The organism is Bacillus sp. JZ39, assembly GCF_053903145.1.
In genome coordinates this window covers 1477619-1592961 of the sequence record NZ_CP096389.1, presented here as the reverse complement: position 1 = coordinate 1592961, position 115343 = coordinate 1477619, and the positions used below count along the sequence as shown (strand labels likewise).

116 protein-coding genes, 1 riboswitch and 1 other annotated feature (2 of these 118 running past the window's edge) are annotated in these 115343 nt (G+C 43.1%); of the genes, 24 read left to right on the top strand and 92 right to left on the bottom strand.

Annotation, left to right across the window (positions count from 1 at the left end):
• The 42 genes from carB to M1D65_RS08130 form a co-directional block, all read right to left on the bottom strand.
• A protein-coding gene (carB, locus tag M1D65_RS08335) for a carbamoyl-phosphate synthase (glutamine-hydrolyzing) large subunit (RefSeq protein WP_049139971.1) crosses the window boundary here: on the bottom strand, positions 1-880 show its start. It extends 2336 nt beyond the left edge of the window; only the first 880 of its 3216 coding nucleotides appear in the window; it begins with the start codon at positions 878-880; the stop codon falls past the left edge of the window.
• Entirely contained in the window at positions 865-1959 is a 1095-nt protein-coding gene (locus M1D65_RS08330) for a carbamoyl phosphate synthase small subunit (protein WP_003232115.1), read from the bottom strand. The genes carB and M1D65_RS08330 overlap by 16 nt, the downstream gene beginning before the upstream one ends.
• Positions 1956-3242: a dihydroorotase gene (locus tag M1D65_RS08325; RefSeq protein WP_456270834.1), complete on the bottom strand. Its 1287-nt coding sequence runs from the start codon at positions 3240-3242 to the stop codon at positions 1956-1958. Before M1D65_RS08325 ends, M1D65_RS08330 begins: the two co-directional genes overlap by 4 nt.
• Positions 3226-4140, bottom strand: a complete 915-nt coding sequence (locus tag M1D65_RS08320) for an aspartate carbamoyltransferase catalytic subunit (RefSeq protein ID WP_103803458.1) — start codon at positions 4138-4140, stop codon at positions 3226-3228. The genes M1D65_RS08325 and M1D65_RS08320 overlap by 17 nt, the downstream gene beginning before the upstream one ends.
• 146 nt (positions 4141-4286) lie before the next feature.
• The gene (gene pyrP, locus M1D65_RS08315; RefSeq protein ID WP_015483210.1) at positions 4287-5594 is read right to left on the bottom strand and encodes a uracil permease PyrP; all 1308 of its coding nucleotides are present in this window, start codon (positions 5592-5594) and stop codon (positions 4287-4289) included.
• A gap of 173 nt (positions 5595-5767) precedes the next feature.
• Positions 5768-6313, bottom strand: coding sequence for a bifunctional pyrimidine operon transcriptional regulator/uracil phosphoribosyltransferase (gene pyrR / locus M1D65_RS08310; RefSeq protein ID WP_003232127.1), 546 nt, complete (start codon positions 6311-6313; stop codon positions 5768-5770).
• A gap of 182 nt (positions 6314-6495) precedes the next feature.
• Positions 6496-7407, bottom strand: a complete 912-nt coding sequence (locus tag M1D65_RS08305) for an RluA family pseudouridine synthase (protein WP_003245307.1) — start codon at positions 7405-7407, stop codon at positions 6496-6498.
• A 1-nt stretch (position 7408) separates the two neighbouring features.
• Positions 7409-7873, bottom strand: a complete 465-nt coding sequence (gene lspA, locus M1D65_RS08300) for a signal peptidase II (RefSeq protein WP_003245047.1) — start codon at positions 7871-7873, stop codon at positions 7409-7411.
• A gap of 102 nt (positions 7874-7975) precedes the next feature.
• Complete coding sequence (gene ylyA / locus M1D65_RS08295) at positions 7976-8350, bottom strand: sporulation-related RNA polymerase-binding protein YlyA (RefSeq protein WP_014476755.1); 375 nt, start codon at positions 8348-8350, stop codon at positions 7976-7978.
• Between the two features lie 143 nt (positions 8351-8493).
• Positions 8494-11259: an isoleucine--tRNA ligase gene (ileS, locus tag M1D65_RS08290; protein WP_041850853.1), complete on the bottom strand. Its 2766-nt coding sequence runs from the start codon at positions 11257-11259 to the stop codon at positions 8494-8496.
• A 52-nt stretch (positions 11260-11311) separates the two neighbouring features.
• Positions 11312-11538: a binding site (T-box leader), on the bottom strand.
• A gap of 62 nt (positions 11539-11600) precedes the next feature.
• The gene (divIVA, locus tag M1D65_RS08285) at positions 11601-12095 is read right to left on the bottom strand and encodes a septum site-determining protein DivIVA (protein WP_003221468.1); all 495 of its coding nucleotides are present in this window, start codon (positions 12093-12095) and stop codon (positions 11601-11603) included.
• Between the two features lie 93 nt (positions 12096-12188).
• Positions 12189-12962 (bottom strand): YlmH family RNA-binding protein, encoded by a 774-nt coding sequence (locus M1D65_RS08280; RefSeq protein ID WP_015383612.1) that lies wholly within the window; start codon positions 12960-12962, stop codon positions 12189-12191.
• A gap of 60 nt (positions 12963-13022) precedes the next feature.
• Positions 13023-13295 carry a YggT family protein gene (locus tag M1D65_RS08275; protein ID WP_003221463.1) on the bottom strand — a complete coding sequence of 91 codons (273 nt, stop codon included), beginning with the start codon at positions 13293-13295 and terminating at the stop codon, positions 13023-13025.
• Positions 13296-13301: 6 nt separating this feature from the next.
• Positions 13302-13757, bottom strand: a complete 456-nt coding sequence (gene sepF, locus M1D65_RS08270; RefSeq protein WP_003244791.1) for a cell division protein SepF — start codon at positions 13755-13757, stop codon at positions 13302-13304.
• Complete coding sequence (locus M1D65_RS08265) at positions 13754-14446, bottom strand: YggS family pyridoxal phosphate-dependent enzyme (protein WP_003245324.1); 693 nt, start codon at positions 14444-14446, stop codon at positions 13754-13756. The genes sepF and M1D65_RS08265 overlap by 4 nt, the downstream gene beginning before the upstream one ends.
• 6 nt (positions 14447-14452) lie before the next feature.
• A complete protein-coding gene (pgeF, locus tag M1D65_RS08260; RefSeq protein WP_041850854.1) occupies positions 14453-15289 on the bottom strand; it encodes a peptidoglycan editing factor PgeF in 837 nt (278 codons plus the stop codon).
• Between the two features lie 159 nt (positions 15290-15448).
• Complete coding sequence (locus tag M1D65_RS08255) at positions 15449-15694, bottom strand: YlmC/YmxH family sporulation protein (RefSeq protein ID WP_003232153.1); 246 nt, start codon at positions 15692-15694, stop codon at positions 15449-15451.
• An 82-nt stretch (positions 15695-15776) separates the two neighbouring features.
• On the bottom strand, positions 15777-17057 hold the full coding sequence (gene ylmB / locus M1D65_RS08250) for an N-formyl-4-amino-5-aminomethyl-2-methylpyrimidine deformylase (protein ID WP_153256745.1): 1281 nt from the start codon (positions 17055-17057) through the stop codon (positions 15777-15779).
• An 87-nt stretch (positions 17058-17144) separates the two neighbouring features.
• A riboswitch (TPP riboswitch) is annotated at positions 17145-17246 on the bottom strand.
• Between the two features lie 12 nt (positions 17247-17258).
• The gene (locus M1D65_RS08245; RefSeq protein WP_029317772.1) at positions 17259-18053 is read right to left on the bottom strand and encodes an ABC transporter ATP-binding protein; all 795 of its coding nucleotides are present in this window, start codon (positions 18051-18053) and stop codon (positions 17259-17261) included.
• Positions 18054-18200: 147 nt separating this feature from the next.
• Positions 18201-18983 carry an RNA polymerase sporulation sigma factor SigG gene (gene sigG, locus M1D65_RS08240; RefSeq protein WP_009967190.1) on the bottom strand — a complete coding sequence of 261 codons (783 nt, stop codon included), beginning with the start codon at positions 18981-18983 and terminating at the stop codon, positions 18201-18203.
• Between the two features lie 139 nt (positions 18984-19122).
• Positions 19123-19842 (bottom strand): RNA polymerase sporulation sigma factor SigE, encoded by a 720-nt coding sequence (gene sigE, locus M1D65_RS08235; protein ID WP_003221446.1) that lies wholly within the window; start codon positions 19840-19842, stop codon positions 19123-19125.
• A 62-nt stretch (positions 19843-19904) separates the two neighbouring features.
• Positions 19905-20834 (bottom strand): sigma-E processing peptidase SpoIIGA, encoded by a 930-nt coding sequence (gene spoIIGA, locus M1D65_RS08230; RefSeq protein WP_003232163.1) that lies wholly within the window; start codon positions 20832-20834, stop codon positions 19905-19907.
• Positions 20835-21027: 193 nt separating this feature from the next.
• On the bottom strand, positions 21028-25329 hold the full coding sequence (locus tag M1D65_RS08225; protein WP_153256744.1) for a bacillopeptidase F: 4302 nt from the start codon (positions 25327-25329) through the stop codon (positions 21028-21030).
• 302 nt (positions 25330-25631) lie between these two features.
• Entirely contained in the window at positions 25632-26780 is a 1149-nt protein-coding gene (gene ftsZ, locus M1D65_RS08220) for a cell division protein FtsZ (protein WP_003232167.1), read from the bottom strand.
• A gap of 35 nt (positions 26781-26815) precedes the next feature.
• A complete protein-coding gene (ftsA, locus tag M1D65_RS08215) occupies positions 26816-28138 on the bottom strand; it encodes a cell division protein FtsA (RefSeq protein WP_003232169.1) in 1323 nt (440 codons plus the stop codon).
• A gap of 173 nt (positions 28139-28311) precedes the next feature.
• Positions 28312-28677, bottom strand: a complete 366-nt coding sequence (locus tag M1D65_RS08210) for a small basic family protein (RefSeq protein ID WP_003238683.1) — start codon at positions 28675-28677, stop codon at positions 28312-28314.
• A gap of 17 nt (positions 28678-28694) precedes the next feature.
• Complete coding sequence (locus M1D65_RS08205; protein WP_032725658.1) at positions 28695-29402, bottom strand: DUF881 domain-containing protein; 708 nt, start codon at positions 29400-29402, stop codon at positions 28695-28697.
• Positions 29403-29424: 22 nt separating this feature from the next.
• Positions 29425-30120, bottom strand: a complete 696-nt coding sequence (locus M1D65_RS08200) for a DUF881 domain-containing protein (RefSeq protein WP_015483203.1) — start codon at positions 30118-30120, stop codon at positions 29425-29427.
• Positions 30117-30908, bottom strand: a complete 792-nt coding sequence (divIB, locus tag M1D65_RS08195) for a cell division protein DivIB (RefSeq protein ID WP_021479335.1) — start codon at positions 30906-30908, stop codon at positions 30117-30119. Before divIB ends, M1D65_RS08200 begins: the two co-directional genes overlap by 4 nt.
• Positions 30909-31037: 129 nt before the next feature.
• On the bottom strand, positions 31038-31949 hold the full coding sequence (murB, locus tag M1D65_RS08190; RefSeq protein ID WP_021479336.1) for a UDP-N-acetylmuramate dehydrogenase: 912 nt from the start codon (positions 31947-31949) through the stop codon (positions 31038-31040).
• 31 nt (positions 31950-31980) lie between these two features.
• The gene (murG, locus tag M1D65_RS08185; RefSeq protein ID WP_015383602.1) at positions 31981-33072 is read right to left on the bottom strand and encodes an undecaprenyldiphospho-muramoylpentapeptide beta-N-acetylglucosaminyltransferase; all 1092 of its coding nucleotides are present in this window, start codon (positions 33070-33072) and stop codon (positions 31981-31983) included.
• Positions 33073-33192: 120 nt separating this feature from the next.
• Positions 33193-34293, bottom strand: coding sequence for a stage V sporulation protein E (gene spoVE, locus M1D65_RS08180; RefSeq protein ID WP_003244810.1), 1101 nt, complete (start codon positions 34291-34293; stop codon positions 33193-33195).
• Between the two features lie 60 nt (positions 34294-34353).
• Positions 34354-35709, bottom strand: a complete 1356-nt coding sequence (gene murD, locus M1D65_RS08175; protein WP_120028068.1) for a UDP-N-acetylmuramoyl-L-alanine--D-glutamate ligase — start codon at positions 35707-35709, stop codon at positions 34354-34356.
• The gene (gene mraY / locus M1D65_RS08170) at positions 35710-36684 is read right to left on the bottom strand and encodes a phospho-N-acetylmuramoyl-pentapeptide-transferase (protein ID WP_003232192.1); all 975 of its coding nucleotides are present in this window, start codon (positions 36682-36684) and stop codon (positions 35710-35712) included.
• 111 nt (positions 36685-36795) lie between these two features.
• Positions 36796-38280 (bottom strand): UDP-N-acetylmuramoyl-L-alanyl-D-glutamate--2,6-diaminopimelate ligase, encoded by a 1485-nt coding sequence (locus tag M1D65_RS08165; protein WP_103803455.1) that lies wholly within the window; start codon positions 38278-38280, stop codon positions 36796-36798.
• A 175-nt stretch (positions 38281-38455) separates the two neighbouring features.
• A complete protein-coding gene (locus tag M1D65_RS08160) occupies positions 38456-40396 on the bottom strand; it encodes a stage V sporulation protein D (protein WP_003245048.1) in 1941 nt (646 codons plus the stop codon).
• A 116-nt stretch (positions 40397-40512) separates the two neighbouring features.
• Entirely contained in the window at positions 40513-42654 is a 2142-nt protein-coding gene (gene pbpB / locus M1D65_RS08155; RefSeq protein WP_456270833.1) for a penicillin-binding protein 2B, read from the bottom strand.
• Positions 42655-42659: 5 nt separating this feature from the next.
• Positions 42660-43013 (bottom strand): cell division protein FtsL, encoded by a 354-nt coding sequence (gene ftsL, locus M1D65_RS08150; RefSeq protein WP_003232200.1) that lies wholly within the window; start codon positions 43011-43013, stop codon positions 42660-42662.
• Between the two features lie 39 nt (positions 43014-43052).
• A complete protein-coding gene (gene rsmH, locus M1D65_RS08145; RefSeq protein WP_014479723.1) occupies positions 43053-43988 on the bottom strand; it encodes a 16S rRNA (cytosine(1402)-N(4))-methyltransferase RsmH in 936 nt (311 codons plus the stop codon).
• 69 nt (positions 43989-44057) lie between these two features.
• The gene (gene mraZ, locus M1D65_RS08140) at positions 44058-44489 is read right to left on the bottom strand and encodes a division/cell wall cluster transcriptional repressor MraZ (protein WP_003221402.1); all 432 of its coding nucleotides are present in this window, start codon (positions 44487-44489) and stop codon (positions 44058-44060) included.
• Positions 44490-44614: 125 nt separating this feature from the next.
• Positions 44615-46234, bottom strand: a complete 1620-nt coding sequence (bshC, locus tag M1D65_RS08135; RefSeq protein WP_103803453.1) for a bacillithiol biosynthesis cysteine-adding enzyme BshC — start codon at positions 46232-46234, stop codon at positions 44615-44617.
• 70 nt (positions 46235-46304) lie between these two features.
• Positions 46305-47201 (bottom strand): 2-dehydropantoate 2-reductase, encoded by an 897-nt coding sequence (locus M1D65_RS08130; RefSeq protein ID WP_003232206.1) that lies wholly within the window; start codon positions 47199-47201, stop codon positions 46305-46307.
• Positions 47202-47360: 159 nt separating this feature from the next.
• Here M1D65_RS08130 and M1D65_RS08125 point away from each other — a divergent pair, with 159 nt between their 5' ends.
• Entirely contained in the window at positions 47361-47843 is a 483-nt protein-coding gene (locus tag M1D65_RS08125; protein ID WP_014476736.1) for an N-acetyltransferase, read from the top strand.
• Positions 47844-47899: 56 nt separating this feature from the next.
• Here the strand turns inward: M1D65_RS08125 and gerR are convergent, their stop codons facing one another.
• The 3 genes from gerR to M1D65_RS08110 form a co-directional block, all read right to left on the bottom strand.
• Complete coding sequence (gene gerR, locus M1D65_RS08120; protein ID WP_015383592.1) at positions 47900-48481, bottom strand: sporulation specific transcriptional regulator GerR; 582 nt, start codon at positions 48479-48481, stop codon at positions 47900-47902.
• A gap of 145 nt (positions 48482-48626) precedes the next feature.
• Entirely contained in the window at positions 48627-48806 is a 180-nt protein-coding gene (rpmF, locus tag M1D65_RS08115; protein ID WP_003154457.1) for a 50S ribosomal protein L32, read from the bottom strand.
• A 21-nt stretch (positions 48807-48827) separates the two neighbouring features.
• Positions 48828-49346, bottom strand: a complete 519-nt coding sequence (locus M1D65_RS08110; protein WP_014479718.1) for a YceD family protein — start codon at positions 49344-49346, stop codon at positions 48828-48830.
• A gap of 27 nt (positions 49347-49373) precedes the next feature.
• Between M1D65_RS08110 and M1D65_RS08105 the strand changes: the two genes are divergently transcribed.
• Positions 49374-49559: a hypothetical protein gene (locus M1D65_RS08105; protein WP_003232215.1), complete on the top strand. Its 186-nt coding sequence runs from the start codon at positions 49374-49376 to the stop codon at positions 49557-49559.
• A complete protein-coding gene (locus M1D65_RS08100) occupies positions 49556-50803 on the top strand; it encodes a nucleotidyltransferase (RefSeq protein WP_124073198.1) in 1248 nt (415 codons plus the stop codon). The genes M1D65_RS08105 and M1D65_RS08100 overlap by 4 nt, the downstream gene beginning before the upstream one ends.
• Positions 50804-50819: 16 nt before the next feature.
• Here the strand turns inward: M1D65_RS08100 and ddcP are convergent, their stop codons facing one another.
• Complete coding sequence (ddcP, locus tag M1D65_RS08095; RefSeq protein WP_124073197.1) at positions 50820-51845, bottom strand: protease DdcP; 1026 nt, start codon at positions 51843-51845, stop codon at positions 50820-50822.
• A 1-nt stretch (position 51846) separates the two neighbouring features.
• Entirely contained in the window at positions 51847-52629 is a 783-nt protein-coding gene (locus tag M1D65_RS08090) for a patatin family protein (RefSeq protein ID WP_003232221.1), read from the bottom strand.
• A 180-nt stretch (positions 52630-52809) separates the two neighbouring features.
• On the opposite strand from M1D65_RS08090, the gene spoVV reads away from it, so the two are divergent.
• Positions 52810-54036: a dipicolinic acid transporter SpoVV gene (gene spoVV / locus M1D65_RS08085; protein WP_064671350.1), complete on the top strand. Its 1227-nt coding sequence runs from the start codon at positions 52810-52812 to the stop codon at positions 54034-54036.
• 10 nt (positions 54037-54046) lie between these two features.
• Here the strand turns inward: spoVV and coaD are convergent, their stop codons facing one another.
• The 8 genes from coaD to M1D65_RS08045 all read right to left on the bottom strand — a co-directional run bounded on the left by coaD (position 54047) and on the right by M1D65_RS08045 (position 58762).
• Complete coding sequence (coaD, locus tag M1D65_RS08080) at positions 54047-54532, bottom strand: pantetheine-phosphate adenylyltransferase (RefSeq protein WP_003245283.1); 486 nt, start codon at positions 54530-54532, stop codon at positions 54047-54049.
• A gap of 4 nt (positions 54533-54536) precedes the next feature.
• Entirely contained in the window at positions 54537-55091 is a 555-nt protein-coding gene (gene rsmD / locus M1D65_RS08075) for a 16S rRNA (guanine(966)-N(2))-methyltransferase RsmD (RefSeq protein ID WP_070548911.1), read from the bottom strand.
• A gap of 322 nt (positions 55092-55413) precedes the next feature.
• Positions 55414-55686, bottom strand: coding sequence for a YlbG family protein (locus tag M1D65_RS08070; RefSeq protein ID WP_009967171.1), 273 nt, complete (start codon positions 55684-55686; stop codon positions 55414-55416).
• Between the two features lie 54 nt (positions 55687-55740).
• Positions 55741-56190 carry a regulatory iron-sulfur-containing complex subunit RicF gene (gene ricF, locus M1D65_RS08065; protein ID WP_003221370.1) on the bottom strand — a complete coding sequence of 150 codons (450 nt, stop codon included), beginning with the start codon at positions 56188-56190 and terminating at the stop codon, positions 55741-55743.
• Between the two features lie 115 nt (positions 56191-56305).
• Positions 56306-56545 carry a YlbE-like family protein gene (locus M1D65_RS08060; protein WP_003232231.1) on the bottom strand — a complete coding sequence of 80 codons (240 nt, stop codon included), beginning with the start codon at positions 56543-56545 and terminating at the stop codon, positions 56306-56308.
• 15 nt (positions 56546-56560) lie between these two features.
• The gene (gene ylbD, locus M1D65_RS08055; protein ID WP_032725642.1) at positions 56561-56959 is read right to left on the bottom strand and encodes a YlbD family protein; all 399 of its coding nucleotides are present in this window, start codon (positions 56957-56959) and stop codon (positions 56561-56563) included.
• A 232-nt stretch (positions 56960-57191) separates the two neighbouring features.
• Entirely contained in the window at positions 57192-58232 is a 1041-nt protein-coding gene (locus M1D65_RS08050; RefSeq protein ID WP_456270832.1) for a CAP domain-containing protein, read from the bottom strand.
• 83 nt (positions 58233-58315) lie between these two features.
• Entirely contained in the window at positions 58316-58762 is a 447-nt protein-coding gene (locus M1D65_RS08045; RefSeq protein ID WP_456270831.1) for a CBS domain-containing protein, read from the bottom strand.
• A 139-nt stretch (positions 58763-58901) separates the two neighbouring features.
• On the opposite strand from M1D65_RS08045, the gene M1D65_RS08040 reads away from it, so the two are divergent.
• Complete coding sequence (locus M1D65_RS08040; protein WP_003232238.1) at positions 58902-59264, top strand: YugN family protein; 363 nt, start codon at positions 58902-58904, stop codon at positions 59262-59264.
• Between the two features lie 31 nt (positions 59265-59295).
• Here M1D65_RS08040 and ctaG read toward each other — a convergent pair whose 3' ends face one another.
• The 6 genes from ctaG to cyoE form a co-directional block, all read right to left on the bottom strand.
• Complete coding sequence (gene ctaG / locus M1D65_RS08035) at positions 59296-60189, bottom strand: cytochrome c oxidase assembly factor CtaG (protein ID WP_015715837.1); 894 nt, start codon at positions 60187-60189, stop codon at positions 59296-59298.
• Positions 60190-60215: 26 nt separating this feature from the next.
• Positions 60216-60548, bottom strand: a complete 333-nt coding sequence (ctaF, locus tag M1D65_RS08030; RefSeq protein ID WP_003232242.1) for a cytochrome c oxidase subunit IVB — start codon at positions 60546-60548, stop codon at positions 60216-60218.
• 2 nt (positions 60549-60550) lie between these two features.
• Positions 60551-61174, bottom strand: a complete 624-nt coding sequence (gene ctaE / locus M1D65_RS08025; RefSeq protein ID WP_003232244.1) for a cytochrome c oxidase subunit III — start codon at positions 61172-61174, stop codon at positions 60551-60553.
• Positions 61174-63042 carry a cytochrome c oxidase subunit I gene (gene ctaD, locus M1D65_RS08020; RefSeq protein ID WP_021479350.1) on the bottom strand — a complete coding sequence of 623 codons (1869 nt, stop codon included), beginning with the start codon at positions 63040-63042 and terminating at the stop codon, positions 61174-61176. The genes ctaE and ctaD overlap by 1 nt, the downstream gene beginning before the upstream one ends.
• Positions 63043-63074: 32 nt before the next feature.
• The gene (gene coxB / locus M1D65_RS08015; RefSeq protein WP_014663859.1) at positions 63075-64145 is read right to left on the bottom strand and encodes a cytochrome c oxidase subunit II; all 1071 of its coding nucleotides are present in this window, start codon (positions 64143-64145) and stop codon (positions 63075-63077) included.
• Positions 64146-64384: 239 nt separating this feature from the next.
• Complete coding sequence (gene cyoE / locus M1D65_RS08010; RefSeq protein ID WP_003232250.1) at positions 64385-65302, bottom strand: heme o synthase; 918 nt, start codon at positions 65300-65302, stop codon at positions 64385-64387.
• Positions 65303-65656: 354 nt separating this feature from the next.
• Here cyoE and ctaA point away from each other — a divergent pair, with 354 nt between their 5' ends.
• Entirely contained in the window at positions 65657-66577 is a 921-nt protein-coding gene (ctaA, locus tag M1D65_RS08005) for a heme A synthase CtaA (RefSeq protein WP_021479351.1), read from the top strand.
• 412 nt (positions 66578-66989) lie between these two features.
• On the opposite strand, the gene pyc is transcribed toward ctaA, so the two are convergent.
• The 4 genes from pyc to glsA all read right to left on the bottom strand — a co-directional run bounded on the left by pyc (position 66990) and on the right by glsA (position 73236).
• Complete coding sequence (gene pyc / locus M1D65_RS08000; protein WP_032725637.1) at positions 66990-70436, bottom strand: pyruvate carboxylase; 3447 nt, start codon at positions 70434-70436, stop codon at positions 66990-66992.
• A 74-nt stretch (positions 70437-70510) separates the two neighbouring features.
• Complete coding sequence (gene ftsW / locus M1D65_RS07995; RefSeq protein ID WP_021479353.1) at positions 70511-71722, bottom strand: cell division protein FtsW; 1212 nt, start codon at positions 71720-71722, stop codon at positions 70511-70513.
• Positions 71723-71927: 205 nt separating this feature from the next.
• Positions 71928-72209 carry a YlaN family protein gene (locus tag M1D65_RS07990; RefSeq protein ID WP_003245286.1) on the bottom strand — a complete coding sequence of 94 codons (282 nt, stop codon included), beginning with the start codon at positions 72207-72209 and terminating at the stop codon, positions 71928-71930.
• Between the two features lie 97 nt (positions 72210-72306).
• Positions 72307-73236 carry a glutaminase A gene (glsA, locus tag M1D65_RS07985; protein ID WP_003232263.1) on the bottom strand — a complete coding sequence of 310 codons (930 nt, stop codon included), beginning with the start codon at positions 73234-73236 and terminating at the stop codon, positions 72307-72309.
• Between the two features lie 102 nt (positions 73237-73338).
• Here glsA and M1D65_RS07980 point away from each other — a divergent pair, with 102 nt between their 5' ends.
• Complete coding sequence (locus tag M1D65_RS07980) at positions 73339-73824, top strand: hypothetical protein (protein ID WP_003245279.1); 486 nt, start codon at positions 73339-73341, stop codon at positions 73822-73824.
• Positions 73825-73826: 2 nt separating this feature from the next.
• Here the strand turns inward: M1D65_RS07980 and M1D65_RS07975 are convergent, their stop codons facing one another.
• Entirely contained in the window at positions 73827-75155 is a 1329-nt protein-coding gene (locus M1D65_RS07975; RefSeq protein ID WP_003245272.1) for a PhoH family protein, read from the bottom strand.
• Positions 75156-75309: 154 nt separating this feature from the next.
• Here M1D65_RS07975 and M1D65_RS07970 point away from each other — a divergent pair, with 154 nt between their 5' ends.
• Complete coding sequence (locus M1D65_RS07970; protein WP_101502075.1) at positions 75310-75939, top strand: YhcN/YlaJ family sporulation lipoprotein; 630 nt, start codon at positions 75310-75312, stop codon at positions 75937-75939.
• Positions 75940-76021: 82 nt separating this feature from the next.
• Positions 76022-76231 (top strand): YlaI family protein, encoded by a 210-nt coding sequence (locus M1D65_RS07965; protein ID WP_003232271.1) that lies wholly within the window; start codon positions 76022-76024, stop codon positions 76229-76231.
• 55 nt (positions 76232-76286) lie between these two features.
• On the opposite strand, the gene M1D65_RS07960 is transcribed toward M1D65_RS07965, so the two are convergent.
• The gene (locus tag M1D65_RS07960) at positions 76287-76604 is read right to left on the bottom strand and encodes a YlaH-like family protein (RefSeq protein ID WP_003232274.1); all 318 of its coding nucleotides are present in this window, start codon (positions 76602-76604) and stop codon (positions 76287-76289) included.
• A gap of 56 nt (positions 76605-76660) precedes the next feature.
• Positions 76661-78499, bottom strand: a complete 1839-nt coding sequence (gene typA, locus M1D65_RS07955; RefSeq protein ID WP_003232278.1) for a translational GTPase TypA — start codon at positions 78497-78499, stop codon at positions 76661-76663.
• A gap of 112 nt (positions 78500-78611) precedes the next feature.
• On the opposite strand from typA, the gene M1D65_RS07950 reads away from it, so the two are divergent.
• Both M1D65_RS07950 and M1D65_RS07945 read left to right on the top strand, forming a co-directional pair.
• A complete protein-coding gene (locus M1D65_RS07950) occupies positions 78612-78800 on the top strand; it encodes a YlaF family protein (RefSeq protein ID WP_032725633.1) in 189 nt (62 codons plus the stop codon).
• Positions 78801-79072: 272 nt separating this feature from the next.
• On the top strand, positions 79073-79684 hold the full coding sequence (locus tag M1D65_RS07945; RefSeq protein WP_032725631.1) for a hypothetical protein: 612 nt from the start codon (positions 79073-79075) through the stop codon (positions 79682-79684).
• A 39-nt stretch (positions 79685-79723) separates the two neighbouring features.
• On the opposite strand, the gene sigQ is transcribed toward M1D65_RS07945, so the two are convergent.
• The 4 genes from sigQ to M1D65_RS07925 are packed head-to-tail and all read right to left on the bottom strand — an operon-like array spanning position 79724 to position 82734.
• On the bottom strand, positions 79724-80017 hold the full coding sequence (gene sigQ, locus M1D65_RS07940) for an anti-SigP sigma factor SigQ (protein WP_003232283.1): 294 nt from the start codon (positions 80015-80017) through the stop codon (positions 79724-79726).
• Positions 80014-80535, bottom strand: a complete 522-nt coding sequence (ylaC, locus tag M1D65_RS07935; RefSeq protein WP_032725760.1) for an RNA polymerase sigma factor YlaC — start codon at positions 80533-80535, stop codon at positions 80014-80016. The genes sigQ and ylaC overlap by 4 nt, the downstream gene beginning before the upstream one ends.
• Positions 80535-80804: a hypothetical protein gene (locus M1D65_RS07930; RefSeq protein WP_120028055.1), complete on the bottom strand. Its 270-nt coding sequence runs from the start codon at positions 80802-80804 to the stop codon at positions 80535-80537. Before M1D65_RS07930 ends, ylaC begins: the two co-directional genes overlap by 1 nt.
• Complete coding sequence (locus M1D65_RS07925; RefSeq protein ID WP_120028054.1) at positions 80794-82734, bottom strand: hypothetical protein; 1941 nt, start codon at positions 82732-82734, stop codon at positions 80794-80796. The genes M1D65_RS07930 and M1D65_RS07925 overlap by 11 nt, the downstream gene beginning before the upstream one ends.
• Before the next feature lie 284 nt (positions 82735-83018).
• Here M1D65_RS07925 and nprE point away from each other — a divergent pair, with 284 nt between their 5' ends.
• Both nprE and M1D65_RS07915 read left to right on the top strand, forming a co-directional pair.
• Positions 83019-84584: a neutral metalloprotease NprE gene (gene nprE, locus M1D65_RS07920; protein ID WP_014479700.1), complete on the top strand. Its 1566-nt coding sequence runs from the start codon at positions 83019-83021 to the stop codon at positions 84582-84584.
• A 350-nt stretch (positions 84585-84934) separates the two neighbouring features.
• On the top strand, positions 84935-85849 hold the full coding sequence (locus M1D65_RS07915; RefSeq protein ID WP_120028053.1) for a class I SAM-dependent methyltransferase: 915 nt from the start codon (positions 84935-84937) through the stop codon (positions 85847-85849).
• A gap of 77 nt (positions 85850-85926) precedes the next feature.
• On the opposite strand, the gene M1D65_RS07910 is transcribed toward M1D65_RS07915, so the two are convergent.
• From M1D65_RS07910 to M1D65_RS07900, 3 genes are all read right to left on the bottom strand, one after another.
• Positions 85927-86355: a GNAT family protein gene (locus M1D65_RS07910; protein ID WP_072175416.1), complete on the bottom strand. Its 429-nt coding sequence runs from the start codon at positions 86353-86355 to the stop codon at positions 85927-85929.
• A gap of 25 nt (positions 86356-86380) precedes the next feature.
• Positions 86381-87178 (bottom strand): inositol-1-monophosphatase, encoded by a 798-nt coding sequence (gene suhB / locus M1D65_RS07905; RefSeq protein ID WP_456270830.1) that lies wholly within the window; start codon positions 87176-87178, stop codon positions 86381-86383.
• A gap of 139 nt (positions 87179-87317) precedes the next feature.
• Positions 87318-87506: a hypothetical protein gene (locus tag M1D65_RS07900; RefSeq protein ID WP_009967148.1), complete on the bottom strand. Its 189-nt coding sequence runs from the start codon at positions 87504-87506 to the stop codon at positions 87318-87320.
• Between the two features lie 239 nt (positions 87507-87745).
• Between M1D65_RS07900 and M1D65_RS07895 the strand changes: the two genes are divergently transcribed.
• A complete protein-coding gene (locus M1D65_RS07895) occupies positions 87746-88384 on the top strand; it encodes a YktB family protein (RefSeq protein WP_014479697.1) in 639 nt (212 codons plus the stop codon).
• Positions 88385-88416: 32 nt separating this feature from the next.
• Here M1D65_RS07895 and M1D65_RS07890 read toward each other — a convergent pair whose 3' ends face one another.
• The gene (locus M1D65_RS07890; protein ID WP_014479696.1) at positions 88417-88683 is read right to left on the bottom strand and encodes a UPF0223 family protein; all 267 of its coding nucleotides are present in this window, start codon (positions 88681-88683) and stop codon (positions 88417-88419) included.
• Between the two features lie 184 nt (positions 88684-88867).
• On the opposite strand from M1D65_RS07890, the gene speA reads away from it, so the two are divergent.
• The gene (gene speA, locus M1D65_RS07885; protein WP_014479695.1) at positions 88868-90340 is read left to right on the top strand and encodes an arginine decarboxylase; all 1473 of its coding nucleotides are present in this window, start codon (positions 88868-88870) and stop codon (positions 90338-90340) included.
• Positions 90341-90379: 39 nt separating this feature from the next.
• On the opposite strand, the gene M1D65_RS07880 is transcribed toward speA, so the two are convergent.
• Positions 90380-90499 (bottom strand): GapA-binding peptide SR1P, encoded by a 120-nt coding sequence (locus tag M1D65_RS07880; protein ID WP_003232305.1) that lies wholly within the window; start codon positions 90497-90499, stop codon positions 90380-90382.
• Positions 90500-90917: 418 nt separating this feature from the next.
• Between M1D65_RS07880 and slp the strand changes: the two genes are divergently transcribed.
• A complete protein-coding gene (gene slp / locus M1D65_RS07875; RefSeq protein ID WP_003245672.1) occupies positions 90918-91292 on the top strand; it encodes a peptidoglycan-associated lipoprotein Slp in 375 nt (124 codons plus the stop codon).
• Between the two features lie 44 nt (positions 91293-91336).
• On the opposite strand, the gene lpdA is transcribed toward slp, so the two are convergent.
• The 5 genes from lpdA to M1D65_RS07850 form a co-directional block, all read right to left on the bottom strand.
• Positions 91337-92749 carry a dihydrolipoyl dehydrogenase gene (gene lpdA, locus M1D65_RS07870; protein WP_003232309.1) on the bottom strand — a complete coding sequence of 471 codons (1413 nt, stop codon included), beginning with the start codon at positions 92747-92749 and terminating at the stop codon, positions 91337-91339.
• Positions 92750-92753: 4 nt separating this feature from the next.
• On the bottom strand, positions 92754-94082 hold the full coding sequence (gene pdhC, locus M1D65_RS07865; protein WP_003232311.1) for a pyruvate dehydrogenase complex dihydrolipoyllysine-residue acetyltransferase: 1329 nt from the start codon (positions 94080-94082) through the stop codon (positions 92754-92756).
• Between the two features lie 114 nt (positions 94083-94196).
• A complete protein-coding gene (pdhB, locus tag M1D65_RS07860) occupies positions 94197-95174 on the bottom strand; it encodes a pyruvate dehydrogenase complex E1 component subunit beta (protein ID WP_014113660.1) in 978 nt (325 codons plus the stop codon).
• Positions 95175-95177: 3 nt separating this feature from the next.
• On the bottom strand, positions 95178-96293 hold the full coding sequence (gene pdhA / locus M1D65_RS07855; protein WP_003222294.1) for a pyruvate dehydrogenase (acetyl-transferring) E1 component subunit alpha: 1116 nt from the start codon (positions 96291-96293) through the stop codon (positions 95178-95180).
• A 423-nt stretch (positions 96294-96716) separates the two neighbouring features.
• Positions 96717-97388, bottom strand: coding sequence for a YkyA family protein (locus M1D65_RS07850; protein ID WP_021479365.1), 672 nt, complete (start codon positions 97386-97388; stop codon positions 96717-96719).
• Positions 97389-97601: 213 nt separating this feature from the next.
• Between M1D65_RS07850 and M1D65_RS07845 the strand changes: the two genes are divergently transcribed.
• Together M1D65_RS07845 and def are read left to right on the top strand one after the other, a co-directional pair.
• Positions 97602-97760 (top strand): YjcZ family sporulation protein, encoded by a 159-nt coding sequence (locus M1D65_RS07845; protein WP_014476697.1) that lies wholly within the window; start codon positions 97602-97604, stop codon positions 97758-97760.
• A gap of 109 nt (positions 97761-97869) precedes the next feature.
• Positions 97870-98424, top strand: coding sequence for a peptide deformylase (def, locus tag M1D65_RS07840; protein WP_003245474.1), 555 nt, complete (start codon positions 97870-97872; stop codon positions 98422-98424).
• Between the two features lie 35 nt (positions 98425-98459).
• Here def and M1D65_RS07835 read toward each other — a convergent pair whose 3' ends face one another.
• Positions 98460-99233 carry a Cof-type HAD-IIB family hydrolase gene (locus M1D65_RS07835; protein WP_015252170.1) on the bottom strand — a complete coding sequence of 258 codons (774 nt, stop codon included), beginning with the start codon at positions 99231-99233 and terminating at the stop codon, positions 98460-98462.
• 386 nt (positions 99234-99619) lie between these two features.
• On the opposite strand from M1D65_RS07835, the gene rnpZA reads away from it, so the two are divergent.
• On the top strand, positions 99620-99829 hold the full coding sequence (gene rnpZA, locus M1D65_RS07830; protein ID WP_003222303.1) for an RNA polymerase subunit omega 1: 210 nt from the start codon (positions 99620-99622) through the stop codon (positions 99827-99829).
• Positions 99830-99834: 5 nt separating this feature from the next.
• Positions 99835-101502 carry a ribonuclease J1 gene (gene rnjA / locus M1D65_RS07825; RefSeq protein ID WP_003245660.1) on the top strand — a complete coding sequence of 556 codons (1668 nt, stop codon included), beginning with the start codon at positions 99835-99837 and terminating at the stop codon, positions 101500-101502.
• A gap of 32 nt (positions 101503-101534) precedes the next feature.
• On the opposite strand, the gene ade is transcribed toward rnjA, so the two are convergent.
• The 5 genes from ade to abhA form a co-directional block, all read right to left on the bottom strand.
• Positions 101535-103268 (bottom strand): adenine deaminase, encoded by a 1734-nt coding sequence (ade, locus tag M1D65_RS07820; RefSeq protein WP_456270829.1) that lies wholly within the window; start codon positions 103266-103268, stop codon positions 101535-101537.
• A gap of 155 nt (positions 103269-103423) precedes the next feature.
• A complete protein-coding gene (gene ktrC, locus M1D65_RS07815) occupies positions 103424-104089 on the bottom strand; it encodes a Ktr system potassium transporter KtrC (RefSeq protein WP_003222311.1) in 666 nt (221 codons plus the stop codon).
• A 62-nt stretch (positions 104090-104151) separates the two neighbouring features.
• Positions 104152-104979, bottom strand: coding sequence for a gamma-glutamylcyclotransferase (locus tag M1D65_RS07810; protein WP_041850869.1), 828 nt, complete (start codon positions 104977-104979; stop codon positions 104152-104154).
• A 15-nt stretch (positions 104980-104994) separates the two neighbouring features.
• A complete protein-coding gene (kinC, locus tag M1D65_RS07805; protein WP_021479369.1) occupies positions 104995-106281 on the bottom strand; it encodes a two-component sensor histidine kinase KinC in 1287 nt (428 codons plus the stop codon).
• 189 nt (positions 106282-106470) lie between these two features.
• Positions 106471-106749 carry a transcriptional regulator AbhA gene (gene abhA / locus M1D65_RS07800; protein ID WP_003244728.1) on the bottom strand — a complete coding sequence of 93 codons (279 nt, stop codon included), beginning with the start codon at positions 106747-106749 and terminating at the stop codon, positions 106471-106473.
• 283 nt (positions 106750-107032) lie between these two features.
• Between abhA and mreBH the strand changes: the two genes are divergently transcribed.
• The 3 genes from mreBH to M1D65_RS07785 all read left to right on the top strand — a co-directional run bounded on the left by mreBH (position 107033) and on the right by M1D65_RS07785 (position 109616).
• The gene (gene mreBH, locus M1D65_RS07795) at positions 107033-108040 is read left to right on the top strand and encodes a cell shape-determining protein MreBH (RefSeq protein ID WP_003245743.1); all 1008 of its coding nucleotides are present in this window, start codon (positions 107033-107035) and stop codon (positions 108038-108040) included.
• Between the two features lie 100 nt (positions 108041-108140).
• Positions 108141-108275, top strand: coding sequence for a protein YkpC (locus M1D65_RS07790; protein WP_003238865.1), 135 nt, complete (start codon positions 108141-108143; stop codon positions 108273-108275).
• A 108-nt stretch (positions 108276-108383) separates the two neighbouring features.
• Positions 108384-109616 (top strand): aminopeptidase, encoded by a 1233-nt coding sequence (locus tag M1D65_RS07785; protein WP_003232341.1) that lies wholly within the window; start codon positions 108384-108386, stop codon positions 109614-109616.
• A 33-nt stretch (positions 109617-109649) separates the two neighbouring features.
• Here the strand turns inward: M1D65_RS07785 and M1D65_RS07780 are convergent, their stop codons facing one another.
• Together M1D65_RS07780 and M1D65_RS07775 are read right to left on the bottom strand one after the other, a co-directional pair.
• Positions 109650-110561 (bottom strand): ketopantoate reductase family protein, encoded by a 912-nt coding sequence (locus M1D65_RS07780; RefSeq protein WP_064671340.1) that lies wholly within the window; start codon positions 110559-110561, stop codon positions 109650-109652.
• A gap of 57 nt (positions 110562-110618) precedes the next feature.
• Positions 110619-112241, bottom strand: coding sequence for an ABC-F family ATP-binding cassette domain-containing protein (locus M1D65_RS07775; protein WP_003232344.1), 1623 nt, complete (start codon positions 112239-112241; stop codon positions 110619-110621).
• Between the two features lie 180 nt (positions 112242-112421).
• Here M1D65_RS07775 and M1D65_RS07770 point away from each other — a divergent pair, with 180 nt between their 5' ends.
• A complete protein-coding gene (locus M1D65_RS07770; RefSeq protein ID WP_003232345.1) occupies positions 112422-112691 on the top strand; it encodes a hypothetical protein in 270 nt (89 codons plus the stop codon).
• A 33-nt stretch (positions 112692-112724) separates the two neighbouring features.
• On the opposite strand, the gene sipT is transcribed toward M1D65_RS07770, so the two are convergent.
• Together sipT and M1D65_RS07760 are read right to left on the bottom strand one after the other, a co-directional pair.
• A complete protein-coding gene (gene sipT / locus M1D65_RS07765) occupies positions 112725-113306 on the bottom strand; it encodes a signal peptidase I sipT (protein WP_003232348.1) in 582 nt (193 codons plus the stop codon).
• A 144-nt stretch (positions 113307-113450) separates the two neighbouring features.
• Positions 113451-115343, bottom strand: the 3' portion of a protein-coding gene (locus tag M1D65_RS07760) for a PTS fructose transporter subunit IIABC (protein ID WP_038829599.1). The gene runs 15 nt beyond the window's last position; the window shows 1893 of its 1908 coding nt (coding positions 16-1908); the start codon falls outside the window, past its right edge; the stop codon is at positions 113451-113453.

The window sequence follows — 115343 nt, the reverse complement described above, 5'->3', positions numbered from 1 at the left end:
ATTGGAAGCTGTCTGGATCTAAGGCGAGCTGGACGTTACATCCGCCTTCGATCCCAAGCGCGCGAATCAGTTTTAACGATACATTCCGCAAGAGCTGATACTCGCGATCGCTGAGCGTTTGGCTCGGCGCGACAACAATACTGTCTCCAGTATGGATTCCAACTGGATCAATGTTTTCCATGTTACAAACGACAATGGCGTGATCCTGGCTGTCTCTCATGACTTCATACTCGATTTCTTTATAGCCGGCGATGCTTTTTTCAAGAAGACATTGGTGTACCGGGCTTAATTTCAAGCCGTTCTCAACGATTTCTTTTAACTCTGTCTCATTCGAGCAGATGCCTCCGCCTGTTCCGCCTAATGTATATGCCGGGCGGACAATGACAGGGAATCCAATTTGACTGACGAATTTTTCTGCTTCTTCGAGGGAGTGAATAATCTCACTTTCAGGCACCGGTTCATTCAGTTCATTCATTAATGTTCTGAACAAGTCACGGTCTTCAGCTTGCTGAATCGCAGACAGTTTTGTGCCAAGCACTTCGACGCCGCATTCTGCCAGAACACCTCTTTCAGAAAGCTCAACCGCAAGATTCAAACCGGTTTGGCCTCCGAGTGTAGGAAGAATGGCATCTGGGCGCTCTTTTCTGATGATTCGTGTCAGGAATTCAGGTGTGAGCGGTTCGATATAAACCCGGTCAGCCATTTCTGTATCTGTCATGATCGTGGCAGGGTTTGAGTTGACAAGGATGACTTCATAACCTTCTTCTTTCAAAGCAAGACAGGCTTGTGTTCCCGCATAGTCAAATTCTGCTGCTTGGCCGATGATGATCGGTCCAGATCCGATTACTAAAATTTTGTTAATGTCTACGCGTTTTGGCATACCGCTTCCCCTTCTTTCTCTGTTGTTTCGATCATTTCGATGAATCTGTCAAATAGATGGTTGGCATCCTCAGGACCAGGTGAGGCTTCGGGATGATATTGAACCGTAAATGCCGGCAATGTTTTATGCTTCAGCCCTTCAATCGTATCGTCGTTAATTGCGATATGCGTCACTTCCAGTTCTGTTTTACTGATAGACGAAACTGTATATCCATGGTTTTGAGATGTTAAGGCAACTTTTCCTGTAGCCAGCTCTTTTACCGGGTGGTTTGAGCCCCTGTGGCCGAATTTCATTTTTTCAGTATTCGCCCCGCACGCCAGCGCGAATAATTGGTGGCCGAGACATATTCCGAATAATGGCACTTTTCCAAGAACACCTTTAATCATTTCAATCGCTTCAGGCACATCCTTCGGGTCTCCAGGTCCGTTAGAAAGCATGATACCGTCCGGTTTCAGCTGAAGCACCTCTTCCGCTGTAATGTTGTAAGGCACAACGATGACGTCACATTTCCGTTTGTTCAGCTCTCTTAGAATCCCGTGTTTCATGCCGAAGTCAACCAAGACGATGCGTTTGCCTCTTCCCGGGCTCGGATATGCTGTTTTTGCTGATACTTGGGATACTTGATTTCTTGGCAATTCCGTTTCGTTCAGTCTTTTCAGCACTGCTTCGATATCTTCATCAGATGAAGCGAATGTTCCTTTTAGCGCGCCTGCCGTGCGGATCATTCTTGTCAGCTTCCTTGTATCAATCCCCTGGAGTCCGGGAATGTTTTTCATTTTTAAATACTCGTCTAAGGTGTATGCTGAACGCCAGTTGGAAGGCAGCTCACATAATTCTTTGATGATCAGCCCTTTCACAAAAGGAGTAATGGATTCAAAATCATCACGGTTAATGCCGTAATTTCCGATAAGCGGGTATGTTAATGTTACGATCTGTCCGCAGTAAGAAGGATCAGATAAAATTTCCTGATAGCCTGTCATCCCAGTATTAAAAACGACTTCTCCCATGTTGTGTTCTAAGCTTCCGAAGGCTTCTCCCTCGAATACCGCTCCGTTTTCCAGTACTAATCGTCTCTTCATTTGACAAGTCTCCCCTCTTCATAAGCAAGCTTCCCTGCCGCAATTGTAGCGACCGGCCAGCCGGTGCAACTGATGCCGTTGAATGGTGTATTTTTTCCTTTTGATAAAAATGTCTCTTTGTCTATAACTGCTTCTTTTTCTAAATCGATTAACGTAATGTCCGCAGCTTGCCCCGTTTGTAATGTTCCATATGGGAGACCGAACGCTTCGCATGGCTTGATTGTCATGTAGTCAATCAGCTGCTTCAGTGACCAGCTGCCATTTTTGACAAAGTGTGTGTAAAGAAGCGGGAATGCTGTTTCTAAGCCGACAATTCCGAATGGCGCCAGCTTCATTTCTGTGTTCTTCTCTTCTTCCGTATGCGGTGCATGGTCTGTTGCGATAAAATCAATTGTTCCGTCTAAAAGACCTTCAATTAAAGTAGCTCTGTCTTCTGGGCTGCGGAGCGGAGGATTCATTTTATAGTTTGTGTTCAGCCCCGGGATGTCCTCATCACAAAGCAGCAAATGATGCGGCGATACTTCTGCTGTCACTCTGATTCCCGCTTTTTTCGCATCGCGTACAACTCTGACAGATTCTTTTGTGCTGATATGGCATACATGATAATGGCAGTTTGCCGCCTCAGCCAGCAGCACATCGCGAGCAATATGAACCGATTCACACACAGAAGGAATGCCGTTTAGCCCGTTCGCTTTGGAGAATGTCCCCTCATGTACGCTCCCTCCGTAAATTAAGGAGTTGTCCTCGCAATGTGCAACAATCGCTTTGTCAATTGCGGCTGCCCGTTTCATCGCTTCATACATCATTCCTGCTGTCTGTATACCAACGCCGTCATCTGTAAAAGCAAATGCCCCGGCTTCTTTTAACGCTTCAAAGTTTGTCATTTCATCGCCGATTTGTCTGATCGTAATGGATGCATATGGAAGAACTCTTACGCATGATGTTTCTTTAATTCTGTTTTGCACCCATTCCATCTGCTCCTTTGTATCAGGAACCGGCCGCGTATTCGGCATTGCTGCTACTGTAGTATAGCCGCCGCGTGCCGCTGCTTTTGCCCCGGTTTCAATAGTTTCTTTTTTCTCTCCGCCCGGCTCTCTGAAATGCACGTGGAGATCAACAAACCCAGGTGAAACGAGCAAACCTTTTGCATCAATTACCGTTTCATTATCCGTTGCATCAAGCTTGCCGATTGCGGTGATGGTTTCTCCAGTCACTCGGATATCCGCTTGTGTTTTTTCACCATTTTCGTTTAGTATCCAGCCGTTTTTAATGAGATATGACATACGCTGCTTCTCCTCTTTTCACATTGGTTTGTAAGGCACGCTGTATCACTGCCATTCTGATAAATACGCCATTTTGCATTTGCTTGAAGATTCTTGATTTTTCGCTTTCTACTAAGCTGTCATCAATCTCCACTCCTCTGTTTACCGGAGCAGGATGCATGATGATCGCATGCCGCTTCATACGCTCAGCCCGTTCTACGGTCAAGCCGTATTTGTTTAAATAGCCTTCATGGCTGACAGCTGACTGATGTCGTTCATTTTGAATGCGCAGCAGCATGACAACATCGGAAGACTCAACTGCTTCATCCATTGAGACATACGTGCCGAATGTATTTTCTTCATCCTGCCATTCCGAAGGGCCGGAAAATAGGACCCGGGCCCCCAATCTTGTCAACACTTCCGCATTTGACCTTGCCACTCTGCTATGCTTGATGTCGCCGTGAATGGAGACGGTAAGCCCTTTGAACGTATTGAACTCTTCATAAATCGTCATTAAATCAAGCAGTGATTGTGTTGGATGCTGGCCGCATCCGTCTCCCGCATTCAGAATCGGAATGTTCACCTGGCTGACAAGCTCTTCATAATACTCATCATCACTGTGCCTGATGACGCAGACGTCCACACCGATTGATTCGAGCGTCCGGATCGTGTCATATAAGGTTTCGCCTTTTTGCACGCTTGTGCTTGTTCCATCAAGGTTTAGCACATTCATGCCCAGCTTTTTTTCTGCGACCTCAAAGCTGAACCGCGTTCTCGTGCTCGGTTCGAAAAACAGGTTTGCGGCAAACTTTCCTGTAAGCTGATTGTCTGTTTTTCCGCTTTTGAGCTCTTGTGCTGTTTGAAGCAAATCTTTGATTTCCTCAGTGCTGAGTTCACTCATCGTCGTTAAATGCTTCATGTTCTTTCCCCTCTCTTTTCAACTTAAGGCTGAAAAAAAACCCCGGTCTAAGATAGACTCGGGGTATGGTTAAAATAGAGGGCAGCATTGAAGCTTCCTTCTCTTCATAACCCTTCCAAGCCTCTCTGGACTTTCATTAAAAGGTTTTAAATATGATGTTGTTCAGATGTGTCTGCCTGCTCTTCCTTCGCCTGCGGAAGAATCAGGTTTAAGATGACACCGACAATTGCGGCAAGCGCCATTCCTGACACTTGGAATCCGCCCTGAGACACTTGGATAAAAGCGCCTCCTACACCGATGACAAGGATAACTGATGTAATAATGAGGTTTCTGTTGTTTTCATAATCAATTTTGTTGTCAATCAGCATTCGCAGGCCGCTTGAAGCAATGATTCCGAACAGCAGGAAGGAGACGCCTCCCATGACCGCTGACGGCACTGAACTGATCAGCGCTGAAATTTTGCCGATAAAGCCGAAGCAACAAGCAATCACTGCCGCTCCTCCGATGACAAAGACGCTGAATACTCTTGTGATGGCCAGCACGCCAATGTTTTCTCCGTAAGTCGTTGTCGGCGGACCGCCGATCAGGGAAGCGAGGATTGTCGCCACACTGTCACCCATAATAGAGCGATGAAGACCTGGCTTTTTAATGAAGTCTTGTCCGACAACCTTGCTCAGCACCATTTGGTGGCCGATATGCTCTGACATTGTGACAAATGCGACAGGAACCATTGCGGCTGCGATGCCGAGTGTAACTGACGGTGAATAATCTTTGAACGGAATGATAAATTCAGGCACTGCAAACCATTTCGCGTCAAGCACCGGCTGGAAGTTGACAATCCCTTGAGTAAGGGCAAACAGGTATCCGCCGATGATTCCGATCAAAACCGGAATCAGGCTTAAAAACCCTCGTAAGAAAATCGCACAAATAATCGTGATTGCCAGCGTAACTCCTGCGACACTAAAGTGCTTTAAGCTGTAGACCAACTCACTCGCGTTCGGATCAGCATACATCGCCATATTTACTGCAGTGCTTGCCAGTCCCAGCCCGATGACGATAATAACAGGCCCTACGACTACAGGCGGGAGAATCTTCATCAGCCATCCTGTTCCAAGCTGCCTAATCAATAAGGCAATCAGCCCGTACACCAGCCCTGCAAGAAACGCTCCAACCATTGCCGCTCCCGGCCCGCCGGTCGCTTTTACCAGAATGATCGGAGAAATAAAGGCGAAGGATGAACCGAGATACGCCGGAATTTGTCCTTTGGTAATAAGAAGGTACGCCAGTGTTCCGATGCCGCTTGTCACCAACGCCACAGCAGGACTCATTCCGACGAGCTTCGGAACCAAAATGGTTGAGCCAAACATGGCAAACAAATGCTGAAGGCTGAATGAAACCCAAGAGAAAGGTGTCGGGACATCCCTGACCCCTAAATTTACTTTTTTCTTACTCATGATGATTTCCCCCTGATTGTTGACTTTCATTTTAGGATGACTCAATGACTGTATAAAAAAACCTCTTTGCTTTTTTACGCAAAGAGGCATACAAAGACCTGCCGAATGCTTTTTGGGCCTTTGTTGTGCACCTCTTTGCAACCTCTCTGGATTGCCCTTAAAAAGGTGATCTATTATTCGTTTTCATAAATGGCGACGAGATCGTTTTGGTCTACCTCATCAAGCTGAACCATAACCTTTTCAGACTTTGATGTCGGGATGTTTTTCCCGATATAATCCGCTCGGATCGGCAGCTCCCGGTGTCCTCTGTCCACAAGCACTGCAAGCTGAATGGAGGAAGGTCTGCCTACATCAACAAGCGCATCCATTCCTGCTCTGACTGTTCTTCCGGTATACAGAACATCATCAACGAGAATGACTTTTTGATCTGTAATATCTACCGGAATATCTGCACCTTTTACAAGCGGTTCATCGTTGCTCGTTTTTTTAGAAAGATCGTCTCTGTAAAGAGTAATATCAATTTCACCGACTGTAACAGGATTTCCCTCAATCTGTTCAATGCGTTCCGCAAGGCGTTTTGCCAGGTAAATCCCTCTTGTCTTAATGCCGACAAGGATGCAGTTATTCATTCCTTTATTGCGTTCGATCATTTCGTGAGCAATCCTGGTCAGCGCCCGTCTGATTGCCTGTTCGTCGAGAATGACAGCTTTTTGATTCAATGTGTGACACCTCACAGTTCATATAGAAGAAAAAACCCCTCCTGCCAGAGCATAGAGGGGTTTTAGGACAAGGTGCGCGCCTATACACGCATCCCGTCAATCCGTTATCCTTCTCAGCCTCTCTGGACTGTTTTAAAGAATCTATTCAGCTTCGTTTATTATTTCAGAAAAGAAACCCTCTGTCAACCGTTTTTTCTGAGGTTTTCGATTAATTCTGCCATATCCTCAGGAAGCGGCGCTTCAAATTCGACATATTCTCCTGTTCGTGGATGGTCAAAACCTAAAACTCCCGCGTGAAGCGCTTGGCCATTAAAGTCGATTGTTTTTCTTGGGCCGTATTTCGGATCGCCTGCTAATGGGAATCCGATATATTTCATATGAACACGAATTTGATGGGTTCTCCCTGTTTCAAGCTGGCATTCCACTAACGTAAAATCCTGAAAACGCTCTAGTACATGAAAATGAGTGACAGCGTTTTTGCCATCACGTGTCACAGTCATGCTTTGACGGTCTTTCTTATCTCGTCCGATCGGCGCGTCAATTGTGCCATCATCGTGAGAAATAAGCCCGTGGACAACTGCCGTATATTTCCGCGTGACCGTTTTGTTGACCAATTGGTTTACAAGTGACTCGTGCGCCATATCATTTTTCGCCACCATTAATAAACCGGACGTGTCCTTATCGATTCTGTGAACAATACCCGGACGCATCACGCCATTTATTCCGGAAAGGTCTGTGCAATGAGCCATAAGGCCGTTTACAAGTGTGCCCGTAAGATGCCCGGGTGCTGGGTGAACAACCATTCCGCGAGGTTTGTTGACGACCAGCACATCCTGGTCCTCATAATAAATATCCAGATCCATAGGCTCTGCCAGGACGTCGAGCGCTTCCGGTTCGGGTACAGTGACGGTCACCTGATCACCCGGCTGAATTTTATAATTCGCTTTCACCGCGCTTCCGTTCACGACAACCTGTCCGTCTTTTACCCATTGCTGAACCTGGGTTCTTGACCAATCATTCTCAGTCGATGCCAAAAATTTATCAATCCGCTCACTTTTTTGTTCTTCTGAAGCGGTTATATCAATTTGATTCATGCTATTGCTCCTTTTTCTTTTTCCCGCTGTCCAACAGCATTTGTATAAATAAAAGCATTACGCCGACACATAGTGAAGAGTCCGCGATGTTAAATATCGGGTAATTGTAATTGACAATAATAACATGGATAAAATCCACAACTTCCTGTCTGACAGCCCGATCGATAAAGTTGCCGATGGCACCGCCAAGCATAAGTCCGAGGGCAACGCCAAGAAGCCTTTGTCCCTTTGTATAACGCTGTATGTAATAAACAATACCAATAATAACAGCGGTTGTTATGAGGTAGAAAAACCACATTTGACCCGCTAATATCCCCCATGCAGCACCCGTATTGCGATGGGAGGTGATATAGAATACCTGATCAATGATCGGAATGCTTTGGCCAAGTTCCATGTTCTTAACAACTAGCCATTTTGTCAATTGATCGGCTGCAATAATAAGTAGTGCAATCATATAATACAGCACAAACGTTCCTCCAGTTTACGGTTACTTTAATCCATTATGCATTTTATCAATAAAAAGCACTGGAGTAAAGAAATATCAGGCATATTAACCAGCCAGACACTGTTATTCATACAGTGCCTGACCATATTCGATATCCGTTGATTTCCATATCGGAAGCGTTTTTTTCTCAAATTGGACAGAATAAAGAAAATCGTTTGCTGTTCGGGCCGTCGGCAGCACCGCCAGCTTTGAAAGAGGAATGGGGGCCCCTGTTTCTTCACAGTATCCGAATGTGCCGTTTTCGATTTTTGACAATGCAAGGAGAACGTCTTGAAGCTCTTCTTTAATATGATAGATCAGAGTTGCTTTTTGTTTATGATTGATTGCTGCTTGCGGGCTTGTAGAAACCTGAAAGCAAGAATACTCAAATAATCTCGACTGTAATTCTTCTTTCATCAGAAGAAGTTCCGTATAAATTGCGGTCAGTTGATCATTCATTCTTCACAACTCCTGCTCTTAACGTAGTACCTTTATTGTTGCCTATGAATGATGATCTAAAGCCCATAAGATTTTTCCTGCCGTTCTAAAGGATGTCACTCTTGGCACAAAAAAAGCCCGGCTTTTACGCCGGGCCCTTTTCATTATTTTTGATAGTATTTTTCAACGATTTCAGCGTTGCGTAATGAAAGTGTAGGATATTTCGGATTTGCACCTACATCTTTTGAAATCACACGTGATCTCTCACACATTTCGCCTTCCGCTTTCTCGACAGCGATTTTACCCGTCGCAAAGCTTTGCGCATCGTTCGGCGCATCATTTTCTTCGCTGATTGTCAGTTCAGACACAATAAACAGCTGAGAAAGGTTTTCTTTTATGGAAGCCAAGAGCTCTTTGTTTTCTTTGTTTGGATACAATTTCAGGTTTGCTTCCAAAGATTTACCGATAATTTTTTCATTTCGCGCAGTTTCTAATGCTTTTAGCACGTCATCACGAAGAGCCATAAAGCGGTCAAATTTTTCTTCAGTCACTTCACTGTTTGGAACCGCGATTGTTTCCGGCATATCGGTCAGCTGAACGCTCTGCTCTTCAACAAATGTTAAATGAGACCACAATTCGTCTGCCGTATGTGGAAGGATAGGCGCTGAAAGCTTCACTAATGCAAGAAGCGTTTCGTAGAATACTGTCTGCATGCTGCGTCTATCCGGATGATCCGCATGCTCGATGTAGACAATATCTTTTGCAAAATCAAGGTAGAATGAGCTCAATTCGATTGTGCAGAAATTATGAATGCTGTGATACACAACCGCAAATTCGTACTCATCATACGCTTTTTTCACTTTATCAATCAGCTTGTTCAGCTTAATCAGCATATACTGATCCACTTCACGAAGATCTTCGACAGCCACCGCATTTGTTTTTGGATCAAAATCGAAAAGGTTGCCGTGAAGGAAACGGAACGTGTTGCGGATTTTACGATATACTTCCGCAACCTGCTTTAGAATGGCGTCAGACACGCGAACGTCCGCCTGATAATCCACTGAAGATACCCATAATCTTAAGATGTCGGCACCAAGCTGTTTCATAACTTTAGCCGGAACAACAACGTTACCGATTGATTTACTCATCTTGCGTCCTTCTCCATCCAGTGCGAACCCATGGCTGAGCACACCTTTATACGGCGCTTTCCCTGTTACGGCTACTGCTGTAGAAAGAGAAGAGTTAAACCAGCCGCGATATTGGTCAGATCCCTCTAGGTATAAATCAGCCGGGCGAACGAGGTCATCACGTTCTTCAAGCACTGCTTGATGTGAAGAGCCTGAATCAAACCAAACATCCATGATATCCTGTTCTTTTGTAAATGTGCCGTTCGGGCTGCCAGGATGCGTAAAGCCTTCCGGAAGAAGATCCTTTGCTTCTTTTTCAAACCAAATGTTTGATCCGTGCTGTCTGAACAATTCAGAAACATGTTCAATGGTTTCATCTGTAATAATCGGTTCTCCGTTTTCAGCGTAAAATACCGGAATCGGCACACCCCACGCACGCTGTCTGGAAATACACCAGTCTCCGCGGTCCCGAACCATGTTGTGCAAACGCTGCTCGCCCCATTCAGGAACCCATTTGGTTTCTTTAATGGCATCCAGCAGGTCTGATCTGAAATCTTTAATAGACGCAAACCATTGCGCTGTCGCTCTGAAAATGGTTGGTTTTTTTGTTCTCCAATCATGCGGATAAGAGTGAGTAATGAATTCAAGCTTCACAAGTGCGCCTTTTTCATCGAGCTGCTGTGTGATCGCTTTGTTTGCATCATCATAGAACATGCCTTCAAACCCAGGAGCTTCGCTTGTCATTACACCTTTTTCATCAACCGGGCAAAGCACATCTAATCCGTATTTTTGGCCGATGATAAAGTCATCTTCCCCATGTCCTGGCGCTGTATGAACACAGCCTGTTCCGGCATCAGTTGTTACGTGTTCACCAAGCATAACGAGAGAGTCTCTGCCATATAGCGGGTGTTCAGCGATAATGTTCTCAAGGTCTTTCCCTTTGACCGTTCTTGTCACTTCATACTGATCAAATCCGCATGCCGATGCAACATTTTCGACTAAGGCACTTGCTACGACAAAGCGGTCTTCACCTACTGCAATCACGCTGTACTCAAGATCAGGGTGCACTGAGATTCCAAGGTTCGCCGGAATTGTCCAAGGCGTTGTTGTCCAAATGATGATGCGCTCGCCGTTTTCAAGAACGCCTTTTCCGTCTTTTACACCAAAAGCGACGTAAATAGATGCTGAACGTTTGTCTTGATATTCGATCTCGGCTTCAGCCAGAGCAGACTCACTTGAAGGTGACCAGTTAACCGGTTTAAGGCCTTTGTAAATGTAGCCTCGTTTTGCCATTTCACCAAATACGCGGATTTGCTGCGCTTCGTATTCCGGTTTTAATGTCACATATGGGTTTTCCCAGTCACCGCGGACACCAAGACGTTTGAATTGCTCACGCTGTCCCTCGATTTGCTTCCAAGCGTACTCTTCGCATAGTTTGCGGAATTCCGCTACTGACATTTCTTTGCGGTTGACCTTTTTGTTTTTTGTCAGAGCTGTTTCAATTGGCAATCCGTGTGTATCCCAGCCCGGCACATACGGTGCGTTGTAGCCGCTCATTGATTTATAGCGGACAATGAAGTCTTTCAAAATCTTGTTAAGTGCATGGCCCATATGGATGTCGCCGTTTGCATACGGAGGTCCGTCATGTAAAACAAATTTCGGGCGGTCTTTCGTCCGTTCCTGAACAAGACGGTAGATATCCTCTTCCTCCCATTTTTTTTGAATGTCAGGCTCCCGGTTTGGCAAATTTCCACGCATCGGGAAATCTGTTTTCGGCATTAAGAGCGTGTCTTTAAAATCCATTTTCATTCCTCCACTGCATTTTTTCAGAAAATAAAAAAAGCCCTCTCATCCCATAAGGGACGAGAAAGCTTATCTCGCGGTACCACCCTTTTAGAAAAAGCAAGCATACACTTTTTCCTCTTGAGCATCGTAACGTGATGAACGTCCTAACCTACTGTGAGTTCAGCAAGGAAACTAAAGGGCTGATCTACATGATTCCGGCCATCCCGGACTCTCACCATCTCCGGGTCGCTATGAAGGCCTGAAGGAAACATGACTGTCCCTTTCAACCGTTTTTTCATCTGAATTTATGAACGTATTATATTCGACAAGCTAAGAAAATGTCAAGATAATCAGAGAATTTATTCCTTTTCCTCAAATACAGCGTCGACTTCATACTCAAGGAGATGATCCCAATCGTCATTTTTCAGAAGATCAAGCTGAGCTTCAATCAGCATTTGGAAACGTGTTCTAAACACTTTAGACTGTTTTTTCAGCTCTTCAATTTCCATTGCAATTTTTCTTGATTTTGATAACGATTCGTTGATAATGCGATCAGCGTTTTTCTCCGCTTCCCGAACGATCAGCTTTGCTTCTTTTTGAGAATTGCGTTTTACGTCTTCAGCCGCTTCTTGAGCAACTAAAATTGATTTATTCAATGTTTCCTCAATATTGGCAAAGTGTCCGATTCTTTCATCAAGCTCATTGACTTTCGCTTCAAGCTCAGTTTTCTTGCGGAGAACAATTTCGTAATCTTTTCTGACTTGGGCTAGGAATTCATTTACTTCATCTTCATCATATCCGCGAAAACTTTTTGTAAACGTCTTGTTGTGAATATCATTTGGCGTTAATGGCATGATGCCACCTCCATTTTTACATTTCAGTACGGTTATCTAGTTCACATTATAAAACAAATTTCGCACAGATGGAGAAAAAAACTGAAAAACCGACTATTTTTGTCGTTCAAACGTAACTCTCCATTTGTCTTTTTTGGTTTTCCCTTCGATTTTTGTTAAGCTGCACCGGCCAAAACCTCTGATTGACAGCATGTCCCCTTCCGCGACTATGTATGAAGGATCTTCAACCACCTTCCAGTTCACTTTCACAAGGCCGTTTTTCACAAGCGTCTGTGATTTCTGGCGGGATTGCCTGCTCATAGAGGCGCAGACGGCGTCAAGCCTTAAAGAAGAAACCGTGTCATCTCTTATTTCGACATCAACTGCTGGAATGTTAAGGTCTGACAAGTCGATTTTCTCTAGGCTGACCGCCGCTTTGCCTGCTTGGGTCAGCTGTGCAGCCACAAAATCAGCGGTATCGGCTGAGACAATCAATTGCACTGCTGTCTCAGAAAACACGATGTCACCGAATTTTTGCCGCTTTAATCCTATGCCCATTAATGCACCAAGCAGAGAACGATGATCTACTGAGACAAACTTGTCAGCATAACGGACGTTAAACGCCTGCAATTCAAAATCCGATTCTTCCGGAGTAATGTACTCTGGATACAGAATCGCCCGTTTTCGCTCCGCTCTGTCATAGCCGCCGGAAAAAGCAAGCCCGACGTCAGCCTGTCCCGTAACAGCAGAGAGGATGACCTGCTCTCGGGGATCTAAAAAGTCGGTCAGCTTCATCCGGTACTGCTCCTGGACAATTCTTTTCCATTCGAGCGCCTGATCAATAAAGGCCCGCTCGTCTTTTCTGAAGTGCTGATATATATCGCTCATCGTCTTTCCCTTCTATGTAAAGAGGCTTGGCTGCTGCCAAGCCCCTATCAAACTGTCACATTAAAACGCAATCATGCGATAAAGCCCCCACAAGCCGGTTGTCGCAAACCGAAGCACAAGTATTGCTACGATTGGTGAAATATCCAGCATTGCAATCGGAGGAATGATTTTTCTGAATGGTTCGAGATATGGTTCACAAATCGAAGCCAAAAAACGCCCGACTGCTGTTTCCCTCGTACTCGGCACCCATGACATAAAAATATATATGATCAGGGCAAATGAGTATATTGTGATTAATAAGCTTAAAACCGAAAAAACTTGATAAAGGATCATCTCGCTTTACCACCTCTGATGTTCGTCTTCAGATATGAGCTCAGAAATTGTGCCTGATACATCTACGTTGTCAGGCGTGCAGAGGAAAATATCTGAGCCGATTCTTTGAATATCGCCGCCGATGGCATAAACGGTTCCGCTTAAAAAGTCAACAATCCGCTTCGCCTGGTCATGCTGTATCCGCTGAAGATTGACGACAACTGCCCGCCGGTTCTTCAAATGGTCGGCTATTTCCTGCGCCTCCGCATAAACGCGCGGCTCACTCAACACCACTTTAGAGGATTTCTGAACACTTTGCAAGCTCACTACATTCTGTTTGCCCGCAGGTTTATTCCCGTTGTAAGCCGGCTTTTCTTTTTGCTCATGCTCCTCATGAGATTCCCGCTCTGTCTCAATATATTCATATTCGTATTCTTCATCTTCCATTGAGAAAAAGTTTTTCAGTTTATTTTTCATACTCATTGCTGTACACCCCCTGTTTCATTTCCGACTAACGATGAGCCGATTCTAATATAAGTAGCTCCTTCTTCAATTGCAATTTCAAAATCATTTGACATGCCCATCGACAGTTCAGTACACGGAGCGTTCGGCTGGTTCAGCTTCTGAACCTGGTCACGGAGTTCTCTCAGCGACCTGAAACAGCTTCTGATCTGATCTTGATCATCAGTCAGCGGAGCCATTGTCATCAGCCCGGCAACAAGGATATGTTCGAAACCGGAAAGCTCCTGTATGAATGGAATGACTTCTTCTTTTTTCATGCCGTGTTTAGAAGGCTCAAGAGAGGTATTGACCTGCACAAAGCATCGTACAGTGCCTTCAGCCCGTTTTTCAATTTCTTTCGCTAATGAGAGCCGGTCTAGGGAATGGATATAGGAAACCGAATTGACGACAGATTTTGCTTTTCTTGATTGCAGACTGCCGATAAAATGCCATTCCGGATTCCCTTTCATCAATTCCTGTTTGCGGAGCAGTTCCGCATCCCGATTCTCTCCGAGGCAGGTGATGCCAGCATCTACTGCCTCCTGTGCTCTTTCAGGCGATACATATTTAGTGACTGCAATAACCGTAACTTCATCGGAGCTGCGGCCCGATCTGTTACATGCTTCGTTTATTCGTTCGTTTATATGTCGTAAATTATCAACAACACGCAAGATCTTTTATGCCTCCTTCATTCCGATAAAGGACATCATCCGTCCAGTTTTCCCCTGATCGCGGCGGTGAGAATAGAAAAGAGACGGCTCGCTTTCCGTGCATAAACCGCTGACAGAAATTTGTTCACTTGCCAAACCGCTGTCCATCAGTATAAGACGGTTCAGCTCTTTCAGATCAAGCTGATATTGTGCCTTTGCCGTCTGATTAACGGCAAGGTCTGCTGAAACCGGCAATGCGCGGACAGCATCCATGACGCGGTCGTCTACCGTATAGCATGCACCGCTGATAGACGGGCCAATAACAGCGTAAATATCTGAGGGATTTGAACCTTCCTTCTCAGTCCATTGCTTCACCATTTCTCTGCCAATCTGTTTGACGGTGCCTTTCCACCCGGCATGGGCGACTCCGACAAGCGACTGAACCGGATCATAAAAGAAAAGAGGCACACAATCAGCAAAGCATAATGCTAAAAATACATTTTTTTCATTTGTATAGAGCCCGTCCGTTGCTTTTAGAGCCGTGTGATACTCACGGGCGCCTTTTCCCCTATCCCTCTGCGTCACTTTCTGAACGCGATTATCATGTGTCTGATCAGCGAATACCCAAGACTGCAAATCAGTATTAAACATATCGGCAATATATTCACGATTTTTAACTACATCTGCATCTTTGTCATGAACGTGCAATCCTGTATTTAACGATTCAAAAGGCTTTTGGCTGACACCGCCGTTTTTTGTCGTAAATCCGGCAATGACCTCTTTGTTGTTTTGATTCGTTTGAGCCCAGTCTTGTATCATGAGTGTCGAGGGTGTGGTAAGACTGAATGGGTGATATGTATTCATGATGATCCAACCTTTCGACAAACATTTAAAGCGGAATTTCCCACTTATTTTACCACATCTTACTGCATTCGTTGAGCGCCGATTTGCATATTTCTAAATGAAATGTGCCGGAAGAATCGAGACTTCCGGCATTTTCCAATCTTCGGCAGACAAGCAGGTTTATGCATGTGGTTCACTTAATCGGACTAAGATTACATCTTCCCCGATTTTTACTATATTTCGCCATGGAATGACCAATTCCTCTTCTTTTCCAAAAAATCCGAGAACTTTCCCATTTCCTCCGAGTATGATCGCCTGAATTTTTCCAGTGGTCACATTGATATCAATATCACCAATACTCCCCAGCTTTTTTCCGTTTGAGACATTGACGACATCCTTTACCTGAAATTCTGAAATGCTGATCATTCCATCACGTCCTTTTTCCGTCCTTTTGTTCAAGTATATGAACGGGCAGGCTGAACCTTGTCAGCAAGAAGAAATTTTCATGTCATTGTTCTTTTTTCCGGCTGCACCAGCTGATGATAAAATCGAGTATAATTTTTGTATACTCTACTAGCTGCTCAATCGATACCTTCTCGTTCACAGAGTGTGCATTGTGCAGATCTCCAGGACCGTATATTACGCATGGAATACCGGCATCATACAGCCATCCGCCATCTGTAACTGATTGAGAAACGTCAATAATTGGACACTCCCGTTTCACTTTCTGATGAGAGGCAGTTAGCGCTAAGACGCCTGGGTGGCCAGGGTCAACTTCCAATGCCGGAAAAATTTCTCCTCTGTCTTCTATCATAGATGAGCCTCCCCACTTGAATACAGGGCGGTTTTCCCTAAGCCAAATATCACTGTCACTCAGCCGATTGACGTAATCTTCTATTTCCGCTGCCACTTGGTCATGGGTTTCATTCGGATAAAAATGGACTGTGATCCACAACCGGCATTCGTCCGCTATAAAAGCCGCATGTCTGCCGCCTTCTATAACTGCCGGATTAATCGTATTTGTGCCGGGTTTAAAACCAGGATAACTTTTCATAATGGACCAGTGGCGCTCAAGTTCACCGAGCCCCGCAATGATTTTTGCCATTTTTTCAATTGCGCTTGCTCCGAATGTTCCTCCGCCTGCGTGAATCATATTCCGTCTCGTTCCATCATGAAATGTTTGACTGCTTTTGATTTCGATCCAGCCTGTAATGACACCCCCTTGGCCTTGAATATGCATATCGCTCGTATCCGCGACAATTGCAAAATCAGCGTGGTAGCCCCTCTTGCAGCATTCAAGTGTGCCGGCTTCTCCAACTTCCTCCCCAATAACCGATTGCAGAATCAGATCACCTGGAAGTTCAATGCCTGCTTCACGAATCAATTTGACAGCAAACAACACACACGCCATTCCGCCCTTCATATCGGAAGCGCCTCGACCGATTAAGAGACCGTTTTTTTCAATTGGATGAAATGGATCATGCTCCCATTTTTCATCCTCTTTTACCTCTGCCACATCTACATGGCCATTGATAATCAGGCTATAATAATCTGCTGAATCTGTTCCTTTTAGCTTCCCTACAACATTGGGATCTCCAGGGTACACATCCCATTTGTCGATCGAGAATCCCAATTCATTTAAATATCCCGCAATCCATGACTGAATGCCCTCTGTATTTCTTGCAGGCGGAGCAGGTGTTTGATAAGAAATCAGCGTTTTCGCAAGCTGAATAAGCTCCTCCTTATGTTCTTCCACTTTTTTGAGCAAAGAGTCTATTTGTTGATCCAATGTAAATCCGCTCCTATTCTTTAAAATCAAAAAAGCCGTTTCAAATGTGATGAAACGGCTTAATAAAAACAAACGGAGTCCGATGTACTCCGCTTTTCACCGCTTCCCTCCGCTGGCATGATCCAGATCAGGTCAAAAGGGTTGAGACAAAGTCTCTCTCAGCTTCGCAAAGCACCCCTAGGATGAATCTATATATGTTTGTCAGGCATTCGTTATCGGCTCAGCTCTTGTTAAAAACGGCCGATCCTGATTCCATAATACATGGATTGGCGTATCAAAAAAAGCGGAGAGTATTTGATCAGTAAGCATTTCCTTTATTTCTCCGGATCCAAAGACCTCTCCCTGTTTTAATAAAAGGGCTTTATCAAAGACAGGCAAAATTTCTTCAGCATGATGAGTCACATAAAGGATAGATGGTGCATTTTCTTTGTTTGCAATGTATGTAATCGTATCTAACAGCTTTTCCCGGGCAATAAAATCCAGTCCTGTGACTGGTTCATCCAGTATCAGCAACTCCGGATCGGCCATTAGTGCTCTAGCAATCAATGCTCTTTGTTTTTCCCCTTGAGAAAGGGTTTCATAGCGGCGATCGGCATATTCAATTGCTCCCAAGTCCTCTAACAAACCTATCGCTTTTTCCCTGGTTTCCTTACTTGGCGTTTCATATAACCCAATCGAAGCGTAAGCTCCGCTCAAAGCAATTTCAAAGGCTGAATCTGCCGGATACAATTTTTGCTGAAGAGCTGCTGAGACGAGGCCAATTTTACGTCTGAGCTTTTCCCCAAGCTCTGTTTTGCCAAATTCATGGCCGAGCACCTGCATCTCGCCTGATGTTGGAAAATAATATGAGCAAAGCATATTTAACAGCGCTGTCTTCCCGGCGCCATTTAGGCCGTAAAGCACCCAATTTTCCTTTTCTTCCACCTTCCAATGAATATCTCTCAGTATCCATTTCCCATTCCGTTTTAGTGAGACATTGTCAAGCTGCAAAATCATCGTGGTCCTCCTCTTTATTGCCTTTTATAATTGTTTTAATTTTCATAAAACTTTGTACGAACTAGGATACCTTACTTTTTCCAAAACGTAAACCATCCATAATCAATAGAAAAGCCTTTAAAACAACATCGTTTTAAAGGCTTTTCATTATTGATGAATATTTTTATTCATTTGTTTGATAGCCGCTTTTTCAAGTCTGGACACCTGCGCTTGAGAAATTCCGATTTCCTCGGCGACTTCCATTTGGGTTTTCCCTTGGAAGAATCGCTTTCTCAAAATCATTTTTTCCCTATCGTTCAGCCTTCTCATGCCCTCTTTTAAAGCCAGCTCTTCAATCCATTGTGAATCTGTATTACGCTCATCACTGATTTGGTCCATCACATAGATCGGGTCTCCGCCGTCGTTATAGATCGGTTCAAATAGAGAAACCGGATCCTGGATGGCATCAAGCGCAAATACAATTTCCTCATGCGGTACTTCAAGAACTTTTGCGATGTCTTCTGCAGTCGGCTCCTTGCTTGTCTCACTGATTAACCGCTCTCTTACCTGAAGCGCCTTGTAAGCGATGTCCCGGAGTGATCTTGAGACACGGATCGGGTTATTATCACGTAAATACCTGCGGATCTCTCCGATAATCATAGGTACAGCGTATGTTGAAAACTTAACATTGTGGCTTAGGTCAAAATTATCAATGGATTTCATTAGTCCGATGCAGCCGACTTGAAATAAGTCATCAACATACTCCCCTCTGTTATTAAATCGTTGAATGACACTTAAGACAAGACGCAAGTTCCCGTTTACAAGCTTTTCTCTTGCTGAATCATCGCCTTCATCCTGCAGCTGCCTAAACAGCTTTCTCATCTCTTCATTCTTGAGTACTGGTAATTTGGAGGTATCCACCCCGCAGATTTCGACTTTATTTCTCGACACTTTTTTCCCTCCCTACAGGAGCTGCTGTACAACGTTAAGTATCTCCTTGGGTGGGAAAAATATGCACTGCACTCAGACCGAAAAACTGTCGAAATCAGGAAATCCCTGTAAAATCAAGGGGTTCTAACCATAAAATTTTTTACACCATTTTGTTGAACTCTTTTCTCAATCTTTTTATAATTCTTTTCTCAAGCCGCGAAATATAAGACTGAGAAATCCCCATCATATCCGCTACATCCTTTTGGGTTTTTTCTTCTTCACCGACAAGCCCAAACCGCAGCTCCATGATTTGCTTTTCTCTCTCATTAAGCTGTTCAAGCGCTTTTTTCAAAAGCTTTTTATCGACGTTAGCTTCTATGTCTTTAGTGATGATGTCATCGTCAGTGCCGAGCACATCAGAAAGCAAAAGCTCATTGCCGTCCCAATCAATATTAAGCGGTTCATCAAAGGAAACCTCTGAACGGATTTTGTTATTTCTTCTTAAATACATCAGGATTTCATTTTCTATACACCGGGAGGCATAGGTAGCAAGCTTGATTTTCTTTTCTGGATTGAATGTATTCACAGCTTTGATTAGACCGATGGTACCGATGCTGATTAAATCCTCTATATTAATTCCCGTATTTTCAAATTTACGGGCGATATATACGACCAGACGCAAATTGCGTTCAATTAGAATGGCGCGCGCCGCCTGATCGCCGTTTGGGAGCTTCATTAACAAAACCTGCTCCTCATCTTTAGATAATGGAGGCGGCAGGGCTTCACTCCCGCCTATGTAATAGACTTCATCACTTTTCAGCCCAAGTTTCATCAGCAGCTTATACCAGAGGTGCGTCAACCGTAATTTCAGTTTTTTCATCTTCCTCTCCCTTCTAAATGTCACGCCGTTTGAGTATGATAAGTAACGGACATTTGCGAACATTATGAAACGTGTTTGACAGCCTTGCCCGAAAGCATTTTCGGATGAATAATCGCGTCAAACTCTCCATCTGCCGACAGCTTTGTTGTGCTGATGCCGATTAAACATTTATCTGCAGAAATCATTTCTTCTTTTGTCATAATCGTTACGTGATCCGGTTTAACGCATAATAGAAATTGATTTTGCTGACCAACTCCCCTGTATGGAATCAACCTCATTTTATCTAAAAAGCGAAAGGAATCATCGAGCTGTTCGATGGCTTCCAATGGGTCTGTGTTTCGAATGATCATCGTTTCGGCTGTTCCGAAAATCGGCTCCAGTTTATCAATGTAAATGATCATTACCGGTGTTTTTGTAAGAGGATCGTACAGCTGATTACCGGAATCAATCAGGCCTCTGACATGAAGTGTTTGGCTGCCCAAATCTGCCTGCACGCTGACTCGTTCCTCATATTGAATGTTTTTTGTTTCAATATCTTCAATTCTTCTTTTAGAAAAAAACCATAATGCTGGAAAGCCCCCAACAATAAACAACCAGCTGATCGGGTCTCCAAACCCTGTTTGATTGGTAATCATAACACCGTTTTGAACAATAGAATTTGACTGCAGCAAAGAATGGGCTCCGATAATTCCTCCCCCCATTAAAAAAGTGGCAAAATAAAAGGAAAACAAATTTTGAAAGAAAAACCGAAATCTTTTAAAGCCAAATGTCACCACCACAATCACAACTGAAAAAGCTAGCTTCCCAGCCGGATGTTCAACAATCGGCGAAAAAGGAGTAAACATCAAAAGGACAATACTGGAACCGATGAACGCTCCGCCTACCAGTCTTCTTTTTTTTACATGCCGTTTTAAAATAAATGCCGTGAGCAAAAGCAAAAGTGCATCAAAACAAAAGTTTAACAGCCAAATGACATCTAAATAGATTTTCACATCTGACTCCTTTCTTTCTTGCCTCACGCTGTTCCCCTTCTTGCTTCATAAGTATAAAGCAAGCTCTGTGGGAAAGTCTGTCAATTAATGTTGAGAGGAAAATACAATTTTTCAGGGAAATCTGCTTAATTTGTCGAGGAAGTATAATGAGAGGATATAAAAAAAGCTGCCAATGACGGCAGCTTTTTTCCACTTAATTTTCTGTGTTGATATTAAGTTTTCCATTCGCAGTTTTTCTTGTTTCATTTCCATAATCATCTCGGACGATCACTTCTACTTTTGCTCCTTTTGCTTTAATAGAAGAAGTGGCTGTCCAATAGCCTTCATATCTCCCCGGAGAGATTTCTCTTAACGGGAGCTCGGTGGCGTTTTGCACACTCGCTCTTGCATTCGTCAGCGGCATACGAATGATAAACGTTGCATCCAAATCCTCAGCGCTTGAGAAAGCGATTTTCACAGATTCACCGGCTTTTAAGTTTTTATCCTCTCCCGGAATTAAGCCGGAAATGACAGGCTTGTCAAAATTGACATCAATGACAGCCTTTTTCGTCGTTTTGTTGCCTGCTAAGTCTGTAGCAATCACCTTGATTTCATTGCTTCCATTTTCCAAAAGAATCCGGGCTGAGTATGAACCATCAGTTATTGTTGCTTTTTTGCCATTCACCTTGACGTCTTTCAAATGGTCATCGGATACTGCCCCTTTGACAGTCAGCGTTTCTTTATTTGTTTTCCCGCCATCCTTTGGAGTGTCCAGCGTTAATTCAGGCTTTTCTTGATCAAGCGTGACCGTGATTGGGCTGGAGGCATCCGTTGTTCCGTTGTCAGTTGATGCGGTTGCCGTCAGCTCATTTTCACCCTTGTTGAGTTTGATGCCTGCATGGAACGTGCCATCCGTAGCAGCTTTCGTTTCTCCTGCTTCTTTCTCTCCATTATAAATGTGTACCGTTGTACTAGGAGAAGCTTTTCCTTTTACAGTGACGCTATCCTTATTTGTGTATGATTTGTCTGTCGGTGAAGTAATCTCAGGTACAGCAGCTTCATAATTAACTAATGCGCGAATCATATAGTTACCGTCTGCTTCGTCACCCGGCTCCCATTGTCCACCTATATACTGCCAGTTGCGGCCGGAATTCTTGCCGGTTTCATCCATTGCCAGTCCAGGTGAATACGGATCAGGTTTTGACTGGATATATACGAGATAAAAGTCTTTATCGACCATAATCCCTTTTGAACTGAGATCTACCTTAGTCCACTCGCCATTGCGAAGAGCTTCAGCGTTAAATGGCCCGGCAATTTTCTTGCCCGGTGCTCCGTCTTTTCCTGTGGCATCGTATACCTCAACCTTAAACTCTGTGCCGCCGGGATCAGGGAACTCTGTATCCCAGAATCTGAACAGCCCTCCTGTAAGCATGCCTTTGTCCTTGCCGTCAGCGAGCGTCATTTTTACTGCCCATCCGTTCCCGGCAGCAAAATAGGAATTGGCATTCTCCGCTGTTCCGTCATCATATGCAATTTCACCGGGATAACCGACGAAAGGCTTCAATGCAGTTTCTTTTGTAACGTCACCTTTTAACTCAACGGAAAATTCATCACTGTAATAACCCGGTGCAGCGACTTTAATCGTATAAGCGCCTTCATAGGCCTCCAGCGTATATTCACCTTTGTCGTTTGTCATAGCCGGTTCCACCGCAGCATCCTCTACAACATAAACGGAAGCGCCTTTTACCGGCTCTCCTGTCGTTTTATTGATGACCGTGCCTTTTAATGTGCCCTTCTTCATCTCTTCTAACGTAAAATTAGCTTGTGTCGTCTGATCCGTCTTTAAAGATACTTTTTGTGTTTTCGACTGATAACCATATGCTTCTGCCATAAGCGTATAGTCTCCCGCTTTGTGCTTCAGCGTGTACTGCCCTGTGGATTGATCTGAATATGTTGATTTTCCTGTTTCCACTACACTGACTTGTGCCCTGAGCGGCAAAACTTGAGGCTGTATAGCCTTGTTCTGATGTTTTACCGCTGTGTTTGCAGATGGCTTAGCCTTTTTCGGATTTACTGGCTTTTTCTTTTGCTTTCCAGACGGCTTTTCGACGCCCAGCTTATTCTTTTTGACTGTTTTTCCGGCTGATTTGTCAGAAAGCACTACATCATCAATATACCAGCCCTCTTTTGCAATGCTTTCATCAGATTGAAGGTTAAACATCACTTGAATGTTTTGGCCTTTATAAGCCGATAAATCAATTTCTTCGTCCGTCCAGCTTGATGTCTTTCCGTTATAGACACCAGCCTGCTCCCAATTCTTTTCACCTTCCGGAAGAACAAAAACGTAGCCGTAATCAAAATCATCCTCTAAATTGTGCCAGCTTTTAAATTGAAGGAACAGACTTCCTGAATCAGGTGCTTTAATAGGAGGCATAACAAGGTTCATGTTTGCTGAGTTGGCATAATTTCCTGTCAAATTCGTTCCATATACTTTTTCTCCGGATGCTGCTGTATTTGGGCCAGTTGACGGAACTCCCCATTCCCAGTTATTATTTGTTCCGCTCGCAACCCAGCCGCCGGGTGCAGTTTCAAAGTCCTGTTTATATCCCACCGTGATGCTTGGTTTCACTGTTACATCGTATACGTCAGACGAAACGACATGACCGCCAAAATCGTGAATCATCCACTTATAGCTTAGTTTAGTTCCTTTTATATCTGGGATCTCTGCCTGATACGTTCCTTTTAGATGATCACCGCTGATTCGTTTAGCCGTTATTTCTGTCCATTCACCTTGATCAAGCTTGTAGGACAGCTTTACAGATGTCACACTCACATTGTCTTCAGCTGTCAAAGTCAGTGGCAGGCTGCCACCTTCATAAGCTTCAGTTACTTTCTCATGCTGATAGACAGGAGGCTCTTGGTCATCCCCCTCTACAGAAACTTGTCCTTCCGCTTTCCCTAATCCATCTGTAACAGCGGATACAGCATCAAAAGCATTCACCAGACCATGGCCATATCCGTTATTCGGTGAATCAGGAAATGTTGAATCCGTGAGCGGTTCAGCCGTGCTGGTTAATATATCCTCCATCTCATCAACAGAAAGTGAGGCATTCGCCTGTTTCAGCAGTGCAGCAACAGCGGATACATGCGGCCCTGCCATTGATGTGCCGTCCCAACCATCCTCATATGTCTGACCGGGAACGGATGAACGAATATTAACGCCCGGTGCAGATATTTCCGGCTTTATTTCATCATATGGAGATGGCCCTTGAAGAGAAAAGTCAGCGAGCTTTTTATTGATATCAGTCGCTCCAGTTGCAAACGATTCTGGATAGTTTGCCGGATTTGCGATAGAACCAGGCCCGCCGGGAATAAAGAGATCCGTATTCCCCGCTGAAAACTCAGGGAAAATATCGGCCGCACGCCAGGCATTGACCATGTCTCTGTACCATTCATCAAGTCCAGAGCCCCCTCCCCATGAGTTATTGACAACATCAGGAGCCATTTCCGGGTGGGGATTTCCTTCCGCGTCCTTTGGTGCTAAAACCCATTCACCAGCTTCCAAAATGTCAGCATCAGTGCCGCCATCTTCAGAGAACGCTTTAACAGCAATCCATTTTGCGCCAGGTGCTACACCGATTTGATTTGTTCCATCAGGTTCAGAGCCCACCATCGTGCCTGTCACGTGGGTTCCATGAGCCAAATCATCATAAGGGCTTGCCTCGCCTGCTACGGCATCATACCAGTTCATTTCATTTTCAGGCTCATTAGGATTTTCCGGATTATATCCGCGATATTTCTCTTTTAATGCCGGATGATTCCATTCCACCCCGGTATCAATGGACGCAACAACCGTGCCAGTTCCATCATATCCAAGTGCCCAAGCTTTTGGGGCATCGATTTGGTCTACATTCCATTCCACACCGTCAGTTGCTTTAATAGCTTTCTGTGCTTTTTTCATATTAAATGGGGAGGATGACTTAAAAAGCTGCCGTTTCTCATTAGGAAGCACCTTCTCCACTTCGGGAAACTGCGCCACTTTTTCCATGACCTCTTTTGAGGCATGAACAGCAATCCCGTTCACCACATAATAAGAATGAATTTGGTCTGCATTTCCTTTATCTTTCTGGGTGTTCAAGTATTTTAGGACATCTTGCTGGGATTCATCGGCTGTGACTTTTAAAGATGACACAACAGCAGAACGCTTTTGATATTCCGTCTTAGCGGCAGACAGCTTCTTCGATTTCGCTTTTTTAACAGCCGCTTTTGCCGCTTTATCTGTGTTAGCCTGATCTTTAAATTTAATCAGAAAAGTCGTTTTTTCTTTCTTTTTAAAGCTTTTCTTTAATGAACTCGAAATCTTGTTTTGAATGGATTCCGCAGATTGAAGCTCCTTTTTAACAGAAGGTGAGGTGACTTTACTGCTTGCCCCGGCTGCTCCCGGAAACAGCAGTGAACTGATGACAACTGTACTTAAAACAGAGCTGATGAGTCTGTTTTTCGTTTTTTTCCTCATTTTCATCCCCCTTTTTCAACATGCTTTTTAAAAAAAGTGTCGTCCCTCCTTTTAATAATGAATGGTTTGTCAGAACATCGCTGTATATTAACTGTAGACAATCTGAATTACAGATATTGTCGTTTCATGTCATTCAATTTCCATATATATGAAAATGATAAAAATGTCACAAAAATAAATGGGTCTAATTATCTGTTTTGTTACTAAGCGAAGGAAGCAATAGGAAAAAAGACTTTATAAGAAGGAAAGTGTGAAGAGAAAAACAAAAAAGGACAAAATCGAAAACGATTTTGTCCTTTATATTAGCCGCGTTTATTACGGTTTCTTAAGAATGTCGGGATGTCAAGCGTATCATCAGCCGGTTGTGAAGTATGACGGCTTACTGTGTTCTGCTGCTGAGGCTCCTCACGTTTTGGCTCACGCTTCGGAACACTTTGATTGTGTGTTTTGATGCTTTGATTTAAGCTTGGACGCTGAGGCTTCGTCACGTCCTTCTCTTGTTCGATAAAGCCGGTTGCAATCACTGTCACCACAATCTCATCTTTTAGATTTTCATTAATAACAGAACCGAAAATCATGTTTACGTCTTGATCAGACGCCGAAGCGACAATGTCTGCTGCTTCCTGAACCTCATATAGGCTGAGGTTTGTTCCTCCAGTGATGTTCATGAGGACGCCTTGCGCACCGTCAATGGCCGCTTCAAGAAGCGGGCTGGAAATTGCTTTTTTTGCTGCCTCTGCCGCGCGATTTTCCCCAGTAGCAATACCGATACCCATCAAAGCAGATCCTTTGTTTGACATGATTGTTTTCACATCAGCAAAGTCAAGGTTGATAAGACCAGGTGTAGCAATCAAGTCAGAAATACCTTGAACCCCTTGGCGAAGTACGTTATCCGCTTCACGGAATGCTTCAAGCATCGGTGTGTTTTTATCAACAATTTCAAGGATACGGTCGTTCGGGATCACGATCAGTGTATCCACCGCTTCTTTCATTGCCGAGATTCCGCCTGCAGCCTGAAGCTGTCTTTTGCGTCCTTCGAAGGTAAACGGTCTTGTCACAACGCCGACTGTTAATGCGCCTAAGTCTTTAGCGATTTGTGCGATAACCGGTGCGGCACCTGTTCCTGTTCCGCCGCCCATACCAGCTGTCACGAATACCATGTCAGCACCTTTAAGTGCTTCTTCAATCTGCTCTTTGCTTTCTTCAGCGGCTTTTTTCCCGACTTCCGGATTCGCACCTGCTCCCAATCCTCTAGTCAGCTTTGCGCCGATTTGCATTTTCACTTCTGCTTTTGACAGGTTAAGAGCTTGAGCGTCCGTGTTTACCGCGATATACTCTACTCCTTGCACTTCATTTTCAATCATTCGGTTAACGGCGTTGTTTCCGCCGCCTCCTACTCCGATTACTTTAATTGATGCTAAGCCGTCTATGTTTGTTTCGAACTCCAACATGCTAAATCCTCCTAATCTGCCGAATGACTATCTATCTATTCCCAAAACATGCTTAATAGTTTTTTCATTTTGCTCTGTTTATTATGTTCGGCTTGTGTTTTTTGTTTTCCTTTTGGCCGCTGCTGCACCTCATTTTGGTGATGATGCTGCTCTTGTTCCTCAGATGATGAGACTGCGATTTCCTGTATCGCTTCTTCAGGCATCTTAAAGCCTATTTTTCTGCCTTGGATTCTTGCATTCCGGCAGGCGAATTGGATCAGGCCCACTCCCGTCATATATTGAGGATCTCTTACACCGATATAATTCGGGCTTGCCACTCTGACATTGTTTTGCAGCACATCCTGTGCCAAAGACATGACACCCGGCATAGCTGCTTGTCCTCCTGTCAGCACGAAGCCTCCCGGCAGATCGGTAATTCCCATACTGCGAAGCTCTTCTGAAACAATTTCAAGAATTTCCTCTACTCTCGCTTCAATGATATTCGCTGCTTCTTGCTGTGTAAATGTTTGTTTTTGATTGGTGCCTATAACGGTTACCTCAAATATTTCATCTTCCGAAGCTTCGTCATAGTAGGCATGTCCAAATTGCTTTTTCACGCGTTCTGCTTCTTCTGTTGACGTTCTCAATCCGATGGAGATATCTTTGGTGATATTTTCGCCTCCGAGAGGAATGACACGGGTAGAAGTGAGATGTCCGTTCTGGAATACGGCAATGGTTGTTGACCCTCCCCCTATATCAATGAGAGCCACGCCAAGGTTTTTCTCGTCCTTTGATAATGCAGCAGAACCGGCTGCCAGCGGCTGAAGGCAAATATCAGTTATTTCAATACCAGCTCTTTCAACGCAGCGGAGTAAGTTATGTAAGATTGTTTTTGAACCGGTGATCAAGGTGCCCTCTACTTCTAAACGCACACCCAGCATTTTTTTCGGGTCGGTGATTTCATCTCTTCCATCTACGATAAACTGTTTAGGAATGACGTCAACAATCAGCTGTTCATGCGGTACGGAAACAACCTGTGCCGCCTCCATGACACGGCGTACATCTTCAACCTGAATTTCTTTATTTTCACTGGAAACTGCTACAACACCGTTTGTATCTTGAATATTGATATAATTTCCATTAACGCCGACAATAGCTTTTCTAAGCGGAAAACCTACCATTCTTTCAGCTTGGTCAAACGCTTTTCTTATAGAATGAACGGTCTCATCTATATCAACGATTGAGCCTTTTTTCAACCCTTCAGACGGTACATTTCCCACACCGATAATATTAAGGGAATCATCTGTCATTTCTCCGACGATCACTTTTGTATTGGACGTACCGATGTCAAGACTGACGTAAAGTTCATTGTTGTTCATTCTATGGCACCTCCTCACATTTCGATCATTTCTATTCTATTATTTGCGGAACAACAATACAATGAATGTGGCTTTACAAGTGTGTAACAAAAAATAACAACAGAATATTTTTATGTGCTTTTCACATTTTATGTTTATTGAAAATATTCGTTATATCCTATGTATATCCTCTTTTATATCACATTTTTTTTATTTTTTTTAGAAAGAGTCCACTTTGTTAGTAGATTTCTTCTGATAACGGCTATATTCTGAAATAATCTGACTCCAAATGCGAATATACCTGCTAAATACAAGTCTACACCAAGATGGACTCCCAGAAAAGCTAAACTTATTGCCAATATAATATTAAAAAAGAAACCGGAAACAAATACCATTTCATCATATGTACCTTGTAAATGCGCCCTGATTCCGCCGATTAATGTATCAAGTGCGGCAAGCACCGCAAGCGATAAATAGTTTGAGTATTCACTCGGTATCGTTAAGTTTGTCATTAGTCCAATCGCTATTCCGAGCACCAGTCCCAACACGGGCAGCCACATGACAATTCTCCTCCTTTTCAGTCTTTAAGCAGTTTCAGCTGTTGTACGTCCAGTGGTCTGTCATATGCTTTTAATGTTAGTTTGCTTTCAGATTTACCGGCTTTTAATGCTAAATTTTCAGATGCAAAAAGATCCTCAAGGCCTGACCCCTTCACTCTGCTGTGTAACATGTCCGGATCTTTGGCAAGCACTTTTACTGTTAAAGGATAATCGTCAAGGGCGTATCCGTCTATTTTTGTAGTGCCGTTTATATCTCTGATGACTGTATGATTCACAACTCTTCGCTCGTTAATCGAGATATGCTCTGCACCGTAGGAGTTGAGTTCATTAATCAGCTTTTTCAGCAAATCCGGAGGCGGATTTTCGACCGGCTCTCCTGTTAAGCTTTCAGAAAAAAGCGGGGAAATCGTAATGACAATTCCGCTACCTGTTATATCGGTCATGCCGGCTGTTTTTTTTAAGGATTGCAAGGTATTATTTAGCGCGGTTTCTTTTGTCATTTCTTTCGTTTGCGAATAGCTATTCAGCAGTTTGTCATATTTGTTTATTTCAGCCAGCAGCTTTTCCTGCTTCTTCTGCTCTGATGTCAGCTCTTCCCTAATATCCCACATATCTCTTGTATCCCGGACTTTGGGGTGCTTTAACGAATTAAACTGAACAGATATCATCAGGCCGAAGATGACCATAAGCACACTGATGCTTATGAAGGAACGCTTTATTTTCAATCTATTTCACCCGCTTTTTCAGTCATTCCTTCGTTTTCAGAATCGGTTTCATTTGTACGTTTTTCTCTTTTTCTGCCGACACAGAAATATGATCCATTGACAGCTGATCAATTAGGCCTCCTGCGATATTTAACGAGGGCAGCAGGACATCTGGATCTCCAATAGCGGATACCGTAAACGGAGCGGGATGCTGCACCCCGTCTACCGTTACCACAGGACCATTGCATTTGATATACGAATCATGCGTCAAACGCTGTCCATTAACGGCGACAGCTGCCGCTCCTGAGATATACAGTTCGTTTACTACTTGGAAGATATGGCTTTCGTGAACGATGTAACTATTCACATTCTCCCCTTCCGGTATGTATGACGCATCTTCCAATGTCACCTCAACGCCTTCTCCCTGCACACCGACTTCCCCAATATACATCCTGTATTTTTCTGTATCTTCGAGGACATTATAGTATTCCGACTTCTCTTTCTTCAGCTTATTTTCCGCCTGGCGGACTTTGTTTTGCTTTTGATATAATTCTTTTTCAAGCTTCTTATTTTCTTTCTCTTGTTTCAGAAGTTCATCTCTCAGCGCATATTCTTTTTTCCACTCTTCCGTCTCAGCCGCGCTTTTGTTGTTTTCTTTTGTCATTTGAAAAGAAAATGAAATCAAAAAGCCTGCGATAAGCATAATCAAGGAAAGAAGGACTGCTGATTTGCCCCTCAATTTTCATCTTCCTTTTTAGCAGCTTTATCGTTTTTCCCAAACTCTTCAAAATAGGTGGCAACTTCTAAATGAATGATTCCTTTTTTATTGCTGCTTAGCTGAGAAATGATAGAAGGATACGTCTTCATTCGGTCTGCAAACGTTTTAATAGATGCAGTGACAACATAACCGTCGTTCATGTACAACTTAATACGGTTTTCATCCATTTTTACAGGCGTATAATAAATCTCTGAAATCGACTGTTTTAACGAATTTGACAACGCATCGAGCTGCTTGGCCATTTGAGACCGCTTCTTCGCGTTTGTCCAATTCACTAAAATCGGTCCGGCATCATCCGGCGTTACTTCGTTTGGCAGAACTGAGCCGTTTTCAAGCACTTCATAGTACACATCGTCTTTTTCTAAATAAGCAATCGCTTTATATTCTTCGATTGCAATGTTGATTTTATTAGGAAGCGATTTGCTGATCTCCGCTTTTTTCACTAATTTATTTTGCTGAATCTTCTTTTCTGTTTTTTGCTTGTCCAAACTCCAAAACTCAGTATCTCCGCTGTTAATATCGGAAAGGTCGATAATTTCCTTTTTTGATACATTTTCATTCCCTGTAACAGAGATTGTTGATACTTTACTGATTGGTGTTTGCAGGTACACAATGATCAGCACCATAATAAAAAAGAGCATAATAAATGAAATGAGACGGCGGTTTGCCTTTTGTTTCCTCTGCTCTTTAATTTTAGGGATCCGCTCTTCAATGTTAACGATTTTTTCTCGGTCATGACCCGGGTTCATTGCCTGTTCACCTCATTCAAATGAAACAGCTGTTAAAAGTCTGTCTATTCCAAAACAAACGGCATACTATGATGCCGTTTGTCGTTTGCTTACAGTATATCATATGAACAGCTTCAGTCAGAACTTGAATCAGCGATTTCCGCCGATGATTTCAACCTCTGTGTGCATATCAATCTCGTATTTTTCACGGATTGTCTTTTTCACATGGTCAATGAGATCAAGCACATCTTTTGCTGATGCTCCCCCCGCATTGACGATGAAGTTTCCGTGCATCTCCGATATCTTTGCACCGCCGATTTGATATCCTTTCAAGCCTGCTTTTTCTACAAGGTTCCCGGCATGATTGGGAAGCGGATTTCTGAATATGCTTCCCGCACAAGGACTTGAATACGGCTGTGTATTTTTTCTATAGTCTTTATTGCTTTGCATTCGCTGAACGATTGATTCCTTATCCTTCTGCTCCAGCTGCAAAACAGCTTCAAGGCAAACGCCCGGGCGTTTCTTTTGCAGTACAGATGTCCTGTAGCTGAAATCCATCTGCTCATTTGTCAGCCACTCAATCGTTCCGTCTTCAAACAAAATATGCGCTTTGACGAGGATCTCGCTCATATCAGAACCGTGAGCGCCGGCATTCATATAAACCGCTCCGCCGACTGATCCTGGAATGCCGGCAGCAAATTCCAAACCGGACAGGCCTTTTTTGCTCAATGATGTAGCAAGGCGGACCACTGAATAACCGCCTCCGACTGTTACTTGCTCCCCTTCAAGCTCCAAATGGTCAAGACCCGCACCCAGCTTGATCACTACGCCTCTAATTCCTTCATCTAAAACAAGAAGATTTGATCCGCGGCCGATGACTGTCCACTTCACATCATATTTTTTAATCACGTCCATGATGTCTTTAACAGCATCTACACTGCTTGGAATGACCAATACATCCGCAGGTCCGCCGATTTTCATCGTTGTATGATTCGCGAGCGGTTCATTTGCAAGAACCTTGCCGACTTCGCGTTCTTTTAATTCCTGTATCACTTTCTCCATCGTAAACCTCCGCATTCCATTTGCTTTTCTACTATTTTTTTAATTCCTCGAGTACGCTGTATAAACGGGCAGCCGCGTCAGGAACACCGAGTGACTTTGTTCGTTCGCTCATTTCCTTTAACGTTTGCTCATTCAGTACAATCCGGTCTAGCGCTTCAATCAGCTTCTCCCCGCTGAGCTCTGTTTCTTTCAGTACAATCGCCGCATCATGCTGGCCAAGAGATCTCGCATTGACCTCCTGGTGATTCGCTGTCACATATGGACTTGGGATCAGAACACTTGGGATTCCGAGAGCAGTAATTTCGGCAATCGTTGTCGCACCGGCTCTGGCCACAATGACATCAATGGCCTTTAAATACTCAGGCATTTGATGAAGAAACGGCTTTGTGACCATATTATCAGCGGCGCCCTTGCTTTTCAGCTCATTCATTACTTTTTCATAGTGAACTTCACCGGTGATATACAGCACTTGATAGTCTCTTGTTTTCAGCGCATCCTGCATGTCAATGACAGCGCGGTTAATCGGTGCAGCGCCTCGGCTTCCGCCGAAAATTAAGACCGTTTTTTTGTCTTCAGAAAGCCCAAATTCAGCCATTGATCGTCCCGTCTTTATTGAGACGACTTCAGAGGCTCTCGGGTTTCCCGTAAATACAACTTTCTCGCTAGGAAAATGTGATTTCGCTTCTTCAAAACAAATCGCTACTTTATTAACATATTTTGAAAGAAACTTATTCGTGATGCCCGGCAGGCTGTTTTGTTCATGGACAATAGTCGGAATTCCCATTTTCGCAGCGGCATAAACAACCGGCCCGCATACATAACCGCCCGTTCCAATTACGGCATCGGGCTTAAATTCCGCTAAATACGATTTACTCTTTTTGACGCCCTTCAGAAAACGCATCACAGTCTTGACATTTTCAAATGACAATTTTCTTTTAAATCCTGTAATTTCAATTGAACGAAACGGTATATTCTCCCGCTCAACAATTTTTTTCTCCAGCCCGTTTTCTGTTCCGATATATAAAAATTCCACATTAGGATGACGTCTTTGCACTTCTTTAATAAAAGCAAGCGCAGGATAAATATGTCCCCCTGTACCGCCTCCGCTTATTGCAATTCGCATTTCTTTTCCCCCAGTCTAAGTTTCTCTATAACATAACGATAACCCTGTTTTGTTGGACAGGGTTATCGCATCAATTGTTTCCAAGCTTCATGTTAGACAGGAAGCATGGACATACATTCGTTAATACCTCGAGTAGCGGCTTACATTCAGCAGCACACCAACTGCCATCAGCATTAGAGTCAATGAAGAGCCTCCGTAGCTCAGAAACGGGAGCGTGATGCCTGTTACAGGAATCAGGCCCGTGACTACGCCGATATTTATCATGACTTGAATGGCAATCATTGAAATAATGCCGACTGCGACAAAGCTTCCGTACAGATCAGGGGCACCAAGCGCAATTCTGATTCCTCTCCACAGCAGGACGCTGAAGAGGAGCAAAATAAGTGTTCCCCCGATAAAGCCCAGCTCCTCTGACAAGATGGCGAAAATAAAGTCTGTTTGCGGCTCAGGCAGATAAAAGAACTTCTGTCTGCTTTGTCCGAGCCCCATTCCGAACAACCCGCCGGGCCCCACTGCATAAAGCGATTGAATGATCTGAAATCCGCTTCCGAGCGGATCTTCCCATGGATTTAAGTATGAGGTAATCCGTTTAATTCGATATGGAGCCGATAGTACGAGCCCGACAAATCCGCTGAGGCCGATCAGCCCGAGAAAGACGAAATGGGCGATCCGCGCGCCGGCTACAAAAATCATGACAATACAAGTTCCGACCATTACTGTCCCCGTTCCGAGGTCAGGCTGGCACATGATAATCAAAAATGCTGAAAACACGATGCCAAGTGCGGGGACGAACCCCCGTCTGAACGATGTGATGTTTTTTTGTTTTTCAGAGAGAAATTTAGCAAGGAATGCAATCATCGCAAGCTTCATAAACTCTGAAGGCTGTATGCTGAATGCTCCGACTCCGATCCAGCTTCTTGAACCGTTCCGCACCATTCCGACGCCCGGTATCAAAACAAGCACCAGAAGGAAAAAGCAGATAACCATTAGCAATTTGGACCATGTCCTCCAAGTCCAATAATCGACATTCATGATAAAAAACATAGCAATGACGCCGATTCCCGCAAACAAAAGCTGCCGTTTCGCGAAAAAGAATGAGTCGTCAAATTTATAATCCGCCCATACCGCACTCGCACTGTACACCATAATTAATCCGATTGTTAATAATAATAACGTAATGATGACCAATAACAAATCAGGCGATGTTTTTTTAGTAGTCAAAGCAATCGACACCCCAAGCTTAAAGTCATTAGGGCTGCCGATTTACTTCAAGACAAGCCCTTACTTAAGCATATGCACGGCATCTATAAACATGTCACCGCGTTCTTCAAATGTTTTGAATTGATCCCAGCTCGCACACGCGGGTGACAGCAGGATGACATCTCCTTCATTTGAGAGCGCAAACGCCGCAGATACTGCTTGTTCAACATTATCGACACGTTTGACATGTTGTATTCCCAGTTCATTGCCGAGTTTCTCAAGTTTTGGCGCCGTCTGGCCAAATGTAAGCACTGCTTTGACATGCTTCATATAAGGTTTCAAGTCATCAAAACCATTTCCGCGATCCAGTCCGCCCGCAAGCAGAATGACCGGCTTATCAAAAGCTGAAAGCGCCTTGCTTGTCGCCAGAATGTTTGTTGCTTTACTGTCGTTATAAAATTTGCGGCCATTCACAGTTGTGACATATTGGAGGCGGTGCTTCACACCAGTAAAGCTTGTCAGCACCTTTTTAACCGCCTCATTGGAAGCTCCTGCCGTTTTCACAACTGCAATAGCTGCTAAAATGTTCTCCAGGTTATGAGCACCGGGCAGTACAACCTCTTCCAGAGGAAGAATGGCTTCGCCGTTAAACATAATCATACTGTCTTTTACATATGCGCCCTGTTCAAGCGTTTTGCTGCCTGAAAACGGGACGATTTCGGCTTTTCCGGCTTCAGCAAGACGCACGACGGTTTCATCATCCTGGTTGACAATGGCTTTATCTGAAGCAGTCTGATGAAGGTATACTTTCTGTTTCGCTTTTTCATAGTTTTCGCGCGTATGGTGATAATCCAGATGGGCGTCAAATACATTTAAAATCAGGCTGATTTCCGGTCTGAAAGCGTGTGTTCCCATCAGCTGAAACGAAGACAGTTCAGTAACGATCCATTCATCTCCATCAGCATGATAGGCAACCTCACTTGCGACTGTGCCGATGTTTCCGGCAATCAGTGCTTTTTGCGAGTCTGCTTTGAGCATTTCGTAAATTAGCGTTGTCGTGGTCGTTTTACCGTTCGATCCGGTAATCCCGATAAACTTGGCGCTGGTCAGGTAGTAAGCGAGCTCAATTTCCGTCCAAACCGGAATGCCTCGTTTCTCCGCTTCCTGAACCATAATATTTTCATAAGGAATTCCCGGGTTTTTGATCAGAATCGTGATTTGATGCTGATCGAACAGAGAAACTGGATGCTCTCCGCAAACAACTTCGATTCCTTTTTCAGAAAGCTTTTGTGCCGGTTCATTTTCTTCAAAAGGCTTTTGATCATTGACTGCAACATAAATGCCTTTTTCATGAAGAATGGAGGCCGCCGCATATCCGCTTTTCGCAAGCCCAAGGATTAAAAAATGCTGTTTCTGTAAAAATTGATCATTTTCCACTTATAACCACACCTCGATGTAAATTCCTAAAACGGCAAGCAAAAGTCCCGCAGCCCAAAACGTCACGACTACTCTCCATTCAGACCAGCCGACAAGCTCATAATGGTGATGAAGCGGACTCATTTTAAAGATTCGTTTACCTGTCGTTTTAAAGCTGATGACCTGCAAAATAACAGATAATGTCTCGATAACGAATACACCGCCGATGATAACCAGCAGGATCTCTAATTTCGTTAAAATGGCAATGGTAACAATGGCTCCTCCCAATGCAAGCGATCCCGTATCTCCCATAAAAACTTTGGCCGGATGAGCATTAAATACAAGGAAGCCCAGAACTGCACCGACAACGGCAACTGAGAAAATCGCTACGTCATATTGAGACTGATTCCATGCCAAAATGGCAAAGGCGCCAAAGGCAATCGCCGCAGTACCGGATAATAACCCGTCAAGGCCGTCAGTCAGGTTAACTGCGTTTGATCCGCCGACTAGCATAAAGAGCACAAGGATAAAGTAAGCCCAGCCAAGATCAAATGATAAGTCAGTTCCAGGAATGCGAATATCAGTCGCAAAATTGTAATAATGATACACGGCGTAAAATACAACTGCAATAATAATTTGTCCGATCAGCTTTTGCTTTGATGTCAACCCAAGATTGCGCTTCATGACAACCTTGATGTAATCATCTAAAAAGCCAAGCAAACCGTAGCCTAGCGTAACAAACAGAAGCAGCACCATTTCGGGGCTTATTTCTGAAAACTTCTGTGTCATCACAATTGTTGTCACTATGATAGAAAGTATGATCATGACCCCGCCCATTGTCGGTGTCCCTGATTTTTTCTGATGTGATTTCGGTCCTTCTTCTCTAATACTCTGGCCGAATTTTAATCTTCTTAAAAACGGAATAAGAATCGGAGAGAGCAGAACACTAATTAAAAACCCCATTAAAATTGTAAACAGAATGACTTGCTCAAGCATTGTCCTTTTCTCCTCCTGTTTCTTTCAAACGACATACGTAGTTATCATATTCATGATTTTTTTCCATATGAAAAATCTTTTCAAGCTCCATTATTCAGTAACATCTCTTTCCTATGAATTCGTCTTATTCTTATTGAGTTCAACAATGGCTCTCGCCGCTACTTCAGCATCATCAAAATCGAAAGTTTCATTTCCGATCTGCTGATAGGTTTCATGTCCTTTTCCGGCAATGAGGACAACGTCGCCTTTTTTGGCATTGGCAATTGCGAAAAAGATCGCCTGCTCGCGGTTTGCAATACTGTGATAGTATGCGCTCTCTACTCCGGCTTCCATATCTCTTAAAATCGCGCGAGGATCTTCGCTTCTCGGGTTATCTGACGTGAAAATCGGCTCGTCAGCCAGCTCCACAGCAATTTTAGCCATTTTCGGGCGCTTCGTCTTATCTCTGTCTCCTCCGCAGCCGACAACGACAAATAGCTTTCCTTCCGTCATATCTCTGCATGTCTCCAGCACATTTTCAAGGCTGTCCGGTGTGTGCGCGTAGTCTACAATGACAGGAAACTCCTGCTGCTGATTGACCAATTCAAAACGGCCTCTTACACCATGCAATTCTTCAACAGCCTCAGTGATGATTTCAAACGGTATGCCTGCTGCAATACATGTCGCAACAGCGGCCAGCACGTTATACACATTAAATTGTCCGACGAGAGACATCGTGATGTGCTTCGTGCCTTTGTTTGTCACGAGATCAAAGCTTGTGCCCTGTGCAGTGATACTGATGTTCTTCGCCATCACATCAGCATCGTTTTTAATTCCGTATGTAGAGATATGCGCAGCTGTTACCTTTTCAAAATAAGCGCTCGCCTCATCGTCAGCATTCAGGACGGCACGCTTTGGATGTTCGTGGTTGAAAGCCCCGCCAAGTTGGGAAAAGAGCAAGCTTTTTGCATGCCGGTACTCATCCATCGTTTTATGATAGTCCAGATGGTCCTGTGTTAAATTCGTAAACACGGCAATATCATAATCACAGCCATGGACGCGCCCTAAAGACAAAGCATGGGAAGAAACCTCCATGATTGCAGTGTCAACGTGCTTGTCATTCATTTTCTTAAACGTTTTCTGCAGCGTGACGCTTTCCGGAGTCGTGTTTTTAACAGGAAGTGTTTCGTCTCCGATTTTCATGTACATTGTACCGATCAAGCCTGTGCGTTTTCCCGCTTTTTTCAGAATCTCATCGACCATGTGGGTCGTTGATGTTTTGCCGTTTGTCCCTGTTATGCCAATCAGCTGAAGCTTCTTCGTCGGCTGTCCGTAAAACGCATCAGACAAAACGCTGAGCGCGCGAAGTGACTGCCTGACAATAATAACAGGAACATTCACATCGACCTCTCTTTCTGCCACAATAGCCGCTGCGCCGTTTTCTACTGCTTTTTGCGCAAAATCGTGGCCATCCACCGTATACCCTTTTACACATACAAAAAGACTCCCTTTCTTTACTTCTCTGGAGTCCATCTCAATTGAAGTTATTTCAGGGTCTTGTGAGTCGTTTACAGAAGGTTCGGTTGTTAAGTATGTAAGCAGCTTTGTAAGTTTCATCGTATCAAACCTCTCAACATTCTAATTCGTTCTTTTTATCATTGAAGTCACATCAAATGATGTGGTAATGATTTTAAGCATACAGTTCATATTTTAGCGTAAATAAAAGGATACATCCAGCTAATCTTGAAAGATATCAGCATTTTTTCTGCAATAAAAGAATAGGCAGTCCGAATCAATCGGCTGCCTCCTTTTCATCTTCTTCAGTCAAATACACGCGTATCTTTGAGCCTTCTTTTACTTTCGTTCCGGCAGCTGGCGATTGTTTAACGATTTTGCTCCCTTTCCCGGAAGCATCCACATTGAGATTCACCAATAGTGACTCAAGATCTGAGACAGACATCCCTACAACATTCGGAACTTCTATTGTTTTTGTGTCGTTCCATTGGTATTTTTTCTCGATTTGATTTTTCCGGGGCTTCACACCAAGTTCCGGCAGACTGTCTCTCATAATATTTCCGACAATAGGCGCTGCAACCGTTCCCCCAAATTGAATCGTGCCTTTCGGGTTATCCACCGCAACGTAGACGACTAGACTCGGATCATCAGCTGGCGCGAAACCGATAAATGATACAATATGGTTGTTTTCAAGGTATTTTCCATCTTTAACCTTTTGTGCAGTTCCCGTTTTTCCTCCGACACGATATCCTTCTACAAATGCATTGCGGCCGGTTCCTTCTGCGACGACGCTTTCTAGAGCATAGCGGATTTGTTTGGATGTTTCCTCAGAAATGACTTGTTTCTTTGCGATTGGTGATTGTTTTTTGACCGTTTTCTTCGTAACAGGATCGATCCATTCCTTTGCAATATAAGGTGTGTAGAGGGTTCCTCCGTTTACAGCGGCGGATACTGCTGCAACCTGCTGAATCGGCGTGACGGATACTCCCTGTCCGAAAGCCGTAGTTGCTTGCTCCACCGGGCCCACTCTCTCAAGCGGGAATAAGATGCCTGTTCCCTCGCCTTGGAGATCAATCCCCGTTTTTTGTCCAAAACCAAAGTCTTTGATATATTTGAAAAGCTTTTCCTTTCCTAAGCGCTCGCCTAATTCAACAAACCCCGGGTTGCAGGAGTTCTGCACAACTTCCAGATACGTCTGCAGCCCGTGCCCGCCTCTTTTCCAGCACCGCAGTCTCGCTCCGTCCACTTCCGCATGCCCTTTATCATAAAATTGATCCCGTTTCAAATTTACTTTTTGCTCTTCAAGGGCTGCTGCAAGTGTAATAATTTTAAAGGTAGATCCCGGTTCATACGTGCTCCATACTGGCAGATTTCGATTGTAGACGGACGGATCAACAGATTGGTAATCAGCAGGGTCGAAGTCAGGCCTGCTAGACATCCCCAAAATTTCTCCGTTTTTCGGATTCATGGCTACGGCAATCATGCCGTCCGGATGATATTTGGCCTCAGCGTTATCAAGCTCTCTTTCCATTATCGTCTGGACCTTTGAATCAACCGTCAGCTTCATATCAAGCCCATCCTTAGGCGGCGTATAGTCATCCGCTTCATCAGGCATTTTTTTACCCTTGGCATCTGTATAAAACTTAACAGAACCTTTTTCCCCTTTTAAATCATCGTCGTAATAGGCTTCAAGTCCAAGGAGCCCTTGGTTGTCAATTCCTGCAAATCCAAGCACATGAGATAAAAAGCTGCCGAACGGGTAATGACGGATACTGTCCTCCGCAACATACACACCTTTTAAATCAAGCGCTTTGATTTCTTTCGCCTTCTCATTTGAAATTTTTCTCCCTTCAGGAGTGATCTTTTCGATTGACGCTTTTTTTGTCACATGTTTATATACTTTTTCTTCTGACATATTGAGCACCGCCGCAAGCTGCTTGCTCGTTTTCATCGGATTCTGAACTTGGCGCGGCACGACGAATACGGTCGGCGCACTTTTGTTTGTTGCGAGCTTCACACCATTCCGATCCAGTATCTCGCCTCTCTCCGGCTCAAACGGCAAGTTCCGGCTCCAGGAATCTTTCGCCAGCGAAGTCAGTTTTTCGCCCATCACAAACTGAACATACCCCAGCCTTGTATCAATGATCAGAAACACGATCACGCCAAAAAGCAAAACAAATAATAAACGTTTTCTAACCGTTACATTCGAGACGCGCAAGAGACCGTTCACTCCTTATTTAGGCTTGTTTCATTTTATGCCTGAAATTGGACAGGTAGAACGATGCTCCTCTGAAGGCATAAAAAAAGAAAGCCTGCATAACGCAAGCTTTCTTTTTAATCAGGATTTTTAAACTTAACCTTGATTACGGTTTTGTCTTTGATTTCTTTGTCTTTCTTAACACTTTGGCTGACAGCGTAGCCTTGCCCGTTTACTTCAATATGAATTCCCGCGAGCTCACCGTACTGAAGAACCTCTCTTCTCGACCAGCCAGTCATATCAGGCATTTTGATTTTGCCGCCCGTTTTCAGGAAGACCTTTTGATTGGTGAGAACTTCCTCATCCGCTTTCGGATACTGTTCTTTTACAGCGACATCACTGCCAATGACAATTGGTGTGAGATTCTCCTCTTTTGCTTTCTTTTGAGCAGCAGCTACCGTTTGATCTGTTAAATCAGGCATTGTCTGCGCTTTTGTTTCTTCCTTATCTGAGTCAGATTTTTCAGTTGGTTCAATATTCAGATAGTGCAGGCTGTTTTTCATTGTTGGGTTGAAGATTTCAGATACTGGTTCTGAACTGCTCTGACCTGCTTTTAGCTGCGGCTGCTGTACAGCAACATAAATTAATAGCTCAGGATTATCTTTTGGAGCCATACCCATAAACGAAAAAATATAGTTATCTGTGCCGTCTAAATATCCGCCTTTACCGGCTATTTGCGCAGTACCTGTTTTCCCGGCAACATCAAAACCTTCGATTTTATAAGCTTGCCCTGTTCCGATCTTCGATGTAACGACTTCTCCCAATATATCCCGCACCTTTTTCGCTGTGCTTGCAGAAATTGGGGTTCCGGCTGATTCCGGCTTATTTTGATAAATAGTTTTATCTTTATCTGGGTCAACGATATGGTCAATGACATAAGGTTTCATCATTTTGCCGTCATTCGCAATTGCCGTCGCGGCCTGAAGCTGCTGAATTGGTGTGACCGCAGACGCTTGGCCGTATGCAGTTGACGCCTTATCAAATTCATATTTAAAGTTGATTTTACTGGAGACTTCTCCTGGCAAATCAATACCTGTTTTCTGGTAAAAATTGAATTTGTGCAAATATTGATTGAGGCGGTCATATCCCAGCTTTTCTTTCGCAAGTTTCGCAAAAGCGACATTCGACGATCTTAGGACGCCGTCACGATATGTTGTCGGACCCCAGCCTACACCGTTATTGTGATCCTTAACAGGTGCTCCGCCAACTTCAAATGTCCCTGACTTATATTGTTCGTTCGCATTAAACACGTTTTCCTGCATCGCAGCAGCGAGTGTAAAGATCTTCATCGTTGATCCGGGCTCATACGCATATGAAATCAAATCATTATAGTAGTTTGTCACATCGCGCTTGTTCGGATCAAAGCTTGGGCGCTGTCCCATAGCAAGGACTTTGCCCGTTTTCGGATCGACAACTGCGGCCATGATTTTTTTCGGATTATACTTTTGCGCTACTTTTGTCATGCTGTCTTCTAAAAAGGTTTGAATTTTCTGGTCAATGGTTAAATATACATTGTCACCATTTTTTGGCGCTGTAATTTTATTTTTGCTGTTCGGGAGCTCCCAGCCGGATTTGTCGCTTTCATATGTCACATATCCGTCGCGCTCCTTCAAATACTTATCCAGCACTTTTTCTAACCCCATCGCGCCGGAAATTTCATTTGTGTCTTGATCAACCTCGGCATAGCCGATTAAATTGGATGCGAAAATACCATTTGGATAGTAGCGTTTTGTATCCCGCAAAAATGAAATGCCCGGGAGTTTCATTTTTTCAATTTTTTGCTTTTGTGAATACGTAATATCCCGGCCAGCTGAGCCAAACTCGACTTGTTTTGCATCTTTATTTAAGATATCAAGGATGTCGGCCTTGTCCAAGTTTATCACTTTAGACAATGCTTCCGCCGTTTTTTCTTTGTTTACAACATGCTGAGGATGCTTGACATCAGTGGTCATTTTTTTATCGAGAATCGCAATCAATTTATACGTCGCTGTGTCCTCTGCTATGACTTTTCCTTTTCGGTCTAAAATCGAGCCGCGGCTCGCTTCGATGGTCCGTTTCTTTTCATGCTGCTCTGTCGCTTTTGTCGCAAGCACTTCGCCGTTCGCTTTTCCGGTTATTTGAATATATGCCATTCTCCCCAGGATGACAAAGAAAAAGAGAGCGAAACAAATACTTAGAATCGCTGCTCCTCTATTCATAAATTTATTCTTTTTTGGCATTTGAATCATTCCTGTATGTTTTTCACTTTTTTATCTTTTAAATTCAAGCCGTTCTTTTTCGCAATGTCCATAATGCGCTGCGGTTTGCTTAAATCAGCAACGCTTTTTTCGAGGTCACCAATTTGCTTATTTTCGGATGAAATTTGCTCCTCAAGCTTTTGCACCTCAATATTGGTTTGATATGCCGCATACGCCTTCGATACGATCAAAAGCGATACGCTGAGCACCGCCGCAGCAAAGAGGACAAGAAGCACTTTTTCTCCGAGAGTAATGGAAGCCCTTTTCTTGACAATCACTTTTTTCTCAGGACTGATCGCATGACGCTGCTGTTTCTCTGGTTGGTAAGCTAAATTGCTCATAGGCTGATGACCTCCTTTTAATTTTGCGTTCGCGTTTCGTTATTTTCTTTTTTCAGCAATCCGAAGCTTGGCAGAACGAGCCCGGTTGTTCTCTTCAAGCTCTTCTTGAGATGCCGTAATCGGTTTTCGTGTGATGAGCTTCAGCTCCGGTTCAAACTCTTCCGGTATAACAGGAAGCCCCGGAGGAAGTTCCGGAAGCGACGACTTTTCTTTAAAAGTGGTTTTGCAAATTCTGTCTTCTAGCGAGTGGAAGGTAATGACCGATACCCTGCCCCCTGGCTTCAGAACCTCAATTGCCTGCTCCAAAGCTTCTTCAAACACCCTAAGTTCATCGTTTACGGCAATTCTGATTGCCTGAAACACGCGTTTAGCGGGATGTCCGCCGCTCCTTCTCGCTGGAGCGGGAATCGCGTCTTTTATTAGATCGACCAGTTGGCCCGTAGTTTGAATAGGAGACTTCATTCTTGCCTCCTCAATTTTTCTGGCGATCTGTTTACTGAACTTCTCTTCTCCGTATTTAAAGAAAATACGGACGAGATCCTCATAGCGCCACTCATTAACGACTTCTTTCGCCGAAAGCGTAGCCGACTGGTCCATCCTCATGTCCAACGGTGCGTCATGATGGTAACTGAATCCGCGCTCAGGTGTATCCAGCTGCGGAGAGGACACCCCTAAATCAAATAAAATACCGTCTACTTCTGTAATGCCTTGTTCATTCAAACATTCTTTTAAATACCTGAAATTGCTTTTAATCAGAATGAGCTGTCCTTTATAATCGGACAACACTTCTTTAGCATGCTGTAATGCCGTATCATCTTGGTCAAAAGCGATTAAACGCCCCTTCTCGGATAACTGCTGCAATAAGTATGTACTATGCCCAGCTCCGCCGAGTGTGCAGTCTACATATGTACCGTCTGGTTTAATATTAAGTCCGTCTACGGTTTCACGAAGAAGTACTGTCTTGTGTTGAAACATATTGTGTTGGTCCCACCTTTTATCAGGATGAATTGAAATTGTTTTTAGAGTGTTATACACGAAGAATCATTATATATCAAACCCAATCATGTTTTCAGCAATTTCAGCAAATGAATCTTCTTGCTCTTCTGTGTATTGTTCCCAAATTACTTTACTCCACAATTCAATTCGATTAGAAACCCCGATAACAACACATTCTTTTTCCAGTTTGGCGTAATTCAATAGAGATGATGCGATATTTACCCTGCCTTGCTTGTCCAGCTCGCATTCAGTCGCCCCTGAAAAGAAGAAACGGGTAAACGCGCGGGCATCTTTCTTTGTGAGAGGAAGAGCTTTTAGTTTTTCTTCAATTTGTTTCCATTCGTGCATAGGGTAGCCGAAGAGACATTGGTCAAGTCCTCTAGTCAGCACAAATTGCTCACCTAGGCCTTCTCTGAATTTAGCGGGTACGATCATGCGGCCTTTCGCATCGATGGTATGCTGATATTCACCCATAAACATGATCTCTTGCCCCACTTTCTCTCCTTAACTCACCACTATTCACCACTTCGCTCCACAACTTCATTTTACACTGTTTACCCATAAAAAAAAACCCTGAACTATTCAGGGTTCTTTAAAACTTTATTTCAAAGTTTGACAACTTGATGTTGATTTTGAAAAGAAAATGGCAGATTCTTGAATGTCGTGAAGAATTTTGGACCATACCTGTTCAAATAATACATGATATTCCAAATCCGTTCTTGCGGCGCAAGAAGCGGCTTAATGCTATTTTGAATTCTTTCATAATCCTTCAAAACGTAGCCTTCTTTTTCTTCAATTCGCTTCGTCACTGTGCGCTCTAAGAATTGAAGCTGATCCTGAATAAAAGCGGCATTTTTCAGGAGTAAAGGTTCCATGCTTTGATCAACCTTTAACGCCTCCTGCCGGACCGTTTTGTGAATCGCTTCAATTTGGCTTTTCGCCTGATCCATCACCGCCGTAAACTCTTCCGGAATCTGGCGCTCGAAGTATGTCTCTCTTTGATTCTCCGTTCCGCGCTCAATCGCGTCTTGTAATGAGATATTCCGTTCAACCAGTTTTTTCTCAATATGCCGCTCAAGTATCGTAATGTTCAGCCTTGGCATGACAGGAGGCATTTTAAAGCCCATCACCGCAAAAGCCTGTTTGAGCTCGCCCCAATAATTGATTTCTCCAGGCCCTGCAATAAATGCTAAAGTCGGAATGAGAAATTCCTGCATTAACGGTCTCGTTACAACATTGTTGCTGAAACGCTCTGGATGTTCTTCCATATGTGTATGAAGTTCATCCATCGTCCATCCTAGATCAAGCTCTTTGATGACAAATCGGCCGTTGTCTTTTTCAATTAAAAAACGCTCTTCTTCGTATTCATAAAACAGATTCGCCTGCTCTTTTCCGGACTCGATAATCGGTTTGTAGCCTGCTTGACGCATGAAGGCCTGCTGATCTGATACAGCGCGGGCGAGTTCATCATTTTCTCGAAGAATCTTTTGGAACATGGCCGTTTCCAGCTTTTTAATCCCCGGATCTCCAGAATTTAATAAAACTAAGCCCTCTTCTTGGAACAAATCCGCGATCAGCAGCTCAAAGAAGTCAGTAAACGTAACAGATTCCCTTAAACATCGTTTCACATTGTCGAGAAGTGTATTCGTATGGTCTGTTTCTTCAAAAGCGGCAAAAACATCATCTATCCACGCGGCACACTTTTCCTGATCAAGCGATGTACTCGCTGCTGATGATTTCTTCCAATAAGACTGAGGCAGCTTTTTTTTCACAGGCCCATTCTCTTCAGATGTGTGAACAAAATTAATCTCATCCAAATCGTGGTCTTCTCCAGCCACCCAGAAGATTGGTATGACAGGCACTTGCAGTTCCTTTTCTTGTTGCTTTGCTAAAACAATGATTGAAATGATTTTATGTATGGTGTAAAGCGGTCCTGTTAAAAGTCCTGCCTGCTGTCCGCCGACTACAGCGGCACTTGACGGGTCCTTCAGCTTCTCAATAGCAGACTGCATCGCACTTGAACCGAATTTATTATGGTAAGAGGTTAAGTACGCCGCCAATTCCTCTCTTGCGAAAAACCGGGAAGATAAGTCTTCCAGTCTTTCGCGCCACATGTCCTTATGATGAATACTGTAATCAAAAAAAGAAGACATTTCTTCTTTGCCATCTATATAGTGCTGTACAAACACATTCTGATTTTTGATGGAAAGTTCAGTTAGCTGCATCTTCTAGAACTTCCTTTCTCCAATAAATAGTTAGTGATCCGAAATGAGTATAGCATGTTACCGAAAAAGCTCAAAAGACTTTGTTTGTATTTCGCTCCAATGCTTTGATGCTGCCATATAAAAACTCTAGGTGGACGGCATCAAGACCTTGAAGACTTGCTTCCTTCAATAAGTATCCGATAATGGCGTCAGCTTCCGTCTGCCGGCCTCCAATGACGTCAACCAGCATTGATGAACGATTCTCTTTCGTTTGTCCACAAACAGCCTGAACCCGCTCCCAAGCCTTTTCTTCATTTTCAAGTTTTAAAATGCGGCATGCCTCCTGAAATACCAGCTTCATAAAAGCCAGATAAGCTGGCGTTGTCAGCAGTTCTCCATTTTTCACCTGCAATAACGCAGTTAAAGGATTAATACACGCATTTACAATCAGCTTGCCCGTCAGCAGACGGTACCAATCCGTCTCATAATAAATCGGAAAGTCCGAATGGTTATGCTGAAACAAGATGTTCAGCCGGTCTGGTTCAGCATCGTCGAACGCGCTCCATTTTATCGCACCTAGGCCTGTATGATCAACAGCTGTATCCGATTTTCTTACAGCTCCGTGCTCAACGATTCCAACATAAATGGAATGGCCAACGTGCCAGTCTTTTAGGTCGTGGATATGCCCCATGCCGTTTTGCAAAAATAATATATTCGTCTTCCCGATTCGTTCAAGCGACGAAAAAACAGATTGAAGCTGATGCTGCTTCACTGTCACGACAAGCAGGTCAAAGTCCGAATTGATACTCGTGTCCGCACTGCAATCAGCCCTGAATTCCTCCCCGCCTTTATAAAGCCGGATTCCTTCAGACTGAATGGCCGCAGCCTGTTCTTGCCGCCTCGTCACAACAGTCACGTCGTGATAAAGTGACAAATAATAGGCGCATAAAAGACCGACGGAGCCTCCGCCGATAATTCCAATTTTCATGATGTCACACCCAATTTAGCATTTACGTATTATCATAGCAGAAGTAAGAAGAAATTACTTCTCAAAGATCCCATGTGCTTAAAATTAAAGTTTAAATATTTGGATTTTTTAAATAAAGCGTTTACAATATATGTAGAAACAACAAAGGGGGAGATTTGTTTGACAAAGGTAGAACGTCTGCTTATCAACTATAAAACGCTGGAAGAATTCAAGAAATTCAAAGAATACGGCATTCAGGAGCTTTCAATGCTTGAAGAACTTCAGGATAATATTATTGAAAATGACAGCACCTCGCCTTTTTACGGGATTTATTTTGGCGATAAACTTGTAGCACGAATGAGTCTGTATCAAGTTAACGGCAAATCGAATCCCTATTTTGACAACCGCCAGGATTATTTGGAGCTGTGGAAGCTTGAGGTTCTTCCGGGCTACCAGAACAGGGGATACGGGAGAGCCTTGGTTGAATTTGCAAAATCATTCAAAATGCCGATCCGGACAAATCCGAGAATGAAATCAGCGGAATTTTGGAACAAAATGAACTTTAAAACTGTTAAGTATGATATGGCGCGGGACAAAGGGGAAAACCCGCTCATCTGGCATCCTGATATGGATCATGAAATGACACCGGGAGAGTCTGCATAGAAATAAAAACAACCGGCCTATTCTTACTATAGGGCCGGTTCATTTCAGGCGTTTCTTTACGTTTCTTGAGCCGCTTTTTTCATTCTTCCGTCTTCCTTCGAAACAACCATTTTTCTGGCCCGATCCATGATATCGATCAGTGCCTTGTAATCCTCTTCTGTCATCTCTAGCTGATTCCGCAATGTCTGATTTTCACTCCGCAAATCCTCAAGCTCTTTTTGCAGCGATTGGATTTGCTCCTTCAATTTTTCCCTTTCAAGCTGAAATTCTTGTGCAGACGGTGCTTCTTTGAATTGTTCGAGAAATTGAATGACATCCTGAATGGACAAATCTCGTTTTCCTTCTGACGATGCCGAGGCAGTCTGCTTCATGGAATTCGGCATATTGACCGAATGAACGCCGATTTGCTTCCTCAGTTCTTTCCTTTGCTTTTTTGCAAGCTCTATACCTGACTGGTATTGTTTTCTCACATACGAGTTCCACCTGAAACCACAGGCTGCCGCGGTTCTGGTCAGCGCCCTTCCAACCTCCTCAAAGGCTGAAAGCTGTGTTCCTCCCTCTCGAATATGACGAAGCACCACTTCTGCCAGCAGCAAATCCTCATCCTGAGTCCAAGCATCTTGTCTTGTAATGGTCAAATTCAATCTCCCTCCATGTCAGCTTATTTATCTCATACATATGCCGGTAATAGATTAGATAGACTATTTGCACTCACAAATTTTCCGCAAGCTGACAGGAAGAGAAAAAGAAAAAGCGCAGGGCTTTCACCCCGCGCTTTTCTTATTAGTTACTTTTTACATTTATGTCTTTGCCGTTGTATGATCCGCATGCTTTGCATACACGGTGAGACAACTTCATCTCTCCGCATGACGGACATTCTGTCATACCAGGTACATTAAGTTTGAAATGTGTACGGCGCAATCTTTTCTTCATTTTAGAAGTTCTTCTAAAAGGTACAGCCATTATTCCCACCTCCTTAAAGAGTTAAGATTCATCATCTTGTTTTAAGAGCTTTTCAAGGGCTGCAAGTCTCGGATCAACTTGATTCTTCTTGTCTTCTTCCGAAATGACTTGCCAATCCTTTCCTTCTTGAGGAGCAGCTCCTTTTTCTTGTTCAGATTCACAAAAGATTTGCATAGGGATTTCTAAAAGAATTTCTTCTTTCACGATCGGAGTTAAGTCGATAGTATCGTCCTCAACAATATGAACGTCATCATCTTCTATATCATCCGTGTGATGAAATATAAACAGTTCTTTTGTTGAAATTTCAAATGGATACGGGACATCAACGAGTGTTCTTGAGCATGGCAAAATCATTTCGCCTGAAATTGTAAAATCAAACGAAACCTGTTTGGATTTGATATCCGCTCTGCCCTTCACCCGGACGGGAGAAATGCGGCGAATGTCAGAATTCAGCTTTGTCAGCTCATTTAACTCAACTGTTTCATCAAACTCAAAACTTTGTTTTGGCATTTGATGCAGCTGATAAATCGTCCATTTCATTTGTATCACCTCAGGAAAGCAACAAACATGATTATAGCTTTTAAGATTGTTTTTGTCAATATTTTTTCTTTACAGCATAATGCTGCCATTGAAGTATCGTTGACAGCGGAATATGCTATGCATACACTTAAAACAAAAATAAGGCGTAAGAGTTTTCATTTGCAAATGTACCATACGTTTTTAAACATAGCAAGAAAGGCGGAAAAAATATGAAAGCTGTCGGATTGGTGGTTGAATATAATCCCTTTCATAACGGTCACCTTTATCATGCCCAAACAGCAAAGCGGCAAACCGGATGTGACACGGCTGTGGCGGTGATGAGCGGGCATTTTTTACAGCGCGGGGAACCCGCTGTTGTATCAAAATGGGCCCGAACAAAAATGGCGCTGCAAAGCGGAGTTGATCTTGTCATTGAGCTGCCTTATCTTTATGCCGTGCAAAAAGCAGACATTTTTGCACGCGGCAGTGTTTCAATCCTGAACGAACTTGAATGTGAGGCGCTGTTTTTCGGGAGTGAAAATGGAGATATCAAGCCTTTTTTAGAAACAGCACAGCTTATTGATGAGCATAAACATATATTGAATGACCGAATTAAAGAAGAACTTAAAAAGGGGGCCAGTTACCCAGCAGCGGCGGCTAGCGCCTTCAGCTCCATTTTGCATACTGAAAGTGCACTTGACTTGTCAAAACCAAATAACATTTTGGGATATCAGTATGTGACCTCGATTCTAACCGGGGGATATCCTATGAAACCTTATACTACGGCACGCATCTCTTCGGACTATCATGATGCCGATCTCCCTGAAGGCGAAAACCATATCGCAAGCGCCACAAGCATCAGAAAAGCAATGACTGGCCAGAATCTCGAAGCCTGCTTTCGTTTTCTCCCTGCTGCATCTGCACGTGAATTAGCAGCTTACCGCAAATCTTTCGGATTGTGGCATACACCTGAGAGCTACTTTTCTTACTTAAAATACAGCCTTTCAACTGTAACAGCACAGGAATTACAGCAAGTATACGAGGTGGAGGAAGGTTTAGAGCACAGAATTCTTCGTTCGATCAGAAAATCCAGCTCCTATCAAGAATTTATGGAGCTGCTGAAAACAAAACGCTATACGTGGACAAGGCTCCAGCGGATGAATACACACATTTTAACCAGAACAAAAAAACAGGATATGCAAAAGCTGCTTGACAACGATAAGGTGCCGTATATCAGGCTTCTCGGCATGACGAAAAAAGGACAGGCTTATTTATCCGAAAAGAAAAGAGCACTGTCTGTTCCGCTTGTCAGCAAACTGTCCTCTTTCTCCCATCCAGCTCTCGATCTGGACGTAAAAGCAAGCAGGATTTACAGCCTGCCGATAGAAGAGCCGCTGAGAACTGAGTTTGACCTGCAGGAATACGGACATGCACCGATTCGATATGATGAAGATGAACAACACTTTTTAAATGTATAGAAAAAGCACCTGAGAATCAGGTGCTTTTCGCTTTCAGCTTATTCAAATAATCAATCGCATCCTGCATGGTATCAACAGGCACAATCTTCATATTTGAATCAATATCTTTTGCTGTTTTTACTGCGTTCTTATAATCGGAATTGCTGGTGCCGTTTTGATTTGGCGCGAAGAAAATGTCTTTTCCGGCTTTGTCTGCGGCGACGACTTTTTGATCAATGCCGCCGATCGGGCCTACTTTTCCATCAACATCAATGGTACCTGTTCCCGCAATATCGTAGCCTTTTGTTTCGTCTGGTTTTGTCAGCTGATTATAGATTTCAAGGGACATCATTAACCCTGCTGACGGGCCGCCAATATTTTCGATTTCAAAATCAATATCAGGCTCTACCTTCACGTTTCTGTCTGTATAAAGCGAAACTCCGATTCCTGCCCGATCCGGCTCATCAGGAAATTGTTTTAACGTAAGGGTGACACGCTTTTCTTTTTCTTCTCTTTCGATCTTTAACGTGACTTTATCTCCCGCTTTTTTGCTGCTGATATAATCAATCAGCTTTTCAGCAGACTGATAGTTTTTGCCGTCTGCGCTGATGATTTTATCACCGACTTCTATTTTCCCTTTTGCCGGCATGTTTTCTACAACTGAGCTTGCGTATATGCCGTTAAAGGAATAGCTGACTTTTTTTCCTGCCTTTTGATAGGCGGCTATAACCGCATTTTCTTGCGAACTTTTCATCATTTGGAGCTGTCTTTTCATATACTCCTTATCTGACTCGCCTTCCTCCTTAATGCTCTCATCAGGAACAATTTCATAATAAGGGTGCATCTTTGCCCACACATATGTAAACGGATTAGCCGGTCCCACTTTAACAGTCATTAAGGACAGGCTTCCTTTTTCCGGGTAGCCTCCCTCCACTTTTATCAATGAAGCAAGCTCTGTCGCTTCTCCCGGTTTTGTAATATAGTATGGAAGTTTTATAAATGATAAAACGGCGATCAGTATGAGGATGACGAGCATCCAGCTAAAATGTTTTTTACGTAGCAAATTATGAGCCCTCCCAATTCTCTATTTCTTTTCTTATCTTGCTGATCATTCGATTTGTCGCCTCTTCGCCTGCCGATATCATTTCTTCAATATTGGCAAACGAGCTTGAGCTGTATGTTTCAAGGGAAGGGCGAATCATGATATCTGCGGCAATTGTTTGATGCCGCACTAATTCATTTTGCAGTATATCCATACTTTGCATAATCACATCAAAAATATGCACTGCTGTTTCAGTTTTTCGAACCCTGGAAACATCCGAAGCGATGATAATATCAGCTCCCATGTCTTTCACAACAGAAACCGGAATTCGATCGACGACCGCGCCGTCTACAAGAAGGCGTCCGTCCAGCCGCTGCGGAATAAAGATACCCGGGATGCTGATGCTGGCCCTCACTGCATCTGACACTGATCCTTTTCGGAACACAATCTTTTCTCCCGTCTGTAGATCACACGCAACAATGCCCAGCGGGATTTGGAGCTCTTCAATCGGTTTTCCGAATGTATAAGCATGCACAAGCTGTCTGACGCGGTCACCTTTTAAAAAACCGAGTTTCGGAACCGTATAATCAGCATAAAGCCTTCGTTTAAAGGCTTTGGCTACTTTTTTCATCGTTGCCACGTCATGTCCGGCGGCGTAAAAACTGCCCACCAAAGCGCCCATGCTGCTTCCTGCAATCATATCCACTTCAATTTGGTGCTTATGTAAACTGGAAAGCACACCGAGATGAGCAAGCCCTCTGGCCCCTCCCGATCCTAACGCTAACCCGATTTTAGGTTTGGCCAAAGCGTTAACCTCCTGCCTGAATTCCCTGTATACCGAATTCTATGGTCTAAACTGAACCCCTATGCTCGTATATTAGTACAAAGAATCAAGAGGACAGGTACTGCTTGGCCGTTTTACATCATACATTATTTTATCATGATATACATGTCATTGGGCATTTTTAGCATCGGGGAGGTAAGAATGAACTTGTCGAAGATTAATACACTTTTGATTGCCTCGTTTTTTCTTTTTTTAACAGCGACTGTCATCTCACATCCACAGGCCTCATTCGAAGCCTCTAAAACCGGGCTGTCTATGTGGTGGGAGGTTGTGTTTCCGTCATTGCTGCCATTTTTTATTCTGTCCGAACTCTTAATCGGCTTTGGCATTGTGCGATTTGTCGGTGTTTTGCTTGAGCCTTTTATGCGGCCGATCTTTCGCGTGCCGGGTGTCGGCGGCTTCGTTCTTGCTATGGGAATGGCATCAGGAAACCCAGCGGGAGCAAAACTCACTGCCCGTCTGCGGCAGGAAAATCAGATTTCAAGAGTAGAGGCAGAACGGCTCGCGTCGTTTACCAATTCTTCAAACCCGCTCTTTATTTTCGGCGCTGTTGCCGTCGGTTTCTTTCAAAACGCATCACTAGGCATTTTATTAGCTTCTGCACACTATTTAGGGAATCTGGCTGTCGGTTTAACAATGCGTTCCTATGGCCGCAAGGAAGAGCAGCATCTCAGAAGAAAGAAAACGATACCTTTCCCTTCAGTCAAAGATGCTTTACGCGCTCTTCATACCGCCAGACTTGCAGAAAAACGGCCCTTGGGTAAAATTTTAGGCGACGCCGTGACGTCTTCTGTTCAAACGCTTCTTATGGTAGGCGGCTTTATTATTTTATTTTCTGTCTTCAATCGGCTGTTGTCAGTGGTCCAGCTGACTGATGTTTTGTCTGTTTTCACAAAAGGAGCACTGACTTTGTTTCAGCTTCCGACTCAATTGGACATTCCGCTTTTATCAGGGATGTTTGAAATTACATTAGGCAGCAAGCTTGTCAGCGAGACAGATGTTTCTCTTCTGCAAAAAGCCATTATCGTCAGCTTTATTCTCGGGTTTAGCGGCTTTTCCGTACAAGCTCAGGTGGCAGGTATTTTATCGGAAACCGACATTCGATTTAAACCATTCTTTATCGCACGTTTGCTGCAGGGCGTTTATGCCGCTGTCTTCGTCATGCTTTTATGGAAACCTCTTTACACGGCATGGCATGATCCATATCAGTATGTATTTAAATCTCTTAACAGCAGTGACATGCCAACTGCCTTTATAAACGGCTGGAATCTGCTTGTGCAGATCGGACCTGCTGTCACACTATGCGCGCTGTTTACGTACATTATCATTTTTTCTTACAGACTGACAAACGGAACAAAAAAAGGATGAGTCAAAACCCTCATCCTTGTCTGAATTTTTGCTGAAGCGCCAGCTCTACTTCCGGCGGTACAAACTCTGATACCGAGCCGTTGTATCTCGCCACTTCTTTTACGATGCTTGAACTTAGAAACGAATATTGATTGTTTGTCATCATAAAAAACGTCTCAATAGATTCATCAAGCACCCGGTTTACTGATGTCCCCTGCATCTCGTATTCAAAATCGGATACAGCTCTCAAGCCTCTTAAAATCGCTTTCGCATTTTTTCTTTTTGCATAATCAATTAACAGGCCTTGCGATGTTTCAACTGTTATGTTCGGAATGTCTTTTGTCACTTCTCTCAGAAGCTCACACCGTTCTTCCACACTGAACAAAGGCTTTTTTGAAGAATTATTCAGCACACATACATACACTTGTTCAAAAATATGCGCCCCGCGTTTGATGATGTCCAGATGCCCGTAGGTCACCGGATCAAAACTGCCGGGACAGACAGCTATACTCGCCACCTCACTACCCCCTCTTTTTATAAATCGCCACACCTGTTAACCCATAGGTTTCTTTTCTTGTCATCACAAGATCTCCTACGGTTTCGGGAAGCTCAACCTCTCTGTCATGCTCAGCGACGATAAAGCCGTCTTCTTCCAGCATTTGATATTCGTCAATCATCGTTAAAAGCGCGTTCAGCTTTTGTTCCTTATACGGCGGATCGAGAAAAATTCCGCGAAAGCCGGTTTCTCTTTTAGCAGCAGCGTGCAAAGCACGTTCCGCATCATTGCGGTATACCTGTGCTTGTTTTGTAAGCTCCAGCGTTTTCAAATTAGATTTTACCGTTTGAATCGCTTTAAAATCACGGTCAACGAATATACAATGCTCAAACCCGCGTGAAAGCGCTTCGATTCCAAGTCCTCCGCTCCCTGCGAATAAGTCAAGTCCCATGCCCCCGTCAAAATAAGGGCCGATCATATTGAAAATGGATTCCTTCACTTTATCGGTTGTCGGTCTTGTTGATGTTCCGGGTACAGCCTTTAGTGAACGGCCTTTTTTTGATCCAGAAATTACTCTCATGTTCCACACCACTTTTTCTAAAAGCTATTTTGTTTCTTTATTCGGCCGGACGCCGCTATGTACATAGAAAAAAATCAATCCTATCTTAACATAAAGCATTCTTCCAAACAATGAACGCTAATCTTGATAAACAGGTGTATAGGCAGCATGATCCTTGTCCATACTATAAGCAACAGCATCTAGAGGATGTTGTTGCCAACCGCGGAGAAGACTTACGTTTCCCCATAAGTTCTTCCTCCGGTTTCTCCTCTCCCTTTGCCTTCTCCTTAACATATTAAGGAATAGAAGGACCCCGCAGATGCCTGCGGGGATTTTTTTATAGCTATATGCCGATTTTATAATCGTATTCTTTTGCCTTATCAAGCTTTGACTCGAATTCCAATTTTAAAAACGGTTTATAAGAAGGCTCCACTTTTTTCACAAATGAGTAAGACGCAATCTTGTCCATTGTTTTTTCAATTTGGTCCATATCACAGTACAGTACGACATATTTTAATCGTTTTGATACATAGTGCACATTCCCGAACTTCCTCAGCATTTTGCTCTGCTTTAGGGAGTGCAGATACACAACCATGCCCTGGCGCCTATTCTCCAATACAATCACCTGCCTGTTTTCTCTTATATGTAAAAGACGAGACGGCCAGTCTCGTCAGGACACTTTACATCCGCAGCTTCCGCCTGAACCGCAGCCGCCTCCGCATGAAGACAAACCGTCAAAATAAGGGTTCCCAGTCGGAACTTTCACATGCTCCGAAACAGCTGTCCCAATCTCAACGCTGACCTCATCAAGAATGGACTGGAGCTCATTTTCAGCTCTCTTGAAGTCAGCCACCTTGTCGTTCAGGTCCAGCTCACGTTTGATCTCCCTCATTTTCCGGGATATTTCTCTATAGTCAGGATGATATTTGCCAAAACGCTGTACATCCTCATACTGCTCTTTTATTTTGATAAAAGAACGAATAATCCGACCTGCCTCTTCATCTTCCTGGAGACGCTTGTAACAATTGCGGTAGTTCTCAGCCGTCTCCGACTGCAGAATCATCTCGGCAAGCTGCTGAGCTTCACTTTGAAGCCGCACGGATTCCATCGTCGCATACATAACATGCACCTCCAGTTGTTAGTTTACCATGAAACCAGCCAATTGGAAAATGCTTAACCGCAGCCGCCAACAAAACCTTATGACCGCATGAAAAAAGACCCTTTTTCAGGGTCTTTTAATCTTTTGTCCGCATCGCTTGAAACATTTGCATCATCATTTGCGCCATTTGAATCCCGTTCGTAAACTGATTCACCCGATGCGGAATGGTTTTTTCATAAAAATTCATCATTTCAAGCTGAAAGGAGGACAGATCATCCGGTTTTCTTGAAAGCCTGCGGTACCATATCGGCTGTTCTCTGATGAATCGTTTCCGTTCTTCGTTTGCTAAAATATATTCCTGAACCTCTTTGCGCATATGAGCTCCCCTTTTTTAATCCTTTCGAAAAGAAAAAGGATGCTGTCCAGAACCTGGCTGAGAATGCTTCTGTCCGCTTCCGGAAAATGTATTAAGAAGGCTTTGCAACGATGAGATCGACTGGCTCATTTTATTGATTTGTTCGTTCATTTGATTGACATCCATCTTTTTCACCGCTGTCACCATTTTCGAGACAAAATCATTTTTTTGCGGTGTTTCAGGCACAGCTTCAGCAGCTGCTTCCGGTTCCCGATACGGATCCCAAATCGGGTCGCTCTCCCCGAAGAGGACCCAATTTTCATATACGTCCTGCCAGCTTCTTTGTTCTTTGCGCACTTCTTTTATCAGCTTGGGATGCTTTTTGACGAATTGTTTAAAGTCATTGATTGAATGATTGGCATGTTGATTCGCCACAATCCTCACCCCCTCCGAAAATCGTTACCTACTACAATGTATCGTTTTGTCGGGCATTGTGTTCGCCTATATTCATTCCCAAATGAATTTTTACCGATATCCCTATATACACTGGTGAAAAAGCCTGACTGAAGGAATTGGAAACGGCCTTATCTGTAAGCTATCAGCACATTCATTCAGACCAGTTTGTATGGAAATAGAAAAAGCCGGGACCATTCGTCCGCGGCTTTCATTACCATCGTTTAATAAAATTTTGGGTGTAATATTTTCGGTCTACTCCGACTCCAAGATGCGTATAATCTGAATTCAGAAGCGCTTTTCGATGGCCTTCGCTATTCAGCCAGCCTTCTACAGCGGCCGGACCGTCCACATAATTGTATGCGATATTTTCTCCCGCTTGCTGAAAGTCAACATGCCCTTTTTCTAAGCGGTCTTTCAGCGTGCCGTATTTTTTGGAGACATGGGAGAAATAATTATTTTCTTTCATATCCTCACTATGTCCGAAGGCCACTTCCGCCGTCGGCTGATCCCACTCAAGCTTTGCAAGCCCATGTTTAACACGTATGACATTCGTCAAATCAAGGATTTGCTTTTCGCTCGTCGTTTGGATCTTTTTCCATTTCTCATCTGAAACGGCTTTCGGTTTAATTAATTCCCCGCGGTACACTACCTCATAAGGTCTTTGCTTTACAAAGGTTTGCGCATCAAACGCCCTGATGCTGGATAGCTTCCCCTCAAATTTGTCCATATACAGCTGGACATACATCTTTCCTACCTTTACAGTCGGTCTTGTATTGATATCTTCTTCAGAAAATTCAAACCGATAGGAATTTCCTTTATACTCTACATTCACAAATGGTGCCACCTGGGTGGTCTTGAATACATCGCCAGTTGATTCTCCAATTTTGAAAGGCTTGGCGTTAATATCATTACCCGACGCGAATAATGTGACCACTTTATTGTTTAATACCCCGATTTGGATATATTGATCCTTACCTTGATTGTATACCCACCAATCGTAATCATAAGCCGAAGGGTCAATGCGTTCAGGTTCCCCAAGCTTTTTCGTTACTTCATCGGCGGACTTGCCCATGAAGGACAATAATCCTGAGGTCGGCATATGTATTCGTTTGCCGCTTTGTGCTTCCTCATTTGACACCTGAGGCTCGCTGTCATTTGATTTCTTTTCAGGAACAGATCCATATTGAATAAACAGAACATAAGTTCCGCAAATAATCAAGAGGATAACCATTGCTCTCAATATATTTTTCAATCTATCACCCCCGTGGCGATTCACAATCTCTTGTTTACATCCCATTACAATACAGCCTATTTAACATGTCAAAGATTTATGTGTTAATGAAAAAAGCCTTCTTCTCTATTATCGCCTTCGGAAATATCCGATAAGGCGCTGCCGGCACGTTCATTCGTTTGCTCAGATAAAGAAAGATCACCAAGCGTGACAATTCCAGTCAGTTTTTTATTTTTTGTAACTGGTATTCTTCTGAGCTGATGCGATGCCATCAAATGAAGAACCTCATCGACTGAAGCATCTTCCTCCACACTGACAGGTTTTTCAGTCATCGCGTCAGTGATTTTTTGCGAGTTCGGTTTTTTGATGGCGATTCCTCTTAATACGAGATCGCGGTCGGTTACGATGCCGACCAATGTTTCCCCGTCCTCATCAACTACCGGAATCGCTCCTACATTTGCGTCCTTCATCTTTACTGCAACTTCATATACATTATCTAATACCGTGCAATATTGCAAGTCGGCTGTCATCAGATCTTTTATTTTTGTCATCCGTTTAACCTCCTTTAGTCTAGTGCTATTGTCGTCAAAATTTAATTTTTGCATACTTTCAAAAGAAGAAGATTCATTGAAAGTTTAACGCTTTCATACTATGATTGTCAGGAAAGGTAATTTTTATAAGGAGGGGTCAGTGTTGAAGTTTACTGAAAGCGGACTTGAAGGGGTTAAGGCTGAGCTCAGCTGGCTAGACGACTTAATGGAAAGCAAAGGTCTTATCAGAGCGGGTCAATGGGATTACGAGAGAGTCACCTATGACAAGAAGTTTTCGACGATTGAGGGTACGTTTTACCTGCGGATACAAGGTATTGCGGCAGAAGGCGATGTCGGAAGCGGGCGCGCCGTGATTCAATTAATGTCCCCTCTCCTAGGAAAGCATTACTACCCTCATGGAGTAGAATATGGAGAAACGGAAGAGTTTCCCGTACAGGTTGTGACAAAAAGCAAGGCACTGATTCAGGACATAGCCAACATGTTAAAAACAGTTCAAATGTAACGAAAAGGTACAGCATATTTCGCTGTACCTTTTATGATATCGTCTGCTGAATATACGGCGGCTCCTCCTGCCCGTCCTTTTCCCTTTCTTTCTTCACCCATTGGAAAAAAATAATGGCCAAAAAAGTACCGTACACAATTTCCTGAATGATTTTCATCATGACTGCTCCGAGCTGCTGATCCTCTAACAAAGGCAGTGTATTCAACATCTCTGGCCCTGTTAATGGGACCTGCCCCATCATATCCGCTGGCACACAAAGCCTCATTGCCTCAGCCCATAAAGCCGGATCTGTATAGGTGGCGTATAACGGTGCACCGCTGAACATGATCAAGGCGCAAGCAGGTGTGAGCAGCATACCGTCCGCCATAATATAACCCAGCTTCATCAAGCCGCTGAGCTGCCGTAGACGCTCAACCTTATGAACAAGCGGCCACCACATGAAGAACGCAAGCACAAAGATAAGCCAAGTGATTAATGTATGGTAAAACGGATCCGTTTTGACAGTATCAAATATAAGCGGTACATGATATAAAGAAAAAATGCCGTTAAACAAAAGCAAAGCAATTAAAGGCGTCGTAAAAAAGGAAAAAAACGGTTTGATTGAAGGCCTGAAAATGATTTTTTCCCAGAGCCATGCAGGAATTCCCGCGATTAACAGCGGCGGGACAACCAAATACAGGACGGCCATCTGCACCATATGTGCGCTGAACATAATATGTCCGAGCAGATCAACCGGGCTTCCCTCGGCTGCATATAAAAACAGCATCGCCGACAGAAAGCATACCATCTCTTTACCAGTTATTCGATTTGGCTTTGAAGACATTCGCCTGTAAAAATAGAGATAAAGCGCCGTAATGCCTAACAGGATACAAAAAAGATAAGGGCTCCACATCGCGCGAAACCCAAATATCTCCAACTGATTCATTTCTTCACCTCCGGCGGCTGTTCAAATTACCACCATATAATTGTCACAAACGCAAGCACAGTGATAAACGCGACAAACACCCCTGAATACAAAAACAGTGCCGGCGCCTCATGCCCTTTCTGATTCATATGCATGAAATAATACAGCTGAAAGATGACTTGAATTGCAGCTAGCAAAATAATGAAAGGAATCGTAAACCAGCTGCCGACACCGTCCGTGGCCACAGTCAGAAATGCAACAATCGTAAGACCGATCATTAAACCAAAAGACAGGACTTGATATTTCATCTCTCGGGCATGCTTTTTTTTCTTAAATTCAAGGTCGCTATTGATATGCCCTCTGCTTTTTTTATCGACCATGTTTATCCCACCATCCCCATTAAATATACAACGGTAAAGATGAAGACCCACACGACATCAATAAAGTGCCAATAAAGGCTGGCAACGTAAAACTTAGGCGCCGTATACAGATTCAGCCCTCTCTTGGCATTGCGGATCATAAGCGTGCTGATCCACATAAGCCCAAATGCCACGTGGGCGCCGTGTGTACCGACAAGCGTGTAAAACGCAGAACCAAGGGCAGAGCTTGTGATGGTAAAGCCAAATTCATGGGTGTAATGCTTGAACTCATAGATTTCCAGTCCTAAAAAGCCCGCCCCCAATAAAATCGTAATTCCCAGCCAAAGCTGCATCTTGCCGAAGGAAAAGTTCTTCATGTGGTACATCGCGTACACACTCGTTAAACTGCTCGTTAATAGAAGCATTGTGGCAATGAATACAAGTGTCACATCGAACATTTCCGTCGTAGGCGGATCACCGGCATTTGAATTCCGAAGCGCAAGAAACGTGGCGAAGAGAGACGCAAACAGAACAGTCTCTCCGCCAAGAAAAAGCCAAAAGCCTAAAAATTTATTTTTCCCTTCCAGTGTTACTTTTTCAGGAGAAGCCGGAAAGGTTTCTGCGGTGAATTTTTCTTGAACTTGCATTATGCCTTCACCCCTTTATCATCGTTCGGCAGTTCCTCTTTATGAATATGATAGCCGTGATCATCAATTACTGAACGAAGCAGCATCGTAATAAATGTGATGCCGAGCCCGATAAAGATCACCGGCAGGCCCCAAGCGTAATCACTTCTGTACAGCAGCCCGAACGCTGCGACAAAAAGGCCGAAGGAAATGACGAGCGGCAGGATTGAGCCGTTTGGCATATGAATATCATCAACCGGTTCCGCCGGCGTCATTGATTCGTGCCCTGCCTGCTTCTCAATCCAAAATGGATCAAGTCCTCTGACAAAAGGAAGCTGTTTAAAGTTATACTCCGGCGGCGGTGAAGAAACGGTCCATTCCAGCGTACGTCCGTCATGCCATGGATCAGCACCTACATATTCACCTTTTACCGATGTCCATATGACATTGACCAGCAGAAGAATAACAGCTGCCGCCATAAAAAACGCCCCGATTGTACTGATCAAGTTGCCGGTTTCCAGACCCTGTCCTGGCAAAAACGTATAAACCCGGCGCGGCATCCCCATTAAGCCGACAAAATGCTGAATGAAAAACGTGAGGTGAAAGCCGATAAAAAACAATACAAATGAAATTTTCCCCATCGTTTCATGCAGAATTTTACCGAACATTTTCGGCCACCAGAAATGAACACCGGCTAAAAGGCCGAATACAACGCCGCCAATAATGACGTAGTGGAAGTGCGCAACCACAAAATACGTATCATGGAACTGATAATCAGCCGCAGCAGCTGCCAGCATGACTCCCGTCACACCGCCGAGCACAAAGGATGGAATAAATGAGACAGCATACAGCATAGCGGTTGTATACTTCACATTTCCTCCCCAAATCGTCAACAGCCAGTTAAAAATCTTAATCCCGGTCGGAATCGCGATAGCCATTGTTGCAACCGCAAAAATCGCATTTGCAATCGGGCCGAGACCAGTCGTGAACATGTGGTGCACCCAAACCATAAAGCCCAGAAAGCCGATGAGCACGATTGCAAAAACCATTGAAGAATAGCCAAACAAACGCTTTCTGGCGAACACAGGGATGACCTCAGAAAAAATACCAAATGCAGGCAAAATTAGGATATAAACCTCCGGGTGGCCGAAGATCCAAAATAAATGTTCCCAAATGACCGTATTTCCGCCAAGCTCCGGATTAAAGAAATTGGTTCCGAACAGCCGATCCAGCATCATGAGAGCCAATCCAACCGTAAGCGGCGGAAACGCGAACAAAATCAATGCCGAGGCCACAAATGTCGTCCATGTAAACAAAGGCAGCCTCATATACGTCATGCCCGGAGCCCTCATGTTGATAATCGTGGCCAAAAAGTTAATCCCGGCTATCAGCGTCCCGAGCCCCGATATTTGGAGTCCGAGGACGAAAAAGTCTATGCCGTGCCCTTTAGAATGAAGCGAAAGTGAGGCATATGACGTCCAGCCCGCATCTGGCGCTCCGCCCAAAAACCAGCTTAGATTTAAGAAAATGCCCCCGAAAAAGAAGAGCCAAAAACCAAGCGCGTTTAAAAATGGAAACGAAACGTCCCGAGCCCCGATCTGCAAAGGCACAACCGCATTCATCAAGGCAAATAAGAGCGGCATCGCAGCCAGAAAGATCATCGTCGTTCCGTGCATAGTCATTACTTCATTGTACGCTTGAGCACTGAGAAACGCATTTTCCGGCTTTGCAAGCTGAATTCTGATAAACATCGCTTCAATTCCCCCGACAAGAAAGAAGAATCCCCCTGCTACTAAATAAAGAATCGCGATTTTTTTATGGTCCACCGTCGTCAAATAATCCCAAAGCATAGATCCGCGCGTCCGCTTTTCTGTAAGCGCATTCAACATATGTGACCTCCCCCAATATCTCCCTTTCTTCCCTACTTGCTTTCCGCTTTTAAGCCTTTTAAGTATTCATAAAGCGCATCTGTTTCGCTGTCTGAGAGCTTTGGATATGTGCCTGTCATTTTGTTCCCCGGCTTTATGCTGTCAGGGTCCTTCAGCCAAGCCTTCACATTTTCTTTGTTGGCCTCTTTCACCCCTGCCACTTTTGTCCTTTCACCGAAGGTCGCCAAGTTAGGTGCCGTTCTAGCGGCTTCTGCACGCTTATCATTCGGCTCTACCGCATGGCAGCTCAGGCAGTTTTTCTCTTTAAACAGTTCTTCACCCTGCTTAGCCAAATCGCTCTCTGCTGTAGATTTATAGTTTTTCATTTCTTTTGTCCAGCCCTGAAATTCCTTTGCAGACATCGTCTTCACCTTAAAATCCATCAGGGCATGTGAAGGGCCGCAAAGCTCTGCACACTTCCCAAAAAACATATCTCCTGCCTCTTTGCTTCGTTTTGAATCAAATGTCAGGAAGAACTTATTTTCATTATCCGTATTCGTATCAAGTTTTCCTCCAACTGAAGGAATCCAGAAGGAATGTTTTACATCAGAGGCTTTTAAATTAAAATATACACGCTGATCTGTCGGTACAATCAGCTCCTGGCTTGTGATAATGCCGTAATCAGGGTACTCAAACTCCCACCAGTATAAATTTGCCCTAACATTGACTACAAGAGCATCCTCAGCTTTGCGGCCTTTCTTATCCATTGGTGATGTGTCCGCTAGCTCCAGCGTATATAATACAACAGGAATCACAAGAATAATGAGCAGCAAAATCGGGATCACGGTCCATGTGATTTCTAAAAATTTATTCCCCTCTACCTGTTTCGGTATCGTGTTCTCACCGACCCGTGATCTTCTGAATCTCACAATCACATAAAAGAAGATAACAGATACTACTGCAACAACAACCACCATAATCAATGTGCTGAGCACTGTCAGGTCATACTGTTTATCAGCCACCTCGCCAGCAGGCTTGAGCGTGGATAAAAAAGGTTTTCCACATCCGCTTAATAGAAGCGGCACTAAGGCTAATAATAAAATAAGACGCCAATGCTTTACCATTTCACCCAACCCCTTTTCTGGTCAATACAAAGGCGGAAAGCGGATCGAAATCTATCGCCATCCAACCTATCACCAATAAAGCACTTACATTTCCTCTTCTCTTAAATTATGAGTTTTTTTACTCAAAATGCCATCTATGTATAAAAGTAAAGCCGCCTGATTAAACAAGAGGTCAAGGCGGCATTTACTAGTTGTCATCGTTTATTTTGAAGCGATAAAACAAGCATCATATCTATTTTTTAGAAAAGCGTCAAGACAACCATGGCAACGAAATAGATTGTCATGTAGTTGAGCGAGTAAACGAACATCTGCGTTGCCCACTTCATGATATTCTTGGAGCGGAATCCCATTAAGCCAAGAATCAGCCAGCCGATATTTAACAGCAAGCCGAGAATGACAATCGGAAGACCCAGGCTACCAAGGAAAAACGGAAGCGGCATCAGGCACGCAACCCACACAATAATTTGTCTTTTTGTCACTTCAAAACCATATACGACAGGAAGCATCGGAATATTTGCAGCTCTGTAATCCTCAGTTTTCTTGATAGCCAATGCTAAGAAGTGAGGAATCTGCCAAATAAATAAAATCATGAATAACACCCATGCTACGACACCGATATTCCCTTCCACTGCCGTCCATCCAATAAGCGGCGGCACTGCACCGGAAACGCTTCCTACTACTGTGTTAATCGTATAGCGGCGTTTCGTCCACATTGTGTACAATACAACATACGTAAAGACTCCGATAAAACCGATAACAGCAGCCATGACAGTTGTCATCAGCAGCATGATCAATCCTAAAGCAACCAGCAAAATTCCAGACCATAACGCCTGACTCGGCTGAATTTTACCCGTAACCGTCGGTCTTACTTTCGTACGCTCCATAAGATGGTCAATGTCCCGGTCATACCAGTTATTGATCGCACAGGAGCCCGCAATAATCAGTGAAGACCCGATTAACGTAAGAAGAACGGTGTTTATATTGCCTAAAAAACTTAAACCGGAAATATGCAGTGCAAGCCACATTCCAGTGAAAGTCGTGATGAGGTTAGAATTGACGATCCCTATTTTAATAAGGGACAGAAAATCTTTCCATGCCGTTGTTTCTTCAATTTGTCCGTCTATAGCTGTATCATTTAAGATTCTGGAGTTAGCCATAACGTAAACCTCCCTTACAAACCTAACGCAGGAGAATAAAATAACCTGCAACTCTATCATACAAGATAACATCTTGTAAAAAAACATCCTATTAAATATTAAACGACAAACAGGAATTTATTTGTGAACTTTTTATGAATTTTACCAAAGATGAAGGCAATCTCCAAATCGGCATTACGTTTACCTTATTTCTATCAGACCCGGCATGAATAATCAAGTGTACATTTTCCAGAAGCCGTCATTCTATTATATTTTTGTGAACAAAAGGCTCTGGGAATTGCCACAAAACACATATTCGTCTACACTTGGAACGTATATAAAATTGCAGCAGTATGTTGAGAAGGTGAATATTGTATGAATAAAGCATTAAAAGCTCTCGGTGTTCTGACGACATTTGTCATGCTAATTGTTTTAATCGGGGGTGCCCTCGTTACAAAAACAGGTTCCGGCCAAGGATGCGGCAGACAGTGGCCGCTGTGTCACGGCCGTTTTTTCCCTGAACTGAATCCGGCTTCAATTATTGAATGGAGCCACCGATTCGCAAGCGGAATCTCTATTGTCCTTGTGCTAAGCCTTGCGTTTTGGTCATGGAGAAAAATCACGCCGATTTTCCGTGAAACAACGTTTCTCGCGATCATGTCAATTATCTTTTTATTTCTTCAGGCATTGCTTGGCGCATTGGCTGTCGTATTCGGTTCGAACGCGCTGATTATGGCGCTTCACTTCGGCATCTCATTAATTTCTTTTGCTTCAGTGCTTATTTTGACATTGCTCATATTTGAAGCTGATAAATCAGTCAGAACACTGGTTAAGCCGCTTCAAATCGGCAAAAAGATGCAATTTCACATGATAGGAATTTTAATATATTCCTATATCGTTGTGTATACAGGCGCATATGTAAGACACACTGAATCAAGTCTGGCATGTCCTGATGTGCCGCTGTGCAGCCCGCTGAACAATGGACTTCCGACCCAATTCCATGAATGGGTGCAAATGGGCCACAGAGCAGCAGCCTTACTGTTATTTGTATGGATTATTGTTGCCGCTGTTCATGCTATTATCTCCTATAAAGATCAAAAACAGATCTTTTGGGGATGGATCTCATGTCTTATTTTCATTACATTACAGGCACTGTCCGGGATTATGATCGTATACTCTGAACTGGCTCTGGGCTTTGCACTTGCCCACTCGTTCTTTATTGCCTGTCTGTTTGGCGTTCTATGCTACTTCTTATTATTGATTGCTCGTTTCCGTTACGAATCCAGGCAATCATAAGGACTCAAGACCAAAGCCTTAGGCGGCTTTGGTCTTTTTTCATGTCTTGTTTTGGCGCTTTATTGTTTCAATGGCCAGCCTTCGCTGAACTTGATGATCAGTGAGCGGCTCACTTCGGCCTGTCCCCTTTCTCATCGTGATTATAGAAATTTCATATGCATCTATAGTCCGCGAACATAAGTATTAAAGCCTTTTGGCCATTGGAAAATCAGATAGTGCTTAAAGAAATATGCATGGACTACTACAAAGCATCTAAAAAATTGGTGGTATATAAGCCTCTTTTTATTTTGGGCTTGTGACAGTACTCTATAATCTCTGAAGTCCCCTTATATCTCTTCTAACCATCTGTTTCACTCCACATTTTCTATATAAAAAACAAGAGTGTATATCATTGATATACACTCTTGTTTTTTTATGCTTTTTCAATTTCGAGAAGCAGATCTCCCGTTTGGATCGGCTCGCCATTTTTCACATGAACCTGCTTGATTGTTCCTGAGAAAGGCGCCTGAACCGTTGTTTCCATTTTCATCGCTTCATTAATCATCAAATGATCACCTTTATTGACTTTTGTGCCTGCTTCAGCCAATACCTTAATAACGGTTCCAGGCATGGAAGCTGCGATGTGGCTTGGATTTGTCCGGTCTGCTTTCAGCCTTTCCTGAACGGAAGACTTAATGCTTTCATCTTTAATGACTACTTCACGCGGCTGCCCGTTCAGTTCGAAATAAACGACGCGAGTGGCGTCAGGCTGAGGCTCACCGATTGAAATCAGCTTAACGATCAGCGTTTTGCCGCGCTCAATTTCAACTTCTATCTCTTCACCCAATGTCATACCGTAGAAGAATGTCGGTGTATCTAATACCGAAATGTCTCCGTAGCTTTCTGTCGTTTTCACATAATCAGTGAAGACTTTAGGATAAAGGGCATACGCCACAGCATCCTGATCTGAAATTTCCAAATTATGCTGCTCTTTAAATTCCTGTTTGATCGCTTCAAATGACACCGGCTCAAGCAGTTCGCCCGGTCTGACTGTAATCGGCTCCTGCCCTTTTAAGATCAGCTTTTGCAGTTTTTCTGGGAATCCGCCATGAGGCTGGCCGATATTTCCTTTAAAAAGCTCCACGACAGAATCAGGGAAATCTAAAGATTCACCTTTTTCGTAAACGTCTTTTTCAGTCAGATTGTTTTGCACCATGTAGAGTGCCATATCTCCGACTACTTTTGAGGAAGGCGTTACCTTGACGATGTCACCGAACATATCGTTCACGCGTCTGTACATTTCCTTGACTTCGTTCCAGCGGTCGCCAAGGCCTACTCCCTTGGCTTGCTGCTGCAGGTTGCTGTATTGGCCCCCTGGCATTTCGTGTTCATAAATTTCAGTATGCGGAGACTTCATTCCGCTTTCAAATTCACTATAATATTTACGCACCGACTCCCAATATTGGGACAGCAATTCAACGCCTTGGACATTCATTTCCGGACGGCGGTCGTTGCCTTCCATCGCATGATAAAATCCGCTCGCGCTAGGCTGTGACGTTAATCCCGCCATTGAGCTGACCGCCACGTCTATGATATCAACGCCGGCTTCAACAGCTTTCGCATACATATAAATACCGTTTCCGCTCGTATCATGCGTATGAAGGTGAACCGGAATGTCGATCGTTTCTTTCAACGCAGAAACGAGCTCATATGCAGCCTGCGGTTTTAACAGCCCTGCCATATCTTTAATCCCGAGAATATGGGCTCCGGCCGCCTCAAGCTCCTTCGCCATCGATGTATAATATGCAAGGTCGTACTTCGTCCGGTTCTTGTCAAGGATATCTCCCGTATAACAAATCGCAGCTTCTGCCACTTTGCCGGTATCCCTAACAGCATCAATGGCTAACGTCATCCCTTTTACCCAGTTTAAGCTGTCGAAAATACGAAACACATCAATACCGGATTGAGCTGATTGCTTCACAAATTCTTTAATCACATTGTCCGGATAATTCGTATAGCCGACCGCATTTGATGAGCGTAGCAGCATCTGGAATAAGGTATTCGGCACTTCTTTGCGAAGATCTTCCAAACGCTTCCACGGATCTTCTTTCAGGAATCGGTAGGCTACATCGAAGGTCGCGCCTCCCCACATTTCCATACTGAATAGTTCAGGCCATAACGCAGCCGTCGGATTTGCGATTTTTTTCAAATCATGCGATCTGATTCTAGTTGCCAATAACGATTGGTGGGCATCCCTGAATGTCGTATCAGTTAAAAGGACAGATTTCTGCTCCTTAACCCAATTTGCAAGCCCTTCTGCGCCTTTTTCATCGAGAATTTGCTTTGTTCCTTTGGCAGGCTGCTGATCAACGTCTACTTTTACGCTTAACGGTTTGTCAAACGCCGGTTTTTCTTTTTTCCCGATTCCGGGGAAACCGTTTACTGTCACATTGCCGATGTAAGTGAGCATTTTCGTTCCGCGGTCTTTTTGTTTAGGGAAATTAAATAATTCAGGCGTTGTATCAATGAAAGATGTATCATATTGCCCTGTCAGGAACTTCTCATGTTTTGCAACGTTCTCAAGGAATGGAATGTTCGTTTTTATGCCTCTGATTCTAAACTCCTGAAGGTTTCGCACCATTTTGGCAGCTGCCTGTTCAAACGTTAAAGCCCAAGTTGAAAGCTTAACGAGAAGTGAATCATAGTAAGGTGTGATCACGGCGCCCTGGAAGCTGTTTCCGGTATCAAGACGGACACCAAAACCGCCGCCTGAGCGGTAAGCCATGATTTTTCCTGTATCAGGCATGAAATCATTTTGCGGATCCTCAGTCGTAACCCGTGACTGAATGGCATAGCCGATTGTAAAAATGTCCTTTTGCTCAGGAATATTTACTTTTTTGCTGTGAAGGCTGTGCCCTTGGGCAACAAGGATCTGAGTTTGAACAATATCGACACCAGTAATCATTTCTGTTATCGTGTGTTCAACTTGTACGCGAGGGTTTACTTCAATAAAGTAGAACTCGTTGTTTGCAACAAGGAATTCGACCGTCCCCGCATTTATATAGTTTACATTTTTGGCAAGCGCAACTGCCGCCTCACAAATTTGGTCCCTTAATTCAGGTGACAGCGAGACACTCGGCGCCACTTCAATGACCTTTTGATGGCGTCTTTGAACGGAGCAATCCCTCTCAAAAAGATGGACGACATTTCCCTGCTTGTCTCCAATGACCTGAACCTCAATATGTTTCGGATTCTCAATTAATTTTTCTACATAAACTTCATCATTGCCAAAGGCTGCTTTCGCCTCTGATTTAGCACGCTCATATGCTTCTTTAACTTCACTTTCAGATCTGACAATCCGCATACCACGGCCGCCGCCGCCAAGCGAGGCTTTAATGATGATCGGATAACCGTTAGCTTGTCCAAATTGTTCGACGGCTTCAAGCGTTTCGGCAGGACCGTCGCTTCCCGGAATCACGGGGATTCCCGCTTTTTCTGCCTGCTCACGCGCTTTTACCTTGTCACCAAACATATCGAGATGCTCGGATTTTGGACCAATGAATACGATGCCTTCTTCTTCACATCGTCTCGCAAAATGAATATTTTCAGATAAGAAACCGTATCCCGGATGAATTGCATCGACTTTGTTTCTTTTCGCAATATCAATGATACCTTCAATATCCAGGTAAGCATCAATCGGTTTTTTCCCTTCACCGACCAAGTATGCTTCATCCGCTTTGTACCGATGGTAGGAACCGGAATCTTCTTTTGAATAGACCGCAACTGTTCGAATATTCAACTCGGTACACGCCCGGAATATTCGGATTGCAATTTCTCCCCTGTTTGCTACTAATACTTTTTGTATCGATTGCTGAGACAAACTTTTCTCCCCCTTACCCGAATGGAATATAATCTATCATAGCGGAATATCCTTCCCCTGTACACACTTGTTTTTTACAGATAAACAGTTTTTTTGAGCTGTTTCTTTTTCATTCCCTTCGGCGCCAAGGGCTCTTTCTTTTTCTTATTCTCTGAATATTTCACAAACATGCTGATATTCGCTAATATCCCCATACTCCCCAGCAGCAGCACCAAAGAAGAGCCCCCGTAACTGATAAATGGCAGCGTAACCCCTGTAATCGGAATTAATCCGCTGACACCGCCAAGGTTAATAAACGACTGGATGGCAATCATGCTTGAAATGCCGATCGCCAGAAGACTTCCAAACGGGTCCTCACATTTTCTGGCAATATAAAAACCTTTTATGACGACAAAACCCAATAAGAAAATCACAAACAATACCCCAAAAATGCCGAGCTCTTCAGCAATGACAGCCATAATAAAGTCAGTGTGTGATTCAGGCAGATATCCGTATTTTTGGATACTTTCACCGAGCCCCAGGCCGAAAATGCCGCCTGAGCTGATCGCATAATAAGAATTGATCACTTGCAAACCTGATGAATTTGCATACTTAAATGGGTCTTCAAGACTCTCAAAACGCGCCAAACGGCCTTTAGTTAAAATTTGATCCTGATTTAAATAGAGAATCGGGCTGACTAAAATGAAAACAATTCCGCCGAGCAAAAGCAGCCTCACCAGCGTCTTTCCGCTGAATCCGGAGCACAAGATCATGCACGTCGCAATTAACCCTATAATCATGGCTGTACCGAAATCTGGCTGCATGGCAATTAACCCGCAAATTATAAGCGTCATGACTACCGGAGGGGCTACTCCCGTTAACAGATGGTCGATATAACTTTGTTTTTTTGCATATACGGCTGCAAGGTATAAAATCACGACCAGTTTCACAAACTCCCCAGGCTGAATACTCATTCCGCCGATTTTAAACCAGCTCTGCGCGTTTCCGGCAACATGCCCGAAAACAAACAGTGAGATAAGCGCAAGAACAGATACAAGCAGTATCCCTTTCTGAAACTTTTGATGGGCCAGTGCCTTGTAAGGAAACAACGCCATGAGAATAAATAGAGCGCCACCCGCAATTAAAGCAAACAGCTGCCGCATGAAGAAAAAATTACTGCTTACTCCATACCGGGAGACAGCTGTAATCATGCTTGAGCTGTATACCATCACTAAACCGAATCCGCATAATAAAACGATTGCGAATATCAGTGAGTAATCATAAGATTTTAGCATTTTTTTTAACATAACATCCTCTTCCCTGCTTCTAACTTCCATTATCTATGGTTTTTATGTATTTATCTTTTTTATTTTACTACAATTTATCAAACGAGACGAAGAATCTCTATACGATTCGGAAGGAATGTGTAAAAAAAGTCCGTCTTTTATGAGATGAGAGAAAAATAGCGGTTATAAAAAAACCCAAACTGTTAATAAGTTTGAGTTTTATCATTTATTTAGCTGTAAACGCGTCATGTAAAGCAGACAATTCGCGTTCCAATGTGTATAAAAGGTCTTTACCGTCTTTTTCATCAACCAATCCCAGGCGGACAGCAAAATCGATTTCCCTCGAAAGCCCGAACATTTGAGTATCTAAAACCTCTTCATATAGAGGACATTGAGGCATCGTTAAGTTATCCATTTGTACTCGGATCAGCTTCAAAATCTTCTCAGCGTCCACTTTTAAGAGTTCAAAAGCTTTTTGCCGATGGTCAACTATCATCTCTGAAGCCAAAAGTATCCCTCCGTTCCCCAGGCGAGTACCTAATTCTTCTATTTATCATAAAGGGTATCAACAGAAAATGCAAGAGGATTTAAGCATATGACATAAATTAAAAAATACTCAGCCTGTACATCTCAGACATTATTTCCAAAAGCTTTACACCTGCAATGCTGTTCCCTTTTTCGTCTAATGCGGGGCCGAATATGCCGATCCCGAAATCGTAAGGCGAAATGCCCATAATCCCGCCGGATACGCCGCTTTTCGCAGGAATTCCGACCTTAATTGCGAATTCCCCGCTTGCATTGTACATTCCGCACGTCACCATAAACGTTTTGCAAATTCTAGCGACATCTTTTGAGATGACTTGCTCCCCAGTCTCTGGATGTCTGCCGTTCAATGCAAATACAGATCCGATTTTCGCTAAATCCAAGCTGTTCATCTCAATCGCGCATTGCTTCGTGTATAAATCCATTACTGCTTCTACATCATCTTCAAAAATGCCGTACTGCTTCATATAATAACACATCGCCCGATTAATCATTGAAGTGCTGTATTCAGATTCAGCCACTTCCCGGCAGTATGTAATCTCTTGGTTGTTTGTCAGCCTTCTGATAAAAGAAAGCAAATAATCAAGTCTCTCTTTCACCGTTCTTCCTCTTATCAGACTTGTCACTACCAATGCCCCGGCATTAATCATAGGGTTTAACGGCTTGCTCGGATTCACCGTTTCGAGCTTGATAATTGAATTAAACGGATCACCGGTCGGCTCCTGTCCAACATAACTGAAGACCTTATCTTTGCCGTATTCCATTAACACCAAAGCAAGGGAAAGGACTTTCGATATACTTTGAAGCGTAAATGTTTTTTCTACGTCACCTGCTGACAGACAAACATTATTGGAATAATAAATCGCCACTGACAGGTCGTGTTTATCAGCTTTTGCCAAGGCGGGAATATAGCTGGCTACCTCCCCCTTGTCCGTTACTTTTTTCGCCTTTTTCACTAAGGCTTCAAGCTCATCATTATGCCGGCATACCATGCAAACACCCTCGTTCCCTCAGCATTTCAATACACATAATTTGTACACAAAGTGACAATTCATGCGAAAACTTTTATAATTTTGAGAGAAGGGGGTCATATCATGAGCGTTATCCAAGTAAAAGGCAATGTTACATATCCAATTACCATTGATCCAAGCGTATGGATTTTTGATGATCGCAAATTTTCGTTTGACCGCAAAGGGGACAGTCAAGACACATATTTACAATCAGCCGGGGATGAATCAGACCTTGATCCGGAACGCGTCATCAGAGAGGGGCGAATCGCGCCGCCTACATTAAAGACGGAAAAGCAATATGAGAAGCAAAAACTGATGAACGGCAGTTTCGCAATGAGACTTGGGACTGTCCTGAAAAATGCTGAGCCGAACAGCTCTGCGACACAATGTGTATTTGTCACAAGTTCGGGAAAGGCCGCCGTTTCTCTGGAAACTGCTCTGAACAGTATTGTCCATTTCAGTGAGGCAGGCAAGCCGATTCAAGAAGGCGGCCCCGTGCATATTTACTTTGAAGACCCGGTCCATCACAAACAGCCGATTACCGATGTAAAAGAGATCGAAATCATTTAATGTTACAGCAAATCAGCTGCGAGCTGGGCGAGACCTGATCTCTCACCTTTTAACAGCTTCACGCTGCCTGAGATGGGTTGTCCTTTAAACCGCTCAACCACATAGGCCAAACCATTATTCAGACTGTCTAAATATGGGTGATCAATTTGTTCAGGGTCACCCATTAAGACAATTTTACTGCCTTCACCGACTCTCGTCAGCAAAGTTTTCACCTCATGCCTGGTCAAATTTTGCGCTTCATCAATGATAATAAATTGATCTGGAATGCTTCTCCCTCTGATATAAGTCAGCGCCTCTACCTGAATTGAGCCAATTCCCGCCAAAATAGCATCAAGCTCCCCTGGTTTTTTCGCATTAAACAGAAACTCTAAGTTGTCAAAAATCGGCTGCATCCAAGGCTTTAGCTTTTCCTCTTTTTCGCCTGGCAAATATCCGATGTCCTTGCCAACAGGAACAATCGGCCTTGCGACGACCAGCTTTTTGTATATTCCCAAGTCTTCTGTCTGTAATAGCCCTGCCGCCAAAGCTAAGAGCGTTTTGCCGGTTCCAGCTTTTCCGATCAGGGTGACAAGCGGAATATCTTCCCGCAGCAAAAGCTCTAATGCCATTGTCTGCTGTACATTTTTGGGCCTGATTCCCCATATATGTTCATCATCAAATACGAGTCTTTTTAATACCGTTCCGGTTTTGTCTGCAATTCCGACTGCCGAGGAGGATCCTCCTAGCTCATCCTTCATTAAAGCAAACTGATTCGGATAAAACGCATGCTGTTTCACATCGTTTACTGAAATTTGATTTTTCCCGTAAAAAGAGCTGAACAGCTGCTGGCTGATATATAAATCCTTATAGCCGCTGTACATTTCATCATTGTCCACAACCCGGTCATTCAAGAAATCTTCAGCAAGCAGTCCGATTGCGTCGGCTTTAACCCTGACCAGTACATCCTTACTGACGAGGATAACCGGCCTGCCATTTTCCTTGGTTTCTTCCTCGAGGCTCAAGTTTTTCGCAACGGCTAATATGCGATTATCGTTCGTCTTTTCAATAAAGATCTCTTGCAGCTGGTGAAACGAACGATGATTCAGTTCAATTCTCAGTGTGCCGCCGGTGTCAAGCGGTACATGCTCATGCAGCCTGCCCTTTTGTCTTAGCGCATCGATTAGCTTAGATACGTGCCTTGCATTCCTCCCAACTTCGTCCATATACCGTTTTTTTGAGTCAACCTCTTCTAAAACGACAGCAGGGATGACAACCTCATTTTCTTCAAAAGAAAATATCGCGTTAGGATCCTGTAATAACACATTCGTATCTAACACATAAATTTTACTCAAGTCTCAGCCTCCTGATATAAGGGTCAAAGTTCTTCCTGCTTCTCTTTTGATGAAAAAGGTGAATGCCTGCTAAAATATATGTTTTTGTGCATAAAGATAGAAGGTTAATTCAACAATAAAATTAATGAAAGCATTTTAAGGAGGGAACCCGCAAGTGCGAATTCTTTTCATTATCATACAGCTGACACTTATCCTGTCCGCTTGTGCCTATCAACAAGGAAAACAGGGCCAGAATGTTGAAAAAGAATCAACAAGACAGCAGGAGACTAAACCGATTCACGTAAAGGACACAACTCAAGAAACAAAAGACAATGGAACAAGAACGGATATTGCCAAGCATCTTGTCAGCGTTGCTGAAAAAAACCCCGACGTCAAGGATGCAACAGCCGTTGTGCTGGGAGGTTATGCTGTTGTTGGGATTGATGTCGATGATACTTTGGACAGAAGCAAAGTGGAAACCATTAAATATTCTGTAGCTCAGGCGCTAAAGAATGATCGATATGGCGCCAACGCAGTAGTCATTGCTGATCCCGATACGGTCAGCCGCCTTCGTGAAATGAGCAGAGAAATCAGCGAGGGCCATCCGGTAACAGGCATACTGGATGAATTAGCTGCAATTGTCGGCCGAGTGCTTCCCGAAGTGCCTAACAATGTGATTGACAATGAAGACGAACCGCAAACAAAGCAGCAAAATGACCAATTAAATAGAAAACAGCAGCAGGAAATGGAGAAGGAGCAAAACGATCAATCTGATCATCATATGAAAAAGAACAACAATGACTAAGCTATAGCCTTGCGCTTTAGCTTTTTCTTATTTTGGACAGCTTCTGATCCGTGCTATAATACATGTTAGTGAAAGAGGTGATATGATGAGGGTCAAATGTTCTATTTGCGATAAAATTGAAACAATTGATGATGATACCCTGATCGCGAAACGGCTTCGAAACCGCCCGATCCATACATATATGTGCCAGGAATGCCACGATCGGATTGCCAAAAAAACAGAGGAACGGCTGAAAACGGGAAAATTTACTTTTCACCCGGGACAGCAGAAAAAAGAAAAAGTCAAAAAATAAAGCGGCCGCTTAACCATACAGAACACAAAAAAGACTCAGCTTTCAGCTGAGTCTTTTATGATTTTGCAGACTGTCCTTTTTTCGACTGATACAGCCGGATTTTGTAAATGATTAAAATCAGCGCAGCGACGACCAATCCTTCTGCCACGGGCAAAAACACCCCTAAAAAAGTCAAAACAGTGCAGCCCAACGCCAAAAATACATACACCACTGCAGATTTTAATACAGGAAGCCGTTTAGCAAATCCAAGCTTAAATACAATAACGGCCAACACAAAAATCGTGCCGTACAGCAGCCACATGCCTGCCGCAGGCTGCCGGTCTACTTGATATAGAGCGGCGAAGAACGACAGGCGTTCGCTTACGTCATTCAAAAAGATTCCCTCCCCTGTAAACGTACGGGTTCTATCTTTTCAAATTCTGCACGAGATTAAGACAATCCTGCTGTTTTTTTCTTTTTAGCTGCTTTTTCACGTTCGTTCTTATTGAGGATCTTCTTTCTTAAACGGATGGATTCAGGTGTTACTTCACAATATTCATCTTCGTTTAAGTACTCTAGAGACTCCTCAAGAGACATGATGCGCGCTTTTTTAATTGTAGTTGTCTGATCCTTTGTCGCAGAACGGACGTTTGTTTGCTGTTTCATTTTGCTGACGTTAACAACAAGGTCATTGTCACGGTTATGCTCTCCAACGATCATTCCTTCGTATACTTCAGTACCCGGCTCAACGAAGATGACACCGCGGTCTTCAATTCCTTGAATACCGTATGATGTTGCTTTTCCGTTTTCCATTGACACAAGTACACCTTGACGGCGTCCGCCGACTTGGCCCGCCTGCATCGGCTGGTAGCTGTCAAACGTATGGTTCAAAATACCGAATCCGCGTGTTAATGATAGGAATTCTGTAGAGTAACCGATCAATCCGCGGGAAGGAACTGTAAAGATGAGACGGACTTGGCCGTTTCCGTTGTTGATCATATCAACCATTTCGCCTTTGCGGGCACCCATTGATTCCATGACAGAGCCAGTATGCTCTTCAGGAACATCAATTTGCACACGTTCAACAGGCTCACAGCGTACGCCGTCGATTTCTTTGATAATAACTTCAGGTTTTGACACTTGAAGCTCATAGCCCTCACGGCGCATATTTTCAATTAAAATTGACAAGTGCAGTTCACCGCGTCCTGAAACAACCCAAGCATCAGGAGAAGCTGTCGGCTCAACACGCAAGCTCACATCCGTCTGAAGCTGTGATTGAAGACGCTCTTCGATTTTGCGGGCCGTTACATATTTGCCTTCACGGCCTGCAAACGGACTGTTATTCACGACAAATGTCATTTGAAGTGTCGGCTCATCAATGCGAAGCACCGGAAGCGGATCTTGATGGTCTACAGGACATACCGTTTCACCAACGTTGATATCTTCCATCCCGGAAACCGCAACGAGGTCTCCCGCTTTTGCTTCTTCAATTTCCACACGCTTTAAGCCTTGGAAACCAAAAATCTTTGTAACACGGAATGACTTTGCCGTTCCGTCAAGCTTCATAAGAGAAACCTGCTGTCCGACTTTCATTGTGCCGCGGAATACGCGTCCGATTCCGATACGGCCTACATAGTCGTTGTAGTCAAGAAGGGCAACTTGGAATTGAAGCGGCTCCTCTGCATTATCAACAGGTGCCGGAACATGCTTAATAATGGTTTCATATAAAGCTTCCATGTTTTCATCCTGTTGTTTCGGATCAAGACTCGCTGTTCCATTAATCGCGGAAGCATATACCACTGGGAACTCGAGCTGCTCTTCATTAGCATCAAGCTCAATGAACAGATCCAGAACTTCATCGATAACTTCCTCTGGACGAGCAAAGTCACGGTCAATTTTGTTTACAACAACAACAGGGTTCAGGTTTTGCTCAAGAGCTTTTTTCAGAACAAAACGAGTTTGAGGCATACAGCCTTCATATGCGTCAACGACAAGCACTACGCCGTCAACCATTTTCATAATCCGTTCTACTTCTCCCCCAAAGTCTGCGTGTCCAGGGGTGTCCAAAATATTGATACGTGTATCTTTATAGTTAATCGCAGTATTTTTCGCCAATATTGTAATGCCGCGTTCGCGTTCAAGATCATTAGAGTCCATTGCGCGTTCAGCAACCTGTTCGTTGGCACGGAACGTACCAGCCTGATGTAAAAGCTGATCGACTAGAGTCGTTTTCCCATGGTCAACGTGGGCAATAATCGCGATGTTGCGAAGATCATTTCGAAGTTTCACTTTTTCATCTCCTAAAAAAATTAGATAACTTTCATATTATATCACACATCCTCTTTAAAAGCGTCACGTTTTTCTGTAAACTTAATATAAGACGTAAAAGGGGATGGAATTTATGAAAAAAATGAATTGGCTTTTACTATTATTTGCATTTGCAGCGGTTTTCAGCATTATGCTGATCGGCGTCTTTATCGCTGAAAAAAGCCCTGCAGGCATTATCGCCAGCATTGTACTTGTTTGCGCTGTCATGGGCGGCGGATTTACATTAAAAAAGAAAATACGCGAACAAGGCTTGCTTGATTAAAAGCATTGCCCTGCCGGCGACATTGTAATCAAAAAACACCGCAAAGATAGCGGTGTTTTTCATTTCTTTAAGCCTTATCTCCCCTGTTTCTTAGTCAGGAAGATGCAAATCATCCTTCATACATAGACAAACGTTCTAACGATCACACGTGCAGCCTTCAAAAAGTAGTTCGGCAACGATACACATAAAATACCATAGCGCCTATTCCTCCACCGGAAACTACTCCCTATAATGGAATTTGTAGCACAATTCATAAAAGGGAGAGAAGAAACATGAAGAAAACATTTGTAAAAAAAGCTATGTTAACGACTGCCGCAATGACATCAGCTGCTCTATTAACGTTCGGTCCTGATGCAGCCAGCGCAAAAACACTGGTTGATAACACTGCTGTTCAACTCCAGCATCAGGCGAGCACTAACGAAGATCTCAATACATTCATTGATATATTAAATCAATGTATATACGAACAAGACGGTGTATATTATTTTGACAGCGAAAAAGCTGTCGAGTTAGGAATGACAAAAGAAGAGGCTCAGGTAATTGCTACACTCTGGGAATCGACATCAGAATTTTTCAGCATTGTTTCACAATGTGTGTATCTCGAGGATGGAAATTACAAATTTGATACAGAAAAAGCAGTTGAACTTGGCTTCACAGAAAAAAAAGCACTTGCACTTGAACAATTTTTCTCCGCTGTTTCTCTCAAGATTCACATTCTTCAAGCAGCCATTGTGCTACAAGATGATGTGTACAGCTATGATAAAGACGCAGCGCTACAAGCAGGTGCAACGCCACTGCAAGCTGACGTTTATGAAAAACTCTTCAGTGCCATGTCACAAGAACAGCTTGCCGCTATTTACGATATGATTCATCCCCAGGCTTAATGTGAAAAAGCGCTTGCCGGAATCGGACAAGCGCTTTTTTTATATCAGCAATTTGATGATCAGCATCATGGCAACCGCCGCTCCAAACCAGCAGGCAGCTTTCATGATAAGTAATCCATAGTACCTCTGTTTAAAACGCAGTTCTTCTTCCGGCAGATAAGCCTCCTCAACGGCCTGTTCGCTTTCCAATTCAAATGGCTCAGCCATCGTGTCATACATGTCTCTGCAGCTGCTGCACATTTTTAAATGCTCTTCTATAACGTGTTCCGTTTCTCTTTTACAATCACCTTCAAGATACAGAGGAAGCAGGTCTCTTACTAGAAAGCAGGTCATATCCGCTCCTCCTCTCTACTTTTCGTCATGTTTTTCTTAAGTTCTAATCTAGCCCGGTGCAATGTGGTTTTCACCTTAGAAAGACTCCATCCTAATATCTCAGCGATTTCTTCATAAGAAAGCTCTTGGAATTCTCTTAAAATCAAAACGGATTGATGCTGATCTTTTAACTTCAGGAGCTCCTGCCGCAGTGTTTCGCTTTTCACCGTCCGTGACAGATACTGTTCAGGCTGCTCATAAGTTGTTTGCGTTACCCCTTCATTTTTGCTGATATCAGTAAATTGGTATTTGACATCCCTGCGGTACCAATTGATAAAGGTATGATGCGCAATGGTGTAGAGCCATGTTCTGATGGAAGAATGCCCCCTAAACGAAGCCAGACCGTTAAGAGCTTTCACAAACGTGTCCTGCGCTAAGTCCTTGGCTGTTTCAAGATGATGAGTCCTTCTGAATAAATAATTTAAAATTTCTTGATAATACTGCCGATACAAGTCCTCAATGGAATCCCTATGCTTCATTAAAAGTAAAACCACACCGTCATCCAAATGGCCAATAAAATGAAACAGATATACATGGAAGACAGGTATACTTTCATATATCTGATTTGGCTTTCTTCTTCAGCACCAGGACTTCTCTTTAAACAAGTTTTACTCTTTAAGTCTTCCGCATTCTTTTGAAATAGGGATTCATGCTGTTTCATCCATTCCATTGATTCATCCTCTAGCTCTCCTTCTTTATACAGGTCGTATAAGTCTAAAAAAACAGACTCTTTTTCTTTATGATTCATAAAGACTTTTCACCTCTTGTGTTTCTCCATCCACTACATAGGCATCATGGCGATTTGAACCAAACGGCTGAATAATGATCAGCCATGCATAATGCCGTTCATCCCCTCTTTGAACGATAATCGGACGCATACGCTTTTTGTAAATAACATCCTGATATAGAGAAGCTACCTTTTCGTAAGCCAATGTTCCATTACGATACGTATAGGGGAATGACTGATCAGGTGTATCGCTGTATACATAAACGTTTAGCTGACCTTGATCTTCAAAAAACTCATATGTTTTAGAAGAATCAGTATACATCACCATGTCACTCTGACTGCTTTTTTTCTTCATTTCTGATACATCAGCATCGAAGACCGTTAATACCTGCCGCTGCAGCCGGCTGTTAGTCAGTGAAATTTCCTTTTTCATTGGAATCGAGAGACTGTGTAAACTACCGGATTCTCCATCAAACTCCAATACAATTCCATCTTTTGTTTCAACTCTCACCATGCTTCCGAGCAGGCTGTCGCTTTCAATATCAGTGATCTGATAAGGCTGTTTTGATATGTTCAGCGCTGTAAACATTTGTTCCACTTTGTCGTGAATGTTTTGTTCTGTTATATGAACATGCAGAAGAGAGTCAAGCTGATAAATCGAAGGATCTTCACTAAACCCCATTAAGGTTTCCTTTTCCCAATAAAATACCGCGCCATCATCAGCATGATCTTTTTTATGAAGTTGATTTTTCAGGTAAATACGTACGACTGTCTGGCCGTCTTCTTGAGATACCTTTGTTTCGATATGATCCTTATGTAACACACGTCCGTGTCGCTCAAGGAAAGCGATGGACTTTCGCTTGTACTCCTGATTCGTTAGCTTTTTCCCATGCGCTTTTTGTAAGTATTCATAATTACGAATCAGCTGCGATACTTCATCTACCTCAGCTTTATAACTCTTGCTTTCAAATGAGTAGAAATAATGCACATCCATGTTTGTATCGTGCAAATAAAGTGTTTCATCCGTAGGAAAAAATGACTTTAGTATCTGTTCCGCTTTTTCTGATGAAATGTGCTCCCCGACATAATTGAATGAATCATGGACATTTATCGGTTTTGATACAGCGAAAGCAGCCGTTCCTATGTTATATATCGGATTTAACAGCAGGACAAAAAACACCATGACAGCCATCGTCACCCACTTATTCACACGCACATAAACCTTTCCTGACTTTTGGAACAGATGATAGCTCATCAAAAATCCCGCCATTGCCAAATAAATCGTATATGGCATTACTGCACCATAATCTTTTGAGATTTGATTGGGATATGGCGCAAGCAGCAAGACAAGCAGTCCGATAATCAGCGTATAAAATAAGCCTAGTAAAATCTTATTTGTTCTCCAATACAGCTTGAAAAACACAACATTCAACACAATAGAAAGAGTAATAATGAAAAACAGAAACACGAATGCAACTGGCTCGACTCCATCCGGATTTTCCTTCCAATACGTAAAGAAACTGAATATCATTTGTACGATTGGCAAACTGACAACGGCAAGGTCGAACGTATAAAACTTACCCTTTCCGCCATGATCACGCGGCATCAACATATAGTGAAAAGCCGTCAGCAGCACATATCCGTATAACAAAAAATGCAGCAGCGGCAACAGTTCTTTTCCGTCCTCTCTTAAGTAAGCGCTGGTGAAGTTTGTTGATTGCACCTGGTGAATAAGTTCAACAGACACTCCCGCCAGCAGCACAATCCGCAACATAACACCCGCCAAGAACATTGTGCGCTGCAGGTTTATTTTGGGATGATGCACCAAAAGATATAAGCCCGCCAGAACAACAATTGACCATTGAATCAGCAGGGTGCTTTGTCTGCTTAATATAAAATAACGTTCGAAATGCAATACATAATGACTGAATAACTCCAACACGAACAACAATCCTTTACTTCTTATTAAGGCCTCATTCGGTTAGACAGCGGACTTTTCAAAAAGTTTCAAGATGAAACAAAAATATCTCATCTTCCCCTTGATATGTAAAAAACATAACTCTTGAATGAACCACCACATGACACTTGACTCATCTTGATATTATTCAACAAAAACAAACACAGGACAATACTATCAATTTTGTCTAGTTATGTTAGTTTTTGTTGAGTATTCCAGAATGCTAGTTTAATATAACAATATAAAGTTTTCAGTATTTTCAAAAAGGGGGATTTATTGTGGGTTTAGGTAAGAAATTGTCTGTTGCTGTCGCTGCTTCGTTTATGAGTTTATCAATCAGCCTTCCTGGTGTTCAGGCTGCTGAAGGTCATCAGCTTAAAGAGAATCAAACAAATTTCCTCTCCAAAAACGCGATTGCGCAATCAGAACTCTCTGCACCAAATGACAAGGCTGTCAAGCAGTTTTTGAAAAAGAACAGCAACATTTTTAAAGGTGACCCTTCCAAAAGGCTAAAGCTTGTTGAAAGCACGACTGATGCCCTTGGATACAAGCACTTTCGATATGCGCCTGTCGTTAACGGAGTGCCAATTAAAGATTCGCAAGTGATCGTTCACGTCGATAAATCCGATAATGTCTATGCGGTCAATGGTGAATTACACAATCAATCTGCTGCAAAAACAGATAACAGCCAAAAAGTCTCTTCTGAAAAAGCGCTGGCACTCGCTTTCAAAGCTATCGGCAAATCACCAGACGCTGTTTCTAACGGAGCGGCCAAAAACAGCAATAAAGCCGAATTGAAAGCGATAGAAACAAAAGACGGCAGCTATCGTCTTGCTTACGACGTGACGATTCGCTATGTCGAGCCTGAACCTGCAAACTGGGAAGTCTTAGTTGACGCCGAAACAGGCAGCATTTTAAAACAGCAAAATAAAGTAGAACATGCCGCCGCCACTGGAAGCGGAACAACTCTAAAGGGCGCAACTGTTCCTTTGAACATCTCTTATGAAGGCGGAAAATATGTTCTAAGAGATCTTTCAAAACCAACAGGCACCCAAATCATCACATATGATTTGCAAAACAGACAAAGCCGCCTTCCGGGCACGCTTGTCTCAAGCACAACGAAAACATTTACATCTTCATCACAGCGGGCAGCCGTTGACGCACACTATAACCTCGGTAAAGTGTACGATTATTTTTATTCAAACTTTAAACGAAACAGCTATGATAACAGAGGCAGTAAAATCGTTTCTTCCGTTCACTACGGCACTCAATACAATAACGCTGCATGGACAGGAGACCAGATGATTTACGGTGATGGCGACGGTTCATTCTTCTCTCCGCTTTCCGGCTCATTAGATGTGACAGCGCATGAAATGACACATGGCGTCACCCAAGAAACAGCCAACTTGATTTATGAAAATCAGCCAGGTGCATTAAACGAGTCTTTCTCTGACGTATTCGGGTATTTTAACGATACAGAAGACTGGGACATCGGTGAAGACATTACGGTCAGCCAGCCTGCTCTTCGCAGCCTGTCCAACCCTACAAAATACAACCAGCCTGACAATTACGCCAATTACAGAAACCTTCCAAACACAGATGAAGGCGATTATGGCGGTGTACACACAAACAGCGGAATTCCAAACAAAGCCGCTTACAACACCATCACAAAACTTGGTGTATCTAAATCACAGCAAATCTATTACCGTGCGTTAACAACGTACCTCACGCCTTCTTCCACGTTCAAAGATGCCAAGGCAGCTCTCATTCAGTCTGCCCGTGACCTCTACGGCTCAACTGATGCCGCTAAAGTTGAAGCAGCCTGGAATGCTGTTGGATTGTAATATTAGGAAAAGCCTGAGATCCCTCAGGCTTTTTTGTTACATATCTTGATTTCTCTCTTCAGCAGAAACAACGAAAAGATGCTGTCATGAGACAGCAACCGCTTCTGATTTGCAAAAAGAGGGATGCAGCCGCAAGTGCGCATTTTATAAAAGCTAATGATTCAGTCCACATAATTGATAGACGAATTCTGCTAAAGGTCACGTGGCTATGTGAAGGATCACACGTCCAGTTAAGAGCAAAAACATTGACAAAAAAATTTATTTATGCTAAAATTTACTATTAATATATTTGTATGTATAATAAGATTCTCCTGGCCAGGGGAATCTTATTTTTTGTGGAGGATCATTTCATGAGGAAAAATGAGTCCAGCTTAACGTCTCTAATTTCAGCTTTTGCCCGTGCATATCACAGCCGATATGACACACCTCTTATTTTTGATGATTTTATCGCAAAAGATCTCATTAACGAAAAAGAGTTTATCGACATCAGTAAAAATATGATTCAAGGAATATCGTTTTTCAACAAAGAGATCGCCGAACGTCTTCAAAATGATCCTGAAAAAATATTAAAATGGGTTGCACAAATCCAGCTGTCTCCCACGCCCCTAGCACGTGCTTCTTATTGTGAAAAAGTCTTGCACAACGAATTACTGCTGGGAGCAAAACAGTATGTCATTCTTGGAGCGGGGCTGGATACTTTCTGCTTTCGGCATCCAGAATTAGAAAACAGCTTACAGGTTTTCGAGGTTGACCATCCGGCTACACAGCAATTCAAAAAAAATAAGCTGAAGGATGCAAATCTGACAATTCCGGGTCATCTTCATTTTGTTCCTATGGATTTCACCAAAACGTTTTCATATGATCCTCTTTTAGATGAAGGATTTAAGAACACAAAAACATTCTTCAGCCTTCTCGGAGTGTCTTATTATGTAACACAGGAAGAAAATGCAAGCTTGATAAGCAATTTATTTTCTCATGTCCCGCCTGGAAGCTCTATTGTTTTTGATTATGCGGACGAAACACTTTTTACAGCAAAAGGGACGTCGAATCGAGTTGAACATATGGTGAAGATGGCTGCCGCAAGCGGGGAACCGATGAAATCATGTTTCACTTATCAAGAGATTGAACATCTGTTAGAGTCATCTGGTTTACTAATCTATGAACATCTATCACCAGACGACATCAATGACCTTTTCTTTAGTAATCGAAAAGACAATTTGTCAGCGTTTGAAACGATTCATTATATTCATGCGGTAAAAAAATAATTTTCAAATCATCAGAAGCCTCTCAATGTTTGAGAGGCTTTTTATTGAACCCGCATGCAGCAAATAAGCTGTCGTTATCATACGGCAGCTTCTGCTAAAGGCTTCACCAAGATCATAAATGATTTGCCTTTCTCATCTTTTTCCGTTTTCAGCTGTTCAAAGCCGCATTGGCTTAAAAACAGTATCCATTCACTGCGCTCAATGGGAACTCCCGCAAACATCGCTTTGTGTTTGGCTCTAAGCAATTTGCTGATCTGTTCAATGACCATCTTCGCATGTCCCTTTTTTTCTTCAGCCGGGTCAATCAGGACCGTTCCGAGCCACGGCTTACCGTTTGAAGGAGACCACTCGAGATGGTAGCTGACGGCAACAGGCAGACCGTCTTTTTCCCATACAAGCCATGCCCCGTTGTACATGGAATAGGAGATGATATAGTCTTGTGCATCTTTATCTCCAAACTCCTCCTCTTTCCATACAGGATGAGCCTCCGCGAGCTTTTCTAACAAGCTGAGGTCATCCTGCTCAAATGGCCTACTTCCCAGCATGAAGATACTCTTCAAATATCGTTTTATGTATAGATGGGTTTCCGGCTAGCACACTGTGGTTTTCTAAAAAGGTAAACGGCTCTCCTTCAATGGTCGTATAGATGCCTCCTACTTCATTTAACAGCACACAGCCGGCTGCGTAGTCCCATGGCGCAAGGCGCATCGTGATGTAAGCATCTATTCTTCCTGCCGCGACATTTGCCAGCTCTAAAGCGGCAGAACCGTATGAGCGTGTGCCTCTGACTCTTTTCACAAGTGGCGCTAACACACTTTGATCAATTCTTCTGTTTTCCGTTACCCATGTTGCATTAATGGCAAGAATCGCTTCTTCAATGACGGTTTCTTTTAAAGGAGCCAGCTTCGTTTCATTCATATAAGCCCCTCTGTCGCTAAATGCGTGATACAGCTCATCGTGCACCACATCATAAATTAAACCGATTTTCCCTTCACCGTTTTCAAAAATCCCAATGGAAATCGCAAAATTTCTTTGCTGGTGCACAAAATTCATCGTCCCATCAATTGGATCAATAATCCATACGACTCCCTCAAGTGAGTGGATTTTGTCTCCTTGCCCCTCTTCACCGAGTATCCGATGTCCCGGAAATGTTTCTTGAATTCGATCAATGAAAAACTTTTCGGTTTCTTTGTCAATATTGGTGACTAAATCATTCGGATTTGATTTCGTTTCAATTGTCAGGCTTTCATGCATGGATTGTTTAATTCTCGCGCCTGCTTCTCTTATCCATTTCTTTGCAATCTCATCAATTTCCGTCCAATTTGTCATTCGTTCGTACCTCTCTTCTATGTAGACCTTTTATTTTATAGGATACTGATAACGGCACTGAAAAAGCAAGGAAAATGAAAAATATCCCTTCTCACGTAAAAACGAACCATTCATGCGGTTCGTTTTCACTATCGCTTTTTTACCCGTTAAGACGAATCCATTCTTTTCTAAGTCGCTCAAGTTTGTTTTTGCTTTGTTCAATCTGCTCTTCATTTTCTTTCTGCATTGCTTCATATAGGGTTGCCAATTCATAATCAACCTCTAGTCTCCAGACAGCAACACGATTGTTTTTCTCTTCCTTAAATCCCTCTTTTACAACTTGCCTCATTGTCTTTCGCCCCTTCCAGAGATCATTTGTTTGTAAAAAAGCATCCCATTTTGCCATTCAACAATGATTACTTCTTATATCGTATGATTGTTCTATTTACGCGCAACATGATTCTGAAAATTGTGTGTTTACCTATTCGTTTATTACCACATTTCCCCTTACTTCAAACGCACTCAATCTTTTTGAAGCTCGTATGAACTGTGATAAAATATGTATACTTAGCATGAAGGAGGAAAATCATGACACAAATGCGTTTCACTGAAGAGGACTTTAACACATTTACAATAGAAGGCTTAGACGCGCGCATGGAAGTATTAAAAGAGACGGTCCGTCCGAAGCTTACAGCTCTAGGCGAACATTTTGCCCCAACTTTATCAGCTTTAACCGGAGATGAAATGTTTCCGCATGTGGCAAAGCATGCAAGAAGATCCGTCAATCCCCCTGCTGACAGCTGGGTGGCGTTCGCAAACAGCAAAAGAGGCTATAAAAAACTGCCGCATTTCCAAATTGGTTTATGGGAAAGCCATGTCTTTGTGTGGTTTGCGATTATTTATGAATCCCCTATCAAAGAAGAATACGGCAAATTGCTTGAAATGAACCAAGAAACCATTACGAAAAATATCCCTGACAGCTTCGTTTGGTCTGCAGATCACACAAAACCGGGAGTACATAAACAGTCTGAAATGGACAAGGAACAGCTGAAGACACTGTTTGAGCGTTTGCAGACTGTAAAGAAAGCTGAGCTGTTATGCGGCATCCAGCTCCAAAAAGAAGAAGTGCTGAATATGAATAACCAGGAATTCCTTCAGCGTATCGACGATGCCTTTAAGCAGCTTGCTTTTCTGTACCGTCTCACCCAAAAAGTATCACAAGCATAAAAAAGAGCCGGGATATCCCCCGGCTCTTTTTCTTACATCTTAATCTTCGCGATATCAGATTCTCTCGCCTGTTTGACCGTGCGATAAGGAGAATATGTACTTTGTTCCTCAAACTCGCCGCATAGCTTTTTTTCCTCGGCCTTCCCCGGTACAATTTCCTTGAAACGGCGGTAAGCTTTAAGCAGTTCTTCACGATCCGCCCCTTTTTCATATGCAAGCTCAACCTGCTGGAAAAATGCAATCACATCCACTGCTTCTTCGGTTGTCCAATCTTCATTCATCGGATATTGATACTCCATTTTCTTCACTCCTTGTAGATTTACTTCCCTTAAGAGAAAGCATCTTCATTTGATCATAAATTGTTCTTTACATTCTTTCAAGTTCATAATATAATTCATTTGTTTTACGTCTAAAAAACGGTTGAGAAACTGATTTTAATACACACTATTATGCATAGGTATGATTACAAAGGTGGGAAAACAATTGTCGCAACATGAAACACCCTTATACACAGGACTGAAAAAGCATGCAAGCAGACAGCCTGTTCAATTCCACATTCCCGGCCATAAAAAAGGGGCAGGAATGGACCCAGAATTCAGACAATTTATCGGTGAAAACGCGTTAAGCATAGATTTAATTAATATTGAACCATTAGACGATCTGCACGCGCCAAAAGGCATTATTAAACAAGCACAAGATCTGGCTGCTGAAGCATTTGGAGCGGATCATACATTTTTTTCTGTTCAAGGAACAAGCGGCGCCATTATGACAATGGTAATGGCTGTTTGCGGACCTGGTGATAAAATTATTATTCCAAGAAATGTTCATAAATCAATTATGACAGCTATTGTATTTTCCGGAGCGGTTCCAATTTTTATTCATCCTGAAATTGACAATGAATTGGGCATCTCCCACGGCATTACACTTGAATCTGCTAAACGGGCGCTTACCGAACATCCGGATGCAAAAGGGCTTCTCGTCATCAACCCGACATATTTCGGTGTTGCAGCCGACTTAAAAAGCATCGTAGAACTCGCTCATTCGTTTGATGTGCCAGTGCTTGTCGATGAAGCACACGGCGTTCACATTCATTTTCACGACGAATTGCCGCTATCGGCTATGCAGGCAGGAGCGGACATAGCAGCGACAAGTGTACACAAGCTGGGCGGATCACTCACGCAAAGTTCTATTTTAAACATGAGAGAGGGCCTTGTATCAAAAGACAGAGTGCAATCCATACTGAGCATGCTGACAACTACGTCAACTTCTTACTTGCTTCTTGCTTCTTTGGATGTTGCCAGAAAACGCCTTGCAACAGAAGGCCACCAGCTTGCTGAGGAAACACTAAAGCTTGCCAATCAGACGAGAGATCGCCTCAACCAGATTGAAGGCATTTATTGTGTCGGTTCTGAGATTCTTGGGTCGAAAGCAGCTTACAGCTATGATCCGACAAAATTGATTATCTCTGTGAAAAGTCTTGGCCTGACAGGACATGACGTGGAAAAATGGCTTCGTGAATCCTTTAATATTGAGGTTGAGCTTTCTGATCTGTACAATATTTTGTGTATTTTCACTCCTGGTGACAGCCAAAATGATGCAGACCGGCTTGTAGAGGCTTTAACTGAGATCGCACAGCAAATGTCAGAACAAGATGTAACACATCAGCAAACTGAGGTTCTGCTTCCAGAAATACCTTTATTGGCAATGACTCCGCGTGATGCTTTCTATGCAAATACGGAAGTCATCCCATTAAAAGAAGCATCCGGACGGATTATTGCTGAATTTGTCATGGTATATCCGCCTGGTATTCCAATCTTCATCCCAGGAGAAATTATTACAGAAGAAAACATCAGCTACATTTTTAAAAACCTTGACGCAGGCCTCCCTGTTCAAGGACCTGAGGACTCGACTTTACATATGATCCGAGTCATCAAAGAACAAAAAGCAATTCAATAAAAAATAAAAAGCATGCGGCTTTAAGCCGCATGCTTTTTTTTACTCTTCATCAACAGGACATTGACATTGTCCGCAGCATGTTCCGTATAATGTTGTCACTTTCTCATCTTCAAAGTAATGAATGGCTTCGTTGCAATCTTGGCAAACAATCGTACCCATCTCTTATTCCCCATTTCTTTGAAATTTGAAAACGCTTAATTTCTTTTGTTGTTATTATATTAATATGTCACATTTAAAATGTCAACAACAAACTGTATAACACATTTTATTTCATCTCATCATATTCACCTTGTTTTTCCATTTTCCATCATACAATATCTTCTTCATACAGAAGCTTTACTCGATATATATGCCACAGCACATAATGTAATTGCACGTTTTCTTGAACTTTCATCCAAGAATGCAGCAAAAAATTCAATATACCCCAGGTTGCTATTTTAAACGATTGATATAATATGTAATCTCACTTTAAAAACGGTTTCAATTATATAACAATTAGGTAACAAGAAGCAGATTAAGCCGCCTCTCGTGATAAACTAAAGCTAGTTAACTACTGTTTATACAGAGGAGAAGATAGATGCGATATCGCGCGGTATTCCCCATGCTGATAATAGTATTTGCTTTATCGGGCTGTACGCTTTCCACCATCAATCCGATGAAAAAAAGCCGGATTGACAACATTCATCATACACAAATCCTGTTTTTTTCTGATGAGAACCAAATAGACCAGGAAGCGCCTTATTACGATGCACTGCTTGATTTAGAAAAAGATTATCCCGAGCAAATAGATAAAATGAAGGTCTATGATAAAAAAGAAGGCTGGGAAGATGAGATTGAAACTGTCCCTACCCTTATGGTTGTTGATCAGCGCCATGTCGTGGTGAAAATCGAGGGATGTGTGAAAAAGAAAGAAGACATCATTAAACCATTACAGCATGTGCTGTCAAAATAAAAAAACAGCCCTCGCTCAAAGCGGGGCTGTTTTTGATATGAAAATTATTTTACGATGTGAATCGGACTTCCGATTGCCACTTCAGCAGCTTCCATTGTGATTTCGCCCAATGTTGGGTGAGCGTGAATTGTCATTGCGATATCTTCAGCAGTCATGCCGCCTTCAATCGCTAAGCTTAATTCAGAAATCATATCAGAAGCACTTGCTCCGGCGATTTGCGCACCGATCACAAGACCGTCCTCTTTACGAGTGATCAGCTTCATGAAGCCGTCTGTTTCGTTAAGAGAAAGCGCGCGGCCGTTTGCTGCAAATGGGAATTTAGCAGCAACAATGTCAAGACCTTCTTCTTTCGCCTGTGCTTCAGTGTAACCAACTGATGCAAGTTCAGGCTCAGAGAAAACAACCGCAGGAATACCAAGGTAATCGATTTCTGCAGGCTCTCCAGCGATAGCTTCTGCAGCGATTTTACCTTCGTAAGATGCTTTATGAGCAAGCGGCGGTCCTTCGATGATATCACCGATTGCATAAATGTTAGGTACGTTTGTGCGGCACTGTTTGTCAGTTTTCACGATACCGCGGTCCGTCATTTCGATACCGACTTGCTCAAGACCAAGCTCATCAGTGTTTGGACGGCGTCCTACTGTAATCAATACGTAATCAGCATCAACAGTTTTTTCTTCGCCTTTTACTTCGAAAGTAACTGTTACGCCGTCTGGTCTTTCTTCAACGCCTTTAGCCATCGCGTTTGTATGGATTTCAACGTTGCCTTTTTTCTTCAGTCTGCGTGTAACGAGAGAACTCATTTGTTTTTCGAAGCCAGGAAGAATTTCATCTCCGCCTTCAAGAATAACAAGTTCAGTACCGAAGTTAGCATACGCAGTTCCAAGTTCAGTTCCGATGTATCCGCCGCCGATAACAACGAGCTTTTTAGGAATTTCTTTAAGAGCCAAAGCGCCAGTTGAATTCAGGACACGCTCACTATATTTGAAGTTTGGCAATTCGATAGGACGAGATCCAGTAGCGATGATTGCATTTTTGAACGTGTATGTTTGAGCAGAGTTCTCATCCATAACACGAACTGAATTGCTGTCTACAAAGTAAGCTTCACCTTTTACAACATCTACTTTGTTGCCTTTAAGAAGACCTGCTACACCGCCAGTAAGCTTGTTGACAACAGAAGCTTTCCATTCTTGAACTTTTGTGAAATCAACTGTTACATTTTCAGCAGTGATTCCCATGTCATCAGAATGTTTTGCATTCTCATAACGGTGACCTGCATTGATCAGCGCTTTTGAAGGGATACATCCAACGTTCAGACAAACGCCTCCAAGAGTTGCTTTTTCAACGACTGTTACTTTTTGTCCAAGCTGTGCAGCGCGGATGGCAGCTACATAGCCGCCAGGTCCCGCACCAATTACAAGAGTATCTGTTTCAATAGGGAAATCTCCTACTACCATAACATTACGCCTCCATTAAAATTAATTGTGGATCGTTCAGTAAACGCTTGATGTGATTTAATGCATTTTGCGCAGTTGCTCCGTCGATCATACGGTGGTCGAAGCTGAGAGAAAGAGCTAAGACTGGAGCTGCTACGATTTCGCCATCACGAACAATCGCTTTTTCTGCAATGCGTCCGATACCAAGAATCGCAACTTCTGGATGGTTGATAACCGGAGTGAACCATTGTCCGCCGGCAGAACCGATGTTTGTAATTGTGCAAGATGCGCCTTTCATTTCAGCTGGAGCAAGCTTGCCTTCACGAGCTTTTGTTGCAAGGCCATTGATCTCATCAGAAATTTCAAAGACAGATTTACGATCTGCATTTTTCACAACCGGTACAAGCAAGCCTTTTTCAGTGTCAGCAGCGATACCGATGTTGAAGTAATGTTTTTGAATAACTTCATCTGTTTTATCGTCAATTGACGTGTTTAAAACAGGGAATTTTTTCAGTGCAGATGTAAGAGCTTTTACAACGTAAGGCAAGTAAGTCAGCTTGATTCCTTGATCAGCAGCAACTTGTTTGAACTGTTTACGATGTGCAACAAGGTTTGTTACGTCCACTTCGTCCATTAACGTTACGTGAGGAGCAGTGTGTTTAGAGTTAACCATCGCTTTTGCAATTGCTTTACGGATACCGCTCATTTTTTCGCGTGTTTCTGGGAATTCGCCCTCTGGAGCTGGTGCAGCAGCCGGTTTAGCAGCTGTTTCTTGTGGTGCAGCTGTTTCTTGCGGTGCAGCTTCTTGCGCTCCTCCGTTTACAAAGCTGTCGATATCTTCTTTTACAACACGTCCGTTGTTGCCTGAACCAGTAACCTTACGGATGTCTACGCCTTTTTCACGAGCATATTTACGTACGGAAGGCATAGCGATCACGCGTTTGTTCGGGTCAACTTCAGCTTGATCCTGCTGCCCTGCGCCAGTAGCTTTTGCAGGCTCTTGAGCTTGCTCTTCTTTCGCAACGTCTTGTCCAGCTTCTGCAGTTGACTGAACTTGTGCTTCAGTTTTCGCATCGTCAGACTCGTCGCTGCCTTTAAATTGAAGATCTTCGTAACCAGGTGCATCAAACGTAATAATCGTTTGTCCAACAGTTGCAACCGTTCCCTCTTCAACTTTTAATTCTAATACTTTTCCTTTAACAGGTGAAGGAATTTCTACTACTGCTTTATCATTTTGGACTTCAGCCAGTACATCATCTTCGTCTACCTCGTCGTTAGGCTTGACAAACCATTTTACGATTTCGCCTTCGTGGATACCTTCCCCGATATCTGGAAGTTTAAATTCAAATGCCACAGTTCTCGACCTCCTAGTTTGATTAAGCAATTTTAAAGTTTACATCGTAAGCATTGAAAACAGATATATAATAGAGGGAAAACGTTCATCTTCCCTCTCGATTATGCAGTTTGATTAAAATTCAAGTACTTTTCTTGCTGTTTCAAGAACGTCTTTATGGTTTGGAAGCCATACGCTCTCCGCTTGAGAGAAAGGAAATACTGTATCTGGCGCTGCAACGCGAAGTACAGGTGCTTCCAAGCTCAGGATCGCACGGTCATTAATTTCTGCTACTACGTTTGCAGCAATACCGGCTTGTTTTTGTGCCTCTTGAACGACAATCGCGCGTCCTGTTTTTTCTACAGAAGCGATAATTGTATCGATATCAAGTGGGCTTACTGTACGAAGGTCGACAACTTCAGCAGAAATGCCGTCTTTTTCAAGCTCCTCAGCAGCTTTTAATGATTCATGAACCATTGCGCCGTAAGTGATGATTGAAAGATCAGTACCTTCACGTTTCACGTCAGCTTTTCCAAGCTCAATTGTGTATTCTTCTTCAGGAACTTCCTGACGGAAAGAACGGTAAAGCTTCATGTGTTCTAAGAAGACAACAGGATCATTATCTCTGATCGCAGAAATTAAAAGTCCTTTGGCATCGTAAGGAGTTGATGGAATCACAACTTTGATACCAGGCTGTTGTGCAACAAGACCTTCCAAGCTGTCAGCGTGAAGTTCAGGAGTATGAACACCGCCGCCGAATGGAGAACGAATTGTTACAGGTGAAGTCCAGCGTCCGCCAGAACGGTAGCGCATACGAGCCATTTGGCCAGAAACTGAATCCATTACTTCATAAACAAATCCGAAGAATTGGATTTCCATTACCGGACGGAAGCCGTTTAAGCCTAAACCAAGGGCAAGACCGCCGATACCAGATTCAGCAAGTGGCGTGTCAAACACACGGTCTTCACCGAATTCTTTTTGCAATCCTTCTGTCGCACGGAATACGCCGCCGTTTACACCAACGTCTTCTCCGAAAACTAAGACATTTTCGTCATTTTTCAGTTCTGTGCGTAACGCATCCGTGATTGCTTGAATCATTGTCATTTGCGCCATGGCTTACTTCGACTCCTTCTGTGTATAAATTTCAAATTGCTCCTCAAGGTTGTGAGGCATTTTTTCGTACATGATTTTCATTAAATCAGTTACTTTTTGCTTCGGTTCAGCATCAGCTTTTTTGATCGCTTGCTTAATTTCTTCTTTCGCATCCTCAATTACTTTTGCTTCTTCTTCTTCAGACCATAAGCCTTTGTTTTCAAGGAACGCACGGAAACGTACAAGCGGATCTTTTTGTTCCCACTCATTTTCGATTTCTTTTGTACGATATTTAGTAGGATCGTCACCAGCCATTGTGTGCGGGCCATAACGGAATGTAAGTGTTTCAATTAGTGTTGGACCTTCGCCGTTGATTGCGCGCTCGCGTGCTTCAGCAGTTGCTGCGTATACAGCAAGCGGATCCATTCCGTCTACTTGTACGCCGACAATACCGGCAGCTACAGCTTTTTGTGCAATTGTTTCAGCTGCAGATTGTTTTTCAACAGGAGTTGAAATCGCGTAACGGTTGTTTTGTACCACGAAGATCGCAGGTGCTTTATAAGCTCCGGCAAAGTTAATTCCTTCGTAGAAGTCCCCTTGAGAAGCTCCGCCGTCACCAGTGTAAGTGATTGCGACAGCTTTCTTACCGCGTTTTTTAAGACCTAGCGCAACACCGGCAGTTTGAATGTATTGAGCACCGATAATGATTTGTGGAGAAAGGGCATTCACATCATCAGGCATTTGGTTTCCTCTGAAATGTCCGCGAGAGAAAAGAAACGCTTGATATAATGGAAGGCCGTGCCAAATTAACTGAGGCACATCACGGTATCCAGGAAGAACAAAGTCTTCTTTTTCAAGCGCGAAATGCGTTGCAATCTGAGAAGCTTCTTGACCCGCAGTAGGAGCGTAAAATCCGAGACGTCCTTGACGGTTTAATGAGATAGAGCGTTGGTCAAGCACACGCGTAAATACCATGCGGCGCATTAGCTCTTTTAATTGATCATCAGTTAAATCAGGCATCGCCGCTTCATTCACGACTTCTCCCTTTTCATTTAAAATTTGGAACGTTTCGAACTGCTTTTTAATGGCATCAAATTGCTTCTTACTGTCAACGATAGCTTTTTTCGTTTTTGCAGCCATACTAAGTCACCTCTTCCTTTCTTTTAAACAGTCATTAGACGTGCATTCCTTTTATACATACAAACTTAGGGTACCCTAAAGTATCAGCAGTAAGTCGTATTATATTTTAGCCGATCCCCAGTTTGCCAAAACCTTTTATGTAGGATAGTTACACTCTGCTTTGAACTGTATTATTTCGAAGTTGTAAAAAACTAATACAACACCGCTTAACATGGATTAGTTTACACCAAATAAAGAAGAACCGTCAATCGTTTTCATCGCTGATTTTCAATAAATGTATTCGCTTTACATTTTCAACAAAAAAACAGATGCCAACCGCACCCAAAACTGTACTAGTATACCTTACTATGCTGTACTACAATAGAAATGAAAATTTTGAACGAAATCCGAATCGCATTTCATTCAAAAAAAGAGCTGATCGAGTCAGCTCTTTTTCACACGATAGCCTGCAGCATCATATAAATCTTCCCGGGCTTTATTATATTTTTCGGTTTGTTCATTAAATTCTCCGCTATATTTAAGGATCTTTTCATAAGAAGCATTGACTTTATCGATCTGCTGATCCAGATCATCTCTTGTCAAATCTTTGTCTTTCAGCTGCATATACAGTTTTTTATTAAGCTCAAGCGCTTTTTTATACTCTTTATACATAGTGCCATATGATGTATATCTTTTCTCCATATGGTTTGCTGCGGCATCGGCCTTTTCTTTTATGTCTTTTTCCTTAATATGTTCCGCTGACGTTTTTGCTTCCTCAAATTCCGTTTCCGATTTTTTCATGCTGTCATTTTCAAGCTTTAGGTGTTCTTCGCGCTTGCTGACATTTTCAAGCGCCTTATCAGATAAAGCAACAATTTTTTTATAATCATCCATATTGAGCTTCATAACACTATCGTAAAGCTGATTTTCTTTGGCCTCTAATTCTTTGAGTGTTTTTTGTTCTTCTTGAAACGGCTTTTCCGATTCCGCGGCTTTTTCTAATGAATGATGAAGTGAATCAACCGGGTCCTGTCCCATGCATCCTGTTAATATCAGTGCCATGGCACAAAAAGCTCCGATCTTCATTCCAGGCCGCCGTTTTATTGCGTCTTTCACGTTAAATCCCCCAATCTTGACAATTTCTACTATAGAATCCATGGGGACATTTGGCAATAGTCGTGCTGTATTAATGCAATACTGAAATTAAATCAAAAAAGTGAAAAATCAGGACAGATGACCATACAACTTTTTTGTTTTTACATAGGTTATATTAGACGCTATGCCTACTTATAAAGGCTCTGGCGTAATTAAAAGAGGAGGTTATGTAATATGTATGGATATGGTTACGGCGGAGGCTGCTGCAGTTATGGTGGTTACGGATATGGTGGCTACGGATATGGCTACGGCCGCACCTTTGCGCTAATCGTTGTTTTATTCATTCTGTTAATCATTGTCGGAGCTGCTTATTTAGGCGGAGGCTGTTGCTAACCACACAGCATGAAATTGACCAGCCATATACGGCTGGTCATTCGTTTCGTTGCACCTTTGTGAAGAAATCCGATATAATTTACATATTAAGCTTTAGGAGTGAAGTTTCTTGATTACTATGGAAAACATCGTACGTGACGGCCATCCAGCCCTCAGAGAGACTGCCGAACCTGTTGAGCTGCCTCCAACTGATGCAGAAAAACAGCAGCTGGCCGACATGATCGAATTTGTTAAAAACAGCCAAAATCCGGAATTAGCCGAAAAATACAAGCTGCGCCCTGGCGTAGGGCTCGCAGCTCCTCAAATTAATATCAAAAAACGAATGATCGCCGTTCATGCGGAAGATGCTTCCGGTAAATTATACAGCTATGCTCTGTTTAATCCTAAGATCGTCAGCCATTCAGTTGAAAAAAGCTACTTAACAAGCGGCGAAGGCTGCCTCTCTGTGGATGAAGCGATTCCCGGTTATGTTCCCCGCTATGCTCGCATCAGAGTAAAAGGAACAACACTAGAAGGCGAAAATATTGATATTCGTTTAAAAGGATTTCCGGCTATTGTGTTTCAGCATGAGATCGATCATTTGAACGGCGTTATGTTCTATGATCATATTGATAAGGAAAATCCTTTCAAAGAACCTGAAAATGCAATCGCAATTGAGCGCTAAAAGAAAAAACGGCTGGCACAATGCCAGCCGTTTCTTTATTTTAAAAGGCCCAATTCTTTGACAGCGTATGCAATTCCATCTTCGTCCACCGGCTTTGTTACAAAGTCCGCGATTTCTTTCAGTTCGGGAACAGCATTTCCCATAGCAACGCCTGTCCCTACATATTCAATCATTTGCAGATCATTTAATCCGTCGCCGAAAGCATATGTATCGCCGATATCAAACGGAAGACGCTCAATCACTTTTTTGATTCCTTCTGCCTTCGAACCTCCGTGCGGCAGAACATCAGTCGATAGCTCATGCCAGCGAACTAGATCAAACTCAGGAAAAGCGGCATAAGCTTTTTCTTCTTCATCCTGACAAAATAAAAGAAGCTGAAAAATTTCTTTTCCTTCATAAAAAAGGTCATCGGTCTCTGGGTAATCGGTTTTAAGGCTGCCGATTCCCTCGAGAACATGAGGGTGATCCGCAACAGTCGCTTTCATCGTGTCCTCGGCCATAAACACAACAGGATGCTTGCCTTCATCCGCCTGCTTTAATAATCGTCTGATTGCATCTTCAGGCAGCGGATTTTTATAAATCACTTGATTTTCAAAGACAACAAACTGTCCATTGTAGGAAATAAATGAGTGGATGCCCAGCTCCTCCAAAATCGGCTTAACCAAAAATGGAGACCGGCCGCTGGCAATAAACACATGATGCCCTTGGCGCTGCAGCTCCGCCACGGTTTTTCTTGTACTTTCCGGTATATTCTTATCATGATCATATATTGTGCCGTCAATATCAAAAAAGATTAATTTAGAATCCATCGCAACTTCCCCTTTATCGTCTTGGTCTGCAATTCCCACCCTCATCATACAAAAAGATTGTCATTCAGCAAACAATTTCGTTCAAAAATCATATTAAATTCCATTAATAACCACGAAAAGTCTTCCTCAATCTCCGTATACTATTTGTATAAAAGAACTCTGGGACAAATTTTTCATTTAAAGGAGGGACTGGCTAATGCTGCGTAAATTAAGAAAGAAACTCAGAAGACAATGGAACGGAATGCTCCGTAAGAAAGCAATTGCCTGACAAGGGATCTTTCACTTTTTGAGAGATCCTTATTTTGCTCAAGGCTTTCCTTATATTCCGTTTTCGAATATAATAGAATGAGCGAGTCTAACATACGGCATTTAAGGAGAGATTTGGAATGATTTATAAGGTATTTTATCAAGAGAAGGCTGACGAAGTACCTGTTCGGGAAAAGACAGATTCACTTTATATTGAAGGCGTATCTGAGCGTGACGTCAGAACAAAGCTGAAAGAAAAGAAATTTAATATTGAGTTTATTACACCTGTTGATGGTGCATTCTTAGAATATGAACAACAGAGCGAAAATTTTAAAGTATTGGAGTTATGAGCGGTATGAAATTTGTAAAAAATGATCAGACTGCTGTTTTCGCCCTCGGAGGTTTGGGCGAAATCGGTAAAAATACGTACGCGGTGCAATTCCAGGATGAAATTGTACTGATTGATGCGGGGATCAAGTTTCCCGAGGACGAACTGCTCGGAATTGACTACGTCATCCCTGATTATACGTATTTAGTCAAAAACGAAGATAAAATCAAAGGGCTTTTTATCACCCACGGGCACGAAGACCACATCGGCGGTATTCCATACCTGCTCAGACAAGTGAATATTCCTGTATACGGCGGAAAACTCGCGATCGGCTTACTTCGGAATAAACTTGAAGAGCATGGATTATTAAGACAGACGAAACTGAACATTATCGGCGAGGATGATATTGTAAAGTTCCGCAAAACGGCTGTGTCATTCTTCAGAACAACACACAGTATTCCGGATTCCTACGGCATTGTTGTAAAAACGCCGCCCGGAAACATCGTACATACTGGGGATTTTAAATTCGACTTTACTCCAGTCGGCGAGCCGGCAAACTTAACGAAAATGGCCGAAATCGGTAAAGAAGGCGTTTTGTGCCTTCTTTCAGACAGCACAAACAGTGAAAATCCGGAGTTTACCATGTCTGAGCGCCGTGTAGGAGAAAGCATTCATGACATTTTCCGCAAGGTGGACGGCCGAATTATCTTCGCTACATTTGCGTCGAATATTCACCGCTTGCAGCAGGTAATTGAAGCTGCTGTACAAAATGGAAGAAAAGTTGCCGTATTTGGACGCAGTATGGAATCGGCTATCGAAATTGGACAGACACTCGGTTATATTAACTGTCCTAAAAATACGTTTATTGAGCATAACGAAATCAATCGTATGCCTGCTAATAAAGTAACAATTTTATGTACAGGAAGCCAAGGGGAACCAATGGCGGCGTTATCAAGAATTGCAAACGGCACACACCGCCAAATTTCAATCAATCCTGGGGATACAGTCGTATTTTCTTCATCCCCTATCCCAGGCAACACAATCAGCGTGAGTCGAACAATCAACCAGCTGTATCGTGCGGGTGCTGAGGTTATTCATGGCCCTCTTAACGATATCCATACATCCGGTCACGGCGGACAGGAAGAACAGAAGCTGATGCTTCGTTTAATCAAACCTAAATTCTTCATGCCGATTCACGGTGAGTACAGAATGCAAAAGATGCATGTCAAACTTGCAACAGATTGTGGCATCCCAGAGGAAAACTGCTTTATCATGGATAATGGTGAAGTATTAGCGCTTAAAGGCGACGAGGCTTCAGTTGCAGGAAAAATCCCGTCCGGTTCAGTGTACATTGACGGAAGCGGTATCGGTGATATTGGCAATATCGTACTTCGTGATCGCAGAATTCTCTCTGAAGAAGGACTTGTCATCGTTGTTGTCAGCATTGACATGGACGACTTCAAGATTTCAGCGGGTCCTGATTTGATTTCCAGAGGATTTGTGTACATGAGAGAATCTGGCGACTTGATCAACGACGCTCAAGAGCTCATTTCAAATCACTTACAAAAAGTAATGGAACGAAAAACGACTCAATGGTCTGAAATCAAAAATGAGATTACAGACACGCTTGCACCTTTCTTGTACGAAAAAACAAAGCGCCGTCCAATGATCCTGCCGATCATTATGGAGGTTTAAAAAAAGAGGCACTCCCTAAGGGAGTGCCTCTTTTATTGCAGTGATATGTGTTGAAATGATTTTACATCGAATAAGCCCGTAGTCGTCATTTTAATATCAGGAATGACAGGCAACGCTAAAAACGACAATGTCAAAAATGGATTAAATCCGCCTGTGAAACCGATTAACGGCAATTTATCATGAAGCGTCAGCAAGCTTTGATTCACTTGCTCTGCAGATTGGTCGGATAATAACCCTGCAATCGGCAGCGGTACTGAATGGAGCTCTTCCCCATTTTTTATAATCGTTAATCCTCCGCCAATTTCCTGCAGCTTATTAACTGCCGCCGCGATATCCTCATCATTCGTTCCGACAGCAATAATATTATGGGAGTCGTGTGAAATGGTTGTGGCAATCGCTCCGCTCTTGAATCCAAAACCTTTCACAACACCAAGTCCGGTTTCTTTTAATCCTTTATGCCGCTCAACAACTGCAATCTTTAACAAATCAAGCTCAGTGTCAGGCTCAAATTCGCGGGCAACAGGAGCCGGAACTTGTACTAATCTTGTTTCAAGCTGATTTGGTATGATTTGAATGACATTGATCTGCTGCTCTGAATCGATTGGCATATGAAAATCCTGTTTGTTAAGAGGATCAGCAAGCTTAACAGAATCAAGCAGTGCCTGATCTGGTGCTGCAGTTGAAGCATAATCATGATAGACCGCTTTGCTGTCTTCAGCAACAGTCTGCCCTTTTACCATCGTCATTGTGACAGTGACATTTTCCAGATCAGATACAAAGAGCAAATCAGCGTCAAAACCCGGGGCAATCGCTCCCTTTGTATCTAATCCGTAGCATTCGGCCGCATTGAGGCTTCCTAATTGATAGGCTAAAAACGGATCAAGTCCGGCTTGAATCGCCATTTTCACCTGATGGTTTACACTTCCCTCTGACAATAAATCATCCACATGCTTATCATCCGTACAAAAAAAGAACCGGCGTGCGTTCTTTTCATTCACCGCCGGCAGCACATTGAGCGTGTTTTTGGCGACTGATCCTTCACGCATCATGACATACATGCCCCTTCTGATACGATCAAGGGCTTCTTCCTTCGATGTTACTTCATGGTCATTTAAGACAAATGCGGTTCTGTAAATGTTAATGAGGTCTGTTGATAAACCAGCTAAATGACCGTCTATCCGTTTTCCTGCAACACGGGCATCGAGCAGTTTCTGAACCATGTCTTCTTCAGCCTGCTGAACCGACACATAATCCATAACTTCAGCCAGCCCTAATACTTCTTCTTCTTCATAAAAAGGCTTGAGATCGGCAGCTTTGAGAATTGCGCCTGATCGCTCAAAACTTGCGGCAGGCACACTGGAAGGAAGCATAAAATGGATATTCAAAGGTGTATGCCGAGCTTGTTCAAGCATAAACACAATCCCTCTTTCACCAGACACATTTGCGATCTCATGCGGATCTGTAACAACCGTCGTCACGCCATGAGGCAACACTGCTTTAGCGAACTCAATCGGTGTAACCATTGATGACTCAATATGTACATGTCCATCAATAAAACCCGGAACAATCATTTGTCCCTCTGCATCAATAATATTTTCGCCTTCATACTCACCGAGGCCTACAATAACTCCATCTGTAATCGCAATATCTTCATATATCCATTCTTGATTATATACGTCCATGATTTTTCCGTTCCTAATGACGATATCAGCTTTTTGTCTTTTGGCTGAAGCATTCAGCCTATTGACTAGCGCTTCTTTATTCAAATAGGCCCCTCCTCTTTTTTATTATATGGTACAATATGCTATCGGAACGCCTGTGCTTAGTCAATGAAATTTTAAGAAATTGGCGCTCAGTTCATTAAAGTTGTTATATTCTGATAATATGAAAAACCGCCCTTTGAGGACGGCTTATTTGACTGCTATTTAGTATGAAGAACTCTTTTTTCAAAACGGGAGATGTCTGTAACTGATCCAATAACAATGAGTATATCTTCTTGGTGGATGACTTCGGTTGCAAGCGGTGATACGATGACTTCCTTGCCCCTTTTTATGGCTACGATATTAATACCGTATTTTGCGCGAATATCTAAATCGAGAAGTGTATTTCCAGCCAGGCGGCTGTTAGCTACGATTTCAACAAGACTATGCTCTTCAGACAGCTCCAAATAGTCAAGTACATTGTTGGACACGATATTATGCGCAATTCGTTTTGCCATATCGCGTTCTGGGTGGACGATGTGATCCGCGCCAATTTTAGACAGCACTTTTTCGTGATAATCGTTCTGCGCTTTAACTGTAATCGTATGGACGCCAAGTTCTTTCAGAATGAGTGTCGTTAAAATACTCGCTTGAATATTTTCCCCGATTGCTACAATAACGTGGTCAAAATTTCGCAGGCCTAAATTTTTCAGGACAGATTCGTCTGTCGAATCACCGATAACTGCGTGAGATGCAATCTTGGCATACTCGTTGACTTTATCTTCATCGATATCCATTGCCATAACCTCGACGCCTTCTTCGCTTAATGCTTTGCAAATACTGCCACCAAAACGGCCCAGCCCAATTACCGCAAATTCTTTTTTCATCGTGGTGCTCCTTTATATGACATGATATTGATCAAATTTTATCATATTCTTTTGTTACAGTGTTATCCTTTTGGCAGCGAATTCATATGCCGCTTGAGCTTTTCAGTAAACTCAGGCGACAAATACAGCTCCGCTCCGCGTTCGATTTCAATCTGATAGTGCTGAGGCGGGGCAATTTCCGCTTCTTTTTGGAGGACGAGAAAGGTTAAGCAGTCTTTGTAGTGCCTACCGCCAGCTTCAACGTCTACAAATGCCGGCCGATACGTAAGAGATTCGACGCCCTCCCTTTTATATAGATAGGAGAGAGCAGAATAAGGGATACGGTATAAAACGCCTTCTGTTGTTCCTCCGTCTTCCAACATGTCCGCTCTTGAACCGTCATCCCTTTTTAGCGTGAAGCGGGTTGTGTATCCTTTTAAAACAGCTCTTCCTACTGGATCTTGAAAATAGTGATCGACTCCCGCTTTTTGAAAGCGGGCATTATCCATGCATGATCCATAGGCAAAATAATAAATGGGATTTTTCGATTTGCTGATCATCTGATGTTCTTTCCAGTCGCCGCTGCTTATTTTCGTAAAGCCGGCAAACCCGTCTTTGTTCATAAAATAAATAAGCGCATTTTTAATCCCGACATCCGTTTCTACAAACACCGTTTGTTTATGATATCCTTGAAAAAATTGATCGAGCTTATGTATACACAATTCATCTGCTTCATATACTTCGCCGTATATATAGCCTTCACCATAAAAAACAGCTGTGGGCCCCTCTTTTGCAGCAAACAAACTTCCCTTTGTTCTCGCCTGCTCATTGATACATGCCGATTGTGCCAGCAAATGATGGTTTTTTTCATGCTTTCTTAATGTCCCGTATACAAACAGAAGCGAGTTCACTTTATTTTTCTCCTCTCAGCTGTCTGATTTTAAAGGCAAAACCACTTGAAAGACGCTGCCTTTTCCAGCTTCACTTTCGATTTTCAATTCCCCGTCATGTTCCTTCAGGATTCTCAAACAAATGGGAAGTCCCAGTCCAGTGCCCTTTTCTTTTGTTGAATAAAAAGGTTTGCCAATCTGCTTCAGCTTTTCCTGCGGCATGCCGTTTCCTTCATCCTTTACGCTTATCACTGCATGAGAGGCGGTTTTAGCAGTTGAAATGGTTACGACACCACCCTTTGGCATTGCCTCAATTCCGTTTTTAATGATGTTGATAAAGACCTGCTTCAGCTGATTTTCGTCTCCATTAATCATACAGCCATCTGTCTCTTTGAAATTTTTCTCTATGACGATATTGGACAGAATTGCATTGGTATCAAGCAATGTCGTGACTTGTTTCAAGATCTCATTAAGCTGGTGTGTTTTAAATCTGATTGCCTGCGGTTTTGCAAGCAGCAGCAGCTCGCTGAGCACTAAATCGATTCTTTTAATCTCTGAAAAGATGATGTCAAAATAGTCTTTTCTGTCCGGATATTGTGTTTTCATAATCTGGAGGAAACCACTGACAGATGTTAAAGGGTTTCTGACCTCATGAGCAATACCTGCGGCAAGTTCACTTGTGATTGATAGTTTCTGGGATTCCCTCGCCAGCCGTTCATTAATCTCAATGAGCTCATCTTCAGCCTCTTTCCGCTCAGTGATATCTGACATTGTACCCAGGCTGCCTGTAAATTGGTCATCCCGGTCATAGTAAAGTTTATAATGAACTTCTCCCCAAAAAATCGTGCCGTTCTTTGTCACGTATTTTGCCGTAAACATGCCAGAAGACGCTTTGTTTTGGATTTGGGTGTTAATGTGGTCGGCTACGTGCTTTTCTTTTATGAAGTAATCGTTATACATTGTTCCCATACATTCACTGATTGAAAAGCCGGTTATTGATGCCCACGCTTGGTTTAAATATGTAATTTCGCCTTTTGCATTCGTTTGAAATACGATTTCCTGCAAATTATCCATGATGCGGTTTTTTTCTTCAGAAAGCTGTTTATACTTCCATTCGTTATCCTTCATTTTCTTAACCAGCTGCTGTTTCTCATCAATATAATAAGCCAGCATCCAGACACTTACCAGCGTGACTGCAGTATACACAATATCAACAGGCCAATTAATCGGGTTTTTGCCTATAAAATAAAATAAATAATCCCAAAACATTATAAAAATCATTGCCAAAATGATGGAAATGATACGAGCTTGATATTTTCTCATATGACCACCTGCCGCTTGTGTTTCTCTACTTATTGTACCATTCTTCGACAAATAATTGAGTAAAATATGTAAAGTATCCCAAATCATTCATTACCAAATATCTTGATGTCTTATCTTAGGCGGCGGTAATCAAAAATTGGCACGCAAAAAAGGCGGAGATGACATCACTCCGCCTTTTTTAGCATAATTTTATTCTTTTAAAGCGGCTTGAATTTCTTCGAGAAGCAGCTGTGCACCCTCAGGGCTTAGCGTAATTTTACCGTTGCCGTATTCTTTATTTTCTGAAGTGATTTCTCCAGTCATTAAACAAACGCCATGAGGTTTGTACTTTTTCAAGATAATTTTATCTCCGTCAACAAAAAACTCAATGCTGTCTTTTATGGCAATATCCAATGCCCGTCTCAACTCAATCGGCATGACAATGCGGCCTAATTCATCTACTTTTCTCACAACACCTATTGATTTCATAAAAACCCTTCTTCCTTTAAATGTTTCTTTTCTCATGTAATGTTTTAAGGATGTACCTCAATATATCGTAGACGAATGAAACTTTGAAAAAGTTTCCCGCTTTCTATAAGAATTACAAGATATTTTTTCCATAAAACCGAAAAATGTATTACTTCTGTTACACAGTTCCTTGATTTTTTACAAAAACATTTCTTTACCGACGCACACCCCCAAAAATCGCAGTATTTCTGAGAAACTTTAAATGTAGAATCATATTAAATTAGGATAGAGATTGGGTGAAAACATGTTTCAATCAACTGAAATCGGGATTGACTTAGGAACAGCTAATATACTTGTTTACAGCAAAAATAAAGGGATTATCCTAAATGAACCATCTGTTGTCGCAGTGGATACGACGACAAAAGCAGTGCTTGCAATCGGAGCTGATGCGAAAAACATGATCGGTAAAACACCGGGAAAAATTGTCGCTGTCAGACCGATGAAAGATGGCGTGATCGCAGACTATGATATGACAACTGACCTGCTAAAGCACATTATGAAAAAAGCCGCAAAAAGCATCGGCATGTCGTTCAGAAAACCGAACGTAGTCGTTTGCACACCATCAGGCTCAACAGCAGTAGAACGCCGCGCCATCAGTGATGCGGTGAAAAATTGCGGCGCGAAAAACGTTCATTTAATCGAAGAGCCAGTTGCAGCCGCCATCGGAGCGGATTTACCGGTTGATGAGCCGGTTGCCAATGTGGTAGTAGATATCGGCGGAGGGACGACAGAGGTCGCTATTATTTCCTTCGGTGGCGTTGTTTCCTGCCATTCTATCAGGATCGGCGGAGACCAGCTTGATGAGGATATCGTTTCTTTCGTCCGTAAAAAATACAATTTGCTGATCGGCGAACGCACAGCTGAGCAGGTAAAAATGGAAATTGGCCATGCTCTGATTGAACATATACCAGAGGCAATGGAAATTCGGGGACGCGACCTCGTGACAGGTCTTCCAAAAACCATTATGCTTCAATCCAACGAAATTCAAGATGCAATGCGTGAATCCCTCCTGCATATTCTTGAAGCCATCAGAGCGACACTTGAGGACTGTCCGCCTGAATTGAGCGGAGATATTGTTGATCGCGGCGTTATTTTAACAGGCGGCGGCGCGCTCCTTAATGGAATTAAAGAATGGCTCACAGAAGAGATTGTCGTGCCTGTCCACGTGGCGCAAAACCCGCTTGAATCTGTAGCAATCGGCACAGGCCGTTCTTTAGAAGTGATTGATAAGCTGCAAAAGGCAATTAAATAGTCTTTCCCCGCAAAATTCTCACACGCGGCAAATTTCTTGCTTCTTTTTTCCTCACTTCCTTCATATTGTGGGAAATGGAGAAACGTTAAGGAGGAAACAGATGCTAAGAGATTTAGGAAGAAGAGTAGCGATCGCAGCCATTTTAAGCGGAATTATTCTTGGAGGCATGAGCATTTCTTTGGCAAATATGCCTCATTCGCCTGCAGGCGGCACTGTAAAACTGAATCATCCATAATATTGAAAAACCCAAGACGTGTCGTTTTGGGTTTTTCACTTTGGGCTCCTTCTTTCCTTTATAGGATCATATTTGATATGATGAGAAAAAAGCTTGGAGGAATGATTCATGGATTCATTTTCACAGAAATTAAATACATATGCACAGCTGGCGGTAGAAGTCGGCGTTAATGTCCAAAAAGGCCAGTATGTAGTCGTAAATGCTTCAACAGACGTTCGGGATTTTGTCCGTTTAATTGTAAAACACGCATATGAAAAGGGCGCAAAAAACGTCACCGTGAATTGGCAGGATGACGAAGTCGCCAAATTAAAATACGAACTTGCGCCGTTTGAAGCATTTGAAGAATATCCTGAATGGGAAGCAAAAGGCAGAGAAGAGCTTGCCAAAAATGGAGCTGCTTTCATTTCTGTTGTGTCGTCAAACCCAGACTTGCTAAAAGGTATAGATTCCAAACGGATTGCGGCATTCCAAAAAGCAGCAGGCAAAGCATTACATACATACAGACAATATATTCAATCAGACAAAGTCAGCTGGACTGTCGTAGGTGCGGCATCAGCAGGCTGGGCTCACAAGGTGTTTCCTGGCAAATCAGAGGAGGAAGCGATCCACCTTCTGTGGGAAGAAATTTTTAAAGCGACGCGCGTAAATGAAGACAACCCGGTTCAGGCGTGGATCAATCATGACCAAAATCTTCATGAAAAAGTTGACCATTTGAACGAGAGACATTACGCTGCCTTACATTATCAAGCTGAAGGAACTGATTTAACAATTAAGCTGCCTAGGAAGCATGTTTGGGCAGGTGCGGGAAGCGTGAATGAAAGCGGCCATGAGTTTATGGCCAATATGCCGACAGAAGAAGTGTTCACGCTGCCGCAAAAAGACGGGGTTGACGGTGTGGTATCAAGCACAAAACCATTAAGCTACGGCGGAAATATTATTGAAAATTTCACCCTGACGTTTGAAAATGGCCGTATAGTCGACATTAAAGCTGAAAAAGGTGAGGATATTTTAAAAGAACTGGTGGAAACAGATGAAGGTTCTCACTATTTAGGTGAAGTGGCACTTGTTCCTTACGATTCACCTATATCACAATCAAACATTCTTTTCTATAACACGCTGTTTGATGAAAACGCGTCAAATCATTTGGCGATCGGAAGCGCCTATGCCTTTAATATTGAAGGCGGAAAGCAGATGTCTCGTGAAGAGCTTGTCAAAGAAGGCCTAAATGAAAGCATTACACACGTGGACTTTATGATCGGTTCTAAGGATATGAATATTGACGGAATTACGGCAGACGGGAAAAGAGAGCCTATCTTCAGAAACGGAAATTGGGCTTTTTAAGTAAATAAAAGGAGGCTTTTCCGCCTCCTTTTTTTATTTTTCTGCTTCATACATTTGCAGATTCGCATAAACGGTTTCTAATACTGGTGCAGCGAGAGATAAACGTTTAGCTTTTTCAAGCAAAAATCCATGCAGGTGGTCGCCTTCTGTCGTTTGGCCGTTTTCCATATCCCGAAGCATGGAGGACTTCATATGATAAGACATGCTGGTCATCGTACGAAAGCTCTCTTCCTCAAGATCCGGATCAGCCGGAACACCTTCTTTTCGTAAAACGGCGCAAATTTCCCCAATAAGAGTTTGGGCCGTGTGACGTCCGGCTTCTGTGGCGAGGATTGGGCCAAGCGGTCGTTGAAATAACGTTGTGATCCCCGCTTGCGCTGCAATAAAGAGATACTTTTTCCAAATGTCCTTCTCGATATGCCCGCTAATGATGACTTCAGCCTTCACACCTGAAAATACCTCTTCAAGCGCTCTTATCCGCTCCGTACGCTCGCCGTTCCATTCTCCAAATACAAAACGATGTGATGCGCTCGTATGATGAATTTCTCCTTTGTTGTCTAAAGCACTTTCTATAAAACACAGGCCGCCCAGCACCTGTACTTTTGAAAATGCCGCAAATAGCTGCTCATAGTGGCGGTACCCATTTAAAAAAGGGATAATGACAGATTCCTGATGGATAAATGGTTTGACATCGTCTATCACTTGACCAAGCGAGTATGCTTTAGAAGCAATGATAACGACATCAAATTGCCCTGTTTCTCCGGCACTGATTAGTTCGGGCTGAAATGATACATTCCCTTTTTCACTATGGATGACAAGCCCGGTTTTTTTCAGCTGCTCAGCTCGTTTTTGGCGCACGAGAAATGTCACATCATTTCCTTTCTCCGAAAGCCGTCCGCCAATATACCCACCTACTCCACCTGCTCCGACAACCAAAAATTTCATGTTGTGATCTCCTTTCATATTTAGGTATCAAAAAAAGCAGAGAAATCTCTGCTTTTTTTATTCCGCGTATAGTTCAGTCAATTTTTTCTGCACATCAGCATTTTCAAGGAACTCATCATAGCTCATTTGCTTATCGACGATGCCGTTAGGTGTAATTTCTATAATTCTGTTGGCAATGGTCTGCACAAACTGATGGTCATGGGAAGTAAACAGCATAGCGCCTTTAAAGCTGATTAAGCCGTTATTGAGCGCTGTAATGGACTCTAGGTCTAAATGGTTAGTTGGCTCATCCAAAATTAAAATATTGGCGCCAGAAAGCATCGCTTTCGACAGCATACAGCGGACCTTTTCTCCCCCGGAGAGTACGTTTGCTTTTTTGTGGACTTCCTCTCCAGAGAACAGCATGCGTCCTAAGAAGCCGCGTAAAAAGCTCTCACTTTGGTCGTGCGGAGAATATTGGCGAAGCCAGTCTACAAGGTTCAGATCACTGCCTTCGAAATATTCGCTGTTGTCTTTTGGAAAATACGCCTGAGATGTGGTAACACCCCATTTAAACGTTCCGCTGTCAGCTTCCATTTCCCCGGAAATGATTTTAAACAGCGTAGTAACAGCAAGTTCGTTTCGGCCAGTGAAAGCAATTTTATCTTCTCGATTCATAATAAAGCTGACATTGTCAAGCACCTTTACGCCATCGATTGTTTTTGTTAAGCCTTCCACGCGAAGAACATCATTTCCGATTTCCCGTTCCGGCGTGAAGTTAACATAAGGATAGCGGCGGGAAGACGGTTTAATATCATCCAGCGTGATTTTTTCGAGAAGTTTCTTTCTTGATGTAGCCTGCTTAGATTTAGACGCATTGGCGCTGAATCTAGCGACAAACTCTTGAAGCTGTTTAATCTGCTCTTCTTTTTTCTTGTTCGCTTCTTGAGAAAGCTTTAACGCCAGTTGGCTTGACTCGTACCAGAAATCATAGTTTCCGACATAGATTTGAATTTTGTTAAAATCAAGGTCGGCAATGTGCGTACATACTTTATTTAAGAAGTGACGGTCATGGGATACGACAATAACTGTGTTTTCAAAGTTAATCAGAAACTCTTCAAGCCACTGGATTGCCTGAAGGTCCAAGTGGTTCGTCGGCTCATCGAGGAGCAGAACATCCGGCTTGCCGAATAATGCCTGCGCCAAGAGAACTTTTACCTTCTCCGAACCGCCGAGGTCTGCCATCTTTTTTGTGTGCAGATCTTCTGAGATACCAAGGCCTTTTAACAGGATCGCAGCTTCACTTTCCGCTTCCCAACCGTTCAGTTCCGCAAATTCACCTTCTAGCTCAGCAGCACGAATCCCATCCTCATCTGAGAAATCAGGCTTCATGTAAATAGCATCTTTCTCCTGCATGACTTCATACAGGCGTTTGTGGCCCATAATGACCACTTTCAGCACTTCATACTCTTCGTACTCAAAATGGTTCTGCTTCAAGACGGCAAGACGCTCGCCAGGACTCATATGCACGTCGCCTGTCTGAGGCTCGATTTCACCTGACAGCACCTTTAGAAACGTTGATTTACCGGCACCGTTTGCACCAATTAACCCATAGCAGTTGCCTGGGGTAAATTTAATATTAACATCTTCAAATAACTTGCGATCCGCAAACCGCAAGCTTACATTATTTACAGCAATCATTTATTATCCTCCATCATGTCTATCATCAATAAAAGTATACCATGAATGCAGGGCAAGAGAAATGATTCCCTGATAAAACAGAGAGAAAACACTTATACACCCAAACCAGCCAGCTGTGTTACAATTAAAGAGAGAGAATGCATCCGCTCGGAAAATTACACACTCTCATGGAGGAACACGTTGAGGCTTTTAACACTTACTGAATATTGCTTACTGATCTTTTTTACGGGCTTTTACCTTGCCGTAACAGGCTTTACCGCCAAAGATATTGGCTTATATATAGGCATAGCCCTTATTTACATATTTTCACACATTTTTTCTAAACGGCTTTTAGAAAAGCGCGGAAAAGAGAACAAACAGGTTCACCTTTTCTTCAGTGTGCTAGCTATTATCGGTTCAGTGTTCATCACGGTTTTATGCATTGCATTGGTCGCTTCTTTTTCAAAATAAAAACGCCTGCTGTCCTAGGCCAGCAAGGCGTTTTTATTTTGTTTGACGCATTTCGTTAAACGGGAAAAAGACAAACTTCGATGTGCCGACAATTCGATCTTCCGCGATCAGTCCCAGCCCGTTTCGGCTGTCCATAGAATTTAGCCGGTTATCTCCCATGACAAAGTATTTGCCTTTCGGAACCTTAACCGGTCCAAAGTCTCCTGTCAGACTGACACCAAGTTTTTCTGCTTCCTTCTTGTTTTTAGACAAGTAAGGCTCGGCTACTTTTTTACCGTTTATATAAAGCGTGTCATCCTTCATTTGAACGGTTTCTCCAGGCTTTCCGATCAATCTTTTTACATAATGGATTTTAGAAGTTTCACCGTTGATAATAACGATATCTCCGCGCTTCAGCTCGCCGATATAGTTGACTGTTTTATTCACAAACAGCCTTTCTCCGTCATGTAATGTGGGATACATAGATGAACCTTCAACTAAATACGGTTCAAACAAAAAGTGACGGATCAGGAGAGCCAGCAGAACAGCGATGACAATCGCTTTACCCCATTCCAGGTACGTATTGGTTTTTTTCTTCGCCGTTTTCTCAGTATTCGTATTTTTTTCCTCGGTCAAAGTGTTTCCTCCTAGACAATTGCTATGTCAGTTGTTTCTCTTCTTTTACTTTATCATAAAAAAGAATAAAATACATAACTTAACCGCGCTCCCTGCCGGCCGGATAAGAAAAAGCGTCCTTTCGAACCAAGGACGCTTTTTTTCTTATTTTTCTGTAACAGGTTTTTTGACGATACCGAGGATAATTGCCATCACGACAGCACCGATCACGATACTTAAAAGGTAAAGCATCGGATGGTTTGTAATGAAAGCTACGAATACTCCTCCATGAGGCGCCGGAAGCGTTACTCGGAAGAATTCAGTTAATCCGCCGGCAACAGCTGCACCGACTACAGCAGCTGGTATGACGCGAAGCGGATCAGCCGCAGCAAATGGGATCGCTCCCTCTGTTACGAAAGCAGCTCCCATGAAATAGCATGTAATACCAGCTTCACGGTCACGCTGAGTGAATTTGTTTCTGAAAATGGTTGTTGCAAGTGCGATACCAAGCGGAGGAACCATACCGCCGGCCATGATTGCTGCATGAGGCGCATAGTTGCCTGCATCGATCATGGCGATACCGAACGTAAAGGCTGCTTTATTAAGCGGGCCACCCATATCGATCGCCATCATGCCGCCCAAGATAATACCCATTAACACAAGATTTCCAGTACCAAGGCTTTCAAGCCAGTTTGTTAAGAAATTCATAAATGCCGCTACAGGTGTATTGACGACAAATTGCATTAATACGCCAGTGATAAAAATACCGAACAGCGGGTAAATCAAAACAGGTTTTAATCCATCAAGTGACTGAGGGATAAACGTAAATACTTTTTTCAGTAAAATCACGACATAACCGGCAAGGAACCCGGCAATTAAGCCGCCTAAGAATCCAGCATTCGCTTGAGTAGCCATAAAACCGCCGACCATACCAGGCGCAAAACCAGGACGATCTGCAATACTCATCGCAATGAAACCGGCCAGAACTGCAACAATGAGTTTTAATGCATTGTCGCCGCCGATAAAGTTTAATGCTGCTGCAAACGTGTTGTAGCTAGGATCATTCGGATCAGCAGAGTGAATTCCCCAGAAGAATGAAATCGCAACGAGAATACCGCCGCCGACTACGAACGGAAGCATGTTGCTGACACCGCTCATCAGGTGCTTATAAAACGCGTTTCCGATACCGCTTCCAGACTTGCCTCTCGCTTCTTCATCATCGTTTGAAGCTGCTGAACCGCCGCCGCTGCCTTGATAAATCGGCGCATCTTGATTCATCGCTTTTTCGATAAGCTCTTGCGGACGTCTGATACCCGCCGTTACAGGAACTTGAAGTACGCGCTTGCCTTTAAAACGTTCCATTTCAACCTGCTTGTCCGCTGCGACAATGATTGCAGGGGCATCTTCGATTTCTTGGGCAGTGAGCTTGTGCTTAATGCCGCTTGACCCATTTGTTTCGACCTTAATTTCCACTCCAAGCTCTTTCGCTTTTTCTTTAAGGGCATCCGCAGCCATGAATGTATGGGCAATACCTGTCGGACATGCAGTAACCGCTAAAATTTTTCCTTTTCCGGCAGGTGCTGGTGCCGCTTCTTCTTCTTCTTCCTCTTCGTCATCATCTTTATCGTGCTGATTAATAATGTCGATGATGGCATCTTCAGACTCAGCTTCAAGGAGCTGCTTACGGATTTCTTCACGCATTAACAGCGTTGAAAGTCTTGACAATGCTTCAAGGTGAGTGTTGTTTGCGCCTTCAGTCGCCGCGATCATGAACACTAAGTGAGCCGGCTGGCCGTCTAATGATTCATAATCGACGCCGTCTTTTGAACGTCCGAACGCGATCGCCGGGTTGATAACGCTTGCCGTTTTCGCATGGGGGATAGCGATTCCTTCACCGATACCCGTGGAGCTTTGGCTTTCGCGATTTAAAATGGCTTCTTTATAGGCTTGTCGGTCATTTAACTTTCCAGCCTTATCAAGAACAGTGACCATTTCGTCAATAACATTTTCTTTTTCTTTGCTCTCAATATTAAGCTTTATCGTATGCTTCGTTAAAAG

Excerpts from the sequence above, each read along its gene's own strand:
- coxB (WP_014663859.1), bottom strand. The coding sequence starts at position 64,145 with ATGGTAAAGCATTGGCGTCTTATTTTATTATTAGCCTTAGTGCCGCTT.
- M1D65_RS07915 (WP_120028053.1), top strand. The coding sequence starts at position 84,935 with ATGAGGAAAAATGAGTCCAGCTTAACGTCTCTAATTTCAGCTTTTGCC.
- M1D65_RS08320 (WP_103803458.1), bottom strand. The coding sequence starts at position 4,140 with ATGAAGCATTTAACGACGATGAGTGAACTCAGCACTGAGGAAATCAAA.
- M1D65_RS08305 (WP_003245307.1), bottom strand. The coding sequence starts at position 7,407 with ATGAATCAAATTGATATAACCGCTTCAGAAGAACAAAAAAGTGAGCGG.
- M1D65_RS08100 (WP_124073198.1), top strand. The coding sequence starts at position 49,556 with ATGAAAGCTGTCGGATTGGTGGTTGAATATAATCCCTTTCATAACGGT.
- mreBH (WP_003245743.1), top strand. The coding sequence starts at position 107,033 with ATGTTTCAATCAACTGAAATCGGGATTGACTTAGGAACAGCTAATATA.
- M1D65_RS07980 (WP_003245279.1), top strand. The coding sequence starts at position 73,339 with ATGAGCGTTATCCAAGTAAAAGGCAATGTTACATATCCAATTACCATT.
- pbpB (WP_456270833.1), bottom strand. The coding sequence starts at position 42,654 with ATGCCAAAAAAGAATAAATTTATGAATAGAGGAGCAGCGATTCTAAGT.
- M1D65_RS08110 (WP_014479718.1), bottom strand. The coding sequence starts at position 49,346 with ATGAAATGGACGATTTATCAGCTGCATCAAATGCCAAAACAAAGTTTT.
- M1D65_RS08130 (WP_003232206.1), bottom strand. The coding sequence starts at position 47,201 with ATGAAAATTGGAATTATCGGCGGAGGCTCCGTCGGTCTTTTATGCGCC.
- M1D65_RS07900 (WP_009967148.1), bottom strand. The coding sequence starts at position 87,506 with ATGAGGCAAGTTGTAAAAGAGGGATTTAAGGAAGAGAAAAACAATCGT.
- M1D65_RS08280 (WP_015383612.1), bottom strand. The coding sequence starts at position 12,962 with ATGAGCGATATATATCAGCACTTCAGAAAAGACGAGCGGGCCTTTATT.
- cyoE (WP_003232250.1), bottom strand. The coding sequence starts at position 65,302 with ATGGCTAACTCCAGAATCTTAAATGATACAGCTATAGACGGACAAATT.
- M1D65_RS07845 (WP_014476697.1), top strand. The coding sequence starts at position 97,602 with ATGTATGGATATGGTTACGGCGGAGGCTGCTGCAGTTATGGTGGTTAC.
- M1D65_RS08045 (WP_456270831.1), bottom strand. The coding sequence starts at position 58,762 with ATGACAAAAATAAAAGATCTGATGACAGCCGACTTGCAATATTGCACG.
- M1D65_RS08275 (WP_003221463.1), bottom strand. The coding sequence starts at position 13,295 with ATGATCCTTTATCAAGTTTTTTCGGTTTTAAGCTTATTAATCACAATA.
- M1D65_RS07890 (WP_014479696.1), bottom strand. The coding sequence starts at position 88,683 with ATGGAGTATCAATATCCGATGAATGAAGATTGGACAACCGAAGAAGCA.
- sigQ (WP_003232283.1), bottom strand. The coding sequence starts at position 80,017 with ATGACCTGCTTTCTAGTAAGAGACCTGCTTCCTCTGTATCTTGAAGGT.
- murG (WP_015383602.1), bottom strand. The coding sequence starts at position 33,072 with ATGCGAATTGCAATAAGCGGAGGCGGTACAGGGGGACATATTTATCCT.
- rpmF (WP_003154457.1), bottom strand. The coding sequence starts at position 48,806 with ATGGCTGTACCTTTTAGAAGAACTTCTAAAATGAAGAAAAGATTGCGC.
- pgeF (WP_041850854.1), bottom strand. The coding sequence starts at position 15,289 with ATGAATACATATCACCCATTCAGTCTTACCACACCCTCGACACTCATG.
- M1D65_RS07775 (WP_003232344.1), bottom strand. The coding sequence starts at position 112,241 with ATGATTGCTGTAAATAATGTAAGCTTGCGGTTTGCGGATCGCAAGTTA.
- ctaD (WP_021479350.1), bottom strand. The coding sequence starts at position 63,042 with ATGTTGAATGCGCTTACAGAAAAGCGGACGCGCGGATCTATGCTTTGG.
- M1D65_RS07945 (WP_032725631.1), top strand. The coding sequence starts at position 79,073 with ATGAAGAAAACATTTGTAAAAAAAGCTATGTTAACGACTGCCGCAATG.
- M1D65_RS08210 (WP_003238683.1), bottom strand. The coding sequence starts at position 28,677 with ATGTGGCTGCCCGTGTTGGGACTGGTGCTCGGAATAGCGATTGGACTA.
- ylyA (WP_014476755.1), bottom strand. The coding sequence starts at position 8,350 with ATGAATGATCAACTGACCGCAATTTATACGGAACTTCTTCTGATGAAA.
- lpdA (WP_003232309.1), bottom strand. The coding sequence starts at position 92,749 with ATGGTAGTAGGAGATTTCCCTATTGAAACAGATACTCTTGTAATTGGT.
- abhA (WP_003244728.1), bottom strand. The coding sequence starts at position 106,749 with ATGAAATCAATAGGTGTTGTGAGAAAAGTAGATGAATTAGGCCGCATT.
- M1D65_RS07790 (WP_003238865.1), top strand. The coding sequence starts at position 108,141 with ATGCTAAGAGATTTAGGAAGAAGAGTAGCGATCGCAGCCATTTTAAGC.
- bshC (WP_103803453.1), bottom strand. The coding sequence starts at position 46,234 with ATGCAGCTAACTGAACTTTCCATCAAAAATCAGAATGTGTTTGTACAG.
- divIVA (WP_003221468.1), bottom strand. The coding sequence starts at position 12,095 with ATGCCATTAACGCCAAATGATATTCACAACAAGACGTTTACAAAAAGT.
- M1D65_RS08245 (WP_029317772.1), bottom strand. The coding sequence starts at position 18,053 with ATGATTTTGCAGCTTGACAATGTCTCACTAAAACGGAATGGGAAATGG.
- murB (WP_021479336.1), bottom strand. The coding sequence starts at position 31,949 with ATGGAGAAAGTGATACAGGAATTAAAAGAACGCGAAGTCGGCAAGGTT.
- ftsL (WP_003232200.1), bottom strand. The coding sequence starts at position 43,013 with ATGAGCAATTTAGCTTACCAACCAGAGAAACAGCAGCGTCATGCGATC.
- divIB (WP_021479335.1), bottom strand. The coding sequence starts at position 30,908 with ATGAACCCGGGTCATGACCGAGAAAAAATCGTTAACATTGAAGAGCGG.
- M1D65_RS07785 (WP_003232341.1), top strand. The coding sequence starts at position 108,384 with ATGGATTCATTTTCACAGAAATTAAATACATATGCACAGCTGGCGGTA.
- kinC (WP_021479369.1), bottom strand. The coding sequence starts at position 106,281 with ATGAGAAAATATCAAGCTCGTATCATTTCCATCATTTTGGCAATGATT.
- glsA (WP_003232263.1), bottom strand. The coding sequence starts at position 73,236 with ATGGTATGCCGGCATAATGATGAGCTTGAAGCCTTAGTGAAAAAGGCG.
- mraZ (WP_003221402.1), bottom strand. The coding sequence starts at position 44,489 with ATGTTTATGGGTGAATATCAGCATACCATCGATGCGAAAGGCCGCATG.
- pyrP (WP_015483210.1), bottom strand. The coding sequence starts at position 5,594 with ATGAGTAAGAAAAAAGTAAATTTAGGGGTCAGGGATGTCCCGACACCT.
- ftsW (WP_021479353.1), bottom strand. The coding sequence starts at position 71,722 with ATGTTAAAAAAAATGCTAAAATCTTATGATTACTCACTGATATTCGCA.
- M1D65_RS08225 (WP_153256744.1), bottom strand. The coding sequence starts at position 25,329 with ATGAGGAAAAAAACGAAAAACAGACTCATCAGCTCTGTTTTAAGTACA.
- ftsZ (WP_003232167.1), bottom strand. The coding sequence starts at position 26,780 with ATGTTGGAGTTCGAAACAAACATAGACGGCTTAGCATCAATTAAAGTA.
- M1D65_RS07950 (WP_032725633.1), top strand. The coding sequence starts at position 78,612 with ATGAAAAAAATGAATTGGCTTTTACTATTATTTGCATTTGCAGCGGTT.
- slp (WP_003245672.1), top strand. The coding sequence starts at position 90,918 with ATGCGATATCGCGCGGTATTCCCCATGCTGATAATAGTATTTGCTTTA.
- rnjA (WP_003245660.1), top strand. The coding sequence starts at position 99,835 with ATGAAATTTGTAAAAAATGATCAGACTGCTGTTTTCGCCCTCGGAGGT.
- M1D65_RS08060 (WP_003232231.1), bottom strand. The coding sequence starts at position 56,545 with ATGCGCAAAGAGGTTCAGGAATATATTTTAGCAAACGAAGAACGGAAA.
- pdhA (WP_003222294.1), bottom strand. The coding sequence starts at position 96,293 with ATGGCTGCAAAAACGAAAAAAGCTATCGTTGACAGTAAGAAGCAATTT.
- sigE (WP_003221446.1), bottom strand. The coding sequence starts at position 19,842 with ATGAAAAAACTGAAATTACGGTTGACGCACCTCTGGTATAAGCTGCTG.
- M1D65_RS07780 (WP_064671340.1), bottom strand. The coding sequence starts at position 110,561 with ATGAAATTTTTGGTTGTCGGAGCAGGTGGAGTAGGTGGGTATATTGGC.
- ftsA (WP_003232169.1), bottom strand. The coding sequence starts at position 28,138 with ATGAACAACAATGAACTTTACGTCAGTCTTGACATCGGTACGTCCAAT.
- ctaA (WP_021479351.1), top strand. The coding sequence starts at position 65,657 with ATGAATAAAGCATTAAAAGCTCTCGGTGTTCTGACGACATTTGTCATG.
- M1D65_RS07965 (WP_003232271.1), top strand. The coding sequence starts at position 76,022 with ATGATGAGGGTCAAATGTTCTATTTGCGATAAAATTGAAACAATTGAT.
- spoVV (WP_064671350.1), top strand. The coding sequence starts at position 52,810 with ATGAACTTGTCGAAGATTAATACACTTTTGATTGCCTCGTTTTTTCTT.
- M1D65_RS08255 (WP_003232153.1), bottom strand. The coding sequence starts at position 15,694 with ATGATCAGCATTTCAGAATTTCAGGTAAAGGATGTCGTCAATGTCTCA.
- ricF (WP_003221370.1), bottom strand. The coding sequence starts at position 56,190 with ATGTATGCGACGATGGAATCCGTGCGGCTTCAAAGTGAAGCTCAGCAG.
- ctaE (WP_003232244.1), bottom strand. The coding sequence starts at position 61,174 with ATGCAAGTTCAAGAAAAATTCACCGCAGAAACCTTTCCGGCTTCTCCT.
- pdhB (WP_014113660.1), bottom strand. The coding sequence starts at position 95,174 with ATGGCGCAAATGACAATGATTCAAGCAATCACGGATGCGTTACGCACA.
- rsmH (WP_014479723.1), bottom strand. The coding sequence starts at position 43,988 with ATGTTTCAACACAAGACAGTACTTCTTCGTGAAACCGTAGACGGACTT.
- ylaC (WP_032725760.1), bottom strand. The coding sequence starts at position 80,535 with ATGAAGCATAGGGATTCCATTGAGGACTTGTATCGGCAGTATTATCAA.
- M1D65_RS08105 (WP_003232215.1), top strand. The coding sequence starts at position 49,374 with ATGATTATAGCTTTTAAGATTGTTTTTGTCAATATTTTTTCTTTACAG.
- rnpZA (WP_003222303.1), top strand. The coding sequence starts at position 99,620 with ATGATTTATAAGGTATTTTATCAAGAGAAGGCTGACGAAGTACCTGTT.
- M1D65_RS08165 (WP_103803455.1), bottom strand. The coding sequence starts at position 38,280 with ATGAAACTTACAAAGCTGCTTACATACTTAACAACCGAACCTTCTGTA.
- M1D65_RS07895 (WP_014479697.1), top strand. The coding sequence starts at position 87,746 with ATGACACAAATGCGTTTCACTGAAGAGGACTTTAACACATTTACAATA.
- suhB (WP_456270830.1), bottom strand. The coding sequence starts at position 87,178 with ATGACAAATTGGACGGAAATTGATGAGATTGCAAAGAAATGGATAAGA.
- sepF (WP_003244791.1), bottom strand. The coding sequence starts at position 13,757 with ATGAGTATGAAAAATAAACTGAAAAACTTTTTCTCAATGGAAGATGAA.
- M1D65_RS07930 (WP_120028055.1), bottom strand. The coding sequence starts at position 80,804 with ATGAATCATAAAGAAAAAGAGTCTGTTTTTTTAGACTTATACGACCTG.
- M1D65_RS07880 (WP_003232305.1), bottom strand. The coding sequence starts at position 90,499 with ATGGGTACGATTGTTTGCCAAGATTGCAACGAAGCCATTCATTACTTT.
- M1D65_RS08330 (WP_003232115.1), bottom strand. The coding sequence starts at position 1,959 with ATGAAGAGACGATTAGTACTGGAAAACGGAGCGGTATTCGAGGGAGAA.
- ctaG (WP_015715837.1), bottom strand. The coding sequence starts at position 60,189 with ATGAATCAGTTGGAGATATTTGGGTTTCGCGCGATGTGGAGCCCTTAT.
- ileS (WP_041850853.1), bottom strand. The coding sequence starts at position 11,259 with ATGGATTTTAAAGACACGCTCTTAATGCCGAAAACAGATTTCCCGATG.
- M1D65_RS08325 (WP_456270834.1), bottom strand. The coding sequence starts at position 3,242 with ATGTCATATCTCATTAAAAACGGCTGGATACTAAACGAAAATGGTGAA.
- rsmD (WP_070548911.1), bottom strand. The coding sequence starts at position 55,091 with ATGAGAGTAATTTCTGGATCAAAAAAAGGCCGTTCACTAAAGGCTGTA.
- mraY (WP_003232192.1), bottom strand. The coding sequence starts at position 36,684 with ATGCTTGAGCAAGTCATTCTGTTTACAATTTTAATGGGGTTTTTAATT.
- M1D65_RS07835 (WP_015252170.1), bottom strand. The coding sequence starts at position 99,233 with ATGGATTCTAAATTAATCTTTTTTGATATTGACGGCACAATATATGAT.
- ctaF (WP_003232242.1), bottom strand. The coding sequence starts at position 60,548 with ATGGTCGATAAAAAAAGCAGAGGGCATATCAATAGCGACCTTGAATTT.
- ktrC (WP_003222311.1), bottom strand. The coding sequence starts at position 104,089 with ATGAAAAAAGAATTTGCGGTAATTGGGCTGGGCCGTTTTGGTGGCAGT.